Annotated in this window: 103 protein-coding genes and 1 other annotated feature (1 of these 104 only partly in view); of the genes, 62 read left to right on the top strand and 41 right to left on the bottom strand. The window is 60.4% G+C overall.

Annotation, left to right across the window (positions count from 1 at the left end):
• The 20 genes from OA90_RS01035 to OA90_RS00940 form a co-directional block, all read left to right on the top strand.
• On the top strand, window positions 1-398 hold the end of the coding sequence (locus tag OA90_RS01035) for a TRAP transporter large permease (protein ID WP_068405777.1). Its footprint begins 919 nt before the window's first position; only the last 398 of its 1,317 coding nucleotides appear in the window; its start codon lies beyond the left edge, outside the window; it ends in the stop codon at window positions 396-398.
• An 85-nt stretch (window positions 399-483) separates the two neighbouring features.
• Window positions 484-1,248: an SDR family NAD(P)-dependent oxidoreductase gene (locus tag OA90_RS01030; RefSeq protein WP_068405773.1), complete on the top strand. Its 765-nt coding sequence runs from the start codon at window positions 484-486 to the stop codon at window positions 1,246-1,248.
• A 10-nt stretch (window positions 1,249-1,258) separates the two neighbouring features.
• A complete protein-coding gene (locus OA90_RS01025; RefSeq protein WP_068405770.1) occupies window positions 1,259-2,026 on the top strand; it encodes a crotonase/enoyl-CoA hydratase family protein in 768 nt (255 codons plus the stop codon).
• A 4-nt stretch (window positions 2,027-2,030) separates the two neighbouring features.
• Window positions 2,031-2,516 (top strand): MarR family transcriptional regulator, encoded by a 486-nt coding sequence (locus tag OA90_RS01020; RefSeq protein WP_068405767.1) that lies wholly within the window; start codon window positions 2,031-2,033, stop codon window positions 2,514-2,516.
• 23 nt (window positions 2,517-2,539) lie between these two features.
• Window positions 2,540-4,354: a feruloyl-CoA synthase gene (locus tag OA90_RS01015; RefSeq protein ID WP_068405764.1), complete on the top strand. Its 1,815-nt coding sequence runs from the start codon at window positions 2,540-2,542 to the stop codon at window positions 4,352-4,354.
• 12 nt (window positions 4,355-4,366) lie between these two features.
• Window positions 4,367-5,239: an amidohydrolase family protein gene (locus tag OA90_RS01010; protein WP_068405761.1), complete on the top strand. Its 873-nt coding sequence runs from the start codon at window positions 4,367-4,369 to the stop codon at window positions 5,237-5,239.
• Window positions 5,236-5,691 (top strand): DUF3237 domain-containing protein, encoded by a 456-nt coding sequence (locus OA90_RS01005; protein ID WP_068405758.1) that lies wholly within the window; start codon window positions 5,236-5,238, stop codon window positions 5,689-5,691. The genes OA90_RS01010 and OA90_RS01005 overlap by 4 nt, the downstream gene beginning before the upstream one ends.
• Window positions 5,692-5,703: 12 nt before the next feature.
• Window positions 5,704-7,281, top strand: coding sequence for an acyl-CoA dehydrogenase family protein (locus OA90_RS01000; protein ID WP_068405756.1), 1,578 nt, complete (start codon window positions 5,704-5,706; stop codon window positions 7,279-7,281).
• Between the two features lie 343 nt (window positions 7,282-7,624).
• A complete protein-coding gene (locus OA90_RS00995) occupies window positions 7,625-9,919 on the top strand; it encodes a bifunctional salicylyl-CoA 5-hydroxylase/oxidoreductase (RefSeq protein ID WP_068405753.1) in 2,295 nt (764 codons plus the stop codon).
• Window positions 9,916-10,659, top strand: coding sequence for an SDR family NAD(P)-dependent oxidoreductase (locus OA90_RS00990; RefSeq protein ID WP_068405750.1), 744 nt, complete (start codon window positions 9,916-9,918; stop codon window positions 10,657-10,659). Before OA90_RS00995 ends, OA90_RS00990 begins: the two co-directional genes overlap by 4 nt.
• The gene (locus tag OA90_RS00985; RefSeq protein WP_068405747.1) at window positions 10,656-11,126 is read left to right on the top strand and encodes a MarR family transcriptional regulator; all 471 of its coding nucleotides are present in this window, start codon (window positions 10,656-10,658) and stop codon (window positions 11,124-11,126) included. Before OA90_RS00990 ends, OA90_RS00985 begins: the two co-directional genes overlap by 4 nt.
• Before the next feature lie 4 nt (window positions 11,127-11,130).
• Window positions 11,131-11,931 (top strand): enoyl-CoA hydratase family protein, encoded by an 801-nt coding sequence (locus OA90_RS00980; protein WP_068405745.1) that lies wholly within the window; start codon window positions 11,131-11,133, stop codon window positions 11,929-11,931.
• Window positions 11,931-13,085 (top strand): acyl-CoA dehydrogenase family protein, encoded by a 1,155-nt coding sequence (locus tag OA90_RS00975; RefSeq protein WP_068405742.1) that lies wholly within the window; start codon window positions 11,931-11,933, stop codon window positions 13,083-13,085. Before OA90_RS00980 ends, OA90_RS00975 begins: the two co-directional genes overlap by 1 nt.
• Before the next feature lie 3 nt (window positions 13,086-13,088).
• On the top strand, window positions 13,089-14,708 hold the full coding sequence (locus tag OA90_RS00970; protein WP_068405739.1) for an AMP-binding protein: 1,620 nt from the start codon (window positions 13,089-13,091) through the stop codon (window positions 14,706-14,708).
• A 148-nt stretch (window positions 14,709-14,856) separates the two neighbouring features.
• Window positions 14,857-15,993 carry an ABC transporter substrate-binding protein gene (locus OA90_RS00965; RefSeq protein ID WP_068406567.1) on the top strand — a complete coding sequence of 379 codons (1,137 nt, stop codon included), beginning with the start codon at window positions 14,857-14,859 and terminating at the stop codon, window positions 15,991-15,993.
• Window positions 15,994-16,065: 72 nt separating this feature from the next.
• Complete coding sequence (locus tag OA90_RS00960; protein ID WP_068406564.1) at window positions 16,066-16,986, top strand: branched-chain amino acid ABC transporter permease; 921 nt, start codon at window positions 16,066-16,068, stop codon at window positions 16,984-16,986.
• Window positions 16,983-17,966 carry a branched-chain amino acid ABC transporter permease gene (locus tag OA90_RS00955; protein WP_068405735.1) on the top strand — a complete coding sequence of 328 codons (984 nt, stop codon included), beginning with the start codon at window positions 16,983-16,985 and terminating at the stop codon, window positions 17,964-17,966. The genes OA90_RS00960 and OA90_RS00955 overlap by 4 nt, the downstream gene beginning before the upstream one ends.
• Complete coding sequence (locus OA90_RS00950) at window positions 17,959-18,741, top strand: ABC transporter ATP-binding protein (protein WP_068405733.1); 783 nt, start codon at window positions 17,959-17,961, stop codon at window positions 18,739-18,741. Before OA90_RS00955 ends, OA90_RS00950 begins: the two co-directional genes overlap by 8 nt.
• Complete coding sequence (locus OA90_RS00945; RefSeq protein ID WP_068405730.1) at window positions 18,738-19,424, top strand: ABC transporter ATP-binding protein; 687 nt, start codon at window positions 18,738-18,740, stop codon at window positions 19,422-19,424. Before OA90_RS00950 ends, OA90_RS00945 begins: the two co-directional genes overlap by 4 nt.
• A 177-nt stretch (window positions 19,425-19,601) precedes the next feature.
• Window positions 19,602-19,997, top strand: a complete 396-nt coding sequence (locus tag OA90_RS00940) for a RidA family protein (RefSeq protein WP_068405727.1) — start codon at window positions 19,602-19,604, stop codon at window positions 19,995-19,997.
• 435 nt (window positions 19,998-20,432) lie between these two features.
• Here OA90_RS00940 and OA90_RS00935 read toward each other — a convergent pair whose 3' ends face one another.
• Window positions 20,433-20,633 carry a hypothetical protein gene (locus tag OA90_RS00935; protein ID WP_068405724.1) on the bottom strand — a complete coding sequence of 67 codons (201 nt, stop codon included), beginning with the start codon at window positions 20,631-20,633 and terminating at the stop codon, window positions 20,433-20,435.
• Window positions 20,634-20,777: 144 nt separating this feature from the next.
• Between OA90_RS00935 and OA90_RS00930 the strand changes: the two genes are divergently transcribed.
• The 10 genes from OA90_RS00930 (at window position 20,778) to ugpC (ending at window position 33,552) form a co-directional block, all read left to right on the top strand.
• Entirely contained in the window at window positions 20,778-22,424 is a 1,647-nt protein-coding gene (locus OA90_RS00930) for a hypothetical protein (protein ID WP_068405722.1), read from the top strand.
• A 25-nt stretch (window positions 22,425-22,449) separates the two neighbouring features.
• Window positions 22,450-23,559: a phosphatase PAP2 family protein gene (locus OA90_RS00925; protein ID WP_068405719.1), complete on the top strand. Its 1,110-nt coding sequence runs from the start codon at window positions 22,450-22,452 to the stop codon at window positions 23,557-23,559.
• A 15-nt stretch (window positions 23,560-23,574) separates the two neighbouring features.
• On the top strand, window positions 23,575-25,719 hold the full coding sequence (locus OA90_RS00920; protein ID WP_156510343.1) for a S8 family serine peptidase: 2,145 nt from the start codon (window positions 23,575-23,577) through the stop codon (window positions 25,717-25,719).
• A 488-nt stretch (window positions 25,720-26,207) separates the two neighbouring features.
• Complete coding sequence (locus OA90_RS00915) at window positions 26,208-27,107, top strand: hypothetical protein (RefSeq protein WP_068405713.1); 900 nt, start codon at window positions 26,208-26,210, stop codon at window positions 27,105-27,107.
• A 412-nt stretch (window positions 27,108-27,519) separates the two neighbouring features.
• Window positions 27,520-28,230 carry a FadR/GntR family transcriptional regulator gene (locus OA90_RS00910; RefSeq protein ID WP_244274506.1) on the top strand — a complete coding sequence of 237 codons (711 nt, stop codon included), beginning with the start codon at window positions 27,520-27,522 and terminating at the stop codon, window positions 28,228-28,230.
• Window positions 28,223-29,386, top strand: a complete 1,164-nt coding sequence (locus OA90_RS00905; RefSeq protein ID WP_068405707.1) for an aminotransferase class I/II-fold pyridoxal phosphate-dependent enzyme — start codon at window positions 28,223-28,225, stop codon at window positions 29,384-29,386. The genes OA90_RS00910 and OA90_RS00905 overlap by 8 nt, the downstream gene beginning before the upstream one ends.
• Before the next feature lie 45 nt (window positions 29,387-29,431).
• A complete protein-coding gene (locus tag OA90_RS00900) occupies window positions 29,432-30,688 on the top strand; it encodes a sugar ABC transporter substrate-binding protein (RefSeq protein ID WP_068405704.1) in 1,257 nt (418 codons plus the stop codon).
• Window positions 30,689-30,750: 62 nt separating this feature from the next.
• Window positions 30,751-31,614, top strand: a complete 864-nt coding sequence (locus tag OA90_RS00895; RefSeq protein ID WP_244274518.1) for a sugar ABC transporter permease — start codon at window positions 30,751-30,753, stop codon at window positions 31,612-31,614.
• An 8-nt stretch (window positions 31,615-31,622) separates the two neighbouring features.
• Window positions 31,623-32,465 (top strand): carbohydrate ABC transporter permease, encoded by an 843-nt coding sequence (locus OA90_RS00890; RefSeq protein ID WP_068405697.1) that lies wholly within the window; start codon window positions 31,623-31,625, stop codon window positions 32,463-32,465.
• Between the two features lie 10 nt (window positions 32,466-32,475).
• Window positions 32,476-33,552, top strand: coding sequence for a sn-glycerol-3-phosphate ABC transporter ATP-binding protein UgpC (gene ugpC, locus OA90_RS00885; RefSeq protein WP_068405694.1), 1,077 nt, complete (start codon window positions 32,476-32,478; stop codon window positions 33,550-33,552).
• Here ugpC and OA90_RS00880 read toward each other — a convergent pair.
• Window positions 33,544-34,269, bottom strand: a complete 726-nt coding sequence (locus OA90_RS00880) for a phosphoribosyltransferase (RefSeq protein ID WP_068405691.1) — start codon at window positions 34,267-34,269, stop codon at window positions 33,544-33,546. The genes ugpC and OA90_RS00880 overlap by 9 nt on opposite strands.
• Window positions 34,270-34,393: 124 nt before the next feature.
• Between OA90_RS00880 and OA90_RS00875 the strand changes: the two genes are divergently transcribed.
• The 7 genes from OA90_RS00875 to OA90_RS00845 all read left to right on the top strand — a co-directional run bounded on the left by OA90_RS00875 (window position 34,394) and on the right by OA90_RS00845 (window position 41,682).
• Window positions 34,394-35,563 carry a M20 aminoacylase family protein gene (locus OA90_RS00875; RefSeq protein ID WP_068406561.1) on the top strand — a complete coding sequence of 390 codons (1,170 nt, stop codon included), beginning with the start codon at window positions 34,394-34,396 and terminating at the stop codon, window positions 35,561-35,563.
• Window positions 35,564-35,979: 416 nt separating this feature from the next.
• On the top strand, window positions 35,980-37,005 hold the full coding sequence (locus tag OA90_RS00870; RefSeq protein WP_068405687.1) for a LacI family DNA-binding transcriptional regulator: 1,026 nt from the start codon (window positions 35,980-35,982) through the stop codon (window positions 37,003-37,005).
• A 38-nt stretch (window positions 37,006-37,043) separates the two neighbouring features.
• The gene (locus OA90_RS00865) at window positions 37,044-37,994 is read left to right on the top strand and encodes a substrate-binding domain-containing protein (RefSeq protein ID WP_068405683.1); all 951 of its coding nucleotides are present in this window, start codon (window positions 37,044-37,046) and stop codon (window positions 37,992-37,994) included.
• Window positions 37,991-38,806: an ATP-binding cassette domain-containing protein gene (locus OA90_RS00860; RefSeq protein WP_068405680.1), complete on the top strand. Its 816-nt coding sequence runs from the start codon at window positions 37,991-37,993 to the stop codon at window positions 38,804-38,806. Before OA90_RS00865 ends, OA90_RS00860 begins: the two co-directional genes overlap by 4 nt.
• Window positions 38,803-39,807: an ABC transporter permease gene (locus OA90_RS00855; protein WP_068405677.1), complete on the top strand. Its 1,005-nt coding sequence runs from the start codon at window positions 38,803-38,805 to the stop codon at window positions 39,805-39,807. The genes OA90_RS00860 and OA90_RS00855 overlap by 4 nt, the downstream gene beginning before the upstream one ends.
• 1 nt (window position 39,808) lies before the next feature.
• On the top strand, window positions 39,809-40,879 hold the full coding sequence (locus OA90_RS00850; RefSeq protein WP_068405673.1) for a phosphotriesterase: 1,071 nt from the start codon (window positions 39,809-39,811) through the stop codon (window positions 40,877-40,879).
• Between the two features lie 32 nt (window positions 40,880-40,911).
• Entirely contained in the window at window positions 40,912-41,682 is a 771-nt protein-coding gene (locus tag OA90_RS00845; protein ID WP_068405670.1) for a glutamine amidotransferase, read from the top strand.
• A 21-nt stretch (window positions 41,683-41,703) separates the two neighbouring features.
• Here the strand turns inward: OA90_RS00845 and OA90_RS00840 are convergent, their stop codons facing one another.
• Entirely contained in the window at window positions 41,704-42,600 is an 897-nt protein-coding gene (locus tag OA90_RS00840) for a ribokinase (RefSeq protein ID WP_068405667.1), read from the bottom strand.
• A gap of 28 nt (window positions 42,601-42,628) precedes the next feature.
• Between OA90_RS00840 and OA90_RS00835 the strand changes: the two genes are divergently transcribed.
• The 3 genes from OA90_RS00835 to OA90_RS00825 are packed head-to-tail and all read left to right on the top strand — an operon-like array spanning window position 42,629 to window position 45,401.
• On the top strand, window positions 42,629-43,471 hold the full coding sequence (locus OA90_RS00835) for a BtpA/SgcQ family protein (RefSeq protein WP_068405663.1): 843 nt from the start codon (window positions 42,629-42,631) through the stop codon (window positions 43,469-43,471).
• Window positions 43,472-43,476: 5 nt separating this feature from the next.
• Entirely contained in the window at window positions 43,477-44,136 is a 660-nt protein-coding gene (locus tag OA90_RS00830) for a TenA family protein (RefSeq protein ID WP_068405660.1), read from the top strand.
• Window positions 44,133-45,401, top strand: coding sequence for a Zn-dependent hydrolase (locus OA90_RS00825; protein ID WP_068405657.1), 1,269 nt, complete (start codon window positions 44,133-44,135; stop codon window positions 45,399-45,401). The genes OA90_RS00830 and OA90_RS00825 overlap by 4 nt, the downstream gene beginning before the upstream one ends.
• 44 nt (window positions 45,402-45,445) lie before the next feature.
• Here the strand turns inward: OA90_RS00825 and OA90_RS00820 are convergent, their stop codons facing one another.
• The 7 genes from OA90_RS00820 to OA90_RS00790 form a co-directional block, all read right to left on the bottom strand.
• Window positions 45,446-47,233, bottom strand: coding sequence for an adenine deaminase C-terminal domain-containing protein (locus OA90_RS00820; RefSeq protein ID WP_068405653.1), 1,788 nt, complete (start codon window positions 47,231-47,233; stop codon window positions 45,446-45,448).
• On the bottom strand, window positions 47,230-48,144 hold the full coding sequence (locus tag OA90_RS00815) for a nucleoside hydrolase (protein ID WP_068405650.1): 915 nt from the start codon (window positions 48,142-48,144) through the stop codon (window positions 47,230-47,232). Before OA90_RS00815 ends, OA90_RS00820 begins: the two co-directional genes overlap by 4 nt.
• Window positions 48,145-48,151: 7 nt before the next feature.
• Entirely contained in the window at window positions 48,152-49,186 is a 1,035-nt protein-coding gene (locus OA90_RS00810) for an ABC transporter ATP-binding protein (RefSeq protein WP_068405647.1), read from the bottom strand.
• Complete coding sequence (locus OA90_RS00805; protein ID WP_068405645.1) at window positions 49,179-49,958, bottom strand: ABC transporter permease; 780 nt, start codon at window positions 49,956-49,958, stop codon at window positions 49,179-49,181. Before OA90_RS00805 ends, OA90_RS00810 begins: the two co-directional genes overlap by 8 nt.
• Window positions 49,955-50,782, bottom strand: a complete 828-nt coding sequence (locus OA90_RS00800; protein ID WP_068405642.1) for an ABC transporter permease — start codon at window positions 50,780-50,782, stop codon at window positions 49,955-49,957. The genes OA90_RS00805 and OA90_RS00800 overlap by 4 nt, the downstream gene beginning before the upstream one ends.
• A gap of 74 nt (window positions 50,783-50,856) precedes the next feature.
• Window positions 50,857-51,876, bottom strand: coding sequence for an ABC transporter substrate-binding protein (locus tag OA90_RS00795; RefSeq protein WP_068405638.1), 1,020 nt, complete (start codon window positions 51,874-51,876; stop codon window positions 50,857-50,859).
• Window positions 51,869-52,951, bottom strand: a complete 1,083-nt coding sequence (locus OA90_RS00790; protein ID WP_068405635.1) for a LacI family DNA-binding transcriptional regulator — start codon at window positions 52,949-52,951, stop codon at window positions 51,869-51,871. Before OA90_RS00790 ends, OA90_RS00795 begins: the two co-directional genes overlap by 8 nt.
• A 418-nt stretch (window positions 52,952-53,369) precedes the next feature.
• Between OA90_RS00790 and OA90_RS00785 the strand changes: the two genes are divergently transcribed.
• Entirely contained in the window at window positions 53,370-54,755 is a 1,386-nt protein-coding gene (locus tag OA90_RS00785) for a hypothetical protein (protein ID WP_156510342.1), read from the top strand.
• Window positions 54,756-54,980: 225 nt separating this feature from the next.
• Here OA90_RS00785 and OA90_RS00780 read toward each other — a convergent pair whose 3' ends face one another.
• The gene (locus OA90_RS00780) at window positions 54,981-55,730 is read right to left on the bottom strand and encodes an SDR family NAD(P)-dependent oxidoreductase (RefSeq protein ID WP_068405630.1); all 750 of its coding nucleotides are present in this window, start codon (window positions 55,728-55,730) and stop codon (window positions 54,981-54,983) included.
• Between the two features lie 198 nt (window positions 55,731-55,928).
• Between OA90_RS00780 and OA90_RS00775 the strand changes: the two genes are divergently transcribed.
• Window positions 55,929-57,236 carry an aminotransferase class III-fold pyridoxal phosphate-dependent enzyme gene (locus tag OA90_RS00775; RefSeq protein WP_068405627.1) on the top strand — a complete coding sequence of 436 codons (1,308 nt, stop codon included), beginning with the start codon at window positions 55,929-55,931 and terminating at the stop codon, window positions 57,234-57,236.
• Between the two features lie 101 nt (window positions 57,237-57,337).
• Here the strand turns inward: OA90_RS00775 and OA90_RS00770 are convergent, their stop codons facing one another.
• Window positions 57,338-58,819 (bottom strand): PLP-dependent aminotransferase family protein, encoded by a 1,482-nt coding sequence (locus OA90_RS00770; RefSeq protein WP_068406554.1) that lies wholly within the window; start codon window positions 58,817-58,819, stop codon window positions 57,338-57,340.
• 279 nt (window positions 58,820-59,098) lie between these two features.
• On the opposite strand from OA90_RS00770, the gene OA90_RS00765 reads away from it, so the two are divergent.
• The 4 genes from OA90_RS00765 to OA90_RS00750 all read left to right on the top strand — a co-directional run bounded on the left by OA90_RS00765 (window position 59,099) and on the right by OA90_RS00750 (window position 63,581).
• Window positions 59,099-60,235 carry a substrate-binding domain-containing protein gene (locus OA90_RS00765; protein ID WP_068405623.1) on the top strand — a complete coding sequence of 379 codons (1,137 nt, stop codon included), beginning with the start codon at window positions 59,099-59,101 and terminating at the stop codon, window positions 60,233-60,235.
• A 96-nt stretch (window positions 60,236-60,331) separates the two neighbouring features.
• On the top strand, window positions 60,332-61,420 hold the full coding sequence (locus tag OA90_RS00760; protein ID WP_068406552.1) for an ABC transporter ATP-binding protein: 1,089 nt from the start codon (window positions 60,332-60,334) through the stop codon (window positions 61,418-61,420).
• 2 nt (window positions 61,421-61,422) lie between these two features.
• Window positions 61,423-62,346: an ABC transporter permease gene (locus tag OA90_RS00755; protein WP_068405620.1), complete on the top strand. Its 924-nt coding sequence runs from the start codon at window positions 61,423-61,425 to the stop codon at window positions 62,344-62,346.
• On the top strand, window positions 62,343-63,581 hold the full coding sequence (locus tag OA90_RS00750; protein ID WP_068405617.1) for an ABC transporter permease: 1,239 nt from the start codon (window positions 62,343-62,345) through the stop codon (window positions 63,579-63,581). Before OA90_RS00755 ends, OA90_RS00750 begins: the two co-directional genes overlap by 4 nt.
• Window positions 63,582-63,683: 102 nt before the next feature.
• Here OA90_RS00750 and OA90_RS00745 read toward each other — a convergent pair whose 3' ends face one another.
• From OA90_RS00745 to urtA, 7 genes are all read right to left on the bottom strand, one after another.
• On the bottom strand, window positions 63,684-64,061 hold the full coding sequence (locus tag OA90_RS00745) for a zinc ribbon domain-containing protein (protein ID WP_068405614.1): 378 nt from the start codon (window positions 64,059-64,061) through the stop codon (window positions 63,684-63,686).
• 9 nt (window positions 64,062-64,070) lie between these two features.
• Window positions 64,071-65,300 (bottom strand): formamidase, encoded by a 1,230-nt coding sequence (gene fmdA / locus OA90_RS00740; protein WP_068405611.1) that lies wholly within the window; start codon window positions 65,298-65,300, stop codon window positions 64,071-64,073.
• 62 nt (window positions 65,301-65,362) lie between these two features.
• Window positions 65,363-66,052, bottom strand: coding sequence for an urea ABC transporter ATP-binding subunit UrtE (gene urtE / locus OA90_RS00735; RefSeq protein ID WP_068405608.1), 690 nt, complete (start codon window positions 66,050-66,052; stop codon window positions 65,363-65,365).
• A 9-nt stretch (window positions 66,053-66,061) separates the two neighbouring features.
• Window positions 66,062-66,817 carry an urea ABC transporter ATP-binding protein UrtD gene (urtD, locus tag OA90_RS00730; protein WP_068405606.1) on the bottom strand — a complete coding sequence of 252 codons (756 nt, stop codon included), beginning with the start codon at window positions 66,815-66,817 and terminating at the stop codon, window positions 66,062-66,064.
• 12 nt (window positions 66,818-66,829) lie between these two features.
• Entirely contained in the window at window positions 66,830-67,999 is a 1,170-nt protein-coding gene (gene urtC / locus OA90_RS00725; RefSeq protein ID WP_068405603.1) for an urea ABC transporter permease subunit UrtC, read from the bottom strand.
• 10 nt (window positions 68,000-68,009) lie between these two features.
• Window positions 68,010-68,936 carry an urea ABC transporter permease subunit UrtB gene (gene urtB / locus OA90_RS00720; protein ID WP_068405600.1) on the bottom strand — a complete coding sequence of 309 codons (927 nt, stop codon included), beginning with the start codon at window positions 68,934-68,936 and terminating at the stop codon, window positions 68,010-68,012.
• Window positions 68,937-69,149: 213 nt separating this feature from the next.
• A complete protein-coding gene (urtA, locus tag OA90_RS00715) occupies window positions 69,150-70,328 on the bottom strand; it encodes an urea ABC transporter substrate-binding protein (RefSeq protein WP_244274516.1) in 1,179 nt (392 codons plus the stop codon).
• A gap of 527 nt (window positions 70,329-70,855) precedes the next feature.
• Between urtA and OA90_RS00710 the strand changes: the two genes are divergently transcribed.
• Both OA90_RS00710 and OA90_RS00705 read left to right on the top strand, forming a co-directional pair.
• The gene (locus OA90_RS00710) at window positions 70,856-74,269 is read left to right on the top strand and encodes an ATP-binding protein (protein ID WP_068405594.1); all 3,414 of its coding nucleotides are present in this window, start codon (window positions 70,856-70,858) and stop codon (window positions 74,267-74,269) included.
• Window positions 74,256-75,179: a response regulator transcription factor gene (locus OA90_RS00705; protein WP_199823551.1), complete on the top strand. Its 924-nt coding sequence runs from the start codon at window positions 74,256-74,258 to the stop codon at window positions 75,177-75,179. Before OA90_RS00710 ends, OA90_RS00705 begins: the two co-directional genes overlap by 14 nt.
• A 13-nt stretch (window positions 75,180-75,192) precedes the next feature.
• Here OA90_RS00705 and OA90_RS00700 read toward each other — a convergent pair whose 3' ends face one another.
• Complete coding sequence (locus OA90_RS00700; protein ID WP_068405588.1) at window positions 75,193-76,113, bottom strand: SMP-30/gluconolactonase/LRE family protein; 921 nt, start codon at window positions 76,111-76,113, stop codon at window positions 75,193-75,195.
• Between the two features lie 230 nt (window positions 76,114-76,343).
• On the opposite strand from OA90_RS00700, the gene OA90_RS00695 reads away from it, so the two are divergent.
• The 4 genes from OA90_RS00695 (at window position 76,344) to OA90_RS00680 (ending at window position 81,898) form a co-directional block, all read left to right on the top strand.
• Complete coding sequence (locus tag OA90_RS00695; RefSeq protein WP_068405585.1) at window positions 76,344-77,369, top strand: ABC transporter substrate-binding protein; 1,026 nt, start codon at window positions 76,344-76,346, stop codon at window positions 77,367-77,369.
• Between the two features lie 104 nt (window positions 77,370-77,473).
• Window positions 77,474-79,960, top strand: coding sequence for an ATP-binding cassette domain-containing protein (locus OA90_RS00690; RefSeq protein WP_199823549.1), 2,487 nt, complete (start codon window positions 77,474-77,476; stop codon window positions 79,958-79,960).
• Window positions 79,957-80,985 (top strand): ABC transporter permease, encoded by a 1,029-nt coding sequence (locus OA90_RS00685; protein ID WP_068405583.1) that lies wholly within the window; start codon window positions 79,957-79,959, stop codon window positions 80,983-80,985. Before OA90_RS00690 ends, OA90_RS00685 begins: the two co-directional genes overlap by 4 nt.
• Before the next feature lie 127 nt (window positions 80,986-81,112).
• The gene (locus OA90_RS00680; RefSeq protein ID WP_068405580.1) at window positions 81,113-81,898 is read left to right on the top strand and encodes a triose-phosphate isomerase; all 786 of its coding nucleotides are present in this window, start codon (window positions 81,113-81,115) and stop codon (window positions 81,896-81,898) included.
• Between the two features lie 83 nt (window positions 81,899-81,981).
• Here OA90_RS00680 and OA90_RS00675 read toward each other — a convergent pair whose 3' ends face one another.
• From OA90_RS00675 to OA90_RS00655, 5 genes are all read right to left on the bottom strand, one after another.
• Window positions 81,982-82,836, bottom strand: a complete 855-nt coding sequence (locus OA90_RS00675; protein WP_068405577.1) for a universal stress protein — start codon at window positions 82,834-82,836, stop codon at window positions 81,982-81,984.
• Between the two features lie 10 nt (window positions 82,837-82,846).
• Window positions 82,847-84,337, bottom strand: a complete 1,491-nt coding sequence (locus tag OA90_RS00670; protein ID WP_068405574.1) for a SulP family inorganic anion transporter — start codon at window positions 84,335-84,337, stop codon at window positions 82,847-82,849.
• A gap of 66 nt (window positions 84,338-84,403) precedes the next feature.
• Window positions 84,404-84,461 (bottom strand) — a sequence feature (sul1 is cis-regulatory element that is thought to sense ions involved in sulfur or methionine metabolism; They are found in Alphaproteobacteria).
• 85 nt (window positions 84,462-84,546) lie between these two features.
• Complete coding sequence (dhaL, locus tag OA90_RS00665; RefSeq protein ID WP_068405571.1) at window positions 84,547-85,161, bottom strand: dihydroxyacetone kinase subunit DhaL; 615 nt, start codon at window positions 85,159-85,161, stop codon at window positions 84,547-84,549.
• A 3-nt stretch (window positions 85,162-85,164) separates the two neighbouring features.
• The gene (locus OA90_RS00660; RefSeq protein ID WP_068405568.1) at window positions 85,165-86,175 is read right to left on the bottom strand and encodes a dihydroxyacetone kinase subunit DhaK; all 1,011 of its coding nucleotides are present in this window, start codon (window positions 86,173-86,175) and stop codon (window positions 85,165-85,167) included.
• 135 nt (window positions 86,176-86,310) lie between these two features.
• Window positions 86,311-86,766, bottom strand: coding sequence for an RpiB/LacA/LacB family sugar-phosphate isomerase (locus OA90_RS00655; RefSeq protein ID WP_068405566.1), 456 nt, complete (start codon window positions 86,764-86,766; stop codon window positions 86,311-86,313).
• Window positions 86,767-87,159: 393 nt separating this feature from the next.
• Here OA90_RS00655 and tal point away from each other — a divergent pair, with 393 nt between their 5' ends.
• Both tal and OA90_RS00645 read left to right on the top strand, forming a co-directional pair.
• Window positions 87,160-88,116: a transaldolase gene (gene tal / locus OA90_RS00650; protein ID WP_068405564.1), complete on the top strand. Its 957-nt coding sequence runs from the start codon at window positions 87,160-87,162 to the stop codon at window positions 88,114-88,116.
• Between the two features lie 65 nt (window positions 88,117-88,181).
• Window positions 88,182-88,880, top strand: coding sequence for an RraA family protein (locus tag OA90_RS00645; RefSeq protein WP_068406545.1), 699 nt, complete (start codon window positions 88,182-88,184; stop codon window positions 88,878-88,880).
• Window positions 88,881-88,921: 41 nt separating this feature from the next.
• Here OA90_RS00645 and oiaX read toward each other — a convergent pair whose 3' ends face one another.
• Window positions 88,922-90,175 (bottom strand): 3-oxo-isoapionate-4-phosphate decarboxylase OiaX, encoded by a 1,254-nt coding sequence (gene oiaX, locus OA90_RS00640; RefSeq protein ID WP_068405562.1) that lies wholly within the window; start codon window positions 90,173-90,175, stop codon window positions 88,922-88,924.
• Window positions 90,172-91,569, bottom strand: coding sequence for a four-carbon acid sugar kinase family protein (locus OA90_RS00635; RefSeq protein ID WP_068405558.1), 1,398 nt, complete (start codon window positions 91,567-91,569; stop codon window positions 90,172-90,174). The genes oiaX and OA90_RS00635 overlap by 4 nt, the downstream gene beginning before the upstream one ends.
• A 103-nt stretch (window positions 91,570-91,672) precedes the next feature.
• Between OA90_RS00635 and OA90_RS00630 the strand changes: the two genes are divergently transcribed.
• A complete protein-coding gene (locus OA90_RS00630) occupies window positions 91,673-92,503 on the top strand; it encodes a phosphogluconate dehydrogenase C-terminal domain-containing protein (RefSeq protein ID WP_156510340.1) in 831 nt (276 codons plus the stop codon).
• Window positions 92,504-92,663: 160 nt separating this feature from the next.
• Here the strand turns inward: OA90_RS00630 and OA90_RS00625 are convergent, their stop codons facing one another.
• The 8 genes from OA90_RS00625 to OA90_RS00590 form a co-directional block, all read right to left on the bottom strand.
• On the bottom strand, window positions 92,664-93,401 hold the full coding sequence (locus OA90_RS00625; RefSeq protein WP_068405554.1) for a transcriptional regulator NanR: 738 nt from the start codon (window positions 93,399-93,401) through the stop codon (window positions 92,664-92,666).
• A gap of 87 nt (window positions 93,402-93,488) precedes the next feature.
• Window positions 93,489-95,309, bottom strand: a complete 1,821-nt coding sequence (locus tag OA90_RS00620; protein ID WP_068405551.1) for a hypothetical protein — start codon at window positions 95,307-95,309, stop codon at window positions 93,489-93,491.
• Complete coding sequence (locus tag OA90_RS00615; RefSeq protein WP_068405548.1) at window positions 95,306-96,337, bottom strand: Gfo/Idh/MocA family oxidoreductase; 1,032 nt, start codon at window positions 96,335-96,337, stop codon at window positions 95,306-95,308. Before OA90_RS00615 ends, OA90_RS00620 begins: the two co-directional genes overlap by 4 nt.
• A gap of 22 nt (window positions 96,338-96,359) precedes the next feature.
• The gene (locus tag OA90_RS00610) at window positions 96,360-97,424 is read right to left on the bottom strand and encodes an ABC transporter permease (RefSeq protein ID WP_068405545.1); all 1,065 of its coding nucleotides are present in this window, start codon (window positions 97,422-97,424) and stop codon (window positions 96,360-96,362) included.
• On the bottom strand, window positions 97,421-98,986 hold the full coding sequence (locus OA90_RS00605; RefSeq protein ID WP_156510339.1) for a sugar ABC transporter ATP-binding protein: 1,566 nt from the start codon (window positions 98,984-98,986) through the stop codon (window positions 97,421-97,423). Before OA90_RS00605 ends, OA90_RS00610 begins: the two co-directional genes overlap by 4 nt.
• Complete coding sequence (locus OA90_RS00600) at window positions 98,983-99,603, bottom strand: DUF2291 domain-containing protein (RefSeq protein WP_199823547.1); 621 nt, start codon at window positions 99,601-99,603, stop codon at window positions 98,983-98,985. Before OA90_RS00600 ends, OA90_RS00605 begins: the two co-directional genes overlap by 4 nt.
• A 154-nt stretch (window positions 99,604-99,757) precedes the next feature.
• The gene (locus tag OA90_RS00595; protein WP_244274514.1) at window positions 99,758-100,642 is read right to left on the bottom strand and encodes a D-ribose ABC transporter substrate-binding protein; all 885 of its coding nucleotides are present in this window, start codon (window positions 100,640-100,642) and stop codon (window positions 99,758-99,760) included.
• A 168-nt stretch (window positions 100,643-100,810) separates the two neighbouring features.
• Window positions 100,811-101,635, bottom strand: coding sequence for a phosphogluconate dehydrogenase C-terminal domain-containing protein (locus OA90_RS00590; RefSeq protein ID WP_068405536.1), 825 nt, complete (start codon window positions 101,633-101,635; stop codon window positions 100,811-100,813).
• A gap of 297 nt (window positions 101,636-101,932) precedes the next feature.
• Here OA90_RS00590 and OA90_RS00585 point away from each other — a divergent pair, with 297 nt between their 5' ends.
• A complete protein-coding gene (locus OA90_RS00585; RefSeq protein ID WP_068405533.1) occupies window positions 101,933-102,382 on the top strand; it encodes a 6,7-dimethyl-8-ribityllumazine synthase in 450 nt (149 codons plus the stop codon).
• 212 nt (window positions 102,383-102,594) lie between these two features.
• Here OA90_RS00585 and OA90_RS00580 read toward each other — a convergent pair whose 3' ends face one another.
• Genes OA90_RS00580 through OA90_RS00565 form a run of 4 tightly spaced genes read right to left on the bottom strand, consistent with a single transcriptional unit; the run spans window position 102,595 to window position 106,884 of the window.
• Window positions 102,595-103,578, bottom strand: a complete 984-nt coding sequence (locus OA90_RS00580; protein WP_068405530.1) for a sugar-binding transcriptional regulator — start codon at window positions 103,576-103,578, stop codon at window positions 102,595-102,597.
• A gap of 46 nt (window positions 103,579-103,624) precedes the next feature.
• Window positions 103,625-105,100: an FGGY-family carbohydrate kinase gene (locus OA90_RS00575; protein WP_082836766.1), complete on the bottom strand. Its 1,476-nt coding sequence runs from the start codon at window positions 105,098-105,100 to the stop codon at window positions 103,625-103,627.
• Between the two features lie 6 nt (window positions 105,101-105,106).
• Window positions 105,107-106,066 carry a transketolase family protein gene (locus OA90_RS00570; RefSeq protein WP_068405527.1) on the bottom strand — a complete coding sequence of 320 codons (960 nt, stop codon included), beginning with the start codon at window positions 106,064-106,066 and terminating at the stop codon, window positions 105,107-105,109.
• Window positions 106,066-106,884: a transketolase gene (locus OA90_RS00565; protein WP_068405524.1), complete on the bottom strand. Its 819-nt coding sequence runs from the start codon at window positions 106,882-106,884 to the stop codon at window positions 106,066-106,068. The genes OA90_RS00570 and OA90_RS00565 overlap by 1 nt, the downstream gene beginning before the upstream one ends.
• 202 nt (window positions 106,885-107,086) lie before the next feature.
• Between OA90_RS00565 and OA90_RS00560 the strand changes: the two genes are divergently transcribed.
• The 5 genes from OA90_RS00560 to OA90_RS00540 all read left to right on the top strand — a co-directional run bounded on the left by OA90_RS00560 (window position 107,087) and on the right by OA90_RS00540 (window position 112,446).
• Window positions 107,087-108,064 (top strand): ABC transporter permease, encoded by a 978-nt coding sequence (locus tag OA90_RS00560; RefSeq protein ID WP_068405521.1) that lies wholly within the window; start codon window positions 107,087-107,089, stop codon window positions 108,062-108,064.
• 221 nt (window positions 108,065-108,285) lie between these two features.
• Window positions 108,286-109,221, top strand: a complete 936-nt coding sequence (locus tag OA90_RS00555) for a substrate-binding domain-containing protein (protein ID WP_068405518.1) — start codon at window positions 108,286-108,288, stop codon at window positions 109,219-109,221.
• Window positions 109,222-109,252: 31 nt separating this feature from the next.
• On the top strand, window positions 109,253-110,746 hold the full coding sequence (locus OA90_RS00550; RefSeq protein ID WP_068405515.1) for a sugar ABC transporter ATP-binding protein: 1,494 nt from the start codon (window positions 109,253-109,255) through the stop codon (window positions 110,744-110,746).
• A 19-nt stretch (window positions 110,747-110,765) separates the two neighbouring features.
• Window positions 110,766-111,548, top strand: coding sequence for a glucose 1-dehydrogenase (locus OA90_RS00545; protein ID WP_068405512.1), 783 nt, complete (start codon window positions 110,766-110,768; stop codon window positions 111,546-111,548).
• A gap of 106 nt (window positions 111,549-111,654) precedes the next feature.
• Window positions 111,655-112,446, top strand: coding sequence for an SDR family oxidoreductase (locus OA90_RS00540; RefSeq protein ID WP_068405508.1), 792 nt, complete (start codon window positions 111,655-111,657; stop codon window positions 112,444-112,446).
• A gap of 249 nt (window positions 112,447-112,695) precedes the next feature.
• Here OA90_RS00540 and OA90_RS00535 read toward each other — a convergent pair whose 3' ends face one another.
• Window positions 112,696-113,316: an alpha/beta hydrolase gene (locus OA90_RS00535; RefSeq protein WP_068405505.1), complete on the bottom strand. Its 621-nt coding sequence runs from the start codon at window positions 113,314-113,316 to the stop codon at window positions 112,696-112,698.
• Window positions 113,317-113,384: 68 nt separating this feature from the next.
• Window positions 113,385-114,317 (bottom strand): VOC family protein, encoded by a 933-nt coding sequence (locus OA90_RS00530; RefSeq protein WP_068405502.1) that lies wholly within the window; start codon window positions 114,315-114,317, stop codon window positions 113,385-113,387.
• 122 nt (window positions 114,318-114,439) lie between these two features.
• Between OA90_RS00530 and OA90_RS00525 the strand changes: the two genes are divergently transcribed.
• Window positions 114,440-115,339 (top strand): LysR family transcriptional regulator, encoded by a 900-nt coding sequence (locus tag OA90_RS00525; RefSeq protein WP_068405499.1) that lies wholly within the window; start codon window positions 114,440-114,442, stop codon window positions 115,337-115,339.
• Window positions 115,340-115,343 lie beyond the last annotated feature (4 nt).

The following is a 115,343-nucleotide window of genomic DNA, read 5'->3' as shown; positions in this document are numbered from 1 at the left end:
AGGAGCTTTCCGGCTGGGTGGTCGGTCAGGGTTTCAGCCCGTGGGTCATTCTTACCCTGATCCTGCTCTTCTATCTGGTCTTCGGCTGCCTGATGGACAGCCTGTCGATGATCCTGCTGACGATCCCGATCTTCTTTCCGGTGATCAGCGTTCTGGAGTTCGGCATGAGCCCGGAACATCTGGCGATCTGGTTCGGTATCCTGGTGTTGATTGTCGTCGAGGTCGGGCTGATAACGCCGCCCGTCGGCATGAATCTGTTCATTATCAACGCCATCGACCGGACGACGCCGATGAAGGACACCTACAAGGCGGTCCTCTGGTTCGTCACTTCCGACATTGTGCGGGTTATCCTGCTTGTGCTCTTCCCCTCGATCACCCTGTTCCTGATCTCCGGTTAACCGGAGGGCGGGGCCGGGGTTTCGGCGGGTTTAAATAGGTATGGAATATAACAATGATGAAGCAAACAGGTTTAGAGGTGCTGTGATGCTGACTTCCGGACAGACCGTGCTCGTGACAGGAGGAGGCAGCGGCCTCGGCGCGGCGACCGCCCGTCACCTTGCGTCGCTCGGCGCCCGGGTCGCGATCCTCGATTTCGATAGCGAGCGCGGTGGGAGCGTGGCGCGGGAATGCGGCGGCCACGCGGTTCAGGCCGATGTCGGAGATCAGGCGGCGGTCGACAGTGCGCTGGAGGAAGCTGCGCAGCATCTGGGTGGCGCGCCGCGGATCGTGGTGAACTGCGCGGGCGTCGGACATGCGGCGCGGATTGTCGGCCGTGAGGGCAAGATGTCCTTCGACGTCTTCGAGAAGACGCTCAGGGTGAACCTGTTCGGCACCTACAATGTGATGAGCCATGCCGCCCGCCGGATGATGTCGCTGGTGCCGCTGGAAACCGGAGAACGCGGGGTGATCATCAACACCTCTTCGGTCGCCTGGGAAGACGGGCAGCTCGGCCAGGCCGCCTATGCAGCGTCCAAGGGCGGTATTGCCTCCATGTGCCTGCCGGCAGCACGCGAGTTTGCCCAGCACGGAATCCGCGTCGTGGGTATTGCCCCCGGACTTTTCCAGACGCCGATGATGGCCGGACTGCCGGAAGAGGTTTCGGCGAAGATCACCGCCAATATTCCGTTCCCGCCCCGCCTGGGAGATCCGGACGAATACGCCCTGCTTGCCGCGCATATCGTCGCCAATCCGTTCCTAAACGGGACGACCATTCGTCTGGACGGCGCCGTGCGCCTGCCGCCGCGCTGAGGAAGAAACCATGAGTGAACCGATGCTGAACATTGAACTGAGCGACAGTGTCGCGACCCTGACCATGAACCGCCCGGACAAGCGCAACGCCATGTGCGACGAGCTGCTTGCCGCCATCGACGGTTTCTTTTCGAACCCGTCGAAGGAAACCAAGGCCGTCGTCATCACCGGGACGGCGGGGCATTTCTGCTCCGGCCTCGATCTCAGCGAACATGTCGCCCGTGATGCGGAAGGCACCATGCGCCATTCGCGGGGCTGGCACCAGGTCATGGACAGGATCCAGTTCAGCGGTCTGCCGGTCGTCTCTGCCATGTTCGGCGCGGTCATCGGTGGAGGCCTGGAGATGGCGGCAGCCACGCATGTGCGCGTTGCCGACCCGACGGCCTTTTTCCAGTTGCCCGAGGGGCGGCGCGGCATTTTCGTAGGCGGCGGCGCATCTGTCCGGGTGGGGCGCATTCTCGGCGCGGACCGGATGACGGAGATGATGCTGACCGGGCGCAGATACGATGCGGCTGAGGGTCTGGCTCTTGGACTGACGCATTATACCGTGGAGGAAGGGGGCGCACTTGCCAAGGCCCAGGAGCTTGCTCGCAGGATCGCCTCCAACGCACCGCTGTCCAACTACATCATGATCCAGGCGCTCGCGCGGATCGAGGACATGTCGAAAGCCGACGGGCTGTTCACCGAAAGCCTGTGCGCGGCCATCACCCAAACCAGCCCGGATGCGGTAGAGGGCCTTGCGGCTTTTCTGGAAAAACGCAATCCGACCTTCAGGTGACGCCATGAAAAAGTCAGCCCCCGAACCCGCTCTGGAGACTGGCGCCCACAGCGTCAGCGACACGACCCTGCGGGCGTTTTACGGTTACCAGATGAAGCGCACGTTCAATGTGATCCAGTCGGATCTGAACCGGACGTTGAAGCCGTTCGATCTGCGAATGCTGACATACACGGCTCTTGTTCTGGTGGTGGACAATCCCGGTCTCAGTCAGGCGCAGCTTGCACAGGCGATGGATATCGAACGGCCGAATCTCGTTGTCATCGTCGATGAACTGGAACGGCGGGAACTGATCATCCGCGACCGGCTTCCGAAAGACCGCAGGGCCTACGCCCTGAAGGCGACGCTGGCGGGAAGACGACTTTTTGAAAAGAGCTTTGCCGCGGTATCCGCGCATGAGCAGGCCTTCCTGCGAGGCGTGGCGGCGGAGGCTCTCGCGGTGTCGATGGAGGTCATGCAGCGTGTCGAGAAAAACCGTCAGCGGGAAAGCTGACACGGCATTGGGAGGAAACAGTCATGAAACGCACATCGAAATTTCAGTCTCACGCCGTTGAACGGCAACAGCGCGCCGACGGGTCCATTCTGCTCACCTCCCGTCATGCGCTCAGTCCAACGGTCGAGCGCACCGGCGACTGGCTGCATATGTGGTCGAAGGCCGCTCCGGAGCGGGTTTTTCTGGCAGAGAGAAGCGGCGCCGGCTGGCGGCAGGAAAGTTATGAAAGCGTGCTCGGCCAGGTGCGGGCAATCGGCGCGTCCCTGCTGGCGCGCGGAATGGGACCGGATACGCCGATCCTGATCATGTCGGGCAATGGTGTCGATCATGGTCTTCTGGCACTTGCCGCGCAGTATATCGGAGTTCCCGTCGTACCCGTCGCCGAGCAGTATTCGCTGGTACATGGGGCGCACGGCCGCCTCAGGGAAGTCATCGGCCTGATCCGGCCGCGGATGGCCTATGTGGTGGATGCCGACCAGTTCGGAGAAGCACTTGCCCTCGATGCGCTGCATTCAGTCGAAATCGTTGCCAGCCGTCCGGGGTCTGCACCGGTGACCGCGTTCGGCGAGCTTTTGAACGGGGACGAAAGCGTCGATGTCGATGCGGCGTTTGCGAGAGTGACCGCAGACACGGTGGGCAAGATCCTGATGACCAGCGGGTCCACCTCCAGTCCTAAGGGTGTTCCGACGACCCACCGCATGATGTGCGTCAACCAGGCCCAGCTCGCGGATGCCCTGCCGTTCCTGCGGGAACGGCCTCCGGTGATCATGGACTGGCTGCCCTGGAACCACGTGTTCGGCGGCTCGCATAATTTCAACATGATGCTTGCCAATGGCGGCAGTTTTTACATCGACGACGGCAAGCCGGTGAAGGGACTGTTCGAGCGCACGCTGGAAAACCTGTCGTTGCAAACCGGCACTCTGGCGTTCAACGTGCCGCTTGGTTTCGGCATGCTGCTCGGCGCACTTGAGAAGGACGACGGCCTGCGGCAGCGCTTTTTCGAGGGGCTCGACCTGATCTTCTATGCAGGGGCTTCGCTGCCGCAGGAAGTCTGGTCGGGTTTCGAGCGCATGGCGATGGAGGTGAAGGGGGAAATTCCGCTGATGACCTCTTCCTGGGGGCTGACGGAAACCGCGCCTTCGGCAATGATGCAGCAGGAGCCGGCTCCGCGTTCCGGTATTGTCGGCGTGCCCGTGAACGGCGTCACGGTGAAACTCCTCCCGGATGAGGACATGCGCTGCGAGGTGCGCGTCAAGGGCCCGAATATCATGCAGGGCTACTTCAAGGACCCGGAGAAGACAGAGGCGGCTTTCGACGAGGAAGGTTTCTTCATCACCGGCGATGCGATGGTGTTCCTCGACGAGAACGATCCCGACAAGGGGATGCGTTTCGATGGCAGGATGTCGGAGGATTTCAAGCTGCAGTCCGGCACCTGGGTGCGGGCAGCGCAGCTGAAACTCGACATGCTGTCCCGCATGGCGCCGCTCGCGGCCGATCTGGTCATCACCGGTGCGGACCGCAAGCAGATCGGGGTGATGATATTCCCGAATGTCACGGAGCTGAACCGCGAGGGCTTCAGTCTCCAGGAGGAGGACGGGGCCTATGGCTGCGCGCTGCTGCAGGGAGAGATCCACCGGAGGTTGAGCGAACGGGCGCGCGAAATCAGCGGCAGCTCGGCGCTTGTGTTCCGCGCCATTGTTCTTAGCGAACCGCCGTCCATGCCGGAGGGTGAAATGACTGCAAAGGGCAATCTGAATGTCCGCAAGGTGCTGACGCGCCGCGAGAAGCTGCTGGAGCGGCTTTACAACGACAACGACCCGGCTGTGGTCACGATTTGAGGGGAAACCGAGATGGTCGACATTTCAAAAGTCCGGGCAATCGATATCCATACCCACGCGGAAGAACCGTGCGGCTGTCATTCCGATGACGGCTATGACGACTTGCAGTCGACGATGGCGAAATATTTCCGCGCGCCATGGAGCCACCCGCCGACCGTGCCGGAAACCGCCGCCCATTACCGCGAGCAGAACATTGCCGCGGTGATCTTTCCGGTCGATGCGGAACGCGAAACCGGTTACCGCCGTTACAAGAACGAGGAAGTGGCCGAATTGGCCGCCGAGAACGACGATGTCCTGATCCCATTCGCCTCCATCGATCCGCACAAGGGCAAGCTCGGCGCGCGGGAAGCCCGTCGGATGATGAAGGAATTCGGCATCAAGGGCTTCAAGTTTCACCCGACCATGCAGGGCTTCTATCCCAATGACCGGATGGCCTACGACCTCTACGAGGAAATTGCCGCGGAAGGTGCGATTGCATTGTTTCACACCGGCCAGACCGGTGTCGGCAGCGGCATGCGCGGCGGCAACGGCATGCGGCTGAAATATTCCAATCCGATGTATATGGACGATGTCGCGGTCGATTTTCCGGACATGAAGATCATCCTCGCCCATCCGTCCTTTCCCTGGCAGGAAGAGGCTCTGGCCGTCGCTCAGCATAAACCGAATGTCTATATCGACCTGTCGGGCTGGTCGCCGAAATACTTTCCTGAAATTCTGGTGAAATACTGCAATTCGATCCTGAAGAAGAAGGTGCTGTTCGGCTCCGACTGGCCGATGATCACACCCGAGCGCTGGCTTGCGGACTTTGAAAAGATCTCCATCAAGGACGAGCTGCGTCCCGACATCATCAAGGGAAATGCGGCGCGGCTTCTGGGCCTGACATGAGTGTTCCCGCGCTCAGCCACTTCTGCGATCTCGAAGTGCTGCTCGGCCCTGTACGGGAGATGGGGCAGGGACGCTGCGGCGGACGCCGTATCATTCCGATCATCGGCGGTACGGCGACGGGAAAGGTCAGCGGCAGGGTGCTTGACCTTGGCGCCGACTGGCAGACGGTCCTTGCCGACGGTTCGGCCGACATCGACACGCGCTATGCCTTCGAAACCGAAGATGGAGCGCTGATCGAGATCGTCAACAAGGGCGTGCGGCACGGACCGCCGGAGGTCCTGCAGGCCTTGGCCCGTGGGGAGGATGTCGATCCGGCGCATTATTATTTTCGTACAACGGCTCGCCTGGAAACAGGAGACCCGAGATACGAATGGGTCAACCGGATGATCTTTGTCGGCACCGGCAGACGGCTCGCCGCCGCCGTTCTGGTATCGCTCTTTTCCGTTGATTGAGGACCTGTTCCGATGAAACCGTTTTCCGCGCCGCTCGACGACATTCTCTTTTCGCTGAACCACGTTGCCGGAGCCTGCAGTCTTGCGAACTGGGACGGAGATCTGGCTTTTGAAATCGGTCAACACTTCGCGTCCTTCGCCGAAGAGCAACTGGCGCCGCTCAACGAGCCGGGCGATCGTTTGGGATGCCGGCTGGAAGGCGGACGGGTGCGGATGCCGGAGGGCTTTACTGACGCCTACAAGGCTTACGCCGAACAGGGCTGGCCGGGTCTGACGGTTCCGGAGGAATTCGGCGGCCAGGGCCAAGACGGCACGGTGCTGGCCGTCACGTCGGAGATCTTTTCCGGTGCGAACCACAGCCTTCAGATGGTGACCGGTCTCGTGCCGGGCGCCGTCAGCACGCTGTTGTCCTTTGGCACTGCGGGCCAGCAGGCCCGTTTCGTTCCCGCGCTGGCCTCCGGCGAAGCGCTGGCAACCATGTGCCTGACCGAACCGGAGGCGGGGTCTGATCTTGGCCGGATTCGCTGCAAGGCTGTTCCTTCGGGCAGCGGCTGGCGCCTGACGGGAGAGAAGATCTTCATTTCCGGTGGCGACCAGAACATGAGCGAACGCATCCATCATCTTGTGCTTGCGCGCACTTCGGACGACGGGGTGAAGGGACTTTCCCTGTTCATGTCTCCCTGCACGCGTGCGGACGGGTCCCGCAACGGGATCTCGGTCACCCGGATCGAAGAGAAAATGGGACTGCATGCCTCGCCCACCTGCCAGCTCGCCTTTGACGGGGCGGAGGCGGAACTCATCGGCGAAGCAGGGGCGGGTCTGCAGGCGATGTTCACCGTGATGAACCACGCAAGGGTCGATGTGGCGCTGCAGGGTGTTGCCCATGCCGCGCGCGCCTTCGATATCGCTTCCACTTATGCCGCCGAGCGCGTTCAGGGACGCGGACCCGACGGCAAGTCGGTCACCATAGACAGGCATGCGGATGTCCGCAGGATGCTCGACGAAACCGATACCCTGGCTCTTGCCGGGCGCGCGGTGGCGCATCTGACGCTCGTGGCTATCGAAACCGGCGACACACCCGATCTCGCCGAGTTCCTCAAGCCGGTGGCAAAAGTCTACTGCTCCGAGGCGGGAATGCGCGCGGCCGAACTGGGCATGCAGGTGCTGGGTGGTTATGGCTATCTGCGCGAATACGGGCTGGAGCAGATTTACCGCGATGCCCGTATCACCGCCATCTACGAAGGGGCGAACGGCATTCACGAAAAGGCCCTGGTGACCCGTCTGCTTTCCGGTCCGGCGGGGGATGCGTTCGAGAGCTTCCTTTTGGAGGAATGCACCGCCCGGCAGATCGGCCGGCAGGTGCTTGAAGACTCCCTTGAGACATGGCGCGGTGCACGCGAGCGGATCGCGGCGGGTTCTGATCCGGGGTCGCAGGCGCATGCCTTCATGCAACTGACGTCCGGAGCGCTTGTCTCGTGCTTGTGGGCGCGTATGGCGGAGGCCGCGGACTGTCATCCCGATCCCCTGCGTATCAGGGGTCTCGCGGACAGGGCGCTGGGTCTCGGTGACGTGCAATCCAGCTTTGGATGACCTTTGGCAAGGGGCTGAATACGTCAAAAGAACCGAAATTTCAGGAACTCCTGATGATGCGTTTGCGAGAGGTAACCATCATCAAGACCTCCGTTCCCCAAACGCACCAGCGAAAAGTGGTTCATCGGAAACCGTTTGATGTACCGGATCCTTTTAAATGACGGGCGGTTTCTGCGGCACGCTCAGATCCGATTGCCGCGGTTATCCTCACCCGCAGGCGCCTGGCCGGGAGAAAGTGGATCGCTGTTGGGTTTCGAAATATTTTAAGCTTGAAATTTTAGGGTTGAAGTAAATCTGATCCTGTGGTTCGCTGAGGGTACTGAAGCAAGCGCAAGGGGGTCATATGCGGATCGCGTGTCTGGGCGGAGGGCCTGCGGGGCTCTATTTCGCCATCTCCATGAAATTGCGTGACCCCTCTCACGAGATCGATGTCATCGAGCGTAACCGCGCGGACGACACTTTCGGCTGGGGTGTGGTGCTCTCGGAAGAAACCCTGCAGAATCTGGCGGCGAACGATCCGGTCAGCGCCGAAGCCATCGGTGAAAATTTCGCCTATTGGGACGATATCGCACTGCATATGGGCGGAGAGCGGCTGGTTTCCTCCGGTCACGGCTTTTGCGGTATCGGCCGGATGAAGCTGCTCACGCTCCTGCAGCAGCGCGCCCGGGATCTGGGTGTCAATCTGAAGTTCGAGACGGAAGTGGCAAGCGCGGAGGATTATCGCCGCGACTACGACCTGGTGGTTGCCAGTGACGGTCTGAACTCCAGGACCCGGACGCTTTATGCCGACACCTTCAAACCGGATATCGACCAGCGTTTGTGCCAGTTCGTCTGGCTCGGCACGCATCAGACCTTCGCGGACGCCTTCACCTTCATTTTCGAGGAAACGGAGCACGGCTGGGTCTGGGCGCATGCCTACCAGTTCGATGCCGACACAGCGACCTTCATTGTTGAATGCACGCAGCAGACCTTCGATGCTTTCAGCTTCGGCGAGATGAGCCAGCAGGACAGCATCCGGACCTGCGAGGAGATCTTCAAGGATCATCTGGGTGGTCATCCCCTGATGACCAATGCAAAACACATAAGGGGCTCGGCCTGGATCCGGTTCCCGCGTGTCCTGTGCGAAAAATGGAGCCATGAGAACGTCGTCCTTCTGGGCGACGCGGCGGCGACGGCGCATTTCTCCATCGGGTCGGGGACCAAGCTGGCGCTGGAATCGGCGATGTCCCTTGCCAACCTCCTGAATGAGGAAGCGGATATGGCGTCCGCCTTCGCGCGCTACGAAGCGGAGCGCCGGCTCGAGGTTCTGCGCCTGCAGTCGGCGGCCCGCAACTCGCTGGAATGGTTCGAGCACGTGGAGCGCTATCTGCATCTCGATCCGGTTCAGTTCAACTATTCCATGCTGACGCGGTCCCAGCGGATCAGCCACGAAAACCTGCGTCTGCGCGATCCGGGCTGGTTGGAGTCAGCCGAGCGCTGGTTCATGGATCAGGCTGGCGTCAGCGCCGACAACCCGGTACGGCCGCCGATGTTGGCGCCGTTCAAGCTGCGCGGCATGGAGCTGAAGAACCGCATCGTCGTGTCGCCGATGGCCCAGTACAAGGCCGTCGACGGTGCGCCGACCGACTGGCATCTGGTGCATTACGGCGAACGTGCCAAGGGCGGTGCGGGGCTGGTCTTTACCGAGATGACATGCGTCAGCGCGGAAGGCCGCATCACGCTGGGATGTCCGGGTCTTTATGCGCCCGAACATGAGGCCGCCTGGAAGCGGCTGACGGATTTTGTACACGGTGAAACGGACGCGAAGATCTGCTGCCAGATCGGTCATTCGGGCCGTAAAGGCTCGACGCGGATCGGCTGGGAAGGCATGGATCAGCCTTTGCCGGACGGCAATTGGGAGCTGGTCTCGGCCTCCGCCGTTGCCTGGTCGGACAACAACGCAGTGCCGCGGGCGATAACGCAGGCCGAAATGGACACGATCAGGAACGAGTTCGTCGCCGCCGCCGAAATGGCCGAGCGCGCCGGCTTCGACATGATCGAGCTGCATGCGGCGCACGGTTATCTTATTTCGTCGTTCATTTCCCCGGTCTCCAACATCCGCCAGGACGCCTACGGCGGCTCCCTTGAAAACCGGATGCGTTGGCCTCTGGAAGTCTTCACGGCCATGCGCGCCGTCTGGCCCGAGGACAAACCGATGTCGGTTCGTATCTCGGCCAATGACTGGGTTGGCGACGAAGGCGTAACTCCTGACGAGGCGGTAGAGATCGCTCGTCTGTTCCGGGCGGCTGGTGTCGATCTGGTCGATGTCTCCGCCGGGCAGACATCGGTTGCCGCGAAGCCGGTCTACGGCCGTATGTTCCAGACGCCGTTTTCCGACAGGATCCGCAACGAGGGAGGGTTGCCGACCATGGCGGTTGGCAACATCTACGAGGCCGATCACGCCAATTCGATCCTGATGGCAGGGCGGGCGGATCTGGTGGCTGTCGGCCGCCCGCATCTGTCCGATCCCTACTGGAGCCTGCATGAAGCCGCCCGGATCGGCGACCGGGCAGCGGGCGACTGGCCTCTGCCCTATCTGGCAGGGCGCGACCAGCTATGGCGGCTTTCGGACCGGGATGCGGAGACCTTGCGGGCATGAGTGTTTCAGGACGCCATATCATCGTGACGGGCGGGGGCAGTGGCGTCGGAGCCGCCTGCGCCAGGTTGTTTGCGGACGAAGGTGCAAAGGTCACGATATTCGGCCGGACAGAGGAGAAGCTGGCGGCGCAGTCGCTGCCCTACCAGGTCTGCGATGTCACCAGCTCCGAGGCTGTCGCTGCCGCGTATGAAGCGGCAAGAGCGCAAGCCGGGCCGATCGACGTGGTTATCGCCAACGCCGGAGCGGCGGAAAGCGTGCCCTTCGCGAAGATGACACAAGAGACCCTGCAGGCGATGCTGGCGGTCAATCTTATCGGCGTTTCCAATGTCTGGCAGGCCGCGCTGCCGGACATGAAGACGAACGGCTGGGGCCGGATGATCGCGATTGCCTCGACAGCCGGTCTCAGAGGCTATCCCTATGTCAGCGCCTATTGTGCGGCAAAGCACGCGGTGGTGGGGCTGACGCGGGCGCTCGGCCGCGAACTGGCGAAGACGGGCATCACGGTGAACGCCATCTGTCCGGGCTTCGTCGAAACCCCGTTGCTTGAGCGATCCATCGACACCATTACCGCAAACACGGGCATGAGCCGGGAGGCGGCCGAAGAGACACTGAAGGCGGACAACCCGCAGGGACGTTTCATTCAGCCCTCGGAAGTTGCCGCAATGGCGCTCTGGCTCTGCTCGGGCGGAGCCCAATCGGTCAACGGTCAGGCGCTGAGCCTTTCGGGAGGTGAGCTATGAAACCCTCACAGGCGCCCACCGGCGAAACCCTCTCCAAGGCACGGCTGCGTGTGTGGCTGAAGCTGCTGAAATCCGTGAACGGCATAGAGACGGAAATCCGCCGCAACCTGCGGGAGGAGCATGGCACGACCTTGCCGCGTTTCGACGTGATGTCCGCGCTGGCGCGCTTTCCGGACGGCCTGAAGATGAGCGAGCTGTCGTCCTACCTGAAGGTCTCCAACGGCAATGTCACCGGCATTGTCGACAAGCTGACCGAAGAAGGCCTTGCCCTGCGCGTGGCGGTGCCTGGCGACCGCAGGGCCCAGGTGGCGCGGCTGACCGCCAAGGGCAGGGTGGCGTTCGAGGAACTGGCGCAGCACCACGAAGACTGGATCAACACCCTGCTCGAAGGCCTGTCGGCCGGGAACGTCGATGCGCTTTCGGCGCATCTGGATTGTATTCTTGACCGCCAGATGGAAGAGGACTGACGCGATGCGCAGCGACGTGAAGCATTTCCGGTGTGAGATCGAGGACGGGATCGCGCGGATTGCCCTGAACAGGCCGGAACGGAAAAACCCGCTGACCTTCGAGAGCTATGCGGAGTTGCGCGACTGGTTCCGCGATCTGGTTTATGCCGATGACGTTCATGCGGTGGTGATCCTGCCCAATGGCGGCAATTTCAGTTCCGGCGGCGATGTGCATGAGATCATCGGTCCACTGACCGACATGACCATGAAAGAGCTTCTGGCCTTCACGCGCATGACAGGCGATCTGGTGAAGGCGATGCTTTGTTGCGGCAAGCCGATCATCGCTGCGGTTGACGGCATCTGCGCGGGCGCGGGAGCTATCATGGCCATGGCGTCCGATCTTCGCATCGCGACACCGGAAGCAAAGGTGGCCTTTCTCTTCAACCGGGTCGGTCTTGCGGGCTGCGACATGGGCGCCTGCGCGATCCTGCCGAGGATCATCGGCCAGGGCCGCGCGGCGGAACTGCTTTATCTCGGCCGGTCGATGAGTGCTGCAGAGGGCCATGCCTGGGGCTTTTTCAATTCCATCACCGAGGCGGCGACCCTGGAAAATGCGGCGATGGAGATGGCCAGCAGGATCGTCGCCGGGCCGACCTTCGCGAATTCGATGACCAAGACGATGCTCGCCCAGGAATGGTCGATGGGTCTGGAGCAGGCCATCGAGGCTGAAGCGCAGGCTCAGGCGATCTGCATGCAGGGCAAGGATTTCCGCCGCGCCTACGAGGCGTTTGTCAGGAAAGAAAAACCTGTGTTCGAGGGCGATTGATGGCAGACAGGACCTTCCTCGACTGGCCGTTCTTCGAAGCAGGCCACCGCACTCTGGCCTCCGAGCTGGAAAGCTGGGCGTCCACCCGGCTTAAGCACTTCGAACACGGCGATACGGACGCGGATTGCCGCAAACTTGTCGCGGATCTGGGTACGGCCGGATTTCTCAAATATTCGGGAGCTCCGGATGGCGCGCTCGACGTGCGCAGTCTTTGCATCCTTCGAGAGACCCTTGCCCGCCACGACGGGCTGGCCGACTTCGCCTTTGCGATGCAGGGGCTGGGGACCGGTGCGATTTCGCTGTTCGGAACGGATGCGCAGAAGTCGGATTGGCTTCCCCTGACCCGATCCGGCAAGGCGATTTCAGCTTTCGCGCTCACCGAGCCGACGTCGGGCTCCGATGTCGCCAATTCGACGATGACGGCGACGGACGACGGCGACGCCTATGTGCTGAACGGCGAGAAAACCTGGATTTCCAACGGCGGGATCGCCGATCTCTATACTTTGTTTGCAAGAACCGGAGAAGCGCCCGGTGCAAAGGGTCTGTCCGCCTTCATCGTGACACCCGATCTTGCCGGGTTCGAGGTGAGCGAACGCCTGGAGACCATCGCCCCGCATCCGCTGGCGTCCCTGCGGTTCACCGACTGCCGGGTTCCAAAGGCCAACCTGATCGGCACGCCCGGCCAGGGCTTCAAAATCGCCATGTCTGTCCTCGACATCTTCCGTTCCACGGTCGCTGCCGCTGCCCTCGGATTTGCCCGGCGGGCACTGGACGAAAGCCTGCGGCGCGTCACGACACGCGAAATCCAGGGAGCGCCGCTCGCCGAGTTGCAGCTTGTTCAGGGGCATATCGCCGACATGGCGCTCGATATCGACGCCGCCGCGCTGCTGGTTTACCGCGCCGCCTGGACCAAGGACAGCGGCGCACCGCGGGTAACGCGCGAAGCCGCCATGGCCAAACTCTTCGCCACCGACCAGGCGCAGCAGGTGATCGACAAGGCCGTTCAACTGCACGGCGGCGACGGCGTGCGCTCGGGTACTGCGGTCGAAAAGCTTTACCGGGAAATCCGTGCCCTGCGCATCTACGAGGGTGCCTCGGACGTTCAGAAAATCATCATAGCGCGCCAGACGCTTGGCGCATTTCAGGAGGCCTGATTCATGCTTGGTCCTTCCGCACATACCGATACTTTCACGCGGGACAATCTGCCGCCCGAAGAGGCCTGGCCCGAGTTTCTGCTCGATGGCTTCGCCTATCCGGAGCGCCTCAATGCAGCGGTGGAACTGACCGACCGAATGGTCGAGAAGGGTTTCGGCGACCGTACGGCGCTGATCGGCAACGGCCGTCGGCGGACCTACAAGGAACTGGCGGACTGGACCAACCGGCTGGCCCATGTCCTGAGCGAGGATCTCGGGGTGCAGCCCGGAAACCGGGTGCTGATCCGGTCCGCAAACAATCCGGCCATGGTGGCCTGCTGGCTTGCCGCCACGAAAGCGGGGGCGGTGGTTGTCAACACCATGCCGATGCTGCGGGCGGGTGAGCTTTCCAAGGTGGTCGACAAGGCGGAGATTGAATTCGCGTTGTGCGACACGCGATTGATGGAGGAACTGGTCACCTGTGCCAAGACGTCCTCTTATCTGAAGAAGGTCGTGGGATTCGACGGGACCTCCAACCACGATGCGGAGCTGGACCGGCTGGCGCTGGAAAAATCCGTGCACTATGACGCGGTGCGGACAGGCCGCGACGACGTTGCACTGCTCGGGTTCACCTCCGGGTCGACCGGGACGCCCAAGGCGACGATGCATTTTCACCGCGATCTGCTGATCATCGCCGATGGCTATGCGAAGGAAGTTCTGGGCGTGACGCCGGAAGACGTCTTCGTGGGCTCCCCGCCGCTGGCCTTCACTTTCGGTCTCGGCGGTCTGGCGATCTTTCCGCTGCGCTTCGGTGCGGCGGCAACACTGCTGGAAAACGCCTCGCCACCGCAGATGATCGAGATCATCCAGAAATACAAAGCCACCGTCTGTTTCACGGCGCCGACCGCCTATCGGGTGATGCTGAAGGCGATGGACGAAGGGGCGGACCTGTCTTCCCTGCGCGCGGCGGTTTCGGCAGGCGAAACCCTGCCCGCACCGGTCTATGAGGCCTGGATGCAAAAGACCGGCAAGCCGATGCTGGACGGTATCGGTGCCACGGAGATGCTGCATATCTTCGTTTCCAACCGCTTCGAGGATCACAAGCCCGCCTGCACCGGCAAACCGGTGACGGGCTATGAGGTCAGGGTCGTCGGGACGGACGGTCAGCCGGTTCCGGTGGGCGAAGTCGGGCGTCTCGCCGTGCGCGGGCCGACCGGCTGCCGCTATCTGTCGGACTCGCGTCAGGAACAATATGTCGTCGACGGCTGGAACATCACCGGCGACAGCTTTTCCATGAGCGCGGACGGTTATCTGCATTTCGCCGCCCGCAACGACGACATGATCATCTCCGGCGGTTACAACATCGCCGGACCGGAAGTCGAGGCGGCGCTGCTGGCGCATCCGGCGATTCTGGAATGTGCCGTCATCGGCGTGGCTGACGAAGCCCGTGGCGCCATCGTTGAAGCCCATGTGGTGCTCAACGAGAGAGCCGAGCCGGGCGAAGACCTGCGCAAGGCGTTGCAGGACCATGTCAAGGCGACGATCGCTGCGTATAAATATCCGCGTTCGGTCGTGTTTACCGACACGTTGCCAAAGACGGAAACCGGCAAGATCCAGAGGTTCCGCTTGCGGCCGCCGGCGTAAGCCAGAAGGAGACACCCTTGCCGCGCGGGCACGCTGCAAGAGAAGACGCTGACGACTGCCCAAACCGTCCGGAAAGACTGAAACAAGCACCGGACAGTGAAATAAAAACATGCGGGAACCGCTGGTTCAGTATCGAGAGGAGTTTGAAATGAAGGTTATGACGATGGCGGCGACTGCCGTCCTGGCCCTGGGACTGACGAGTGCTCAGGCAGAACCGGTGAAGGTTGGCATGATCACGACGCTTTCGGGCGGCGGCGCAGGTCTTGGCATTGACGTGCGCGACGGTTTTCTGCTGGCAGTGAAACAGTCCGGCAACAGCGATATCGAGGTGATTGTCGAAGACGATCAGCGCAAGCCGGACGTGGCTGTGCAACTGGCCGACAAGATGGTTCAGTCCGACAAGGTCGATGTGATGACCGGCATCATCTGGTCGAACCTGGCCATGGCGGTCATTCCCTCGGTTACTGCTCAGGGCAAGTTCTACCTGTCGCCCAATGCGGGTCCGTCGGCTTTGGCGGGCAAGGGCTGCCACCCGAACTATTTCAACGTCGCCTGGCAGAACGACAACCTGCATGAAGGCGCGGGCGCTTATGCCAATTTCGCCGACATGAAGAAGAGCTTCATCCTGGCGCCGAACTATCCGGCGGGCAAGGATGCGCTGACCGGCTACAAGCGCTTCTACAAGGGCGACCTTGCCGGGGAAATCTATACCAAGCTCGGCCAGACCGACTATGCGGCCGAACTTGCCCAGATCCGGGCGTCGGGGGCGGACAGTGTGTTCTTCTTCCTGCCGGGCGGCATGGGGATCTCTTTCCTGAAGCAGTACAAGGACAGCGGCATCGACCTTCCGGTGGTGGGGCCTGCGTTTTCGTTCGACCAGGGCATTCTGCAGGCTGTTGGCGACGCGGCGCTGGGCGTGAAGAACACCAGCCAGTGGAGCAAGGACATCGCCAACGAGACCAACAAGGCGTTCGTCGAGAGCTTCCAGGCCGAATATGGCCGGTTGCCGTCGCTTTATGCCTCGCAGGGCTTCGACACCGCGAACCTTCTGCTGTCGGCAATGGCAAAGGCGGACGTGAGCGATGCTGACGCGTTCCGCGCGGCGCTGGAAGAGGCTGACTTCAGGTCGACACGGGGCAACTTCAAGTTCGGTCCGAACCATCACCCGATCCAGGACATTCATGTCCGTGAGGTGATCAAGGAAGGCGATGTCTATACCAACAAGATCATCGGCACAGCGCTGACCAGCCATGCGGATGCCTATTGGGCAGAATGCGACATGTAAGACACTGAGTCGGCGGCCCGGAAACGGGCCGCGGACTGCCAATTGTTTTTGATGCTCCAGGGGCGGGGGTTTATGTCACTGATATTGCTCATAGAGCAGATTTTGAACGGTCTTCAGTTCGGCATCATGCTGTTTCTGATGGCGGCGGGGCTGACGCTGATCTTCGGCGTCATGGGGCTGATCAATCTCGCCCACGGATCGCTCTACATGATTGGCGCTTTCTGCGCGGCTGCGGTTGCCGGTATGACTGGATCGTTCCTGCTCGGCCTGATCGCCGCGCTCGCCGGGGCCGCTCTTGCCGGTGCGCTTGTTGAGCTGGTCGTCATAAGACGGCTCTACCGGAAGGACCATCTGGACCAGGTGCTGGCGACCTTCGCGCTGATCCTGATATTCTCGGAAGGCACCCGCTGGATCTTCGGCTCGTTCCCTCTGTTTCTGGACGTGCCGGACTATCTGTCCGGCCCGATTACCCTGCCGGGTGGAATACAGTATCCGCTTTACCGGCTGGCGCTTATCGTCATCGGACTTGCGGTCGGGCTGGGGCTCTATCTGTTGATTTCGAAGACCCGGCTCGGCGTGCAGATCCGCGCCGGGGAGAACGACCGGGAGATGATTGCCGCCCTCGGGATCGATATCGCCAAACTCTATACGATCGTCTTCGCGCTCGGCGCGGCGCTGGCCGGCTTTGCCGGAGCGTTGGTCGGAGCCATTCAGTCGGTGCAGGTCGGCATGGGCGAACCGGTTCTGATCATGGCATTCGTCGTCATCGTCATTGGCGGCATCGGCTCCATCAAGGGGGCTCTGATCGGAGCCCTCCTCGTCGGGCTGACCGACACGCTGGGTGGTATCTTCCTGCCGGAAGTCATGAAACTCTTCTTCGACCCTTCAACGGCGACCTCTATCGGCTCCTCGCTGGCCTCCATGGCGATTTACGTGCTGATGGCCGCCGTGCTGGTTCTCAAGCCTGCAGGGCTGTTCGGAGCGCGGGCATGACCAGAGAAACCTATGTGAATGCATTCACGCTGGCGCTGTTCGTGGCGATCCCGCTCTGGGCAGTTGTTGCGGACGAGCCTTTTACCATCACGCTGATGACCCGGGCGGCGATCTTCGCCATCGCGGCCGTCGGGCTGAATATCGCGCTGGGACTTGGCGGTCTGGTCAGTCTGGGGCATGCCGTATTTTTCGGGCTTGGCGGGTACTCGATGGGTATTCTCGCCCATCACGCGCAAACCTATACGGCTCTCGCCGAATGGCCCTTGCTGATCGAGGGTACCAAGTCGATGCCGGTCATCTGGCTGACCGCGATTGTCGTGTCGTCCCTGGCTGCGCTGGTGATCGGGATCCTGTCCCTGCGCACGGCGGGTGTCTACTTCATCATGATCACGCTGGCTTTCGGGCAGATGTTCTTCTTCTTCGCCATTTCCTGGTCGGAATACGGCGGTGAAGACGGGTTGTCGATCTATGTGCGCAACGGCTTCCCCGGGCTGGACACGCTCGTTCCGATCCAATTCTACGGGCTGTGCCTGGGTCTTCTGTGTCTGGTGCTGGTCTTTGCCTGGCGGCTCGCCAAATCGCCGTTCGGGCTGGCGCTGAATGCGGCGCGCCAGGCGCCGCTCCGCGTGGAGACCGTCGGTCTCGACCCGGCGCGGCTGCGCCTGATTGCGTTTGTTCTGTCCGGCGCCATTGCCGGGCTGGCCGGAGCCCTGTTCGCCGATCTCAACCGGTTCGTCAGCCCGGTGATGTTCAGCTGGCAGACAAGCGGCGAGATCATGATCTTCGTGATCCTTGGCGGGGTTGGGCGGCTGTTCGGACCTGTGGTCGGAGCGCTGGTTTTCGTCGCGCTGGAGCACTGGCTCGGCGGGCTCAGCGAGTTCTGGCACATCTATCTCGGGTTGTTGCTGCTGCTGATCGTGCTGTTCGCCCGGGGCGGACTGATCGGACTGGTCGCGGGACGGGAGGCGGTCCATGACTGAGCAAGCTGTTTCGGCAACATCTGTCCCGCGAACGCCGGTTCTGGAAACGCGGGGCATCTGCAAGAGTTTCGGTGCCTTACGTGCCAGCCGGGATATATCGCTTGATCTGAGGCCTGGAGAAATCCACGCCATCATCGGGCCGAACGGCGCGGGCAAATCGACGCTGATCGGGCAGATCTGCGGGACGATCAAACCGGATACAGGGTCCGTTCACCTTCTGGGCAAGGACGTTACCCATGAGGCCACGCGGATGCGCGCCCGGGCGGGGCTTGGCAGGACGTTCCAGATTTCCTCTCTGGCGATGGAAGACACGGTGCTGCAGAACGCCGTTCTGGGAGCGCTGGGCGCCAGCGGCAAACCCTGGCGGTTCTGGAAAGATGCGCTGCACGACAGGTCGCTTACCCAAACGGCTGAGGAAGCGCTTGTCCGGGTCGGTCTTGAGGACCTTGCCCGCCACCGCACAGCGGAACTCAGTCACGGCCAGCGCCGCCAGCTTGAAGTGGCGGTGGCACTGACGCTGCGTCCGAAAGCTCTGGTGATGGACGAGCCGATGGCCGGAATGGGCCCGGAAGGCTCAAGGCTCCTCACCGGTTTCCTGGATCGGTTGCGCCACGAAGCGCCGATCCTTTTGGTGGAACACGACATGGATGCGGTTTTCTCCCTGGCCGACAGGATCAGCGTGCTGGTCTATGGCGAAGTGATCGCTACCGGGTCAGTGGAGGAAATCCGCGCCAACGCCGCGGTGCGCGAAGCCTATCTGGGAGACGAGGCATGAGCTTGCTGTCGCTTGAAAATGTCACCGCTTCCTATGGTGCCAGCCAGGCTCTCTTCGGCGTGGATCTCGAGATCGACGAAGGTGAGGTCGTTTCCCTGCTCGGCCGCAATGGTATGGGCAAAAGCACGACGGTCAAATGCATCTGCCGGATGCTGCCCGCGTCGGGAACTCTGACGTTCGACGGAAAAGACCTGACCCATCTTGCCAGCCACCGTGCGGCGCGTCTGGGTCTCGGACTGGTTCCCGAGGGCCGCCGCTGCTTTGGCAGTCTGACGGTTCATGAAAACCTGACGGCCGCCGCGCGGCGTGGGGCCTGGACCTTTGAACGGGTCATCGAGCTGTTCCCGCGCCTGGGAGAACGGCGCGGGCAGCGAGCGGCGTCGCTTTCCGGTGGCGAGCAGCAGATGCTGGCGATCGGCCGGGCGCTGATGACCAATCCAAAACTTCTGATCCTCGACGAGGCCACCGAGGGGCTTGCGCCGATCATCCGTCAGGAGATCTGGGCCGTCGTCCGTCAGTTGAAGTCCGAAACGGGTCTGTCGATCCTTGTGATCGACAAATCGATCCGGGAACTGCGGGAGATCAGCGACAGGGCGGTGATCCTGGAGCGCGGCAGATCCGTGTGGGCCGGCCCGATCGCCAGCCTGACAGACGATGTCACGCATCAATACATAGGAGTCTGACCTACTTTGAATTGGTCCAGACCGGAAAAGGGAAGAACAGGAACAATGACAATCTCTGTCCAGCGCTTGTGCATGCCACAGGTTTCATCTGCGATATCGGGTTCAAGTGACCGCTTGTCCGCCGCCTGGGCCGAAAGGCAAGCCGGATTTTGGCACAAGCCGCAGGGAGTGTAACAAATGCCGTCCAAGATCATTCAGCCGCAGGGCTGGGTTCCCGCCAAGGGTTATGCGAACGGTGTGCTGACCGAAGGGCGGACGCTTCATATCGGCGGCCAGATAGGCTGGAACGGGGATCAGGTCTTTGAGAGCAAGGACTTTGTCGCCCAGATGGAGCAGACGCTTGCAAACATCGCCGCCATCGTTGAAGAGGCGGGAGGCGCGGTGACCGATATTGTGCGTCTGACCTGGTTCATCACAGACAAGCGGGCGTATATGGCACGGCAGAAGGAAGTCGGCGAAGCCTATCGCCGCGTCTTCGGGAGGCATTTTCCGGCCATGTCGGTTGTCGTGGTCGCGGGGCTGATCGAGGACGAGGCCCTGATCGAAATCGAAGCCACTGCTCAAATTGGTTGATAAGAGCGGATGGGGGATCTTCTTTCGGGTAGATCGGCCGCAATAAACTGCAAGATATTTTTCATATATACTTGCATCTGTAATTTTATTGCGAAACTTTTTCAATTTTATTTAATTATAAATAAAAAATGTGGCGGAGAACGCCTCCGCCACTAAATATCCTCTAAAAAAAATCCATATTGAAAATCATTTGCACTTCTTTATTCCCTAAGTGCTCATATATAATACTTTAAATTTTCTAAATGGTCAAGTTTAATTTTATGGTTGCTTTTCTTAATCTTTTCTTACTCTACGTTGTGCACAATAAAGCCATCCCGCATAAAACGGGCGCCACTTTCTCTGTTTGTCCGGCCCGGCTTAAAACGATGTCCTGGGCCTGGAGCCTGTTGATTTCGGTTCATGGCAGGCCTGAGGCTCTGCCGCTTCAATAATGATCTAGTCACGATCCTCTTTTTCAAGATCCGAAAGGCTTACCCGGTCAGCCATCTTCACCAGCCAGGATAACGTTTTCTTCTGCGGTTCGCTCAATTGGCCTAATTCGCAGATCTGAATCACGGTTTGTCGGTGATGATTCCATGCAAGGAAGAAATCGACGATATCCGCGACATCATCAATGTTCGTGCTCTCGGCTGACAATTCACCTGCTCACTCTTGAGTTCATGATGAGGAGAGTTTAGGGGCATGTCGCCAGTTGCGAGCGTGAAAAAAGTGTGAACCTATTGGTTCCGTCAGGGAACTGCTGTTTTATAAAACTCCGCATTTTTGTCGAGGCAATGGGCTATGTGCGCCAGGATATTGGAAATAAACCTGTTCGGGTCCTGTTTCGTCCGTTCCGCAGAACCCGGAGCGTTCGAGATAACCGGCAAAAAGCACCGTGCGATCTTCGCTTTACTGGCGACGGCCCCACATGGCTGCAGAAGCCGGACCTTTCTGCAGGAAACGCTTTGGGGGGTCGCGTGCTACGACACGGGCCGCCAAAGCCTTCGCCGTGCCCTTTCCGACATCAAATCCGCCATGGGCCCCTATTATGGGCAATTGATCACCACCAACAATTCGGAGGTCACGCTCGATCTCGGCAAGGTCAACTTTGCGGGCAAGCCCGGCCATGGGACCTTTCTGGAAGGGCTTGATGTTCAGTCACCGGATTTTATCGATTGGTGCAACGGGATCAGGGCGCAACCGGACCAGATCTATTCCCTGTTCCGCCGGTCGTCATCTTCCTCAATGTCACGGCCACCCGTGCCCACCGTCACGGTTCTGCCACTGCTCAGCATCGAGAACAATCCCGAACTGTCCGTTCTTGGAGACTGGTTCGCCGAAGAGATCTGCCGGTCTCTTTCGCGAACCAATCTTCTGTCTGTCATTTCCCATTTGTCGAGCCGGGCGTTGTCCGGAAGGCGCATCGAGATAGATGTCATTCGCGACAAGCTTGGTGTCGACTACTGCGTTAGCGGCAGTATCCGCAAAGATGGCGATCAGGTCATCACGGATGTTGATTTCCTGGACGCTACAACGGGGCGGATCTTGTGGACGCGGCATTTCAGCGGACATCTGAATGACTTTATTTCGGATGCCGGTCAGGGCCTCACCAGCATCGTCGAAGCTGTTGGCGGGGCTATTGCGTCGGACACGCTCTCCTATATCAGGGGTCGCCCGATTTGTGAGATAGCCGACCACCGGCTGCTTATGGCCGGTGTCAGCCTGATGCACAGGCCTACTTTGAGAGACTTTGCAAAATCACGTGAACTTCTCGATGAAGCGATCGACCGTTCGCCAAGGTCTGCTGAAGTCCATGCCTGGCGCGGAAAGTGGCATGTGCTGAGTGTGTTCAACGGATGGAGTTCCGATCCCGCCCAAGATACAAAAAGTGCGGTCAATTGCACAGCGAAGGCGCTCGACATCGACCCGGAAAACGCCTTCTGTTTGACAGTTGACGGTTTTGCCCACAACAACCTGCTGAGGCGGTTGGACGTTGCCTCCAGCCGCTACGAAAAGGCGCTTGAACTCAATCCTAATGAGGCATTGTCCTGGTTATTGCGCGGTGCCTTGTTTGCTTTTCAAGATGCCGGGAAGCAAGCTGTTCATGCTGCTGAAAAGGCACGGCAATTATCCCCCATCGATCCGTTCAAATATTATTTCGATTCTCTGAGTGCGACAGCCTATTTGGCGGCAGAGGACTACGAAACGGCCTTGAAATTTGCGGATAGCTCACTGAATCGGAATCAACGTCACCTTTCGACAATGAGAGCAAAGATCACGGCCCTTCATTTTCTTGGGATGGAGCAGCAAGCTCAGGAAGTTGCGTTAGAGCTTAAGGGCAGGCAGCCCACTTTTACAATTGAGGGTTATATGCGCGCGCATCCCGCAGCGGACTATCGGCTTGGACAGAACGTCGCGCGTGCTTTGCGCGCCTCTGGTTTTCAGTAACAGGTTTTAGAAGGGGGACTCTTAAGTGTCTTATTATGGTGGTGTAGGCGGTGTTGGTGGCGTCGGCGGTGTTGGTGGTGTTGGTGGTGTTGGAGGTGTGGGAAATCTCAATGCAACCGGACTGGGCGGCTTTTTGGGGGCTGGCACTGTTGCTGTTTATGACCCGATCACGGTCCAGGGACTGCAAATCAGCGCTCAGGCGATTACCCACGCAGCGGGGAATGCTCCGGTGCATACGCCAGGTGAGCTCCCGTTTTCGTCAACCGGCAATCTGGATTATTGGGCAGACTGGGTCAGGGCCTCGCTTTATCTCAGCGATTTCCTGAGTGAGTTGCAGTGGAACATCGAGGCAGAGCCCGGAGGAGCGGTCCAATTGTCTCATCGTGCTCAAGGTGGAAGTGCTCAGCCTTTCTTCGAGTTGGTGCGGCCGGAAATGTCGGTGTTCGTGGAGCAGCTGAAACTCGTCCGTTCCTATATGGATCAGCGCTCGGAACGGACGCCCGAGATCATTTCGCAGCTCGGATTTCCAACACCTTATTTCGCGATGATCCTGGGTCTGCATCCGGCCCGCAACGGCAAAACGTTCGAACTCATCTCGATAACACAGGTGCTCGCGGCCCATGTGGCCATGATCGTCAAGCATCATCTTGCTATTCGCCGGCCGGACCGGATTGATGCCACGGTCATGCCAATCATTCCGACGCCTGGACATGGCAGTTTTCCAAGTGCTCATGCCACAGAGGCATTCGCCGTCGCGCGCGTCCTGGAAGGGCTTGTCGACAAGACGAGCTCGCACTATCCCGACCCTGATAAACGCAAGAATCTTGTCAGGAAACAGGCCGAGCGCGTTGCCGTAAGCAGAACCGTTGCCGGCGTTCATTATCCGATTGACAGCTGGGCCGGCGCTCTCCTTGGCACCATGGTGGGCGATATCATCCTGAACAAATGCGGCATATCGCATCTCTTGACCGGCCTCAAATATGAAGCCAAAGGGGAGTCCGATTTCATGCTGGCCCATTTCAAGGATCCGGACTGGAAAGCGCATGGCGTGAGCGAACTTCAGAATTGCCAGGTGTCCGGGAGTCCGCTGTTCGAGTGGCTCTGGGGCAAGTCAGTCGAAGAATTTGAACTCTAGGCGAAGGTGCGCGACATGACTGGCAACGTCACAGACACACCTGGCGCCAACGGACCGGCAACATCGATGAAATATCTGGGGCCGTATGAAGCCTGGAATTTCGGCGTGGGGAAGCCTTATGCTTTCCCGCCTTTCCGGCGGTCGGATATCCGCTATCAGACCGCTCTGGCGGAATTTCCCAAGCCGACATGGATAGGGCCGGATCCGGATACGGTCCTGGGATCCGGGCATGAACTCAGGCTGCCCACGATATGGGGGAAGGACGAGAATATTCCGCTTCGCTTCTGGCCGATCGTGGTGGAAAACAAGGCCGGGGCTGACGCCTCCCCGGACAGCCTCGGCAGGGATCTTATGCAGGCAGTTCAAGGCCGGACGATTGAGGAGCCACGCTACCGGCTCGCATTTCCCGTTTCCGATAGCGCAATATACGAGGAGATCGATGATTGGCCCTTTGCGCCGAACTGGTCGGCTGATCCGCAAGTGAAGAAGAACTGCCCGCCAGGCAAAACTATTCACGTTCTTGCGGTCATAGACGACGGGATTCCATTCGCTCACAGGAATTTCATGGCGGCGGACGGGAAGCGTTCGCGGATGGAATTCTGCTGGCTGCAGTCTGCCGACAAGGATCCCGACGCAGACAGGCCGAGTGTCCTGTTTGGACGCGAATATATGCGCTCGGATATCGAGCGTCTTATTCGTGATCATGGTGATGATGAGGACATGCTTTACCGCGTCGCCGGTGCAAGTTCCGAAAGCTTCGAACTGGGTCCTGCCATCAACAAGCTGGCGACGCACGGTGCGCATATCATGGATGTTGCCGCGGGATACGATCCAAACAAACCCCAAAATGCTCCTGAAGAAACCCGTCTTGTCGCGGTCCAGCTACCCAACACCATCGCGTGGGATACTTCGGGTTTCGGCAAAGACATGTACATGCTTTCCGCTGTTCATTACATCCTTGAACGGGCAGAGCGGATAGCTGCCGGGTATGACGTTGCCGATATGCGCGTGGTCATCAATTTCAGCTACGGTTTTTCCGGTGGCCGGCACGATGGTGCATCCGAACTTGAAGCCGCGATCAACGAGATTGTCAGTGAGCGGCGAAAACGCGGCAGGCCGACCGCGATCGTTCTGCCTGCGGGCAATACGTTCATGGATCGTCTGCACGGAGAAATAGCTTCCGGTGATTTCAAGGACAGGAAGTTCAAATTCACCTGGGCGGTTCAACCCAACGACCGGACATCCAGTTACCTGGAAATCTGGTTCCCGCAAGATTTTGTTCCTGCGGATTATACAATCAAGGTGAAAGCACCATTCAAGCAGGCCACGACGAAGATGGAGCTGAAACCGGACCCCGAGAATACCGGCGGAGATCCGAGGAAATTCGAAATCATTGGACTTGATGGGCTCGGTGAAACAGTCCCCATTGGCCAGATCAGTCTGGATAATCACCGCTCAAACGGGCGTTGGCGGGTTCTCGTTGCACTTGCACCAACTGAACCGGATGACATGAAACTGCCTGCGGCGCCAGCCGGGGACTGGTCCGTCACGCTGAAACGCAAGCACGATCCTGTTGGAGAGCATGGCTCCATCTATCTCTGGGTGCAGCGTGACGCCGACCCGGATGAGTTTCGCTCGGGCAGCCGTCAGAGCTATTTGCGCGACCGGAACTACCGAGGCTTCCGGGATCAGGGAGATGTGGCTCAAAGCGACGACGGGGCGAGTTATGTTCGCCGGTTCGGTACAGTCAACGGTTTGGCAACAGGATCCACATCGCTGATCGTTTCCGGATGCATGCCCTCTGCCGCGAACGCGTGGGATCCGGAGCAACCCGTCCCGTCGCATTACAGCTCCTCCGGCAAGGTCTCTGAAGACAACCCCGTCGGCACGGTTGACTGTACCGCGCAGTCGGACCGGTCGAGCGTTCTGCCGGGGATGATCGGGGCGGGGACCCGCAGCGGGTCTTACGCGGTCGTGCAGGGAACGAGTGTTGCTGCTCCCCTGGTGGCAAGGCGGCTTTCGGAAGCTTTCGCAATCAGTTCCCAAGAGGAAGTCGGGAAAGCCGAGAAGGGTAATTACCTTTCTTTGTTGAAGAAGGTTGATCTGCCGGAAGGTGATGGGAAAATTTTCGCACGCCTGGGTAGATATCTTATAATATAAAGTAATTTATAATATCGATTTGGCCCGGTGTTCACCGGGCCATTTGTTTTTCGGTCGGTTCATTCACGCTTTTCTCACGAGCATCAAAATCAGAATTGCTTATTATTACTATTGTCGGAAGGCGCAATGATGCGGCTCCGGTATTAGAGAGTTGTCTCGAGATCATATGATTTCGCTTTGAACGACCTCTCCTTGGCGACATGACAAATTGTTTTCCGGTGCCGCCTGGGATCAGGCGGCTCGAGGGACCGTCATGCCTCAAGGAGCAGGCCACATTGTTGGCAGGAATGGAAAGATGTCAGTTCAATCGCAGGGCCCCCGAAATGTTCCGGTTTCACGCCGCATCCGCTCGTCCGCGGAGGTGCCGTATGGAGCCATGCTCTTGGGTGAGGTGCCCCATCGACCGCTTGACCGCGCAATATTGCTTGCGGACCCAGCGGTGCCTGCACGCGCTGACTACTGCAATCTGCCCGGCTTAGGAGGTAGACATGTACGCTGAGATCCTGGAAGCAACGGTACTGAACAACACGAGATTTGAAAAAGATCCGAACAAATGCCTTGTTTATCACATCCTGGATGACAACAGGGCGCCCCTGACACCGGAGCAGGTGGCGGTGGAATGGTCCGCAATCGGCAAGGGTGACGATGCGCTTGCGCACAGGGTCCGGCGGTCTCCGACCACCGTATGCGCCGGTGGCGACGCCTGGGTCAACGTCCTGATCGAAGTGTCGCGCTTCCTCGGGTACAACAAGACTTTCTTCGATGTCCTGGAAAGTCATTACGAGACCGCTAGCACGGCCTGGCCGAGCATCACGTTCGATCAGGTGGTCGAAAGGAAACCCTTCAAGCTGCATATCGACAAGGGCAGGTTCGACTATTTCGTCTTTTCCGGTGGAGGCAACGAAATCCTCGGCTGCGGCGTGTTGCAAAAGTTGCTGAAGGACCGCAGCGCCGGGAATGGCTCCGGCAAGCCCGAGGACTATCTGATGCCCGGCAGGCTCGACGCCATCCTTGCCAAGCTCAAGGACGGATATCTGGACATCGCGCGGTACGTGAGAAACACATCGCCCGGAACGCAGATGCTTGTCCATGGCTATGACTATCCTGTGGCCCGCGCCGACGGCCCCTGGCTCGGCAGGCCGTTCGTGCGGCGGAGCTTCGACATGGGGGTGGACAAGGAACTGATCGCGGAAATTCTGGCCCACATTGTCGACCGGTTCTACGGCATGCTGGAAGAGGTTTCCGAAAAACATGCCAATGTGACGGTCGTTGACATCCGCAATATCGTTCGCGGCCGCTGGACCGACGAGATGCACCCGGATCTGGAAGCCTCAAAGGATATCGCGGCTTTCTACCGGAATGTCATCGACGGCTATCCGAGCATGTGACTTTTGCGAACGCCGCCCGGTCTGACTGAGGCCAATTCCTCCCGACTGAAGGCATCCACCCTGAGATAAGCGGTGTCTTCAGAGACCTTTCAAGCCGGGCGGCACCCGCAACACTTCGCCTCTTTCCAGACACCCCGGCCGGCATCTTCAGAGATTGCCGGCCGGGGTGTTTTCGCACCTGCACTTTCGTGCGTGCCTGCTCTCCGGTCTTTGATTTCCCGCGGCTACCTGACCGGAATTCTGCCGGGGTCACAGATTCTTCCAATAAAAATTAATTAATATCAGTGACTTATGCGGCATTTGTTGCTTTGAAAACTTTGTCTGACATTATGTTTACAATGTCAGACAAAGTGATATCGTGAATTTGAACACTGAGAAAGGTTGCTCCCGGTCCATGCCGCAGAACCCAGCCATGAAACGTTTCGACAAGACGACAGACCGGGATGACGAGCCGTGGGATGTGCCGCGTGCCCTCATCAGGCTGATCGAGGATGAGGGTCTGAAGGTCGGCGACCGCCTGCCGCCTGAACTCGATCTGGTTCAGCGTCTCGGTTTTGGCCGCTCGACTATTCGCGAAACCCTGAAAACCTGGGAAAGCATGGGTGTCGTCAGCCGCAACAAGGGGGCAGGGACCCGGCTTACGGCGGAGATCTCCCGGAACACGGTCCGTGTGGCGCTGACCATCAAGCATGAGGCGATCAGCCTATTGAGAATGCTGCAGGTGCGGCGCCCGCTCGAGATCGAGGCGGTGCGGATCGCCGCACGTCTCGCCACTCCCGAACAACGCAAGCTCATCAACGCGCGTGCGGCGGAGCTGATGGCGGTCTTCGAGGCGGGCGAGGACTGGCGCCCGGCCGACCACCGGTTTCACAACGCCATTCATGATGCCACGGGCAATCCCCTGTTCCGCCAGTTCGTCGATCAGATCCAGAAGTGCTTCCACGACATCTACGACACGCCGTTCGGCAAAGCCCATCTCGGCGAAGACTCCATTCCGATCCACCGTCCGCTGGCGGATGCGATCATCGCGGGGGACGAGGACGAAGCTGCCCGGCTGACCGCCACGATCATCGACATAGTTTGCACCGAGACCCAGAAAATCTCCGAGGAACACAATGGCTGAGACCGGTCCGGATCCCTATTCCATCGATACGCTGCTGGCAGCGGCGGCCAGCGGATTTGGCGGTGCCGCGGTACCGCCCATCGTGCAAACCTCGCTGTTCACTTTCGACAGTTATCAGGCCTTCGAGGACCGGATGGCGGGTCGGACGTCCGATCCGCTTTATACGCGAGTTCAGAATCCGACCGTTGCCGTCTTCGAGAATATGGTCGCGGTGGCGGAGGAGGGGGAGGCCGCTGTCGGTTTCGCGTCCGGAATGGCGGCCATCTCCTCGACGGTGTTTGCCTTCGTGCAGCCGGGTGACCGTATCGCTTGCGTAGAGCATGTCTATCCGGATGCCTACCGGCTGTTCGAGCGGATGCTGCGTCCCTTCGGTGTCGAGGTTTCCTACCACTCGGCCGAAGCATTCCAGAACGATCCGGATCTGCTCAAGGGGGTGAAGCTCGCCTATCTGGAAAGCCCTAGCTCGGTTGTTTTCCAGACGATGGACCTTGCGGCGGTAGCGGCTCATGCAAGGCGGCACGGGACGCTGACGGCCGTGGACAATTCCTGGGCGACTCCATTGTTTCAACGGCCGCTGACGCTGGGCATCGATATCGTTATTCACTCGGCATCCAAATATTTGTCGGGCCATTCGGATACAGTCGCCGGCGTGGTGATCGCCCGCGCCGACCTCATCAACCGGATCCGCGATCTGACCCTGACGCTGCTGGGCGGCAAGCTTGCGCCTTTCGAGGCGTTCCTGTTGACGCGGGGCCTGCGTACGCTGGGTGCCCGCATGCGCCAACACGAGGCGTCGGCAAACCTGTTCGTCGACAGGCTTTCCTGCCATCCCAACGTCACGGCTGTCATGTCGCCAGGTCCCAACATGGTGCCGGGCCTGAGTGGACGCTCGGGCCTTCTGTCGGTCGAACTGGATGAGAGCATCGATATCCCGGATCTTGCGGACAGGCTGAAGCTGTTCCGCCTCGGCGTCAGCTGGGGCGGTTTCGAGAGCCTGGTTCTGCCGACGCGGATAGCCCTCAGGCAAGCCGGGGAACAGAATTCCATGCAACGCTTTGGCGTCTCCGAGAGGATCGTGCGCCTGAGCCTGGGTCTGGAGGACCCCAACGATCTTTGGACCGACTTCGAGGCGGCCCTGAGAGCAAGCGCTCGCTAACAAGATGGCGCTTTCAAATATAACCAAAGAGGAGCGGAGCAGATTATGAGGGGACTAATAGGAGCTATCAGCGTACTGGCATTCCTTGCCGGATCGGCGGCTGGTGCGGAGACCCTGAAGCTTGTGGAAGTCATTACGAGTCCCGAGCGGACGGCAGTTCTTCAAAAACAGGTTGATGCGTTCGAAGCGGCCAATCCGGGAACCGAAGTCGAGATCGTCTCGCTGCCCTGGGGACAGGCGTTCGAAAAATTCGCGACCATGGTGGCGGGGGGCGACATTCCCGACGTGGTGGAAATGCCGGACCGCTGGGCGGGGATATACAAGGACAAGCTTGTCGATCTGAACAGCAGGATCGCGGCCTGGGAACACGGCAAGACGCTGACCCAGAAGACCCTGGACATGGGCCGCCAGACGGATGGCGAAAGCGCGCGGATGATCCCGTACGGTTTCTACCTGCGCGCCCTGTTCTACAACAGGAAGCTGCTTGAGGAGGCAGGGATCGAGGAACCGCCGAGAACCATGGAAGACTTCATGGCGGCCTCCAAGGCGGTTTCCGCGCTGGACGGCAAATACGGCTATTGCCTTCGTGGCGGGCCGGGCGGTCTGAACGGCTGGATCATGATGGCCGCGACCATGAACGGCGACAACACCTTCTTCGACGAAGACGGCAAGAGCACGCTCAACCAGCCGGGGTCCGTCGAGGGCCTGCAGTTCCTGATCGACATGTATCAGAACGGCTATGCGCCAAAGGATTCCGTGAGCTGGGGCTTCAACGAAATCGTCGCCGGTTTCTATTCGGGCACATGTGCGTTCCTGGACCAGGACCCTGATGCGTTGATCGCGGTTGCCGAGCGGATGGAGGCGGAAGACTTCGCCGTTGTGCCGATGCCGGTCGGTCCGGCGGGCAAGGCGTTCCCGACCATCGGTTTCGCCGGTTGGGCGATGTTCGACAGTACGGATAACGAGGACCTGTCCTGGAAACTCATCGCGCATCTTTCCAGCCCCGAAGCCAACAAGGACTGGGCGAAGCGCGTTGGCGTCATTCCGATCCATGAAGGCGCGGATCAGGACCCTCACTTCCAGACCGAACAGTTCGCCGGCTGGTTCGATACGCTGAACGGAGATGAATATATCCCGACGGTCATGCCGACGTATCTGGATCAATTCGGTTACTTCGCCGATTCCATCGCTCTGGAAACCAGCCAGGAAGCCCTGCTTGGCCAGATCAGTGCACAGGAAATGGCCGATACCTGGGCCGAATTCCTGACGGAAGAGTACGGCCGGTGGAAAGCCGCGCAATGACGGCAAGAAACCCTTCCGCGCCCGGGACATCCCGGGCGTGGCCCTCCTTCTACCTGCGCTACATGGTTGAGCCGTATGTCTATCTTTCGCCCGCGCTCATCCTGATCGCGCTGGTGATGCTGGTTCCGCTGGTCATCGGGATCTCCTATGCGTTCCAGTCGGTCAATCTCCTGCGTCCGCTCGATACGGGTTGGGCGGGACTGGATAATTTTCGCGCCCTTTGGAGCGACCGTAAATTCTGGCTCGCCCTGACCAACACCTTCTGGTGGACCGCCGGATCCATCACCTTCCAGTTCTTTCTCGGCCTTGGCCTGGCGCTGCTGCTCAACACGAGCTTTCACGGCAAGCGACTGGTTCAGGCCCTTGTCTTCCTGCCCTGGGCAGTGCCGACTTTCCTGTCTGCCCTGACCTGGGCCTGGCTTTTCAACCCCACCATTGGCCCGTTGCCGCACTGGCTCGCGGCGCTCGGCATTCTGCCCGAGCCGTTCAACATCATGGGCGATCCGAACCTTGCCATGTGGGGGGCGATCACGGCCAACGTCTGGTTCGGCATTCCGTTTTTCGCAATAACCCTTCTGGCCGCCCTGCAGTCTATTCCCGGAGAACTCTATGAGGCCGCGGAGATCGACGGAGCATCGGCCTGGCAGATGTTCACCAAGATCACCCTGCCGTTCCTGGCGCCGATGATCGCTATCACCGTCATGCTCAGGACGATCTGGATCGCGAATTTCGCCGATCTGATCTTCGTCATGACAGGTGGAGGGCCGGCCAATTCGACACAGATCCTGTCGACCTACATTTTCACCACTGCGTTCCGGAAGCTCGACTTCGGCTATGCATCGGCAATTGCCGTCGCGCTCCTGGGGCTGCTGCTTGTCTACGCTGCTGTTCTGCTGGTGTTGCGCCGCAAGCTGGTCAAGATCTGAGGTTCGTCATGAGTGCGCATCGTCACAGTTCGCCCCTGGCGGTCACCGGCAAATATCTGGCCCTGGCGCTGTATGTCGGCTTCGCCCTGTTTCCGCTTTACTGGCTCGCCAAGATCGCGGTCACACCGGACAAGCTGATCTACACGGAAGGAACCGCGCTGGTTCCGAGCAGCTTCACGCTTGAGAATTTCCGCACGGTTCTGGTGGCGACGGACTTCCTGTATTATTTCCGGAACAGCCTTGTCGTGTCGCTCACCACCGCCGCGATCACGACCTGCATTGCGGCAGCGGCCGGCTACGCCTTTTCGCGCTTCACCTTTCGCGGCAAGCGGCTGGTGGTGGCCATCATGCTGATCACGCAGATGTTTCCGTTGCTGATGATCATCGCCCCGATCTACAAGATCGTCGCGGCAGTCGGGCTGCTGAATTCCCTCACCAGCCTGATCATCGTCTACACGGCCTTCAACATACCTTTCGCAACTTTCCTGATGCAGTCCTTCTTCGACGGTATTCCCAAGGATCTGGAGGAGGCGGGCATGATGGACGGCTGCACCCGTTTTCAGGCGCTGCGCAAGATCGTCCTGCCTCTGACCCTGCCGGGTCTCGGCGCGACACTCGGGTTCATCTTCACGGCAGCCTGGAGCGAACTGCTGTTCGCGCTCATGCTGATCAACTCGAACGACACCATGACCTTCCCGGTGGGGCTGCTGACGTTCGTTTCGAAATTCTCGGTCGACTGGGGGCAGATGATGGCGGCCGGCGTGCTTGCGCTGGTGCCGTCCTGCCTCTTCTTCATCTTCATCCAGCGGTATCTGGTCCAGGGGCTGACTTCCGGGGCCGTCAAGGGGTAGGCGTTTCAGCATGGCACGCATTGAACTGCAGAACATCGCCAAGAACTATGGTCCTGTTGAAGTCATGCGGGACATCAATCTGGAGATCGAGGACGGCGAATTCATTGTGCTTGTCGGCCCGTCCGGCTGTGGAAAGTCGACGCTTCTACGCATGATCGCCGGTCTGGAGCCGATCACGGACGGCGAGTTCCGGGTCGATGGGCGGCGCATGAACGAGGTGCAGCCGCGCGACCGGGACATGGCGATGGTGTTCCAGTCCTATGCGCTGTATCCGCATATGGACGTTGCCCGCAACATGGGGTTTTCGCTCGAAATCCGCAAAGCGCCCTCGCAGGAACGGGCCGGGAAGGTGCATGACGCGGCGAAGACGCTCGGCCTCACCTCATTGACGGCCCGTCTGCCCAAGGCTCTGTCAGGCGGTCAACGCCAGCGTGTCGCCATGGGTCGGGCGATTGTCCGCGATCCGAGCGCCTTCCTGTTCGATGAGCCGCTGTCCAATCTTGATGCCGCGCTGCGGGTCGAGATGCGCCTGGAAATCGCCCGGCTGCATCAGCGCCTGGAGACGACCATGATCTACGTCACGCACGATCAGGTCGAGGCGCTCACGCTCGCCGACAGGATCGTGGTGTTGAACGCTGGCAAGATCCAGCAGGTTGGCACACCGCTGGATCTCTATGAGCGTCCGGCCAACCGGTTTGTCGCCCAGTTCATCGGTTCTCCGACCATGAACATTCTGGAGGTTGTACCGGCGGACAAGGGCGTTCTTCTGAAAGACGGAACAGTGATCGGGATCTCTCCCGGAACGGATCATGCGTCGGCCAGCGATCTGGGCGTGCGGCCTGAACACCTGAACATCGTTCCGGAAGGATCGGCGCATTTCTCCGGAACGGCGGAACTGGTCGAGCATCTGGGGTCGGACACGAATATTCATACGCGTGTGCCGGGTATCGGCCAGGTGCTTGTCCGCCAGCACGGACATGTCCCACTGAAGACAGGCGACACCGTCAACATCGCAATGGAGCTGGACAAGGTCCATCTTTTCGCTCCGGACGGTCAAAGGCTGGAGCCAGTCTTGGGTTCAGGCTGACTTGTCCAATGTTTCCGGCTGCCATCCGCCGCCTGGATGGCGGGTGAGCTTCGGTGTTCTGAAGACGCCGATTACCCGTTCTGACAGGCCGCTCTCCTCCTGCTCCAGCGCTTCTTTCCAGCGCATCGTCTGAAGCATTGCGGCGCCGATCGCCACGGGTTCGATCCCGCAAAGCTTGAGCAGGCGAAGACCTGCGAGGATGGAGGTGCCGCTGCTCAGGACATCGTCCACCAGCAATACCCGTTTGCCCTTCAGGAGCGGCAGCATGCGCGGGTCGAGATAAAGGCGTTTCGTCTGGTCCGGGCTGGTGATCGAGCGCAGGGGAACGGAGAGGTCTTCCCGGTACCAGAACTTGCGCGAGGTGCTCAACGGCACGAAGCGGCTGTGACCGAGGTTGCGCGCGGCCGGAGCCGCCAGGGTCAGGCCGAGCGTCGGCAGGCCGACCACCACATCAGGAGAGAAGGGACTGGCAAGTCCGGCAAGTGCCGTGGCCAGCCGGTCAACGACCTCGAAGGATGCCTGGTTGACGATGAGAGACGCCAGAGCCGACTGGCCATCCGCCAGCTCACGGATCGGCAGGGCGAGTTGGCCTCCGTCCGGCAGCGAGGCGGGAAAGAAGATCCGGTGTCCTTCCGGCGGCGCGGTTCCGTATGTCCCCGCCGGGGCGGTTTCCTGCCAGAAAACATGGGGTTCTTTTTCGAAGATGTTGCCGATCATTGTCTGCTTTCCGGGGTTCGACTATGATAAATCCGCTTTTCCCGGGATCTATCAGATCCCGGACGCCTTGTCCGGTCCGGAGCGGGGTTCAGCCTTTTTCTCCTCGAAAGGATCAACACAACCGATGACCAAGATAGCGCTGGATACGGAGGAACTGACATTTCTCAAGAACCTCCGGCACGACCTGCACACCCATCCCGAGCTTGGTTTTGAGGAAGTGCGCACAAGCGCCATCGTGGCAGATCTGCTGAAGGAGGCCGGGGTAACCGTCCATCGAGGCCTCGGCGGTACGGGCATTGTCGGCACGTTGACGAACGGCAACGGCCCGCGCCGCATCGGCCTGCGCGCAGACATGGATGCTCTTGCCATGCCGGAGACGGCGGACCGTCCCTACAAATCCTCGGTTCCGGGCAAGATGCATGCCTGCGGCCATGATGGCCACACGACTTTGCTGGCGGGAGCCGCACGGTATCTGGCAGGAACCCGGAACTTCAACGGCACAGTCCATTTCATCTTCCAGCCGGCGGAGGAAGGCCGGGGCGGTGCGCGGAAAATGGTCGAGGATGGTCTGTTCGATCTCTTTCCCTGCGATGCGGTCTATGGCCTGCACAACATGCCCGGTCTTGCCGTGGATGAAATGGCGGTCACGGCAGGCCCGCAGCTTGCGTCCTCCGACAGCTGGAAAGTCTCTTTCAAGGGGGTTGGGACCCATGGCGCCAAACCCCACCTGGGCAAGGATCCGGTGACGGCTTGCGGCCATTTTCTGGCAAGCCTTCAGACGGTCGTCGGCCGGGTGGTGGATCCTCTCCAGCCCGCGGTCGTCAGCGCCTGTTCGGTTCATGCCGGGGACTCCAATGCCCTCAACGTCATTCCCGACTTTGTTGAAATCGGCGGGACAGCGCGGGCCTATTCGCCGGCAGTCCGGGATCAACTCGAGGCGGAAATCGGCCGCCTCGCGCGCGGCGTCGCCGTCATGTTCGGGATTACCGCCGATTACGAGTTCATCCGCCGGATTCCACCCGTGGTGAACAATCCTGACATCACGGAGCGCGCACTCGCGGCCGCACACGCGGTTTGCGGCAACACGGTGCGCACCGATTTTCCGCCGTCCACCGCAGGTGATGATTTTGCGTTTTTTTCCCAGGAGGTCCCGGGCTCCTATGTCTGGCTCGGCAACGGACCCGCCGTCGATGGCGCGCTTCACCACAACACGGCCTATGATTTCAACGACGCGGCCATCGAGACCGGCGTCAGTTTCTGGGTCCGGCTGACCGAAGGCGAATTGGCGGGGTAGCGGCAATCTTTCCGAGAACTATGAGATCGAGGTTCCCGGCAAGGTCACATTCTGAATGCGACGGAAGTGGTTTCAGACGCGGGCCGGGGGCGCCGGCTCCGGTGGCCTGAGCCTTGACGCCTCGATTGAACGCAAACGAAAAGACGTCTGCCCAAGACAGCATATCTGCTCAAGACTCCGGCAAACCGCAACGCGGCGTCGAACGTTATAGCATCAGACCGGCACACACGGCCTTCGTGACGCGCATCGAAAGCCCTTCGCTGGTAATGGATTTTCTTTGAGCGCAGGGTCTCTGAGACCTTTTCGCCGGCATGCCTGTTTTTTCATCTTCGACGCAACTGGAATCCATTTGACAGCGATAAATATATGGAAGAGGTTTTGTAAACCGATTTACTAAATCGTTTTACGGGATGAATATGGCCGAGCGCAGAACGACAAGTCTGAAGGATGTAGCCAAGGAGGCAGGTGTCTCCGTGACAACTGTCTCGCGCTTCCTGAATGGCAAGCTCGACCTGCCGGACACCACAAAAAAGCGCATCGAGTCTTCCATTGCCCGGCTCAAGTACGAACCGAACCCGCATGCCCGGCGACTGAGCCGCGGCCAGACGGATACGATCGGTCTTGTGGTTCCGGATATCGCCAACCCCTTTTTCGGCACACTGGTTGCCGCGGTTGAAGAAGCCGCTGACAGCCGCGGTCTGGCGGTGACCCTTTATGCCACCCTCAATCGCGCGGACAGGGAACTGGCCTATTTGAGCCGGATCGAGCGCAACCATGTGGACGGCCTGGTCTTTGTGACCAATCACCCGGACAACGGAGATCTGGCGGCTTTGATCAATCGCACCGGGAAAGTTGTGGTGGTCGATGAAGACGTCCCGCTGGCGACCGTTCCCAAGCTCTTTTGCGACAATGAGAACGGCGGCTTTCTGGTGGGCCGGCATCTGGCGGAATTCGGCCACCAGCGGGTTCTTTATATCGGAGGTCCCGAGGAGATGATCTCCACGCAGCGGCGCTACAAGGGTCTTGAACGCGCGCTGCAGCAAGATCACGGCGACAGGGCTGTAATCGATCGCTACGTCGGCGCCTACACTATTGAATTCGGGCGGGAGGCCGCGCGCCGTTTCGTAGATGAAAATCTGCCTGCCACCGCCATCTTCGCCGCGTCGGACGAAATCGCCATCGGGCTGATCGAGGTGTTCCGGGCAAGCGGTATTTCAATCCCGGACGACGTTTCCGTCATCGGATTTGACGACGTCGGCCCGTTACATCTTTTCGGACCGCCCCTGACGGCCATCCGTCAGCCAGTGCGGACTTTGGGTCAGCGCGCCCTCTCTCTTCTCATGGATACCGATTGGCAGCGGGACGCCCCTATCGCGTCGGAAGAACTGCTGCCGGTCGAAATCGTCGTACGGGATTCTGTTGCACCTCCGGCGAAAAAATAAAAGCAACGCACCACCACCTAACAGAGGACTATCAAACAATGAGATCTCTCACCCGCAGGACTTTTGGTGCTGCTCTTGCCGCTACAACGGCGCTGGCCTGCCTCGGCGCAGGTCCTGCCCTTGCAAAAGACAAGACATACGCGCTTATCCAGATCAATCAGCAGGCGCTGTTCTTCAACCAGATCAATGAAGGTGCCCAGGAAGCTGCTGACAAGAGCGGCGACAAGCTGGTGATCTTCAATGCCAACAACGACCCTTCGGCGCAGAACAGCGCTATGGAAACCTACATTACCCAGAAGGTCGACGGGTTCATCGTCGTCGCAATTGACGTCAATGGCATCATGCCGGCTGTTGAAGCCGCCAACGAAGCGGGTATTCCGGTGGTCGCCATCGACGCGGTTCTTCCGGAAGGCCCGCAAAAGGCACAGATTGGTGTCGACAACGGTCAAGCCGGCGCGGACATGGGTGCCTATTTTGTCGACTATGTGAACAGCGATATGGGTGGCAAGGCAAAGGTTGGCATCGTCGGAGCCCTGAACTCCTTCATTCAGAACCTGCGTCAGAAGGGTTTTGAGGACACGATCAAGGACAAGGACGGCATTGAAGTCGCGGGCGTTGTCGATGGCCAGAACATTCAGGACAATGCTCTGACCGCGGCGGAAAATCTGATCACCGGCAACCCGGACCTGACCGCGATCTATGCCACCGGCGAACCGGCTCTTCTGGGCGCAATCGCTGCCGTTGAAAGCCAGGGCAAACAGGGCGACATCAAGATCTTCGGCTGGGACCTGACGGCCCAGGCCATATCCGGCATCGATGCAGGCTATGTCGCCGCGGTCGTTCAGCAGGACCCGAAAGGGGAAGGTGTGGCCGCCGTCGAGGCTCTTGACAAGATCACTTCGGGCGGCACAGTCGAGAAGAGTATCGACATCCCGGTAACCATCGTGACCAAAGCGAACGTCGATCCTTACCGAGACACTTTTAAATGATCGATGACCAACAGCCATTGACCGCTGTTGGCGGCGCCGGGGATCCCAGCGATCCCCGGTCAACCGGAATGGCGGCTGCCACTTCGCCGGCTGTGTCCCTGCGCGGTATCCGCAAGACCTTCGGCTCTCATGAGGCCCTGCGCGGGGTCGACCTGGATCTTTATCCGGGGGAGTGCCTCGGATTGGTCGGCGACAATGCCGCCGGCAAGTCGACGCTCTCCAAGATCATCTCAGGGACCCATATTCCCGACGAGGGAACCATCACGCTGAATGGCAAGACCGTGCGTTTTTCCGGTCCGGCGGAGGCCAGGCGGAGCAGCATCGAAATGGTGTTCCAGGACCTCAGTCTGTGCGATCACATCGATGTGGTGGGCAATCTCTTTCTGGGCCGCGAACTGACCAAAGGGCCTTTTCTCGACCGCAGGCAAATGATCGAAGAAGCCCGGAAGATGCTGGATTCCCTTGAAATCCGCATTCCGCGCCTCACAGCAAAGGTGGAAAAACTGTCCGGTGGCCAGCGTCAGGCAATTGCCATCGCCCGCGCCGCGTCCTTCCAGCCCAAGGTTCTGATCATGGACGAACCGACTTCGGCGCTCGCAGTTGCGGAAGTGGAAGCGGTTTTGTCCCTCATCAACCGTGTCAAGGCCAGGGGTGTTGCCGTCGTGCTCATCACCCATCGCCTGCAGGATCTCTTCCGCGTCTGCGATCGCATCGCGGTCATGTACGAGGGAACCAAGGTGGCCGAACGCAACATAGCTGACACCGATCTGGAAGATCTGGTGAAACTGATTGTCGGAGAGGAAAGACATTGACGGTCTACACCGAGCGTACCAAAGGGCATCCGTTCGCCGATTTCCTCGGTGAGCATGCCCAGGTTCTGTCCATCGCCTTCTTTTTCGTGGTCTGCGTCGTGTTCTTCTCCGTCATGACGACGACATTCTTCTCCGTCGGCAATGTCCTGAACATCGTGCGCCAGGCCGCGCCGATCCTGGTCGTGGCGATTGCCATGACCCTCGTTATTCTGACGGGAGGCATCGATCTTTCCGTCGGATCGATGGTGGCGCTGATCAATGCGATCGCCGCGATCGTTCTGGCTCTCGGGGTTCCGTGGCCGCTTGTCATCATTGCGATGCTGGTTCTTGGAGGCGTCATCGGTCTGATGCAGGGCTGGTTTGTCTCCTACCAGGGCATTCCCGCCTTCATCGTCACACTGGCGGGCCTGTCCATCCTGCGCGGCTTTGCCCTTTATCTGACCCAGGGCTATTCCATTCCGATCCGCGACGTTCCCGGCTTCTTTTTCATTGGCCGGGGCGAACTCTTCGGCATGCCCTTTCCCGCCATTCTGGCAATTCTGGTCGCGATTGCCGGGTTCGTGGTGATCTCCGTAACCAAATACGGCCGTCAGGTCGTCGCCGTGGGGTCCAATCTGGAGGCGGCCCGTCGGGTCGGCATGCCGGCCAAATGGATCGTGGCATCCGTGTACATGGTATCGGGGTTCGCCTGCGCGCTTGCCGCGATCCTGATCTCGGCCCGTCTCGGGTCCGGGTCGTCCAATGCGGCGGTCGGCTTCGAGCTGCAGGTCATCGCGGCGGTTGTTCTCGGGGGAACCTCTCTCATGGGCGGACGGGGAACCATGATCGGTACGGTGCTCGGCACCCTGACGATCGCGGTGATCGGCAACGGCTTGATCCTGATGCATATCTCGCCGTTCTTCACCCAGATCGTGACCGGTGCGATCATCCTGCTGGCCATCTGGTTGAACACCCGGATATTCACCACCAATTTCCGGTTTGGCGGCAAGAAGCGGAATTGACATGAGCAAGACGGAACTTTCTTCTGGTCATGTGCGCTCCGGAAAGGTGATGAGTGTCCTGGGACCGATCCCGGTGGAACAGCTCGGCGTCACACTGATGCACGAGCATATCCTCAACGACTGCCGTTGCTGGTGGAATCCGCCGCGAACCCGGGACCGCCAACATCTGGCCGACAGTTTTGTCTGCATGGAAATCCTCGGCGAGTTGCGTCAGGACCCTTTCGTGAACAAGGACAATATTGCGCTGGACGACGAACGTCTGGCGATCACCGAACTGGCGGCGTTTGCACGGCAGGGCGGCAACACTGTCGTCGAGCCAACCTGTCAGGGCATCGGCCGGGACCCGGAAGCGCTCGCCCGCATCTCCAAAGCGACCGGTCTCAACATCGTAATGGGCGCCGGCTTCTATCTGGATGGGTCGCATCCGGCGAGACTGGCGGACATGTCCATCGAACAGATCGCGGACGAGATCGTCACTGAAGCCGTTGACGGTGTGGACGGGACCGGTCTGAAGATTGGGCTTATCGGCGAAATCGGTGTCTCCGCAGCCTTCACCGACGCCGAACGCAAGTCCCTGCGCGGTGCTGCCCGGGCTCATGTTCGCACGGGACTTCCGCTGATGATCCATTTGCCCGGCTGGTATCGCCTCGGCCACGAGGTTCTTGATCTCGTGGCGGAGGAAGGCGCGGACTTCCGCCACACAATATTGTGTCACATGAACCCGTCGTGGGACGATCTGACGTATCAAAGCGAACTCGCCTCCAGGGGAGCTTTCATCGAATACGACATGATCGGAATGGATTTCTTCTATGCCGACCAGCAGGTGCAGTGCCCGAGCGACGATCAGGCCGCGGCCGCGATCGTCAAGCTGGTGGACGAGGGATACCGGGACCGGATCCTGCTCTCCCACGATGTCTTCCTGAAGATGATGCTTACCCACTACGGTGGCAACGGCTACGGCTATGTACAGCGCCATTTCCTGCCGCGCCTGAAGCGGCATGGGCTGGACGACGAAAGCCTGGCCGCCTTCCTGCGCGACAACCCCAGATCGGTTTTCCGGGCTACAGCCTGAACCAACGTAACGTACACTAGATTGGAATAGTAATGACCACCAAAGTCCTTCTCGTTGGCGAAAGCTGGGTCAGCTCCGCCACTCACTACAAGGGGTTCGACCAGTTTGGCAGCGTGACCTTTCACCTGGGTGCCGAACCACTGGTGAAAGCCCTGAAGGGCAGCGAATTCGAACTGACCTACATGACCGCGCACGACGCCGTCGAGCAGTTCCCGTTCGAGATGGAAGGGCTTGATGCCTATGACGCGATCATTCTCTCCGACATCGGCGCAAATTCCCTTTTGCTGCCTCCGCAGGTCTGGCTGCATTCGCAAACGGTGCCCAATCGCCTGAAACTCATCCGCGCCTGGGTCGAAAAGGGTGGAAACCTGCTGATGATCGGCGGCTATTTCTCCTTCCAGGGCATAGACGGCAAGGCCCGCTGGCGGCGCACGCCGGTCGAGGACGTGCTTCCGGTGACATGCCTTCCCTATGACGACCGGATCGAAATCCCGGAAGGATCGGGTGCAGATATTCTCAAGCCGGATCACCCGGTCTTTGCCGGCATCGACGGTGAATGGCCGCCACTATTGGGCATCAATGAGGTTGAAGTGCGCGAGCGCGAGGATGTCGAAGTCGTTGCCAGACTGCCGGAAGATCAGGGTGGTTTTCCGCTGCTGGTACTCGGCAGCTACGGCAAGGGCCGTACCGCAGCCTGGACATCGGATATCGGTCCGCACTGGCTGTCGCCGGCGTTTTGCGAGTGGGAGAACTACGGCAGGCTCTGGAAGAACCTGCTTGGTTGGATGACTGGCAAAAAGTGAAGTGATGCGGAGAGAATTGGATCAATCGGCGAGAATGCCTGCCAGTTCCCTTTCGCTCGGGAAGGCGGAACGCGTTCCGCACCGGCCGACTGTCAAGGCCGACGCGGCCGAGGCATGGCGCAGGGCGCGCTCGTCCAGGTTGCGGCCGCGCAGGACGGAAGATGCGATGGCGACCGCCATGAATGTGTCGCCTGCTCCCGTGGTGTCGAGAACCGTCGCCGGGGAAGCCGGGACGGTCACGAAACCCGTTCTGTCAGCGAGCGTGGCTCCCTCGCCCCCGGCTGTCAGCACCACCTGGCGAACGCCCTCGGCGAGAAGCTTCCGTGCCGCCGCTTCACCTTCGGCACCGGCCAGGCTTCGAGCCTCGCCCTTGTTGAGGAAGGCAAGGTCGATGTCCGGCCAAAGATCAGGGAAGTAGGATCGCAAGGGAGACGGGTTGAAGGCGGTAACCAGGGCTTTCTCACGTGCCTTTTTCAGGATGCCGCGAGTCACGGTTTCGGAGAGGTTGCCCTGCAGGACGACAATATCGCCGGGTTGTGCTTCGCAAAGGGTGGGGAGAACGGCATCAAGCGTAAGGCTTTCCGCCGCTTCGGTGGTCGTAACGATGGCATTTTCGCCATCAGGTGTGGTGAAGACGATGGAGAAATCGGTTGGAACGCCGCTGAGACGGATCAAATCGCTCTCGATGGGTTCCTGGGCGAGCTGGTCCTGGATCATCCTGGCGCGGAACCCGTCGCCAACCGCGGCGATCAGGGTCGTCGCAAGGCCGCAACGGCCGCAGACAACAGACTGATTGGCGCCCTTGCCCCCCAGGTCACGGCTTTGCTCGCGGCCGAGAAGAGATGCCCCGGCTTGCGGGAAGGAAGAGACAGAGATGGTTTCGTCGATGGCGACGTTCCCGATTACGTAAGCACGCATGTGTAGCTTTCGCTCAAAAGGAAAGAAAATGCAGGACGTTTCAAACAAGTCATCCAGCGCAATACGGGAAATATTCGGCACAGACAAGGCATTGATCGGAATGGTGCACTGTCCACCCTTTCCTGGTGCTCCACGCTACTCGGGCACTGCAATGGACGGTATCTACGATGCCTGTATGCGCGATGCGGATGCTCTGATCAAGGGTGGCCTGCACGGACTGATTATCGAAAATCACGGCGATGTACCCTTTTCGAAGCCCGAGGACATCGGTCATGAAACCGCGGCTTTCATGTCCGTGGTGACGGACCGCATCGCACGGGCAACCGGCATTCCTCTGGGCATCAATGTCCTCGCCAATGCGCCGCTGCCGGCCTTCGCCGTGGCTGCGGCCGGGGGAGCCTGTTTCATCCGGGTCAACCAGTGGGCAAATGCCTATGTGGCCAACGAAGGCTTCATGGAAGGCCGTGCGGCGGAGGCGCTGCGCTACCGCTCGCTGTTGCGCTCGGAACATATCAAGGTCTTCGCCGACAGCCACGTGAAGCATGGCGCTCACGCGATCACTGCCGACCGGACAATCGAGGAGCTGACCCGCGATCTCGCCTTCTTTGACGCGGATGTTGTAATCGCCACAGGTCAACGCACCGGAAACTCGGCCACTCCGGAAGAAATCGACCAGATCGGCACCGCCACAAGTCTTCCCGTGGTCGTCGGTTCCGGCGTTGCTCCGCACAACGTTGCCGACATCCTGGAGCGGACCGACGGTGTGATTGTCGCGTCTTCCCTGAAGGAGGAAGGCGTCTGGTGGAAGCCGGTCGACCCTGTCCGGGTGAAAACCTTCATGGATGCCGCTGCCCCTGCGCTGGAGCCCTGAGCGCAATGCAAGAGCTTCTCTCGGACCAGATCCTGCGGGAGAACCGCATGGTTTTCGATACGATGGTGAATCATCGTTTCATCCAGGACATCAAGGCCGATCGATTGGACCGTGTCACATTCGACCGTTACCTCGTTTACGAAGGCGCCTTTGTCGATACCGCGATCGACATCTTCGCCTTTGCGACAGTGAAGGCCGTCACGATGGTGCACAAGCGGAGGCTGATCGCCGTTCTCGATGCGCTGGCAAATCAGCAGATTGCTTTTTTCGCCAGAGCTTTCGAGGAACGCGGCATCGATCCGAATGCCCATGACACCGAACTGCCGCAAATTAATGCATTTCGAGACGGCATGCTGGCTATTGCCCGGGATGGCGGTTTTCTGGACATCGCCGCAGCAATGTTCGCGGCCGAGTGGATGTATTGGACCTGGTCCAAAGCCGCCGCGGAATGCACGATCACTGATCCTTTGTTGAAGGAATGGGTTGAGATGCATGTGGAGCCGGGCTTCGAATCCCAGGCCCGCTGGTTGAAAGACATTCTGGACACGGCGGGCAAGACCCTCGGTCAGGATGACCGAGACCGTCTCAGCGTCATATTTGGCCATGTTCAGGCGCTGGAAATCGCCTTCCATGATGCGCCCTATCTTGAAGAGGCCGTTAAATGAGTTCCCGTCACCAGATAAACGGCAAGCGTCTTCTGCTGCGCCTGGAGGAATTCGCCCGGATCGGGGCAACGGCGAAAGGTGGGGTCAACCGTCAGGCACTGACCGTGCTCGACCGCCATGCCCGCCAGCGCTTGACGGAACTCGCCCTCGCGCGCGGGTTTTCAGTGTTTCAAGACCCTGCTGCCAATCTGTTTGTACGACGTGAAGGACGTCGTGCGGGTCTGCCTCCCCTTTTGATCGGAAGTCACCTCGACAGTCAGCCGACCGGCGGCCGCTTCGACGGGGCTCTGGGTACGCTTGCCGCCTACGAGGTGCTGGAAAGTCTGGAAGACAAAGGCATGGAAACCGAGTGTCCTGTCGAGGTCGTTGCCTGGATGAATGAGGAAGGATGCCGCTTCGCACCAGGATGCATGGGCTCTTCCGCATTTGCGGCAGGTGCTGTTCCCGAGAGCTGGGCCACGATTGTCTCCTCGGACGGTGCGTCCTTGAAAGAGGAACTCGCAGCCACGCTCGAGTCTCTGCCGGAAGCGGTCATGCGGCCACTTGGAATTCCATTAGCCGCCTATCTTGAAGTGCATATCGAGCAAGGACCGTCGCTTGAAAAGGAAGGCATTCCCATCGGGATCGTCACCGGTATCCAGGGGACGCGATGGCTTGAAGTCAAGGTTACCGGCCAGGCCGCCCATGCAGGCACCACGGCGCTCGACTATCGGCGCGATCCCATGCGCGCGCTGAGCGCAGGGCTCGCTGAACTCTACAGGACGGTGATGCCGCAGGACGAAAGGGCCCGGTTCACAGTCGGACAGGTGACGCTTTCCCCCGGGGCGGTAAACGCCATTCCTGAGAGCGCATGCTGCACCGTCGATGTGCGCCATGTGGAAACCGGTCGTCTGGACAATCTTGTAAAGTGCATCCGGGATGTCCTGGACAGACACGCGGAGACAAACGGTTGCGCGGTCGAACTGCGCGAAACCTTCAACATGGCGCCGGCGACTTTCTCACCCGATATGCTTGACGCCCTTTCCACCGCCGCGAAAGCGGCGGAACTTCAATCGAGGAACATGCTCTCCGGCGCCTTTCATGACGCCCTCTTCGTGAACCGTGTTGCCCCGTCGGCAATGATTTTCGTGCCGTGCCGCGACGGTCTCAGCCACAACGAAGCCGAATTTGTGGAGCCGGACTGGTCCATCGCGGGAGGCAACATGCTCTTTTCCGCGGTGATGGAACTCATCACAAGAAGCGTCTGCACCGGGTCAGGTGCGTAGGGGACACGCGTCCCGAGTGAGTCCCTATCCGCTCGGTATCGGCCTTAATCGACGATCTTCATCACCGGATTTTTCATCGGCTCGGGGAGGGTTGCATCGGCAAGGCCGAGGTCGGTCAGATGCGGGCCGGCGTTACAGGCGAGTGTGGCGCCGAAGCAGGCCTTGAAGACCAGGTAGGGTGGCTGCCAGGTGACGATCTCTTCCATGGCTTCCCGGATTTCCTTGAACTCCCCGGCCGTTTCACTCAGCGGAGCATCAGTGATCAGGCCGGAAAGCGGCAGGGCGAGACCGGCGAGGATCTTTCCGTCTTTGGCAACGGCCATTCCGCCCTGGCGGGAAATCACCCAGTTCGCCGCAAGCGCCATGTCCTCCTCGTTGCCGCCGAAGATCGTGACGTTGTGGCTGTCGTGCGAGACCGTGGTGCAGAAGGCACCCCGCCATGTTCCCCAGGACGTGAGGTAGCCGGTCGCCGGGCTGGTATCGCCGCGCCCGTGACGGTGGATGACGCTCATCAGGGTAGCGCCTTGAGGGGGAACGACACGGCCGTTCTCGACCTCCGTGATGGCGGTGTCCCAGCGTGTGAACCGGGGACGATCGATGGTCGCGACCTCAACGCTCCCGCCGCCGGAGCGGATCTTGAAATCCTCCGCAGAGACCTGCGCGCAATGAACGGAGTTCCGTAACAGCGCGGGATCCGTGCCGGCGAGCGGTGCCGTCAGGATGCCGTTTTCGGCGACGGCAATGCCGTTGGCGATAACGTTCACCGCCACAAAGCTCTCAAGATCCTCAAACAGCGCAATATCCGCCCGCCGGCCTGGAGCGATGAGACCGAGATCGGCGCGTCCAAGCCGGTGCGCGGCGTTAAGGGTTGCCGCCTGAATTGCCTTGAGCGGTGACAGGCCGTAGCGGACGAGACGGGCGACGACGTCGTTGAGGCCGCCGGTGGCGTGAAGATCGTCGGGGAAAACATCGTCCGTGCACAGCGTCAGCGTGGACGGCAGGGCAGCGAGCGCGTTGAGGGTCTGCACGAATTCCGGCAGCAAATGATCATGTGAGCCGCGCAGCTCGATGGTCAGTCCGGCCCGGAGCTTGCGCATAAGATCCGCGCCGGAGGTCAGCTCGTGATCGGAGGTAATCCCCGCCGCCATGAAGGCATTGAGATCCGTGCCTTCCAGGCCCCGGGCGTGACCGCAGACAAGCTTGCCGCTTTCAAGGCCCGCCTGCACCACGTCTGTCATGCGCGGGGCACGGTCGATCACGCCTTGCATGTTCATGACTTCGGCGACGCCCGCGATGGCTTCGCGTTCGAGCAGGTCTTGCAGTTCCGCGCGCGCGAAATCCGCCCCCGATCTCTCCAGTCCGGGCGCCGAAGGGACGCAGGACGGGGCAAGCAACAGGATCCGCAAAGGCAGAAGGCGCGAAGCCTCGATGGCCCAGTCCACACCCGCCAAACCATGAACATTCGCCAGTTCGTGCGGGTCCCAGACTATGGTGGTCACTCCGCGGGGCAGCACCGCTTCGGCGTAGCCTGCCGGGGTGACCATGGAGCTTTCCACATGCATGTGGGTGTCGATGAGACCGGGGGAGACGAACAGCCCGGTGGCATCGATGATCCTTGCTGCATCGTCGCGAGCGCCGGTGTCGTGAACGCTGGCGATCATGGTTCCGCACACACCGATATCGGCTTGCCTCAGCTCGCCGGTGACCGCATCGACAAGCGTGCCGCCCGTTATCAGGAGATCGAAAGGTTCAAGACCCTTGGCCGCCTTTACAGCGCGGTCCCGCAGGGGGCGTGCGGCAAGGTCCGCTGGTTCGCTTGCCGTGTCGGTCATGAAAGGGCTGCCTTTTGCAGCGTCTCCAGTGTGAGTGAGAGAACGCGGGGTGCGTCCGCGTGCATTGCCCAGCGGCAGTTCGGGGGGACACCGGGCCGCTGATCCAGCACCGTTCTGCCGCGCGTATGCGTGCCCGCGAGCTCCACCGCGACGAAGCCGGGGGCGAAGGTGAAGGCTTCGGGAATGACTAGGGCCGCTGCCGCACAAGGATCGTAAACGGCCATTTTCTCCCGTCCCCTCTCAAGGGCGATATCCACATAGGCACCGCAGAGATCGGCCAGCACAAGGCCTTTTTCCGTGCCGGATGCCTCCAGCGCGAGAAGATCGTCCGGTCCGATCAGGACCTGACGGCACAATTCCAGATCGACGATGTCCAGGGGGACGCGGCTGTTGACGACGATCTGCACCGCCTCTGGGTCCGCAAAGGCGTTGAACTCGGCGGAAGCGGTCTGGTTGCCACGGCCTGCACCGCCGCCCATCCAGGTGATCTTTGCAATCTTCGTCAGAAGGTCCGGACGGGAGAGGGCCAGAATGGCCAGGTTGGTCAGAGGGCCGAGTGCCAGGATCTCTCCCGGCGCGTCAAGGCTCTCCAGCCAGGTGCACAAAGCGGCCTGCGCGGGCGATTCCGGAACGGGCGGACATTCCGGAAGCCGGGCACCCCGGGTCTTGATACCGGTCGGGCCAAGCACGTGTGCGGGCGTGATCGTCTCGCCGAGGATGGCATTTGCCGCACCTGTATGGATCGGCGTGCGCCAGCCCAGCAGAGAACAGGCTCCGGCCGCATTCTTGCGAACCTGTTCGAGCGGAGCGTTGCCGAAAACCAGTGAAATGCCGGAGATATCCCGGTGGCCGGCGATTATCATCACCGCCAGGATATCGTCGAGACCCATATCCGTATCGATCCAGATCATGGTTTTCTCACTCCATCCGGGTCAGGCGGGCAGCGTGGTCCGGCGCGAGATCGAAGGCGATCCGGTCGCCGATGTCATAGGCATCGTGGGGAACCGGCTGTTCCGCCTTGATCGGGCCGAGGGCACTGTCGAGCAGGTATTCGCGGGCATGGCCGGCAAAGGACGACCCTTTGACGATACCGGAGAATGGACCGGACCCAAGTGCCACCTTCGACGGGCGCCACGCCAGGCCCTTCACGGTGCCGTCGATCGGCGTGCCCGGGCTGAGCAGAACCTCGCCGTCGGCGGTTTTCAGCTTGCCGTTTTCCGTGGTGAAGATGTTCTCGAACCCGACGAAGTCGGCCACGAAGCGGGTCGACGGACGGTCATAGACGTCCTCCGGTGTGCCGAGCTGTTCGATATAGCCGTCCTTCATGACGACAATCCTGTCGGCAAGCGCAAGCGCTTCGCTCTGGTCGTGGGTGACGAAAACCATGGTCACGCCGCTTTCGCGCTGAACCCGCTGCAGCTCGGTGCGCATTTCCAGCCGCAGCCTTGCGTCCAGATTGGAGAGCGGCTCGTCCAGCAAAAGCACCTTCGGATCCATGACGAGTGAGCGTGCGAGGGCGACACGCTGCTGCTGGCCGCCGGACAGCTCCGCCGGTTTGCGGTCCGCCAGATGGGACAGGCCGACTAGGTCCAGCCCGCCATCGACCTTTGTATCGAGTGCCTTGCCGCCCAGTTTCTTGAGGCGCAGGCCAAAGGCGACGTTTTCGAAGACATTCAGGTGCGGGAAGAGCGCATAGGACTGGAACACCAGCCCGACCTGACGCTTGTTCGCGGGCAGATAGGTGATGTCCGCCCCGTCCAGGGTGATGCGGCCGGCGGCCGGGCGCATGAGGCCGGTGATCGCCCGCATCGTTGTGGTCTTGCCGCAGCCGGACGGGCCGAGCAGAGCGATCAGTTCGCCCCTGGTGATGTCGAGGTTCAGTCTGTCTACGGCGACCGACTTGCCGTAGGCCAGCGTGACGTCTTTCAGCGAGAGATAGGTCAGATCAGACATAACGGGAAAATCCGAGAAAACGTTCGGCCAGAAACACGATGGCGATGGACAGGAAGGCCAGCAGCGCGGCGAGCGCGGCCACGGACGGGTCGTAAGTGATTTCCATGTACCAGATCATGTCGATGGGCAGGGTTCTGACGCCGGGGCCGGACAGGAACAGGGAGACCGGAACCTGATTGAAGCTGGTGACGAAACCGAGGATGAAGGCGGCGAGAATGCCGTTGCGGATATTGGGCAACACGACCCGGAAGAAGGCTCCGGCGCGTGACGAGCCGAGGATGACCGCGGCCTCCTCGATGTCGCTGCGCAGGTTTTCAAGAGAGGCTGAGACGACCCGCACCGCATAGGGCAGGATGAGAGCCGTATGCGCGATGAAGAGCGCCAGTCCGATGCCGACGTCCAGCGGGATCACCAGGTAGCGCAGGAGCGCGAGGCCGACGATGATGCCCGGCACGATGATCGGCGCGGAGACGATGGTGCGCAGGGTCTCGCGGAAGGGCAGCTTGTAGCGTGAGGCGGCATAGGCGACCGGAACACCGAGAATGAGCGCTGCCAGCGTGCCGAACACGGCAAGAAACATGGACAGGGCGAAGCTGTTCCGGAAGCTCTCGATCTCGAAGACCTTGAAAACCCATTTCAGGGACAGGCCCTGGGGTGGAAAGGCCAGCGTCTCTCCGGCGGACAGGGCCGCCGCGACGATGATCAGGAACGGACCCAGGAGAAAGGCGAGCACCAGGGTGAGGGTGACATAGGAAAGAAGACGGCCGGTCATCGTCTGTTCCTCGCGGTTGCCAGACGCTTCAGCAGCATGTTCGCCGAGAAGCTCATGACGATCAGGATCATGGCGATGATGCTTGCGGATGCGAAGTCATTGGCGACCGTGACCCGCTGATAGAGGAGGGTTTCCAGCATGAGAACCTTCGAGCCGCCGAGAATTGCGGGGGTGATATAGGCGGTGAGCGAACCGGTGAAGACCAGAGTGCCGCCGATGACGAGGCCTTCCCGTGTCAGCGGCAGGATCACCTTGAAAAAGACCTGCAGCCAGTTGGCGCCGAGCACCCGGGCGGCGGGCACGGCGTCCTTCGGCATGTTCTCCAGGGCGCTGATCAGGGAAAGGATCATCAGGGGCAGGAAGAGTTGCAGCAGTCCGATGAAAACGGCTGTTTCGGTGAAGAGGAACCGGACTGGCGTGTCGGACAATCCCAGGCCGACGATGATCTGGTTGACGAAGCCGGTGCGGCCGAGGATGACGATCCAGGCATAGGTGCGGGCGACCGGCGAAATCATCAGCGGCATGACCACGAGGCCGATCATGCGGCCGCGTGCCGTGGGAGGCAGAGTAACGATGGCATAGGCGGTGGCATAGCCGATCACCGCAGAGACAGCTGTCACCATCGCGCCCAGTTTCAGGGTGCGCCAGAAGACGGTTTGATTGAGCGGTTTGGAGAAGAAGTCGACATAGGCGCTCACGCTCCATGCGCCTTCCATCCGGAAACCTTCCGACAAAAGAATGCCGACGGGGACCAGAAAGACGACTGCCGCGAACACGACCGCCGGCAGAGCGAGGGCGAGTGCTTCCGCACGATTCTGAAACATGAAACCTGCCTTGTATGCGCAGGCAGCGTTGTCACGCTGCCTGCTGACCTTTGGTTATCCGGATACGGACGGAGTTACTGGCCGACCTTGTCGTTCCATTCGGCGAGCCAGGTTTCGCGGTTGTCCAGAATGACAGCCGGCGGCAGAAGGTGAAGGCTCTTCACCGTTTCTTCGCCGTAAGTGAGATTTCCAGCCACTTCGTCGGAAACCTTGACGTCCGCATTGGCCGGGCTGTCGACCAGGGCTTCGGCCAGTTTTGTCTGGATCTCGGTGGACAGCCAGAAGTCCATGAACTGATAGGCGAGGTCCTCGTTCTTGGCGCCCTTGGTCAGGATCATGACATTCATGCCGCCGGTCTGGCCTTCCTTCGGTGTTGCCCAGGCGATGTTCATGTCCATTTTCGGATATGCGCCCCACGCGAACCGGCCGATGGGTGCTGCCAGGATTTCTTCCTGCTGCATGAGCTGCGCGACCTGTGAGGAGCGCACGTAGAAGGTGAGAATATCGTCCTTGTTGGCACCGACTTCCGCGATTGGCGCGGAAAGGGAGGGGGCATCGTCGCCCATGGCCTTGCCGAGCATGTAGAGCGCGGGCGGGCCCTGGTTGGTGGTCACATTGGGAAATGCCACCCGGCCTTTCAGGTCGTCCTGGAATAGATCGGACCAGCTTTCGATTTTCACCTTGTCGGCCCGGTAGGCGATGGACGTGGCGTAAAAGGTGTAGCCGATGCCGAGGTGATCGCCCAGCGGGTCCTTGGCGATGTCGTAGAGCTTGTCGTAGTTTGACAGTTTCGAGACGTCGATGGACTGGGTGATACCCTTGCGTGCTGCGGAAAGGGCATCATGTGTGGACATGACCGCCATGTCGATTTCCGGATCGTCCTTGCGGGCTTCCAGCTTTGCCAGGCGCTCAACGCTGTTGCCGGTCTCCACCACCAGTTCGCAGCCGCAGATCTTCTCAAAGGGATCGTAGACGATTTCCTTGAAGGCATCCTGGGCAAAACCGTAGACGGAAATGACCAGCTCGTCGTCTGCAAGTGCCGGCGCGGTGAAAGCGCAGAGGGCGACGCCCGCGGCGAGAGTTCTTTTAAGCATTGTTCGTTCCTTCTCTGGAGGGGAGGGTGTCAGGATCTGAATTGTTGTTGTTATCCTGCGATGGGATGAGGTTGCCATGCGGCGAGGCGCTGGAACTGCGGACGATGAGTTCCATCGGTACGGCCTGGGGAGGTGCTGTCTCGTCCTCGGGCGGAGTGGTTCTGTCCGGTTCGATCTGCAAAAGAAGATCGGCCACGGCGAGCCGGGCGATCGTTTCCATATTCATGCGTACCGTCGTCAGGGCGGGTGAAATAGAGCGGGCCCAATGCAGATCGTCAAAGCCGGTGACTGTGACATGAGCGGGCACCGAAAGGCCCGAGCGCTGAAGCTCGCTGACGGCGCGAAGGGCGTGAATATCGGAGACGGCGGCGAAAGCCGTGTAGCCCTCACGCACCAGTTCCGCGAGGCCCAGTTCGCATCCCGGTCCCGCATCCGCTTCCAGAGCGTCGATCCACAGGGTGCGGACAGAGCCTTCCCGGCCGAAACCTGTGCGGATGCCACCGATACGGTCTGCCTGAACATTGGAATCCTGGTGAAGACCGATGATTGCAAGGTGGGTGTGCCCGAGATTGCGCAAATGCGCACCGATCAGTCTGCCGCCCTGCCAGTGGTCGGCGGAAACGGTGTTTCCCGGTGTCGATGGCGTGTCGATAACCGCAACGGGACAGTTGATTTCAGCGATCCTGGTACCATGCCGGGGCACAAGGATAATGCCGTCGGCGCCGCGCTCGATAAGCTGGTCGATGGCGGCGGTCTGGGTTTTGACGTCACCGCGGCTGTCGCCGATCAGAACGCCGTAGCCGGCCTTCGTGGCGGCCTGTTCGATCGCCTGGGCGAACTGCGGGAACAGCGGATGACCGATATCGGCCAGCACCAGGCCGAGAACATGGCTGCGCCCGGTGCTCAGGGCTCGCCCCGCAAGGCTGGGAACATAACCCAGTTCCCTGGCTTTTTCCGCGATCTGCCGTGACAACTGCGCGGAGACCCTTCCCTTGCCCGAAAGGGCATTGGACACGGTCGCGCTGGAAACGCCGATGGCTCTGGCAATGTCCGAAAGATTGGGGCGAGGTGCCATCTGTTTTGGATTGCCAGCCGTTGGAACAAGGTTGGTTAAGCGCTTAATCAGATTAAGCAGAATATCCCCCGATGTCGACTCCTTTCGTGACCTGAAAACGCTTCCCGGGACGATTCAACCTGTGGCGGCAGAAAGAGGAAATGGGTCCCGTCGCCAGGGCGCGGCTTCAGCTCTCGCTATTTTCCAGTCAACCGGGCTTGAGCCGATTTCTGCCTTCCAGCGCGATTTGTCAGCCGCTCTCAATGCCCGTGAACGGAAATGTCCCTCAAAAATCTGCCAAGCGGAAAGTTGTGTCCCCGATCACAGTCCGCGAGTCCGGGTGGTGCTAGATGAACGGACATCAGAATCCGGTTTCTTTTTGCGCACGCCCTGCATTTCGAAAAAAGTGTTTTGGCAAGCCCTTTCCCCAGGTGTGGTCATGTCGAGTTTACCCAGAATAAGCATCGCCCGATCCGTCGGCTTCCGGGCCCAGAACAACATCGCGGACGTCCGAACCGTTCAAGAGCGCCTGAACCTTCTGTTGGATCAGTCCCGCACGCCCCTTGTGGAGGACGGCTTCCATGGTCCGCTGACAAAAGGAATGATCGGCGATTTCCAGAGCAAGGTGCTGGGGTTCATGAACCCGGACCAGCGTGTGGATCCGGTCGGACCGACACTATCGGCGCTGAACGATGCGGCGTCCGCGGCAAAATGGAAGGTTGCGCCCGTAACACCAAAACCGGTGCAGCCGAAGGACAATCCGGACAAGCCGACACCGGACAAGCCCGTCAATCCCAAAGGCATGCCCAAAATACCCGTGTTCGGTCCGACCGACGGCAATCAGGGTTTCGACAGCTTTCCAGCGCCGTCGCAGGTACTCGGCCCCTTGCAGGTGAAATTTCCTCCGGAGCGTGACGGCGCCTGGATCATGGTGCCGGAAGGTTGCGAACGGTCGATCCGGATCGGACTCGATCCCGACAGTCCGGTCCGGATCGCAGGCAAGGGCGTCGATGAGGAAGGCTATGCCTGTTCCTTTACAAGGCAACGGCTGCTGCGCGCGGTTGTCAAAGGCCAGTGTCTGGTGATCAAGGGCCTTAAATCCTGCAAGGACTGCAAGCTGGACCTGTTTCAGAACGGCAGGCACCTGCGTGTCTATGTGTCCGTGAAGCCGCGCAGGATCGTGCCGATCTTTTTCTTTCACGTCCAGCACGGGCCAGGACTGAAATCACGCGTCTCGAGCGGTGAGCTGAGGACCGTGTTGAAGATCGCGAACAGCGAAATCCTCATACCCCAGTGCAATGTCGAACTTCGGCTTCTCGGCGACGAATTGCTGTCGCACAAGGACATCGGCCGCCATCTCGGGTTTGTCGTCCGAGAGGACACGTTCAAGGAGAAGAAAGACGAATTCAAGTTCCTCAAACCCTTTGCGAAGGAACGCGCGTTTCCGCAGCCTTCAGAGGCACTCCATGTCAAGACCGTGAACGTCTTCATCGTACGGGAAATTGTCAGTGCCCAGAAAAAGGGCGAACGTCCGATGAAGGTGAACGGCCTGATGGATTACGACAGCGGAATGTGCCTGCTCGATGACCGGTCCTATGGCAAGACGACCCACATCAATTCGATTGCACGCACGCTTTGCCACGAAATAGGCCATCTTCTGATACAGCAGCTCTACACTCACAAGGCTGACATTATTCAACCTCACGCACATAATCCCTACGACGATGCGTTGATGTATTCCGGAGGTCTCGGGAACAAGTTGTACCGTGTCGAGGTGGAAGCCATGAACCCGACGTCCTTCCAGCCGCCGTCCTGGTATTCCTAGCCTCGAAATTCGCTGGGCAGGCGATCGGATCTGCAGGGGCGGTGATCGGTCCGCTAGAGGCGCAGAGACGGTCGCAGACCGGCACGAGCACCTCTAACAAGCGAGTCGCGTTCAAGCGGCATGCCTTCAGGGCTACGCCCGGGGCAGCGTTTGCATTGAAAATGCGTTCGGGTGATTTTCTGCAATCAGTTTTATGGAAAACGCTCCCAAGATCGGGTGCCGCCCTCAGCTCTCCCGGGCGATCTGCCAGCCGGCCCAGGATTGGCTGACAGGCATGATCTCCAGGGAGTTGATGTTGAGGTGGGCAGGCTGGGTGGCGATCCAGTAGACCGTGTTGGCAATGTCTTCTGGCTGGATCGCATTCGCGCCGCCATAAAGGGCGTCATAGCTTTGCCTGTCGCCCCCGGTGCGCACCAGCGTGAACTCGCTTTCGCACAGTCCCGGTTCGATCGAGGTCACCCGCACGCCCTTGCCGTGAAGGTCCGAGCGCATGCCGAGCGAGAACTGACGCAGGAAGGCTTTGGTGCCCGCATAGACATTGCCGCCCGGGTAGGGCCAGTTGGCTGCAATGGAGGAGATGTTGACGATCATGCCCCGGCGCTCGATGAGTTTCGGAAGCAGCAGGTCGGTGATGGTGACAAGGCCGGTGATGTTGGTATCGATCATGGTCTTCCAGTCGGACAGCTTCGTGTCCGGCGCCGACGCGGTGCCAAGGGCAAGACCGGCGTTGTTCACCAGAACGTCGATGTCCTGAAAGTGTTCGGGCAGACCGGTGAGAGCGTCTCTCGTTGCCGCTTCGTCCATGATGTCGAAGACGGCGGCACAGAAGGCGCTTCCGAGCTCTTCGCCCAGCTTCTCCAGGCGGTCTGCGCGCCGGCCGGTGCCCACGACCTTCCAGCCGCTTGCCACGAACAGCCGGGCCATTGCCTGGCCGAAACCCGATGTCGTTCCGGTGATGAGAATTGTGCCGGTCATGGTCAGGCCTTTCCAGAGTTTGAGGTCAGCAATCGATTTGACCGGACCATACGAACCCGGCGCGCCGGCACAATGGCAAAACAGACGGCAAACGCCTCTGGCCCTTACGAATGAGAGCGCTGGCTCTAAGCAAGCGCCAGGTCTGGTCCTAGGAGTGGACCAACCGTTTCGATCTTGAGGACCCGTGCCGTGACCCAGATGCCGATCAACATGGACCATCACTGGATGCCGTTCACCAACAACCGGCTGTTCCGCGAGGAACCCCAGATGTTCGAGAAGGCGCAGGGCGTGCGCTACTGGACGCCGGAGGGCCGGGAAGTGCTGGACGGTTCCTCGGGTCTGTTCACCTGTGCGGCGGGTCACGGCCGCAAGGAGATCGCCGAGGCTGTCTACAAACAGCTTCAGGATCTGGACTATACGCCGCATTTTCAGCGCGCCGCGCCTATTTCCTTCAAGTTGGCGGAAGCCCTGAGCGACATTCTGCCGGAAGGGCTGGACCGGGTCTTTTTCGGTTCCTCGGGCTCCGAGGCGGTGGATAGTGCCATCAAGATCTGCCTTGCCTATCACAAGGCCAAGGGAGCCCCACAGCGCACCCGTTTCGTTTCGCGTTCGTGGGCCTATCACGGCGTGAATCTCGGCGGCACGTCGCTGGCGGGCATGGTCGGCAACAGGCGGGACTTTTCCGGGGTGACCTGCGACGTGGTTCACATGCGCCACACCTGGAACGAGGACCAGCGGTTCACACGGGGCCAGCCGGAAGACGGGGCCCATCTGGCGGATGACCTGGAAGAGATCTGCAAGACCTACGGCGGCGAGACGATCGCGGCTGTCTTCGTTGAACCGATCGCCGGCTCCATCGGCACCATCGTTCCACCCGTCGGCTATCTTCGGCGCCTGCGGGAGATTGCCGACAGACACGGTATCCTTCTGGTGTTCGACGAGGTGATCACAGGATTTGGCCGCACGGGCGCCGCCTTTGCCGCCCAGGAATTCGGGGTGACGCCGGATGTCATGACAATGGCGAAAGCCCTGACAAACGGCGCCATTCCCATGAGTGCTGTCGCCGTGAAGACGGAGATCCAGAAGGCCGTGATCGAGTCCATATCCGCCGACAGGCCGGAACTGATGCATGGCTATACCTATTCCGCCCATCCGGTCGCCTGCGCCGCCGCGCTGGCAACCCTCGGCATCTACAAGAGCGAAGGCCTGTTTGACCGGGCCGCCAGCCTGTCGGGGACCTTCCTTGACAGTGTCTTTAGCCTGCGCAACCTTCCCCACGTCGCCGATCTGCGCGGCTATGGCATGATGTCCGGCATCCAGTTGACGCCGGGTGCGTCGCCCGGAGCGAAGGGATCGATCGTGCAGCGGCGGCTGTTCGATGAGGGCCTGCACGTCAAGGCAACCGGTGATGCCTTGATTTTCGCGCCCGCCCTGACAACGCCGGAAGAGGATCTGTCGAAGATGGTCGACATGCTCCAGACGGTTCTGGGCAGGGCCGAGCTTTAGGCTCCAGGCCTTGCAACAACGCAGGCTTTACCGTCTGACAAGGTTCCGGATCTCCGCTTTGCTGTGTCCGGAACAGCGCTGCGGGATGTCCGGTTATCGGTTCACGCGCTCTTCGCAAGAAGTTGGCCAAGCAGACGGATTCCGGGTTCCATCTTTTCTTCGGCAATGGCACCGAAGCCGAGGCGGATGCGGTTGCGGGGTTTTTGCGGCGACAGATAATGGATGTCGCCCGCTTCGATCAGGAGACCGTGCCGGGCTGCTTCCTCCTGCAACTCCATGGCTGCGATCCTTTCGGGAATTCGGATCCAGACGCCGGACCCGCCGGTGGTCACGGTTGCCTCGCAGGCGGGAAGGTGGGTCTCGATCAGCTTGAAGATCTTCTTCCACTTCTGCGACAGGATTTTCCTCTGGCGGCGGATGTGCGAGTCGTAATGCCCTTCTGACAGGAAGATCGCCATCGCCCGCTGATCGAGGGCGGAAGGATGCCGGTACATGAGGCGGCGCAAGGCCCGCAGTTCCCTGACGATGCGCCTGTCCGCCGCGATGAAGCCGAGGCGCAGACCCGGAAAAAGCGCCTTCGAGAGGCTGGCGACATGGATGACCCGGCCTGTCCGGTCGAAGCTGCGCAGGGAAGGCTTCTGCGCGCCGACAAAATTCAGTTCATGCTCATAGTCGTCTTCCAGAATGATGAAATCGTTGGTTTCCGCCTGGGCCAGCAACTTCAGACGCCGTTCCATGGACATGGTGACATTGGTGGGCGATTGATGTCCCGGCGTGACATAGACCAGCCGGGTGCCTTCCAGTTCATCGCCGACGCGCATGCCGTTGGAGTCCACCGGGTGATGCCTGATCTCCGCGCCGAGCGCCTGGAAAATGTTGCGCGCATCCACATAGCCCGGTTCCTCGATGTCGACACGGACACCGGGCCGGCAGAACAGATGGGCGGCCATGAACAGGGCGTTCTGCGCCCCGACAGTGATCAGAATCTCTTCCGGATCCGCGCGAAAGCCCCGCTGGGGCAGCATGCGCCGGATGATCTGGTCGACCAGCATCGGATCGTCCCGGTCGACCAGGTCACCGATCCAGGTTGGCGCGTGCTGGGCGGTTCCTGCCAGACGGACACAGTCCCGCCAGCGTGAAACGGACGTCTTGTCGGGCGAAAGCTGGCCGAAGATGAAGGGATACTCGAAAGTCTGCCAATCGGCCGGTTTGTGAATGTTCGCCTGGTCCGAATAGCGGCAGACCAGAAGCGCGCCGGGGTCGAAGGGCTGCTTTGACCGGGGAAAGATCTCCTTGGAATGATCGTCAACGCGGATATTGAGCTGCTCGCGGATGTGGCGCTCGTTAATGAAATATCCTCGCCGGCTGACCGATTTCAGGTACCCGTCCTCCACCAGCCGCTCGTAGACGATGGCGACGGTGTTGCGGGAAACGTTGATCTGCCTTGAAAAGACGCGCGTTGCCGGCAAGGGCTCGTGCAGAGGCCAGACACCGTCGAGAATCGCCTCGATCAGCCGCTCCTGGATCTGGTGCTGCAGGCGCCGGCCCGGATCAAACGGTGCGTCGAAATAAGTCGTAAGCATTTGAATTTCCGCAATGGCGAAAAGGACACTGCCGGTGCCCATCTGATGTCGCGATGACAGTTTTGGCCGTAAATCCGCGCGGTGCAAGCCGTCTTGCATGCCCTGGCACCATAGTTTTCAGCTTCTGGCTCTAATGGCGGATGTTGCACCGCAATAGTCTTCCGGTCAACGCGGTGCAGGATCGTCCCGGCAGTAAAGTTTCGGGCAAAAAAAGATCCGGCCTGTATCGCGCCAGAGCGATGAACAGTTTGGCGAGACCAACAGACAGGGGATGTCATAATGAATTTCAAAAAGGGTGCACGCACCACGCGACGCGATTTTCTGAAGAGCGCGGCCGCGGTCGGCGCAGGGCTGTCCATGCCCGCGATCGTCAGTTCCAGCGTGCTGGCCTCATCCGGCGAGATCAACATCATGATGTGGTCGGACTATCTGCCGGAAAGCTTCGTCAGCGGCTTCACGGACAAGACCGGGATCAAGATCAATTTCACCGGCATCGGGTCCAACGAGGAAATCATCAACAAGCTGAAAGCCACCAGCGGCGAAGGTTTCGACATCGTCTCCCCGACCGTGAACCGCAACCTTCTCTGGGCAGAACTGGGCCTGCTGCAGCCATTCGACATGTCCAAGGTTGACCTCGACAAGGTCAATCCTTCCATGGCGCTGGGCGAGACCCACTGGAATTTCGACGGCAAGGGCGTTTTCTGGCTGCCGCATATCTGGGGCACGGAAGGCATCGCATGGCGGACGGACGCATTTGTGCCGGGGGGCGAATTCCCGAGCTACTACGATGTCTGGGACGAGGCCAATGCCGGCAAGACCATGGGCCGCGGTCACTCCATGCTGCTCGGTCTCGGCCTTGGCCTGGAAGGCCGCGGCGAGATGGATGCCGGTTCCATGTGGGCAGCCTATGAGAGCCCGGAGAAAATGGATGAGGTCTGGACCAAACTTGTCGAGGCCGCCATCGCCAAGAAGCCTAACATCAAGCTGATCTGGAACGATGCCGACACCCAGAAGAACGGCCTCCTGAATGAAGGCGTCATTGTCGGCCAGACCTGGGACGGCCCACCACTGGCGCTCAAGACGGCGGGCGAGCCGGTCATGTACCGGGCACCGAAAGAGGGTGCGATGGCCTGGGTCGACGGTCTTGCGATGCCGACGGGCGCCAAGAACATCGATCAGATCTACGCCTTCATCGAGGCAGCCTATGACGCCAAGCTGGCCGGCGAGGCGATCAAGACCCATGGCTACAATTCGCCTGTCGTCGGTGCTGCTGAATTCGGCGGGGAAGTCTATGCCAAGAACTTCGCCGATGCCTATTCGGGAGACGCTCTGGACAACCTGAACGCTTGGCCTGCCGAGGCCCCCTGGTACTCGGAAAAGCGGACCGAATACACCAACAAGTTCCTGTCCGCCTAACACTTGCGAAAGCAGCTCTGGTGGATGCCGGGCGGAAATCCGTCCGGCATCCACCAGGCCTTTCCCCAGTCCGTTCAGCCTTTTTTCGAGAGCGTCATGGCTACAAAAGACATTGTACTGGATCACGTTTCCATACGCTTCGGGGCCTATACGGCAGTCGACAACGCCCATCTCGTGATCAAGGGTGGAGAATTCTTCTCGTTTCTGGGGCCGTCCGGATGCGGCAAGACAACGTTGCTGCGCTGCATTTCAGGCTTCAGCGATCCAACCGAGGGCAGGGTCCTGATCGGTGGCCAGGACATGAAGGGCATCGGGCCCAACAAACGCCCGACCGCACTGATTTTCCAGAACCTTGCGCTGTTCCCGCTGATGAGCGTTTCCGACAATATCGCCTTCCCGCTCGAGGTGCGCGGTGTTGGCAGGAAGGACCGTCGTAAACGCGCCGACGAGCTCCTGGAGATGATTGCTTTGCCCGGGGTGGGCGACAAGAAGGTTCACGAACTGTCGGGTGGCCAGCGGCAACGCGTGGCCATTGCCCGGGCGCTGGCGGTGGAGCCGGATATTCTGCTGCTCGACGAACCGCTGTCGGCCCTCGATCTGAAGCTGCGCCATCACATGCGCACCGAGTTGCGCACGATCCAGCAGCAGGTCGGCTTGACTTTCATCTACATCACCCATGACCAGGGCGAAGCCCTGACCATGTCCGACCGGGTCGCGGTGATGAATGCCGGTGTCATTGAACAGGTCGATCCGCCGGAATCGATCTACAACCGCCCGAAGACGTCCTTTGTGGCTTCCTTCGTCGGCGAGAGCAACGCGATCGAAGGCAAGGTCGCCTCCCAGGCGGAAACGCTGGTGTCGATTGAAACGCCGCTCGGCCGTCTGCAGGGGCAGGCGGCCGGGGGGCGCCAATACAAGGCGGGAGACGACTGCATCCTGTTCATCCGTCCGGAACAACTGAGCATTGGCGACGGCCTTCCCAACGCTGTGACCGCCAACTGGGTCAAGGAAGAATTCGAGGGCAATTCGCGGCAGCTGTTTCTTGAGGCGAACGGGGTTCCGCTTCGCCTGTCCCGGGTCAATCTCGGCGGGACCGCGGACACGCGGTCAGGAGCGGTCGTACCGGTCGGGTTCGCACCCGATCAGGCTATCGTATTGCCCCATGGCGTTCTGGCGGGGGCTTAGGAATGCAGGCTCTTCAGACCGCCTTCAAGCAAATCGCCGGAAAGCACGGTCTCGGCGCCGCCACCTTTGTCGGCGTCGCGGTCCTGATCTGGGTGATCTTCCTGATCGCACTGCCGCAAATAGCGATGCTCGACTATTCGTTCCGCTTCAACCTGCCCGCTTCTGACGTCGGCGGCCCGCAGGATGTCTACACGCTCGACAATTACGCCTATTTCTTCCAGGGCAATGACGGCACGGTGAACACGCTCGATATCGGGATCCTGGTCAGGACGTTGATCGCGGCGGTGTTCGTGACCTGCATCGACATTCTGCTGTGCTACCCGATCGCGTTCATTCTGGCCCATTCGGCCACCGGCGTTGCCGCCCGGATGATGGTCATCGGCCTGATCGTGCCCTTCTGGGTCAATGAAATCCTGCGCGCCTTTGCCTTTCGCGTGTTGTTTGGCGCGACCGGTCTGATCAATGGCGTCGGCATGTCGATAGGATTGTGGGACCAGCCGGTCGACTTCATCCGGGCGGATGTGGCGCTCTATTCCGGACTGACCTACGCCTACATTCTGCTGATGGTGTTTCCGATTTTCAACGCCGTTGAAGCGCTGGACCGGAACCAGATCGAGGCGGCTCGGGACATGGGCGCGAGCTGGTGGCGGGTTCATTGGCGGGTGGTGCTGCCGGTCGCCAAGTCGGGCATCGCCTCCGGTGCGACCATGGTGTTCATGCTGACGGCGGGCGCGCTGGCCGCCCCGCAGATCCTCGGCGGGCCGTCCAGTCTCTGGTTCACCCAGCTCATCTACCAGTGGTTCAACGAGAGCGCCAACTGGCAGCGCGGTTCGGCCTATGCAGTCATCCTGCTTATCGTCTGCATCTCCTTCGTGATGATGTTGATGCGGGTCTTCAAGGTGTCTATCGGGGAGATCGGCCGATGAACCGGGGCACGGGCGGCGGTGCCGTCGCGGCGGGATTTTCCCTGCTTTTCTTCTCCTTCCTGTTCGGTCCGCTGATCATCATGGTGATCACGGCGTTCAATTCCTCGTCCTTTCCGAGGATCACCCCGTGGGAGTGTTTCACCACGGAATGGTTCGCCGTTCTCTTTGCCAACGACAGGCTGATGAGCGGTCTGCTGAACAGCCTGGTGATTGCCGTCAGCGTCGTCGCCATCGCGGTGCCGATCGGCCTTGCCGGGGCATTGGCTCTTTCGGAGCTCAGCTCCCGGCTGCGGGCGGTGCTCTATACGGTGCTGATCACGCCGATCCTGATCCCGGGTGTGGTTCTGGGAATCTCGACCATCGTCTTCTGGGGGGCGCTGGGCCGCGGCGTCGGAGCGGAATACGGCTCGTTTTTCTTCGATGGCATGTTCCTGACCCTGGCCGGTCAGGTGACCTTCATATCCGCCTATGCCATGCTGGTGTTCCTGGCGCGGTTGCAAAGGTTCGATCCTATCCTGACCGAGGCCGCGCTCGATCTGGGTGCGACGCCCGGTCAGGCCTTTCGCAAGATTCTCCTGCCCTTCCTCGGGCCGGCTATCGGGTCGGCAACCTTCCTGACCTTCCTGGCATCCTTTGAAAACTACAACACGACCGTCTTCACGATCCTGTCCGGCAACACCTTCACGACGGCGCTGGCCTCCAAGGTTCGGCACGGTACCGACCCCTCGCTGTCGGCACTCGCAGTGATCATCATCGGTGTCACCCTGATCGGTGCGATCGTTCATGAAGCACACACGCGCCGCAAGGAAGTGCTGCGCACAGGCATCGCCAGACGGTCGCGGATCTACGGCAATCCGGTTCTGAAGACGCTGGTCCATCCGCTGACGGTTTTCCTGATCCTCGCCGGTATCGCGGGTCTTGCCACCTGGCAGGGCACACGGCACGACGCTTCGGTCTGCAAGCAACAGGTTCTCGACGACAAGCGTGCGCGTCAGCAGGAGCTGCTGGAAGAGCAGCGCCGGAAAATGCAGGAGCAGCAGAAGACCACCGCGCCGGTGTCCGCGCCAGCTGGTGCGGCCGGTAAGGCCAATCCGTCGCCTTTCGGCGGGGCGTTCAGCCCCAATGGCCTGACGCCGGGACGGGAAGAGCCGGCACCCGCAGACGCACCGGCCAAGGCCAACCCTTCACCTTTCGGCGGAGCGTTCAACCCGAACGGTCTTAAGCCTTCGCAATAGTTTACAGTGATGGTGCGGTGGTCGTATCGGCCTGAATTCGGCTGTGTGGGAAAAGAACGGCAAGCCTGACGCCCGGTCGTGGTCGACCGGGCGTCCGTCGGATCAGTGACTGATCATCCATGGCCGTTTTGAGGGAAAGGTTTTGCTGCCGTCGGCCTTGTAGACCGCGCTGGAGCGGAAGTTTCCCTTGCTGCTGCCCGAACAGCAGGAACATCCGGCAGGATGACGCTTGCGGGCGTCCTTCGCCCGGTCCTCGCGCCCGGACCTGGTCGAGAAGACCGGATTGTGGCGCGCGGTTTCGTTGCGCTCGAAGGCCGAGCGCTGCTCCGTTGAAAGACCCGGCATGTTCGGCGCGCGCAGGAGAGCCCGGGGGGCCTCCTGCCGGCAAGCCGGGCATTCGATCGGATCGGCATGCGCGGACATCGGCCGCTGGGCGGTGATCGGTCCGCAGGAAGCGCAGAGATAGTCATAGACCGGCATGGGGGCTCCTTAAAGGTCCGGTGCCAGCGGCACGTCGATGGACCCGTCGAGATGTTTTATCGGCCCGTCCGATCCCGGCATCATGTCGAATTCGAAGATGTCGGTGGGCAGCCACAAGGTGGCGCAGGCATTGGGAATGTCGACCACGCCGGAGATATGTCCCTGTACCGGGGCGGTGCCGAGAATGGCGTAGGCCTGAGCGCCGGTGTAGCCGAATTTCTTCATGTATTCGATGGCGTTGAGACAGGCCATGCGATAGGCGATATGCACATCCAGGTAATGCTGAGTGCCGGCCTCGTCGACCGAAATGCCTTCGAAGATCAGGTAGTCGTCGTATTTCGGCGTGATCGGAGAGGGCTTGAAAATCGGATTCTTGACGCCGTATTTGGCGATGCCGTCCTTGATGAGCGTGACACGGATGTGCAGCCAACCGGCCATCTCGATCGCACCGCAGAAGGTGATCTCGCCGTCGCCCTGGCTGAAGTGCAGGTCTCCCATGGAGAGGCCGGCCCCGTCGACATAGACCGGGAAGTAGATCTTCGAACCGCGGGACAGATCCTTGATGTCGCAGTTTCCGCCATGTTCGCGCGGCGGCACGGTGCGGGCGCCTTCCGCCGCGGCCTTGTCCCTGGCTTCGCCCTTCATCTGGCCCATATGCGCCGACTGGGTGTTTGGCAGGGCGGCGAGGGCAGGAACGCGGTCCGGATCGGTGTTGAAGAGAGATGTCTCGCGTTCGTTCCAGGTGTCGAGCATCTTGCGGTCCGGCAGGCAGCCGATCAGGCCAGGGTGGATCAGCCCGGCGTAGTTGACGCCCGGTACGTGACGCGAACGGGTGAACATGCCCTCGATGTCCCAGATAGACTTCTGCGCTTCCGGGAAGTGTTCGGTCAGGAAACCGCCGCCATTCTGCTTGGAGAAGAAACCGTTGAAGCCCCAGAGCATTTCTTCCTTGGCGCCGATGTCGAGAATGTCGACGACTAGAAGGTCACCCGGTTCGGCCCCTTTCACGCCGATCGGGCCGGACAGGTAGTGTACCTGTTCCAGTTCAACGTCGAGCACATCGGCGGCATCGTCGTCGTTCTTGATCTGGCCGCCGGTCCAGTCGTAGGTCTCGATCTTGAAATCGTCGCCCGGCTCGACCCAGACCGCCATCGGAATATCCGGATGCCAGCGGTTGTGGATCTTCTCGTTGGTATGCGGAGACTCGCTCAAGTCTACCGAAATCAGCGTATCAGCCATGGGGTTCTCCTCTTGAAAATGCGCCGTTATCTCGAGCGCGGTTGAGCTTTGAAAGATCCGGATCAGACGGACAGGAACGCGGAGACCTTGTCTTCGTCGACGTTCTCGCGGGGTTCGTCGTGGACCAGCCGCCCGTTCTCCAGAACAAGCACCCGGTCGGCGACGTCGAGTGCGAAGGACAGCACCTGTTCGGAGACGACGATGGACAGGCCACGCTCGTCGCGGATGCGCTTCAGCACCCGTGCCATTTCGCGGATGATCGACGGCTGGATACCTTCCGTCGGCTCGTCCAGAAGCAGGACCTTGGGATTGGTCGCGAGCGCCCGGGCGATGGCGAGCTGCTGTTGCTGTCCGCCGGAAAGGTTGCCACCGCGCCGGCTCTTCATGTCGAGCAGCACCGGGAAGAGTTCATAGATATCTCCCGGCACCTTGCTTCGCCCGCTTATGGTGAGGCCGGTCTCGATATTCTCTTCGACCGTCATGGTCGGAAAGATCATCCGGCCCTGGGGCACATAGGCGATGCCTCTGGCGACGCGCTCGTAGCTCTTGAGCGTGGTGATGTCGATGCCGTCGACGGCGGCGTTGCCGTTGCTGGTCGGGACGATGCCCATCAGCGATTTCATGAGCGTGGTCTTGCCCATGCCGTTGCGGCCCATGATGGCGATGATCTCGCCGGGCGAAACGGTGAAGTCGAGGCCGTGCAGAACTTCGCTCTGGCCGTAGGCGACGTGGTAATGTGCGACATTCAGCATGATTGCCCCCTAATGACCGAGATAGACGTCGATGACTTTCGGGTCCGACTGCACCTTGGCCATGGAGCCCTCGGAGAGGATCTTGCCCTGGTGCAGGACAGTGACCCGATGGGCGATGTCCTCGACGAATTTCATGTCATGCTCGACCACCATCACGGAGCGGCCCTTGGTGATTTCGTTGAGGAGTTTCGCGGTCTGTTTGCGTTCGGAGACGCTCATGCCGGCCACAGGCTCGTCCAGCATCAAAAGCTCCGGGTCCTGGATCAGCAGCATGCCGATCTCCAGCCACTGTTTCTGGCCGTGGCTCAAAAGGGCCGCCTGCATGTCCAGCAGCGTGTCGAGAAACACCATTTCGGCAATCTCGCGAACCCGTCCTGTCACCTCCGCGTCCCGCTGGAAGGACAGGGCGCCCCAGACACTGCGCCCGCGCGGAAAGGAGAGTTCCAGGTTTTCGAAGACCGTCAGGTCCTCATAGATGGATGGATTCTGGAACTTGCGTCCGACCCCCTCGCGGACGATCTCGTGTTCGCGCATCTCGGTCAGTTCCCTGTTGCGGAACTTGATCGAGCCGTCTGTCGCCTTTGTCCTGCCGCAGATGAGGTCGAGCACGGTGGTCTTGCCGGCGCCGTTGGGGCCGATGATGACGTGGATCTCGTTCTCGTCGACGTAGAGGTTGAGGTCGTTGACCGCCTTGAAGCCGTCAAAGGAAACCGTCAGGTTCTCGATGGCGAGCAGGAAGTCCGTGTTGTTGGTGACGGTGTTCATCGCTATGCGCTCCTACTCTGCCGGCCTGGCGGCGGGTTCGGGTTCGAATGCCGGTGTGTCGAGGGGATCCGCCCCGGAGGAGCCTCCCTCCGGTGGCTTGCGGAAGATCCAGCGGTCAACATGAGGGGCCAGATAGCTGCGATAGAGACCGGACAATCCGTTCGGGAATACCAGCACGACGGCGATGAACAGCGCGCCGAGGCCGAACAGCCAAAGCTCAGGGAAGGTCTCGGAAAAGGTCGTCTTGGCCCAGTTGACCAACAGCGTTCCATAGACCGCGCCGAAGATCGACAGGCGGCCGCCGACCGCGCAGAAGATCACCATCTCGATGGAGGGGACGATGCCGACGAAAGAGGGGGACATGAAGCCGACCTGAAGGGTGAACATCGCCCCGCCGATGGCGGACAGGACGGCGGCGAAGCAGAACACGAAGATCTTGAAGTTGGCCACGTCGTAGCCGGAGAAACGGACCCGATCCTCCTTGTCGCGCAGGGCGACCAGAAGCCGTCCGAGTTTGCTTTTCAACACGAACTGGCACAGCACCAGAACGCCGAGCAGCAGCGCGCCGTTGAGAAAATAGAGGACGTACTTGGCATCATCGGACCGGATGTCCCAGCCTTTCAGGGTCCTCAGATCGGTGATGCCGTTGACGCCGCCGGTGTAGCCCTGCTGGCCGATGATCAGGATTGTCAGGATCGCCGCGATTGCCTGGGTGATGATGGCGAAATAGACCCCACCCACCCGGCGCTTGAACATCGCGGCGCCGATGATGAAGGCGAACAGAGCCGGGACGACCAGGATCGCCACAAGGGTGAAGGTCAGGCTGTTGAAGGGTTCCCAGAACCAGGGCAGTTCCGTGATCTGGTTCCAGTCCATGAAGTCCGGAATGCCGGGCGTCGACTGAATGGCGGTTGCCTCCGGGGTGGAGGATTCCAGTTTCAGATACATGGCCATGCAGTAACCGCCGAGGCCGAAAAAGACGCCCTGGCCGAGACTGAGGATACCGCCCTTGCCCCAGCACAGCACCAGACCTATGGCGACGAAGGCGTAGGTCAGATATTTGCCGATCAGATTGAGCCGGAAAATATCCATGGACATCGGCATGACGACGAAGAGCAACGCGGCCAGGATAAGAAGGGCGAGGACGTCCTGCCGCGCCATGAAGGATTTCAGGTTGATCATCAGAACCTCCTCAGCGACGGATCTTGGCGGAGAAAAGACCTTCCGGGCGCAGCATCAGAATGCCGACCACGGTCAGGAGCGTGAGTACCTTGGCCATCGAGCCGGACAGGAAGAACTCCATGGTCGACTGGGCCTGGCTGATGGCGAAGGAGGAGGCGATGGTGCCGAGCAGGCTGGCCGCGCCGCCGAAGACGACGATCAGGAAGGTGTCGACGATATAGAGCTGGCCGGCGGTCGGTCCGGTGGAGCCGATCATGGTGAAGGCGCTGCCGGCCACACCGGCAATGCCGCAGCCGAGCGCGAAGGTCATGCGGTCGACTTTCTCAGTGTTGATGCCGACGGCGCCTGCCATCACCCGGTTCTGCACCACCGCCCGGGACTGCATGCCCGTGCGCGAGCGGAACATCAGGAAATAGACGCTGACCGCGATCACCAGTGTCAGCACCATCACGAAGATGCCGTTGATCGGGATTTCGATGATGTCGGTGAGGGGTACGGACCCGAGCAGCCAGTCGGGCAGGGTCACGCCGACCTCGCGGGCGCCGAAAATCGACCGGTAGGCCTGCTGCAGGATGAGACTGAGGCCCCAGGTGGCCAGCAGCGTGTCGAGAGGCCTTCGGTAGAGATGCCTGATCATTGACCATTCCACCAGCGCTCCCAGCGCGCCGGCGGTGAAAAAGGCCAGGATCATGGCGAAGAAGAAGTAGACGCCGAACAGCGCGGGAACAAACGCTTCGACGAAGTTCGAGCACAGATAGGTAACATAGGCGCCGAGGATCATGAACTCGCCGTGGGCCATGTTGATGACGCCCATCTGGCCGAAAATGATTGCAAGGCCCAGGGCCATCAGGACGAACACGGAAAACAGGATCAGTCCGGCAAAGCCCTGCATGGCGAAAATGGACCCGAGTTCTGTCCATGTGTAGTCGGCGAACATTGCGCGCGTCTCCATGCTGCGGGGCCGGGTTGACTGAACCCTGCGCCCCTCTTGCGGGAAAAAGTGTGGAACGGTGTCGGATTGGGGCGCTGCACGGGCTGCATGCGCGCAACGCCCCCGAGTGTGACCCGCCGTGGCGGCGGGCAGGGCCTTTCCCGAGTTTCCCCCTGGCCTCAACGGGGGCGGATCGGGAAAGGCAGCCTGGGCCTGGGCTTACTGGTAGCCTTCCGGGAAGGGATCCGGCTCCATCAGGTCCGCAGTTTCATAGACCAGCTCGTACTGGCCGTCGGGCTTGGCGAGGCCGATGCGGGTCTTCGACCACAGGTGATGGTTCTCATGCACACGGACATAGCCTTCCGGTGCCGTGGTCAGTTCGATGCCCGGAGATGCCAGACGCACCTTGTCGATGTCGAAGCTGCCGGCCTTTTCGACCGCTGCCTTCCACAGCCAGGGACCGAGATAGGCGGCCTGGGTCACGTCGCCGATGACGATCTCGTCGCCCCACATTTCCTTGAAGGCGCTGACGAATTCCTTGTTGTTCTCATTGTCGAGGGACTGGAAGTATTTCATCGCGGCATAGGCGCCTTCGATGTTTTCCCCGCCAATGCCGCGGATTTCGTCTTCGGTCACCGAGATGGTGAGCAGAACCGGCTTTTCCTTGGTCATGTCGATGCCGGCCGCCTTGAGCTGCTTGTAGAAGGCAACGTTGGAGCCGCCGACGACGATCGCATAGATCACGTCAGGCTTTTTCAGCTTGATCTTGTTGATGACCGAGTTGAACTGGGTGTGGCCGAGCGGATAGTACTCCTCGCCGACAACCTTCATGCCCAGCTTCTCGATGTGCTTGCGGGCTATCTTGTTGGAGGTGCGCGGCCAGATATAGTCGGAGCCGAGCAGGTAGAAACTCTTGGCGCCCTTTTCCTTGGCGACCCAGTCGATGCCGGCGAGGATCTGCTGGGTGGCTTCCTGGCCGGTGTAGATCACGTTCGGGGACTGCTCCAGGCCTTCGTAGAAAGTCGGGTAGTAGAGCATGCCGTTGTACTGTTCGAAGACCGGCAGGACGGCCTTGCGCGATGCGGAGGTCCAGCAGCCGAAGACCGCAGCGACCTTGTCGCTTACCAGAAGCTTCTTGGCTTTTTCAGCGAATGTGGGCCAGTCGGAGCCTCCGTCTTCCTGGATGTATTCGATCTTGCGTCCGAGGACACCGCCCATGGCATTGATCTGCTCGATCGCGAGCTTTTCGGCCTGCACCGATCCGGTTTCGGAAATCGCCATCGTACCGGTGACGGAATGCAGGATGCCGACCTTCACCGTGTCTTCGGTGACCGCGAGACCGGTCGTGTTCACGTCATCGGCGTGCCCCGGCGCAATGGCGCCCGCAGTGACCAGCATTGCCGCAGCGGCCGTCCCCGTCAGGACAGACCGGCGTGAGAGCCGGTGTTCAATCAAGTCTTTCAGACGTCGCATTCTTGGACCCCTCCGTGTTTGAGGTTGAAGCAGAGTGCCGGACGGCGTCTCTGCATGTTTCAAGGCTCGTCTGAATTTGTGCACTGCCGCAATGCGTCAGTTGCTGTGGGTTAATTGACTTATTTCCGGAGGGGGCAATGTGTGAAAGAATTCAAAGTTTGTGAAGCTTTTCACAAAGAATATTTGCGATAAAAGCGCAAGTTTCGAGAAGAAGTTTTGCGACCTTTCTAGGTTGGATAGCGGGAGTAAATATTGAATTCTCAAACCGTAGATTGATTTCTGATGAATACAATCAAATAGGCATGAATATTGCTAGAAATCACAAGACTGCGTGCGTGCAGAATTATTCTGGCGGGAATGCCGGAAGAATAAGCGCTCTGCACATGAATGATGATTGCGGTGCACAATCGATAGGCTCCGCGTCGGGGTGATCGGAAGGTCGGGTGGGGTGAATGCCAAGTCATCAGCGGGTGGTCCGCTTGCGTCGGACCTACAATCAATGGGTGGCCAATCAGACCCTGGAAGACTTTGCTCTGCGCTTCACCGCGAAGAGCGCGCGCCGCTGGTCCCCGGTCTGGGTTGCCAATACCGCTCTCGGTGCCATTTCCTTTCTCGCCCTTGAGGCCATCGGGGCTTCCATCACGTACAACTACGGCTTCACCAACGCGGTTTCGTCGATCCTCGTGGTCGGGTTGATCATTTTCATCACCGGTCTGCCAATCTCGTTCTACGCGGTCAAATACGGCGTCGATATCGACCTTCTGACCCGTGGCGCCGGCTTCGGCTATATCGGCTCGACGGTGACTTCGCTGATCTATGCCAGCTTCACCTTCATCTTTTTCGCGCTGGAAGCGGCTATCATGGCGACTGCGCTGGAACTGTTTTTCGGCGTGCCCCTGAACATCGGATATCTGGTCTGCACACTGGTGATCATTCCACTGGTGGTCTATGGCATCACGCTTATCAGCCGCCTGCAGATCTACACCCAGCCGGTCTGGATCGTCCTGCAGCTCCTGCCGTTCGCGTTTCTGGCCTGGCAGGGCCTGGCGCCGCTGGAGGACTGGCAGAATTTCTCCGGCCGCTACGGCGACGAGGGAGGCCGCTTTGACCTTCTGCTGTTCGGGGCCGCCAGCGCCGTTCTGTTTTCCCTGATCGCGCAGATCGGCGAACAGGTGGATTTCCTCCGCTTTCTGCCGCGCAAACGGCAGGGGCAGAAGCTCAAGTGGTGGCTGGCCATGCTGGCGGCGGGGCCTGGCTGGATCGTGATCGGCGCCATCAAACTGCTGTTCGGATCCTTCCTGGTGGTGGTCGCGCTGCAGAGCGGGCTCAGTCCGGACAAGGCTGTCGAGCCGACGCATATGTATCTGGTGGCCTTCACCCGGGCGACGACCCCTGAAGTGGCCATCGCACTGACCGGTGTCTTTGTGATCGTCTGCCAGATCAAGATCAACGTCACCAATTCCTATGCAGGTTCGATCGCCTGGTCGAATTTCTTTTCCCGCCTGACGCACAGCCATCCGGGCCGGGTGGTCTGGCTGGTGTTCAACGTGGCGATTGCCCTCGCGCTGATGGAGCTCGGTGTCTACAAGGCGCTCGAGCGCACGCTGGGGCTTTATTCCGTGGTGGCGGTCGCCTGGATCGGCGCGCTCTTCGCGGATCTGGTGATCAACAAGCCGCTCGGCCTGAGCCCGCCTCATATCGAATTCAAACGCGCCCACCTTTACGACATCAATCCTGTCGGGCTCGGGTCGATGACCATCGCCAGCCTGACCGCGCTGGTGGCCTATTCCGGCGTGTTCGGCCAGACCGCCCACGCGCTTGCCAGCTATATCGCCTTGATCGTGGCCATCGTGCTGGCGCCGCTGATCGCCTATGCCACCAAGGGGCGCTATTACATCGCCCGTCAGCCGGAAGCTCCGGCGAAAGGGGCGGAAGCGCAGAAACTGTCCCTGCGCTGCTGCATCTGCGAGCATACCTTCGAGCGCGAGGACATGGCCCATTGTCCGGTCTACGCCGGTCCGATCTGCTCGCTGTGCTGTTCGCTGGACGCGCGCTGCGAGGATGACTGCAAGGAAAATGCGCGCATCGGCGACCAGGTGAAGGCTTTGCTGCACGCCTTGTTGCCGAAAGACGTGGCGGGGTGGATCAGTTCGCGCCTCGGTATCTATCTGTCGGTGATGATGGTTGTCACCGTTTCGCTCGGCGCGATCCTGTCGCTGGTTTATGTCGAGGCGAGCATGCTCGGCTCGGATGACAGCCGCGAGGGCATTGGCCGGGCGCTGACGCAAGTGTTTTTCATTCTGCTCGTGATCTCGGGCGTGATGACCTGGCTGTTTGTGCTTGTGCATGAAAGCCGCAAGTTCGCCAATGAGGAAACCCGGCGTCAGACCAGCCTTCTGATGCGCGAGATCAGGGCGCACAAACGCACGGACGCGAAGCTGGAGAAAGCCAAGGAGGTGGCCGAGTCCGCCAATCAGGCCAAGAGCCGCTACGTGGTCGGAATCAGCCACGAACTGCGTTCACCGCTCAATGCGATCGCCGGTTATGCGCAACTGATGCGCAAGGACCCCGCCATCCCGGTGCACCGGCGCGATGCGGTCAAGGTGATCCAGCATTCGGCGGACCATCTGGCCGGTCTCATCGAGGGGCTGCTCGACATTTCCAAGATCGAGGCCGGGCACCTGACGATCTACCGCGAGCGCTTCAACCTGCACGAATTCCTGGCTCAGATCGTTGACATGTTCCGCCTGCAGACCGACGCCAAGGCACTGCAGTTCAACTTCGAACCCGCCGCGAACCTGCCGGTCTATGTGTTCGGCGATGACAAACGCTTGCGCCAGGTCCTGATAAACCTGCTGTCCAATGCGATCAAATGGACCGATTCCGGCAGCGTCACCCTTATGGTGACCTATCACAGCCAGGTAGCCGAATTCGCGGTTATCGACACGGGCATCGGCATCGCCCGGGAAAATCTGGAGCGGATCTTCAACCCGTTCGAGCGGATCGAGGAGGAGGGCAGGTTGTCCGTCCCCGGCACCGGCCTCGGGCTGACCATCACCAAATTGCTCAGCGAGATCATGGGCGGCGACATCCAGGTGCGGAGCGAGCCGGGTAGGGGCAGCCGTTTCAAGGTTCGTATGTTGCTCAGTGCCGCCGAGGCTCCGGCGAGATCGGTTCGCTCCGAAAAGCGGATTGTCGGCTATCAGGGGCCGGTCCAGACGGTGATGGTGGTCGATGACGATCCCACGCAGAGGACGCTGATCCGGGATGTCCTGACACCGCTCGGATTCAAGGTCCTGATGGCTCCGGGTGGCCAGGCCTGTCTGGAGATGGCCGGGACCGAGCAGCCGGACGCCTTCCTTCTGGATATCAGCATGCCGGGCATGAGCGGCTGGCGGCTGGCGCGCAAGCTGCGCGAAAGCGGGCACGGCGATGCGGTCATCATCATGATTTCAGCCAATGCGGACGACAGCGGCCGCGATCCTCTGCACCGGATCTATCACGACGACTATCTGGTGAAGCCGGTGCGGCTCGACGATCTTCTGGAGAAACTGCATCTGGCCCTGAAGCTTGTCTGGCGCACGGATGAGCCTCAGAGCCGGACAGTGCTGCAGGACGACACGCCGGCCGGACCCGCGGACTTCGACAGCGCCGCGCTGCCCTCGGAGGAGAGCCTCGGAATGCTGAAACAGCTCAGCAGCATCGGCTACATGCGCGGCATCCGGGCCAAGCTGGACGACATCGAGGCACATGAGCCGCATGCGGCGGGCTTCGTTGCCCACATGCGCGACCTTATCCGCGAATTCGACCTGACCCGATATGACAAACTCCTGGAAAGGCTCGGACATGATCATGAATGCTCTTAGCGAGACTGTGCTGGTTGTCGACGATACGCCGTCCTCTCTGGGCATGCTGACGGATGCGCTGGAGGAAGCCGGTTACACGGTTCTGGTGGCGCGGGACGGACGGAAAGCCCTCGATATTGTCCGGCAGGTCACCCCGAGCGCTATCCTGATGGATGCGGTCATGCCCGACCTCGACGGTTTCGAGACCAGCAAACGGCTGAAGGCCTTCGAGGCGCTGCGCGACGTGCCGGTGTTGTTCATGACAGGCCTGAGCGAGACCGAGCATATCGTCCGTGGTCTGGAGGCAGGTGGGGTGGACTACATTACCAAACCGGTCAACCCGGAGGAACTGATCGCCCGCTTGCGGGTGCATGTCGCCAATGCCCGCAATTCCCACAGCGCCCATGTGGCGCTGGACGCGTCCGGCCGGTTCCTGCTGTCGGTCGATCTGTCCGGGAACATCCGCTGGGCAACGCCTCAGGCACTTGAACTGATCGAAGGCTACCCGGTTGGCGAATCCGTCATCGGCGGAAAACTTCCGGTGTCGACGATCGAGTGGCTGCGCCAGCTTTTGCTCGATTCCGGCAAGGCGCCGCAGATGGGGCGGGACACCGTCGCCAGCATGTCCGGGCGGGAGTTGAGGTTCAGCTATGCCGGCGTGATCAGCAACTCCGAGCACCTTTTAAGGGTGGTCGAAGTCTCCGGGGGCGAGCCGTCGGATGTGCTGAAGGCGGCGTTCAATCTGACCGAACGCGAGGCGGAAGTCCTGAGCTGGATCGCCAACGGCAAGTCGAACAAGGAAATCGCCGCGATCCTGGAGATGAGCCCGAGGACGGTCAACAAGCATCTGGACCGCATCTTCGGCAAGCTCGGCGTCGAGAACCGCACGTCGGCGGCCATCCTGTCCCTGAGAAAGCTGCTGGAGCAATAGACCCGGCGGGGGCCTATCCCGGCGTTGTGCCGTTGGTGAACACATAGACCGAATAAAGGGATGTGGTGCCGCAGATGAACAGCCGGTTTCGCATGGCGCCGCCGAAGGTGACGTTGGCGACGATCTCCGGGATCCGGATCTTGCCGATCATCACCCCATCCGGCCGGATGCAGTGGACGCCTTCGGCGGAACTTGTCCAGACCCGTCCTTCCCGGTCGATCCGAAAACCGTCGTAAAGCCCGCTCGTGCTTGTCGCGAATACGCTGCCGCCTGACAGCCTGCCGTTCTCGCCGACCTCGAACCGCCTGATGTGGGCGGGACCGTCCTCCTGGTGGGTGATGCCCGTGTCGGCGATATATAAAAAGCGTTCATCGGGTGAAAAGGCCAGACCGTTTGGCTGGACGAAATCATCAGCCACCCGGTCTATACCGCCCTGCGGATCGATCCGGTAAACGTGGCATCCGTCCTGCTCGAGCGGACACACCTTGCCCTCATAGTCGGTGGCGATCCCGTAGAACGGATCTGTGAACCAGATGCTTCCGTCGGAAGATACGACGACGTCGTTGGGGGAGTTGAGCCGCTTGCCCTCAAAGCTGTCGGCCAGCACGATCACCGAACCATCATGTTCGGTGCGGGTCACCCGTCTGGTAAGATGTTCACAGCTGACCAGACGGCCCTGACGATCAACCGTGTTACCGTTGGAGAAATTTGACGGTGCGCGGAACACCGACACCGATCCGTCCGTTTCGTCCCAGCGCATCATCCGGTTGTTGGGAATGTCGGACCAGACGAGATAGCGTCCGGCTGCGAACCAGGCCGGACCTTCGCACCACCTGGCGCCAGTCCATAGCCGCTCGACGTGAATGTGCGGCGCGAACAGCATTTTGTACTCCTGTTCGATGACTTCGAATCCGACACCCTCTGAAATTATCATGGAACCTGCCTTCCTCTGCTTGCCGACCGGCTGTTTCCGCCCGGCGGAGACATGGCCGGGAGACATCTACAGGGGCGCGTTCGCCGCCTCGGAAATGCCGATGTTCGCCGCGTTATTGCACACTTCCGAACAGCTTGAATTGCTTGCACATTAATTGGCCAACTGGTATACATATCTACTGGTATGATGAATACCAGATAATAGATACCGGATGTAGAGGGAGGAAACAAATGGTATTCAAGAGAACTTTCACCGCCGCTTTGGCGGGTGTCGCTCTTGCGGCCGTCAACGCAATGCCGGCGACCGCGGCAGAGGGTGACTGGGTTATCGCGCTGTCCAATGCCTATTACGGCAATACGTGGCGCCATCAGATGGTTGAGGCTTTCGAGGGAGCCGCTACCGAAGCCAAAGAAGACGGTTTGATCTCCGACTTTATCGTGATGAATGGCGATGGATCGGTCGCTGCTCAGAACAGCGCCATCGCGGAACTCATTCTGCGCGGTGTGGACATGATTGCAGTCAACGCCGCGTCTGAAACAGCGGTCAATGGCGTCATCGAACAGGCGTGCGAAGCCGGCATCATTGTCGTGTCATTCGACTCGATTGCGTCTGCGCCGTGCAACTACCAGCTCAATTTCGATTTCAAGGGCTACAAGATGGCGCAGGCACGCGCAGCGCTTGATCTCATCGGAGGCAAAGGAAACATCATTCAGGTCCGTGGTGTGGCTGGGTCCGCTCCCGATGAAGCCATGTTCGCGGCCCAGAACGAAGTCCTGAAGGAGTATCCGGACATCAATGTCGCCGCTGTGGTCGTTGGTCAGGCCACCGCGTCGGTCGCCCAGGCGGCGATTACCAACGTTCTGCCGAGCCTGCCACGCATCGATGCGGTTCTGGCGCAGGGCGGAAGTGACGACGTCGGCATTGCGCAGGCGTTTTCGCAGTATGGCGGCGAATATGCCGGCAACATGCCGGTGATTGAAGGCGGTGGTGGTACCGACTTCGTCAAATGGTGGGTCGAGGAAAACAAGGAGACGGGCTATCAGACCGTGTCCATGAACACCACGCCGGGAATTGGCGGTGCGGTCTTCTGGCTTGGCCTCGCAATGCTCAATGGTGCCGAAGCCCCCAAGGAAATGATCATGCCGGTGGCAACGGTCAATGCCGATAACCTGGAATCCTACAGCGACCTTCCGAGCGGCCGGATTATCAGTCCGTCCTATTCTCCGGAATGGGTTGAAGAGAACCTGGTGAAATAAAGCCGGCAGAACTCCAACCAAGCATTCAAGCGCGTCTGGCCGGCCAAATCCGTTTGGCCGGCCAGACTTCCAGAGCCCCTTGTGCGGCCATTCCGGAGGCATCCTTGATCAAGAATACTGAAGCCGTGTCGCTGTCGGAAATTTCTCCGGCACCGGTGCAGGCGATAAACGGATTCGCCGGCAGTGTTGCGCTCGCCGGCATCACCAAGGACTTCGGTCCGACGCGGGCCAACGACCATATCGATATCGTCATCAATCCGGGTGAGGTTCTCGGACTGGTCGGTGGCAACGGCGCGGGCAAGTCCACCTTGATGAAAATTCTTTCCGGCGCGGTGACACCCACCTCGGGCTCGATTGCCTTCGATGGAGAAAATACCGATTTCGAACGCTACAACACGGCCGCGGCCCAGGCGCGCGGCATCCGGATGGTGCATCAGGAGCTTTCGCTCTGCACCAACCTTTCGGTCGCGGAGAACTTCTTTCTGGAATCGCCGGACAGCATGCTTCCGGTGCCCGGCTGGCGCGGCCGGCATCGCGCGCGTGCCGCAACCGCTCTCGATGACGTCTTTCCCGATATCACCTTCAGGGTTGACGACAACGTCGGACGATTGTCCATCAGCGAGCGGCAAATGGTCGAGATCGCCCGGGCGGCGGCCACGCCCGGGGTTCGCCTGATCGTTCTGGATGAGCCGACATCGTCCCTCGACCAGACCCGCTCGATGCAACTGAGGGAGTTCGTGCGCCGGAAGGCGAGTGAAGGCATGGCCTTCATCTTCATCAGTCACAAGCTCGAGGATATCATCGACATAGCAACCAGGGTTGTGGTGCTGCGCAACGGCAGGCTCGCCTGGCAGGGGGCAGCCCGCGAAGCGACGATCGAGCATCTCGTCGAACTCATGGGCGGTGACGTCAATGTCATTCACCAGCATGCTGTCGAAAGCAAACAGGAAGCAGGAGAAGGTGTGATCAGACTGACGGGCGGCCTGGTCGAGCCCATAGGTCATCCCGTCGAGATCCGCCACGGGGAGATCGTCGGTCTGGCAGGTCTGGAAGGCAACGGTCAGCGTGAACTGCTTCATGCGGTCTTCGCTCCCCACGGCAGGAACCGCGATGTGGAGCGCGATGCCGCCGCCAGCTTCATAGCCGGCGACCGGCAGAAGGAAGGGGTGTTTTCTCAGTGGAACGTCCTGGCGAATATCAGCATCGGCCGCATTGCCGGCCGGTTCCCGCTGGGGTTCGTCTCCGACGCTGAAGAGCGCAAGGAAGCCGCGCATCACGCGGCACGGCTCGGCCTGGACGAGGAGCGGTTCAACTCGAACATTCTGGAATTGAGCGGCGGCAACCAGCAGAAGGCGCTCGTCGCGCGGGCCCTTGCCGCCGATACGCCGATCCTGCTGCTCGACGATCCGACGCGCGGCGTCGATGTGGCGACGAAACAGGATTTCTACAAGCTTTGCAACAACGCGGCCAAGGAAGGGCGCATCCTCATCTGGTACACGACCGAGGATGCCGAACTGCTTGCCGCCGATCGCGTGCTTGTCTTTTCCGACGGAAAGATCGTGCGGGAACTTGTGGGCGAGGAAATTTCCGAAGAAGCTATCGTCGGCGCGTCCTTCGCGCATGCCCGCGAGAGCAAGGCCGAACAGACCCAGGCCCGCAGTTCCGCCGCCGCGTGGGCGACGCGCCTTGTTGATGCGGCGCCTTTCATCGGGCTTGCACTGGTTCTGACCGCGATGATTTCACTCAACCCCCGGGTTGCCTCCACCTTCGGCATGGATCTGCTGCTGCTGCCGGCACTTTCGCTGGTGCTGGTCACGGCTGCGCAGATGTTCATCATAGGTGGCAGCGAGATCGATCTCGGTGTCGGCGCGTTCGCCGGGCTCATAAGCGTTCTCGCGGCAACGGTGCTCTATACGAACCCGCTGCTCGGGGCAGGAGCGATCCTGCTGACGATTTCACTCTATGCGTCCATGGGGGCGCTTATCCAGGTTCGCAAAATTCCTGCGATTGTCGTGACGCTCGGAGCGTCGTTCATCTGGGCGGGGCTGGGGCTCACAATCCAGCCGACGCCCGGCGGGACCAGCCCCGACTGGCTGAGAGCCATGGTCACCTGGTCGCTCGGGGGGATTCCAAAATCGGTGGTCCTGATCGCCATTGCCGCAGTGATCATCGTCCTCATCGACAGATCGCCTCTGGGAGTTGTTCTTCGCGGCTTCGGCAACAATCCGCAATCGGCCATCCGCTCGGGCTGGTCGGCGGTGCGTTTCGCGGTCGTGCGCTATTTCATCGCCGGTGTGTTCGCCGGTGTCGCGGGACTGTCGCTGACAGCCATCAACACGGCCAGTGACATCAATGCTGGCAACTCCTTCACTCTGCTCAGCGTCGCGGCCGCCGTGATGGGGGGATGCCTGCTGCTTGGCGGTGTCATTTCCCCTATCGGTGTGGTGGCCGGCGCAGTGACGCTGTCCCTGATCGGCGCGTTGCTGGGCATGCTCAACGTCAGCAGCGACTATTACATAGCCACGCAGGGGATTATCCTGATTGTCCTGCTGGCGCTGCGAAGCCTGGTGTCACGGGAGCGTAAATCATGACCATCGTGCAGCGTTTCCTGTCCTGGACGCATGGCAACCGCTGGATCTGGTCGGCCATTGCCGTTGTGATCGTGTGGATCATCCTGTCCGTGGTGACAAACCGGTTCAGCCTGTCGAGTGTTTCCGGCGTTGTCCTGTCGGCGTCTTTTCTGACGCTCATCAGTCTCGGGCAGATGTTCGTCTTGTCCACAGGGCGGGGAAACATCGATCTGTCGATCCCGGCGGTCCTGACCCTGAGCGCCTTCGTGGCGCTGATCGTGATCCGCGGCGAAGACGCCAATCTCGTGGCCGGCGTTCTGGCCGCGCTTTTTCTGGGGCTGGGCATCGGTGCGGTGAATGCCTTCCTTGTTGTGATCATCGGAATTCCGGCGATCATCGCCACTTTGTCGTCCGGCTTCGTGCTTGCCACCGCGACGTTGCTGGCAAACCGGGCGATCCCGGGCTTCGCCGTCAGTCCGACCCTGCGATACATCGCAACGGCCAAGATCGGCGGACTTCCGGTCATGGCCATCGTCGCGTTCGCAACTGTGGTGCTGGCCGCGATCGTGCTGCGGTATTCCGTTTATGGAAAACAACTGTCGGCGACAGGTCAGAGCCGCGATGCCGCTCGGCTTGCCGGGGTCGCGGTGAAGCGCATCGAGGCGAGCGCGTTTTTCATCTCCTCGACGCTGGCCTCCCTGACCGGTCTGTTTCTTGGCGCATTTGTCGGTGGCGCGTTTCTGGAAATGGGGCAGGCCTACCTTCTGCAGTCGATTGCGGCTGTCGTGGTAGGCGGGACGCTGATTTTCGGTGGCTCGTCGACGGCCTTTGGAACGATGTTCGCCAGTATCCTCCTGATCCTGATCGTTACCACGATGCAGATCATGAGCCTGCCGTTGGGCACGCAGAACATGGTTCAGGGTGTCGTCGTCATCCTGGTGCTTGCACTGGCCGGTGTTGAGCGTTCGGCCCGGGGCAAACGGAAGACGCCGGATGAGGACGGGTCGCCCGAAGTTTCAGGCGAGATGGGGCAAGCCTCGCAATGACTTCAGTTGCGCTGGAGCGACGCCCGGCCGGCTTGACGCCAGCCGGGCTTCCGGGATGATGCGCGTGGCAAGAGCGGCAGGAAGGCTCGCGCGCAAGGAAACCTGAATATCGAAGAGGACTGACAGAATGGCCGCCACCATCCAGGCATGGATCGGAACAAGCTGGAAGATGAACAAGCTGCTGGCCGATGCCAGGCGCTTTGCCGAGGGGCTCATTGCAAGCGAAGACGACCGCGACCCGCGCATCCAGCGCTTCGTGATCCCGCCCTTCACAGCCGTGCGGGAGGTCAAGACAATGCTTGCCTCCACATCCGTGAAGGTGGGCGCGCAGAACATGCATTGGCAGGACGCCGGCGCATGGACAGGGGAGGTGTCCCCGGCGATGCTGACGGACTGCTGTCTGGATATCGTCGAATTGGGACATTCCGAACGCCGGGCCCATTTTGGCGAAACGGACGAAACGGTCGGATTGAAGACGGAAGCCGCTGTGCGTCACGGGCTGATCCCGCTGATCTGTATCGGCGAGACGCTGGCGGAACGGGAAGCCGGACAGGCGCGCGCTGTTCTGGAAACCCAGGTTCGCGCGGCGCTGGGCAAGTTGTCGGGAGAGCAGAAGCAGGCCGGCGTCCTGCTGGCCTACGAGCCGGTCTGGGCAATCGGGGTCAATGGTATTCCGGCCACTTCAGACTATGCGGATGCCCGGCAGGCGGAAATCATCGAGGTTGCCGAAGAGGTTCTTGGAAGACGAATCCCGTGCCTTTATGGCGGTTCGGTCAATCCGGGAAATTGCGAGGAGCTGATTTCCTGCCCGCATGTGGACGGGCTGTTCATCGGCCGGTCCGCCTGGGATGTCGAGGGATATCTCGACATCCTTTCCAGATGTTCGGGCAAGCTTGGCGCGCTCTTGAGATGAAGCGATAATCACGGCGGCGGACTGCAGCATGTATCCGCACTCCGCCTGCCCCATGAACACAAGGTTAGAACCGGAACTTCCGCTCAGCGCATGAGCAGGATCGGCACCTTGCAGGTGCGGATCATTTCCGATGTGGTCGAGCCGATGATCAGGCTGCGGATCCGGGAATGGCCGTAGGCTCCCATGACAACCAGATCGAAACCCTTTTCCTCAACGAGCTTGCCGAGCGTATTGTCCGGCTTGCCGTTCTCGATGAGGATCTCGGCTTCAAATCCTCCGGCTGACAATGTCGCCTTCGCGTTTTCGAGGGCCTTGCGAATATCCGGGGTTTCCACTCCCGCGAACGCCAGCGCGACCGGGATGTCCGCAAGCAGACGGTTGCGCGCCAGATAGTCCACGGCCTTCAGCGATGAGTGTCCGCCGTCGAAGGCAACCAGAACCTTGGTGACCGGCTTGAACTCGCGGTTTGCGACGAAGATCGGTTTGCTGCTTGAGCGGGCGACCCGCTCCAGATTCGAACCGAGATGGAGCTTGGCAAAATCCGCTGCTTCACCGCGTTTGCCGATGACGATCATGTCGCCGGTGTCTTCCTTGGCGAGGACGGTCTCAACCAGATCTCCCTGCCGCAGCCGTGTTTCCACACGCACACCTTCGGCCTCGACGATTGCCTGGGCATCCTCGAGGATCGCCCGTCCCTGGGCGTGGGCGAGTTTGGCGCGCCTTGTGTCGAGTTCGCTCAGCTCCTCCAGAATGTGGGAGCGCGCACCGAGCTCGATTGCGCCACTGAGATCCTGCCGGTCGACACCCTGGCGGCGTCCGAGGACGTGGTAGATCTTGACCGTGGCCTCGATCCTTTTGGCGATCCATGCCGCATAGTGGCAGACGCTTTGCGAGTATTTCGAACCGTCCACAAGGGCAATCAATGTGCCTGTAGTCATATGAGCCTCCCTAATGCCCCAGCAGTTTTTCCATGGCGCCCGGCTTGTCGTGGATCGCAAGGCTGTCGACAATGGTTTCCGATGCCTCGTTCATTCCGACGATGTCCACTTCCGCGCCTTCGCGGCGGAATTTCAGGACTGCCATGTCGAGGGCGGCGACCGATGAAATGTCCCAGATATGGGCGCGGCTGACATCGATTGTCACCTTCTCGGCTGCTTCCTTGAAGTCGAGTGCCTTCATGAAATCCTCCGAGGAGGCGAAGAACAGCTGTCCCGCGATTTGATAGGTCCGATGCCGCCCGTCCGGGCTGATCGTCGTCGTTACACGGAAAATCTGCGAGATCTTCCAGGCAAAGAACAGGCCCGAGAGCAACACGCCGACGAGCACGCCGATGGCAAGGTTGTGGGTGTAGACCACGAAGAACACCGTCGCCAGCATGACTATGGATGACGAGCGGGGATGCTCTTTCAGGTTTTTGATCGAGCTCCAGGAGAATGTGCCGATCGACACCATGATCATGATCGAAACAAGAGCGGCCATGGGGATCTGGCCGACGAGATCGCCCAAGACCACCACCATGAAGAGAAGAAAGACACCGGCTGCGAAGCAGGACAGGCGTCCGCGTCCGCCGGACTTCACGTTGATCATCGACTGGCCGATCATGGCACATCCGGCCATGCCGCCAATGAAACCGGTTGCCGTGTTGGCGATGCCCTGGCCGATGCATTCCTGGTTCCGGTCGGAAGGCGTATCGGTAAGATCGTCCACGATCTGCTGGGTCATCAGGCTTTCCAGCAGGCCGACGACGGCGACGGCAAGCGAATAGGGGAAGATGATCTGCAGGGTCTCGAAGGTCAGCGGGATATCCGGGATCAGGAATATCGGCAGCGTGTTCGGGAGTTCTCCCATATCGCCGACGGTGCGCACATCCCAGCCGAAGGTGATCGACAGGACGGTCAGCACGATGATTGTCACAAGCGGCGAGGGAATGACCTTGGTCACACGCGGGAACAGATAGATGATCGCAAGACCGGCGGCGACGAGCGCAAAGGTCAGGAGCGGCACGCGCGAGGGATCCAGTTCCGGCAGCTGCGCCATGAAGATCAGGATCGCCAGCGCGTTGACGAAGCCTGTCATGACGGAGCGGGAAACGAAGCGCATCACGTATCCGAGCTTCAGCAATCCGGCGCCGATCTGCAGCAGTCCGGCAAGAACGGTGGCGGCAAGCAGATATTGCAGCCCGTAATCCTTGACCAGGGTCACCATGAGCACCGCCGTTGCGGCGGTTGCGGCCGAGATCATGCCGGGGCGGCCACCGGTTATGGCGACAAGCACGGCGATGGAAAAGGACGCATAGAGTCCGACCTTCGGATCGACGCCCGCAATGATGGAGAAGGCGATAGCCTCCGGGATCAGGGCGAGTGCAACGACGAGGCCCGACAGCAGGTCGGCCCGGATGTTACCCGTCCATTGGTTTTTGTATTGAGTGAAGGAGATCATAAACAGCCCAAAGTTCTGTCATCCGGAGCGGCATTTCCGGCTACGGTGGTTCAAGATAAAGTTTCGGGTTGTCCGGCGGATCGGCGGCCGGAAGAGCCACCCGGGAATCTCACCCGGGTCCGTGTGATCCGGGTCTCTTAGCGTGTTGCAGTGCAAAAGCCAAGTCATGATAGGCCGGCACTGCGACGGCCCTCGTTCTGAATGCCGTTTCAGAAACGCATGCATATGGCCTTGACGATCAGGGTGGCGGACACGGCGCCGGGGTCCGGATGACCGAGGCTTCTGTCGCCCAGGCGCGCGGCACGGCCCAGTGTCGCGACCATATCGCGGGTGGACGCTGCACCGGCTTCCGCCGCGGCGAGGACGTCGGCCGAGGTTCCTCCCGCTGCCGCGATGTCGGCGGCTGGCCTCCAGGCGTCGATCATCGTCTTCTGGCCAGTCTCGGCCTTGCCGCGATGGGTGATGCCGTCCGCCATGGCCACGATTACAAATCTCAGGTCATCGGCTGCGATCGATGTCGCGGGGCCGACCTGTTTTCCCGCTCGCATGAAGGCCGTCGCATAAAGAGGTCCGGAGGACGCGCCGACAGCGTTCAGAAAGCCCTTCGCTGCGGCGTTGAAGAGGTCCTGAAGGCTGCAGTCCTCCAGGTCTGCGGCCAAATCACGCGCGGCACTTGCCGCTGCCGCCATGCCCTGTTCCATGGCGATGCCATGGTCGGCATCGCCGATTTCTCCGTCAAGGGCGCACAGGGTATCGCGCTCGGCCGCCATCACCCGGGCGAGTTCGTCCAGCAGCGCTTGCAGGTCTTTTGCCGTGAAATCCATGGGTTACCTTACCTGAAACATCGCACAGTCGCAGGGATGGTCGAGCATCTGCTTCAACTCGCTGTCCAGATGCATGACCGTGATCGATGCTCCGGCCATTTCCATGGATGTGCAGTAGGGGCCGACGAGGCTTGTGTGGATGTTCAGACCGGCCTCGCCGAGCCGTTCGGCGACGCGTGCATAAAGGATGTAAAGCTCCATCAGCGGGGTCGATCCGAGCGAGTTCACCAGGACCGCGACTTCATCTCCTGCTCCGGCTGCCATTTCCGCAAGGATGGCATCCATGATTTCATCGGCAACGGCATCGGCGCTTTGCAGCGGACCACGGCGAACGCCTGGCTCGCCGTGAATGCCCATGCCGATTTCCATTTCGCCGGCGGCCAACTGGAAATTGGGACGGCGGGTATGCGGCAGGGAACAGGCGGAAAGGGCAACGCCCATCGTGTAAGTCCGGTCGTTCGCGTGGCGGGCGACGCGCTCGACCTCATCGAGAGACAGGCCCTTGTCGGCGGCGGCACCCGCCGCCTTGAAGATGAAGACATTTCCCGCGACACCCCGGCGCGTCGCACGGGCCTCGCGGGGCGCTGATGCGATGTCGTCGGTGGTCAACACCGTGCGCGCCTCGATGTCCTCAAGTTCGAGCATCTCCGCCGCCATGTCGAAGTTCATGACGTCGCCGGCATAGTTGCCATACATGAAGAGGACGCCTTCGCCGCCATCGACCGCCATTGCGGCATCAACGACTGGCTGGGGCGGAGGGGAGGCGAACACATTTCCAATGGCCGCGGCATCGGCCAGGCCCTTGCCGACGAAGCCAAGAAATGTCGGCTCATGACCCGAGCCCCCGCCGATGATCAGCCCGACCTTGCCTTTTCGGGGGCCGTCCCTGGCGATCACCGCCCGCGGTGCGTTCTCCGGTCGCCACAGGTGGCTGCCATGTGCCGCCATGATCCCCGACAGCATCTCGTCAACCGCGTCTTCGCCGGCGTTGATGAGCTTTTGCGTCTGATCCATTGAAATATCCTCCTCGTCGAAATCCCGGAGTCGCTCCCCGTTTCAGGAAACAGTCCTCGACTCACTCCCGGTCTCCATCAGAAACCGAAAAGGCGTCGATGAGAAGGGGGCGATTCGCGCTGGAATCTGTCCGGATCAACTCGCGTGGTATTTGGAATCGACTGTATCGATCGCACCTACATTTCCTGCCGACGGCCCGGCGGGATCGAAGGATTTTTCCAGATAGGCATCGACGATGGTCTTGGCGAGTTCGCCGGCGATCGTGCGGGCGCCGAGAGTAATGACCTGGGCGTTGTTCGAGGTTGCCGCCTTGCCGGCCGAATAGGAGTCGCTGACGAGCGCGGCTCTTATGCCCGGTACCTTGTTGGCCGCGATGCAGACACCGATACCGGTGCCGCAGCACAGGATGGCCCTGTCGTAGGTTCCTTCCATCACCTGGCTGGCAACGCGATCGGCCAGGTTGGCATAAAACCGGTCGGGACCATTTTCGGTATGCGAGATTTCGGAGATCTCGAATCGGTCCTTGAGATGATCGGCCAGAATACGCGCAAGCCCTTCCCCCGCGCTGTCGCCGGCAACTGCAATTTTCATGAAACTTCTCCTGGAAACGTCTTTGGGGTTGGCAGCGTGAGAGGTTTTCGGGAACGTCCGGACTGATATTCTTTTTAACGGCCGGTCGCCGGTGGAGCATGCGAAAGGCTCTGTTATCCGCTGCGATTGTCATGGTTTGAATTTGAAACTGGTATAATGAGATGATAGCATCTAATCAATCCCGCTTGCAACGAAGGCCGGAGGGGCCAGTTGTCCAAGGGAAAAATTTTCCTCGCGAGACTGGCCTTGCAACAGCTGCGTGCCTTCATCCCCGTGCAATGAACAGGAAAGAATTGACAACGACGTCCGTGTAATGGCGTTTGAGGGCAAAGATGCGGATTGTGCCCGGGCGCATGCGCTGATGGACAATGATGTTGAAACTGGAGACTTAGAATGGCGAGTGTGCTTGAACAACTCAGAAACATGACGGTCGTTGTCGCGGACACCGGCGATGTTGCGGCCGTAAAGGCCTTTGCACCGGTGGATTGCACGACGAACCCGTCTCTGGTGCTGGGAGCGCTCAAGGACCCGGCGTCGGAGGCCTTGATCGTCCGGGAGATTGAAACCGGGCGCAAAAACGGCTTGTCGCCGGAACAGGTCACCGATGTGCTTACGGTCGCCATCGGCGCCGAGTTGACGACGCTGGTTCCTGGCCGCGTCTCGACCGAAGTGGATGCCTGCCTGTCTTTCGACACGGATGCCTCCGTCAAGCGGGCACACGCGATTGTCGCCGAATACGACAGACGGGGTGTCGGCAAGGAGCGGATCCTCATCAAACTCGCTTCGACATGGGAAGGTATCCGGGCGGCCGAGATCCTGCAGCGCGAGGGCATTGACTGCAACCTGACGCTTCTGTTCTCGATGGCCCAGGCCGTGGCCTGCGCCGATGCCGGCGCTTTCCTGATTTCGCCCTTCGTCGGACGCATCACCGATTGGTACAAGAAGGCGGAAGGGCGCGACAGCTATGCGCCCGATGAGGATCCGGGTGTCAAATCGGTTCGTTCGATCTACGACTATTACAAGTCCAACGGTATCTCCACCGTCGTGATGGGAGCGTCGTTCCGCAACACCGGGCAGATCATGGCCCTGGCGGGATGCGATAACCTGACCATTGCACCGAAGCTGCTGACCGAGCTGGAAAGCGACACCTCCGAACTGAAGAGAGTGTTGTCGCCGGAAAATGCAACAGGCGTTGCTCCTGTCGAAATGGGCGAGGCGGCGTTCCGTTGGCAGATGAATGCGGACCCGATGGCAACCGAAAAGCTCGCCGAGGGCATCCGCAACTTCGACAAGGACCACAAGACACTGATTAACCTCGTCGCGGAACGCATGACGGCGTCCGCAGCCTGACGCCGGACTTAGCCTGATGCCGCATGTCCGTTCCGGCGGACTGCGGCATTCAATCGGAGCGCGCCATGATCGAAGAACCACCCGTCCTGACGCTCAGGCGGAATTTCAATCGCCCGACACCGGAGCAGATCGAAGCCTTCCGGGACGTTCCGACCGGTTTCGTCTGCGATGCCATGAACGGTCAGGGCGCGCTGGACTGCGCCATACAGCCCATCGGCAATGGCCGCGATGTCGATTGCAGGGCCGTCGGTCCGGCCCTTGTCGCGGAGAACGGTCCTGCGGAAATTCTCGCCACCATGGGCGCGCTGCATGTCCTGGAGCCGGGCGACATCGTCGTCTCGGCAGTTCACGGTCATCGCAACTGTTCGGCCTCGGGGGATCAGTTCTGCGGCATGCTCAAGAACAAGGGGGCGGCCGGGTTTGTGACCGACGGGGCGATGCGGGATTATGAAGGCATCGTCGAAGTCGGCATGCCCGTCTGGTGTGCCGGCCTCAGCCCCAATTCACCTTACTCCAACGGTCCGGCACGGGTCGGTTTCGGAGCGGTTGTCGGCGGGCGTCAGATCGAAAGCGGCGACCTGATCGTCGCGGACCGCAATGGCGTCGTGGTGGTGCCTTTCTCCGAGATAGATGCGGTGGCGGAAAAGGTCCGGCAGGTGCGTGCCCTCGAGGAGGAACTCGAGGCGAAGGTTGCCAAGGGCTTCCATGACATGCAGCTCATCGCCGAGATGATTGCCGACGGGCGCGCTGTCGTCGTCGACTGACCTTTGCCGGCGAGAGGCGACGGGGCGTCATCCCCGCTTGGTCAGCCCCATTTGGCCAGGGCGCTTGCCAGTTCCGGCTGGTCCCTGGCGTATTCCTCCAGCTCCATGCCGAGTTCCGCGGCTTTCCACGCCTGGCGGATCGCTCGCACCCCTGCGGCCGCGCCCATCGTATGCCCGTGAATGCCGCCACCTCCCAGATACATCAGGTCGAGCGTCCTGCCCGTGCGGCGGTAGGTTTCCACCGCCTGACCGCCCCATTGGCCGGAACAGACAACCGGCAGCGAGCGGTCGTTTTCCGAAAAGATCGGAGTCGCCAGGTCATGGAAGGAGCGAACGAAGCTTTTGTCCGGCTCCCAGTATTTCGCGCGTATTCCATTGATCTGGAACTGGTCGACACCGAGCAGGCGCCAGATTTTCTGGTAGGCGCGAAACTCCATGCCGAGGCCCGGATGGCGGGTCAGAATATCCCAGCCGTTGCGATGGGCGTGCAGGCACAGCCGCGACCGATTGCGCAGGAAGGACATGCCGCCATACCCAATTGAATTGATGTTGACGACCGCTGCGTTGCCGCCCGCGTCGACGACACAGTCGTGATGGCGCATCATCGTATCCGGGTCGGCGGAGGAGATCCCGAAGGCGTACATCACCTTCTTGCCGGTTTTCTGCTCATGATCCAGGATGACCGGCATGATGGCTTTCACGCGGGCCTCCAACGACGAATAGCCCGGACTCATCAGCTTTTCATCGTCCTTGATGAAGTCGACACCGGCTTCGCAGAGTTGGGCGACAACTTTCGCGGTTTCCTCAGGCAACAGGCCGAGCGATGGCTTGATGATCGAGGCGATCATGGGACCTTGCTCAACGCCCATCAGACGCCGTGAACCGGGAATGCCGAATTGCGGTCCCGGATGGCAGGACCATGCCTGGGGCAGGTCGATATCCATGACGCGGATGCCGGTGAGCCCGCGAACCGCGTAAACGCCGCCGATGGTGATGGTCATCAGTGCGGCGATGTCGGTGCCGACGGCCTCCAGCGGATAAGCGATGACCGCGTCCGCGCGATGATAGGGGCCGGTTCCGCCGGGTGCCGGAATGGAAGGAACATCGGTCGGCTCGAGCGGCCGGATCTCAACGACCCTGGCAGCGCATCGGGCGCGCACTTCCTCGGTCTCGCCGGGCAGTTCGGTGAAGGTGCCGGTCGACTGGTCGGCGGCGATCTTCGCTGCAAGCGCTTCAACATCCCCCGATGTTTCCAGCCTGTAGGTAACGTTGATGGTTTCCCTGGACGCGGTCATCTTGGTCCTCCGCCGTCGCGCACCCAGCCGAAATAATCCGGCGTTCCCATCTGGCCGCCTTTCAGCGCCAGTTCCAGTCCGTCCATCGGGCCGTCCGCATGCGCCTGAAAAATGGATGCGCCGGGAATGGTCGGTGCAAGTGCGGACAGGGCGAAGATGTCCAGCAGTTGGGTCGCGTATCCCGAAGTGTCTCCGCCCGAGACGACAGCACGCCTTACGTCGCCCCGTTCCAGGACGCGTTTGAGGATATGGCCGAGCGCTTCTCCAACCTTGCGATTGGCGGAAGGCATATCGAGCGAGGATGCGGCAACCGCCTGCCTGAAACGCTCGACAGCCGGGTCTTCGGGACCGGCAGCCGAGAAGATCAGAGGGTCGGTTTCCCGCGAAAGCGCCGCGAGCGACCGCTCAACGACCTGTTCGATTTCCGCCTCGAGCTCTTCAGGTTCGCCGCAAACCTTCACCGCGTCGAATTCGATGCAGGCAAATCCGTTGGCTTTCGACCAGGCGATCTGGTCGGCCGTCGTCGGGGACACCGATCCAGAGACGATTGCCATGCGTTGCGAGCGTCCTATCCCGGCAGGTGCCGACGTGACCGGCAACAGGCCGCTCTGACGCCAATATTCAACCAGGGCGAATTCAATTCCCTGGGAGCCGACCACGAAGGGGCACTCTTCCCGCGCTTCCCAGATCGCTCGCCCCGCAGCCGCATCCGTGGCGGCGTCCACGCTGTCTATGGTTACCGCCGTGAGCTTGCCGCCGTCTGAGAAACCGGACAGGGACACGGTGTCACCCGCGTTCAGGTCCTCAAGCGACAGGAGACCCGTGTTGAGCTTGTCCGACTGTTTCGATATATGGAGGCCAACATCGGCTTCCGTCATTGGCGTGACCGGGTGGCGCGACATCACCGGGTGTCTGTCGAGGCGAACAATGCCGTCTCCGGCGCTCGCGAACAGATGGCCGAAGCACTGATAGCGGCGCATTTGCGGGACGGCGATGAGCACCGGAACGACAGTGGGGGAAAACCGCTCCGCTCCGATTTCGATGGCCCGTCCGATCGATCCGGTTTCCGGTGAGGAATCGAGGGTGGAGCACACCTTGTAGTGAACCAGCTGAGGGCCGAGCTCTTTGAGTTGATCGAACGCGTCAGGCAGGGTATCGCTCATCCATTGCGGCGATCTGGCGCGGGCTGTGGACGCCACTCCGATATTGCGTATGTCCGGAAATCGGCCAAGCTGTTCCCGGGTAGGTACATCCAGAAAGAGAATTGAAGGAAGTCCGGCGAAGGCCAGCACCTCCATTACCGCTGCCGCTCCGGTGAAATCATCTCCGTACCAGGCGACCAGCGGCCCCTCAGGAAGCTTCCGCAAGGTCTTTTTCGGGCTGCTTTCTTTCATGCGCTGATCCTAAAAGCTTGACATACTTATGTAATTAGTATCTCATCATACCAGTTGTCAACGACATTTACCGTATTTGCTTGTACCCTAGGGAGTTAGTGACGTGAAGAAAGTGGCCTTGTTCGGCGCGGGTGGCAAAATGGGAATGCGCCTCGGCGCCAATCTTGCCAAGTCCACCGATTTCGAAACGATGCATGTCGAGGTTTCGCAGGAAGGTCAGGAGCGCGTGCGTGCAGTTCATGGCGTGGACTGTGTCGAGCCTGATACGGCGCTGGAAGGCGCCGATGTGATTGTTCTGGCCGTACCCGACACCCTGATCGGAAAGATCTCTCACAGCATCATCGACAAGATCAAACCGGGAGCGATGCTCTACTGCCTGGACGGGGCTGCGCCCTTTGCCGGTCATTTGCCCGAGCGCGAGGATGTTACCTATTTCGTGTCCCACCCCTGTCATCCGCCGATCTGGAACGATGAAACCGATCCGGATGCCAAACGCGACTATTTCGGCGGTCTGGCGGCCAAGCAGGGTATCGTGAACGTGCTCATTCAGGGGCCCGAGAGCGACTATGCGCTGGGAGATCTGGTCGGCCGGACCATCTATGCGCCGGTCATGCGCTCGCACCGGGTCACGCTGCAGCAGTTCGCGATGCTGGAGCCGGGCCTTTCGGAAACCGTGAACGGGTCGCTGATGATGGTGTTGCGGCAGGCGATGGACGAAGTGGTCGAGCGGGGAGTGCCCTACGACTGCGCAAGGGATTTTCTGCTGGGCCATATGAACATCATGGGCGCCGTCATTTTCGACCAGCACAAGGGGGTCTTTTCGGACGCCGCCAACAAGGCGATCGAATACGGTATCCCTGTTCTGATGCGCGATGACTGGAAGCGTTGCCTCGACGACGCCGAGATCGCCGCCAGCGTGGACCGGATTACCTGATATTTCGCGGAAGGGGTTTGACTATCTGTCTGCGGCGGTAGCGCCGCAGGCCGTCCTGGCATTCCAGAATAGATCGAATTCCGGCTTTCAGCTGGTTTCAATGACATGTCTGCAGGCTGGAAACACGCGTCAGATGGCAGCGTGTTTCCAGAAAAGCGCTCTATTCGGCCTGGTTATGATGGCGATAAAGATCCTTGGACCTGTTCAAGTGGGTCCCAAGCGCTGATGCGGCGGCAGCCGGATCGCCGGACGCGATGCACTCGATGATCTTCTGGTGTTCCTCAAGCGTGACGTTTTCCTGGCCGGACCAGATCAGCAGGTCGGAGTGGTAATTGAACAGCCAGGTGAGCATGGCGTCGCAGACGGCGGCCAGAATGGGGTTGCCCGAGATCGCGGAAATCTTGCTGTGAAAAGCGATGTCCGCCTTGATGAATTCGGACGGATTTCCGAGTTTGGTGCGTTGTGTCGCCAGCAGCTTCTCGAGTTCGGAAATATCGTCCTTCGTCGCTTTTTCCGTCGCAATCTTCACCATGCCGACTTCGAACAGACGGCGGGCTTCCTTCAGATATTCCAGGTTATCGGAGGAAGCGGAAAGGAGCATCCGGGCGACCATGTCCATTTGCCGGAAGGCCAGATCGGCGGACAATTCACTGACACGGGAGCGTTCGCCGTGAGATATCGTGATGAGGCCTTGTGTATGCATGGATTGCATCGCCTCGCGCACAGCCGGCCTGCCGACACCGAAGCGCTTCATCAGTTCCCGCTCGGAGGGCATGAGGTCACCAGGTGCCAGTTCCCCGCGCACAATCATTTCGCGCAGGCGTTCAAGAACCTGATCGGATAACTTGCGGCGAACGATCTTGTCTTCGTCGCCACCCGGGCCGTTCCAGTTCTCCATGGTTTTCCGCCTCAAACCCTCGTGTCTATTTTGCGTCCCCTAATTTGCGGACGTACCAGTTGCGGACATAGCTTATCATTTCCGATGTCACAACCATCTGGTCTCAAACGGCCCTAGCATATCGGTCCCGGCCGTACTGATTTCGAGTTCATTAGATGTCAAATTTGCGATCAGAATTGCGCGGCCCGTGGCCGTGTCGAATCCAAGCGCCGCGAGTTTACGTTCGTCGCTCACCTTATACACATGCAGCGGCAGTTCCTGTGCCCGCGCCAGTTCCGTTATGGCGCGGCCGACAGGCAGGAAGTCGTCTCCCGCGGCTGTCAGCACGCCGCGTGGCCCGGAGAATGCCGCCGGGATCCATTTTTCGATGCCGGCGGCGGCGATGCGTGCCGCATATCCAACCGTCCACGCGGCAGCGAATGCCCCGCGCTGACGCGGGTCGTCGGACGTCATGCAGATGCGTTCGCTGTCCGGATTGTCGAAGGTTCTGGATCCATAGGGGTTCATCCGCATCCCGATCGTGGACGGCCCGATCCTGTAGCTGGTGTTCGCGCCGATAATCGCCCTTGCCGACCGGGTGATATGGGGCAGGGTTTCCAGGGTCTCCATCACGCTGTCATCGTCGGCGGCGTGCACGATCGGACTGGTCGAATGCGTCACGAAATCGAGCAGATCGAGCGGCGGGCGCTTGCGATTGAGTTCCGTAAAGTAGCTGAACATGCCTCCGCCGAGCGCGAGGCCGGGAAACGCGCCACGGGCGGCGCGATAGATGTCTTCAAGCGGCGGGCACTCGGGCCAGTCGCTGCCAGGTGGTGTGGACTGGCGATCGACAGACGGACAAACCGCAAGGGAATTCAGCGTTATGCCGCTGTCGCTCACCTTCCGTGCAAGTTCTTCGAATTCCGCATCAAGGTCGCCTTCGCCGGCGACGACATATTCCAGGTCGTATTCCGCCGGATAGATGTCCTGAAGGGTCTTGTAGTGACCCCAGAACTGCGGATCGTGATGGGTTGTCGGGTCGAAATGCAGGAGGATCGACTTCGGCTTCAACTCGAAAAGGCGGTCGGCGCTGTTGAGCGCGGGCTCGCTTTCTTCCGGTGTGATCAGCAGGCCGATGTCCGGCAACGTCATTCCGGCTGGTGGGCCTACTTCAATCGTGACAGGTCCGTCGTGCCTTGCGGTTTGCGAGGAACTTGCACCGGTCGTGTTTTTTTCAACAAGGAGTTCGACCTCCTGCTGGTTTTCCTGCCCTCCCGGCAGGATATACGGCCATGGAAGCGCCAGCGGGCGCACATAGGTCTTGTAGGAGGCATCGGACCAGTTGCGCTGATCCTCCATTTCAAAGACATCTCCTTCCATCCTGCAAGTCGCCTTGATGGAGGCCGCCGGCCAATGGGTAAGGGCGCGGATATTCTTGAACGGCTGCCAGGGCTCGATCAGTTCCGGGAAAACGGTCTTCTCGCGGCACCCGTCGCAATGCTCGACCTCCACCGGAGCACCGGCGACATCCCGTATCGGATGCAGGATGTTGAACCCGCAGCGGTTGGTTTCGAAATCCTGTTCGGCGAAGGCATTCGCGCTGTAGCTCAAGCGGCCGTCCGCGCTGCCTTCAATGCGGGTGGATACCTTGAGTGTTGCGCCTGCATTCACGAAGACCGCGTTATAGGTGACGGTGAATTCCTCCGCCCCTTCCTCAACCTTCATGTCTTCAATGCGAGGCGCCAGGGTTCCCCAGTCGCGGTCGCGCACGACATAGGATATCGCCCGCAGGATCTCGATACCCTCGACACTGACGTATCTGAGATTGCCGTTTTCAAGCCGTGCCGACAGCGCACCGGCACGGAGGATCCGGTACGGGGCGGGGGGCTGTGTCGTGCCAAACAGGTTCTGGGCTTCGTCGTCGGTCATCGGTTCGGATCACGCAGATCTATGGTTCGGTTTCCCTCGCTGGCGGAAAGATAGGCCGCCTCAACGAGGTCGAGCGTCTTGAGATTGTCGGTGCCCGAGGTTTCGGGCGCCCTGTCACTCTTAAGGCAGTCGATGAAATGGTGCTGGATGTTGAAGACGCTCTCCTGAATGTTGTGCCAGGGACGTTCGGCCCAGGGGAGCAGCGGCGGCGACACATCCTTTCGTGACGTGCCTTGCGCGTTGTGGATCTCGAGCTGGTAGTCGGACATCAGCCGCAGCGTACCGGTACTGCCGTCGACTTCAAGCAGGGTCTCGGGGAAATGCTCATGCGGCAGACGGGTGGCATAGCTGCAGTCGACAATGCTGGTCACATCGTTTTCGTGAACGAGCATCATCGTGGCGACGTCTTCCGCCCGGATGGCCTGATTGACCCGCCTGGTGCTGGCGCTGATAGATTTCGCGTCGCCGAACAGGAACCGGGCGATGTCGAGTATGTGGATGCCCAGATCCTGAATGATGAAACGGTCATCGGTGGCAAGATAGGGCTGGCCCGAATAGACGTCGTAGGCCGAGCGAAAACTGACGCGCCCCCAGAACGGTGTCCCGATCGCCCCAGTTTCGATTTCGGCTTTCGCTTTGCGGATGGCCGATTGCCAGCGGAAGTTCTCATGCACCATCAGGGTGACGCCGGCGGCCGATGCCAGGCCGGTCATGGTCTTGGCGTCGTCCATGGTGTCCGCGAAGGGCTTCTGGCAGATGATGTTCACACCGCTCGCGGCAACAAGCTGAACAAGCGGGAGATGGGTCTGCACAGTGGTCGCGATGTCGGCGAAGTCCAGGGTCTCTGCCTTGAGCAGTTCCGCGGCATCCGTGTAGGTTCTTTCGATCCCGAAGCGTTGGGCCGTGGCCTTCAGACGGTCCTCGTCCCGGTCGCAAAGCGCCGTGATTTCGGCCCCCTCCACGTCGGCCCAGGCATGCATGTGGTTTTGAGCGAAGAAGCCGCAGCCAATCAGTGCACCCTTTTTCATTCCATTCTCCTTGTCGGGCTCTTTATCGGGCCGCGGCCTGCTGCTGCAGGGCTACCCGCGCCTGAAGTCTTTGTTGTGCCTGATCTACGACAACCGCGGCAATGATCACCAGTCCCTTGATAACGGTCTGCCAGAAGGAACTCACTCCCATCATGACAAGTCCGTCGGACAGTACCCCGATGACGAAGGCGCCGACGATGGTTCCTCCAATGCGTCCACGGCCACCGGACATGGACGTTCCCCCGAGCACCGCCGCCGCGATGGCGTTCAGTTCGAATGTTTCGCCGGTCGCGGGGTGCGAGGCCACAAGCTGGGAAGAGATGACCAGACCGACGATCGCCGCGCAAAAGCCGGAGAACATGTAGACGAACATCTTGACGCGATTGACCTTCACCCCGGAAAGGGCCGCGGCCTTCTCGTTGCCGCCGACTGCGTAGATATGCCGGCCGAGAGGGGTTCTGGAGGCAATATAGGCCGCGGCGCAGCCAACCGCGATCAACAGCCAGATGGAGATGGGTATCCCGAGAATGCTGCCCGTGCCGATGAGGTAGAAGCCCGTCGAACCGTAGTCCTCCTTGCCGACAAGGTTCGGAAAGGTCGCGCCGTCAGACGAGAGCAGCGCCAGTCCGCGCGCCACATAAAGCGTTCCGAGGGTCGCGATGAAGGGGGCGACATTCAACCGTGTGATCAGCAGTCCATTGATGGCGCCCACCAGAACGCCCACGGCCAGGGTGATGAGAATGATCTCGAACAGGTTGAAATAGAGCGAGTATCCGATCCCCAGATCGATGCCGTTGAGGATCAGCCAGCCGGCCACCATGCCGCACAGGCCGACAATCGAGCCTACCGACAGGTCGATGCCGCCGGTGATGATGACGAATGTCATTCCGATTGCCAGAAAGGCGTTCAGGGCCACATGTTTGGACATGATGACGAAATTGGCTGCGCTCAGGAAGTTCGGTGCCGCCATCGAAAAGAAGGCGAAAACGGCGATCAGCGCGATGAAGGTTCTGAGTTTCAGCAGTAGCAGAACCAGGGGTTGCCCGCCCGAACCGGTCTGACCCTGTGTTGCGGTGAGCGATGTCATCCGTGTTTCCTCTCGTTCATGTGGTTCGCTTCGCCTGAGGGAGCGTGGCCGATCGCGGAAGCCGCGATAATCTGTTCTTCTGTTGCGTCGGGTCCGTTGAATTCACCCGTGATCCGCCCGTTGGACATCACGACGATCCGGTCGGACAAGGACATGACCTCTTCAAGGTCGGAGGTGACAAAGAGTATGCCGAGGCCTTCCGCGGCGAGCTTGCGCATGGTGCGGAACACCTCCGCCTTGGCGCCGATATCGATGCCGCGGCTCGGTTCGTCCATCAAAAGCACCTTCGGCGATGTCATCAGCGCCTTGCCGATGACGACCTTCTGCTGATTGCCGCCGGACAGCGAACTGACCGGGTTTTCCATGCTGGCGATCTTGATGGTGAGGTCACGCACGAACCGGGCGACCGTCTCGCGCTCCCGGCGCAGGCTGAGATGGATGCCCTTTGCGAAGCTTCCGAGGCTGGAGAGGGACATGTTCTCCCTGATCGGCAGGATCTGCACCAGCCCCTCGGCCTTGCGATCCTCCGGGATGAGGGCCAGGCCTCGGGAGATACGGCCGGCCACGTCCGGTTCGTTCAGAGGCTTTCCCTCAATGAAGAACGCACCGCTGCAATTTGGATGCTGCGCCATGATGCATTCGAAAAACTCGGATCGTCCGGCGCCCATCAGACCATAGATGCCGACGATCTCTCCGGCCCGGAGGCTCAGAGAGACATGGTCGACCACATATTTGCCGGTCTTGCCGATCAGGCAGATGTCTTCGCTGCGGAAAATCTCGTCGCCGAAATCATGCTGCACCGTCTTGGCGAAATCCTTGGATGCAGCACCGATCATGTTGCGCACGATCCAGGAGACGTCCACGCCCTCCATGGAACGGGCACCGGTCCGGACGCCGTCCCTGAGCACGGTGATGTAGTCGCCGATGCGTATCAGCTCCTCGAGGCGGTGTGAGATATAGACGATGCCGACGCCGCGCTTTTTCAGATCGGCGATTACCCTGAACAGGATCTCCACCTCCGCCGCGCTTAAAGCGGAAGTCGGTTCGTCCATGATCAGGATGCGGGCATCCTGCGCAAGCGCCTTGGCGATCTCGACTATCTGCTGTTCGCCAATCCGCAGGTCGGAGACAAGGGCGTCCGGCGAAATGTCATGTTCCAGCCGCTTGAGCAGTTCGACGGCTTCCTTTTTCTGCTCACCGGCCGCGATGTCGATGCCCGCCCGGGTTTTCTCCCGCGCGATAAAGATATTGTCGGCAACTGTCATGTTCGGAAACAGGTTCAGTTCCTGGAACACGATGCCGATGCCGTGGGCGGCGGCCGTGCGGGTGTCGGGAAGGCTCAAGCGTTCGCCCTCCATCAGGATCTCGCCCGACGTCAATTGTTCCACGCCGGCGATGACCTTCATGAGCGTTGATTTTCCCGCGCCATTCTCGCCGACAAGGACATTGACCGCGCCCAGATGGACATCGAAGTCAACGTCGTTCAGGGCGAGGGTGCCCGGATAGACCTTGGTCGCGCCGCGCACTGAAAGTCCGATCCTGTGATCCGGCGCGGTCATCATTCGCCCACCTTCAGGGCAACGGGAGTGACGAGAAATGGAGGTGCGGAGCCGCGCACCGTGAATGCGCCCATGGCGTCGATCTTCTGGCCGACGAGCGCGTCGCGCGGCAGATCTTTCAGCGCTGCCTCATAAGCGCGCGTGTTCAGGGCTCGCGACAACTGGGCAAATTCGATCTGGTCGGTAAAGGATGTGAAGTCGATAAACGGAAGGACGTCCCGAAGCGCCGTGCCGCGGATAACCGGGCCGAGCTGCAGGGTGACGTCCGCTTCCCCGTCTCCGTCCAAGTCGATTTCGGCGGTTGCGGCGCGGGTGTCTGTCTTGGCCGAGACGATCGTACCGGTGATCCTTGTGGCGAAGTTCCAGGGGCTGCCCTCACTTGCAGCGCGATAGCCGTTTGCGTTGCCGGCGGCGTCGAGATCCTCGGCAATTGCTATCGCCAGAGACTTCATGTCAGTCGATGTATCCTGAAGATGCGGGATGACCTGCTTGTCCCAGATGTCAGCGACCAGCGAGTTCATGTCGCCGCCGGGCTGGCTGGACACAACGTCCTTGCCATCGCCATCTGCAACAATATCGTTTTTTTCAAGCTTACAGCCGCCAAGGGCGGCAACAATCATGACCATACAAATTGACGGAGCTAAGCCGCGATGCACCTTGCATCCTCCCGAATAAAACTCACCCATGCCTTGCGGCCGCTGGCAGCAGGCAAGGGACCAGGTATTATGAAAGGGTCCGGTTGCGACGAACGGATCCGCCGCAACCGATCTCGTTTTATTTCAGTGCGAAGGTTTCGAGATTACCGGCGTTCGATGCGTTGATCAGCACGCAGTCCATCAGCTGCTTTTCATCCTGACCGGTGGAGCCGGTCTTCAGATACTGATCGGCCTGCTCGACAGCGATTTCCGCCTGGCGGAAGGCCGGCTGAAGAACGGTAGCCTTGATACCGCCCTCGAGGATCGAGTCGCGGACATCGTTGCTGCCGTCAAACCCGACCACGATCACGTCCGTACGGCCGGCCGCTTTCAGAGCGGACCAGGCCCCCATGGCCATGGTGTCGTTTCCGGAGATGACGCCTTTGATCTCAGGATTGGCCTGGAGGATGGTTTCCATCTTCTCGTAGGCTTCCGTCTGGCTCCAGTTCGCGGACTGCTGCGCGACCATCTTCATGTCAGGATACTGGTCGATGACGTCATGGTAACCTGAGGAGCGGATGCCGGCGTTGGTGTCGGATTCCTTGCCGACGAGTTCGGCGTAATTGCCTTCTTCACCCATCAGCTTCACGAACTCTTCAGCGCCGAGCTGGGCGCCCTGGTAGTTGTTGGAAACAATCTGGGAGACCGCAACACCGGTTTCGGAAATTTCACGGTCGATCAGGAAGGACGGAATACCGGCTTCCTTGGCCCGGCGAACCGGTGCCACGGAGGCGTCAGCTCCGGCGTTGTCCAGGATGATCGCCTTTGCGCCGCGAGCGATCGCGGTGTCAAAGAGTTCGCTCTGCTTGTTCGGATCATCGTCGTGAACGAGAACCAGCGTTTCATAGCCGAGCGCTTCAGCGCGCTGCTGTGCGCCTTCCGCTTCCGACTTGAAGAACGGATTATCATGCGAAGGCGTGATGATCGCGATCAGATCCGCCGCGGATGCATAGGCGGGCACCATGAGAGTGGCTGCGAGCGCAGCCCCAGCAAGGAGCGTTCTGCGAGTGAATGTCATGTAGTCCTCCCGTTTAACTTTGAATTTCAGTCTTCAGTGCCGAACCGCTCCAGCAAGTTCAGAGCTTCCGGTTCGTTCAAGTTGCCTGCGCCGGTCAGGACGCAGGAACTCCGATCAGGTGATCCGCCGGATGCTTTCCCTGATTTCCTCCGGCTTGAACACGCCAATCCAGTCATCACGCATGAGGCGTGTTTTTCCATTGACGATTGCCTTGTTGCAGGCATCTGAAAAGACGCCGTCAACTTCCTCCATGACAACCGCGCCAAGAACATTCATGTGGCCGAGCAGAAAGTCGCGCGCCGCCTGGCGGTCGACGCCGAGGCGCACAACTTCCTCCATGGCCTCCTTCATGACCACAAGGAGCGTGGCGCACACTGTCTCGGACAAGCCGGGCTCCAGAAGCGCCATCTGTTCGACGGTGATGCGATGGGACCGCAGGATCGGTTTGAAGATCGTCTTCGCGATGTCCTCTCCAATCGCAAAGTGCTCTTCCGGCCCTTGCATGAGGGCGCTGACAATTGCCTGCTTCGCCGCGACACCACCGAAATGGTCGCGCTTTGCGGACATGTCGGTCTCATCGTTGAAGATCGGCGGATGGCAGGGATGAGTGACGAAGAACGTTATGTCGTCCCGTTCCGGGAAATGGCCCGCGAACGGGGCGGCCGCATCCAATGCGATCAGGATGGTTCCCGGATCGAGCTTGTCGATGATGCTGCTGGAGACCGCCTTTATTGCCGTGTCCGGCACTGCCAGGATAACTGCGCGGGCCCCTACAAGGGCCTCATCGATATCGACGCAATCAGCGCCGACTTCGGACTTCAGCCGGTTCTTGCCTTCACTGCTGACTTCGACGTGAGCAACGTTGTATCGGGAGCCCTTCAAGTTATGGGAGAGTCGTACTCCCATTTTTCCCCCCGCACCTATGAGCGCGATTTTCATGGTTCCTCCCAAGCTTATGATTTTTATGAATCCACAGTGAAATTTTGATGTCAACTGGTATGATGACATTATTATTATCTGTAGTCAGTTGCATGTGTCTAGTTAAATTCCGGTGGTGCAAGTCAATTGAGCAGGGGTGAATCGGATGCACTTGTGCGCCAGGGTGACGCCTCCCCTGCGTCAAAAAACGTCTCGATTGATGTGGCGGGACGTGCCTGCTTGAGCCATAAGGGAGCAAGCTGCCTTGTGGCCATGAAACAGCGAGCCTCAGGAAACACGGAAAAAGGAACGGGACCTTTGAGCAAAACCAGAAAATTCGCCTTCATAAAGGCACGCTGGCACGCGGATATCGTCGACAAGGCGTTCGAGGGCTTCAAGCAGAGACTTTCGGAGCTGGACCCGGGAGCAGAAGTGGAAAGCTTCGATGTTCCAGGTGCGTTCGAAATGCCGCTCGTTGCTCTCAAACTGGCCGAGACGGGAAAATACGACGCTATCGCCGCCGCTGCGCTTGTCGTCGATGGTGGCATCTACCGCCACGATTTCGTGGCTCAAGCTGTGGTTACGGGTCTGATGGAAGCCGGGCTCAAGTCGGGCGTTCCGGTGCTCTCGGTCTCTCTGACGCCGCATCGTTTTCAACCGACCGGTGAGCATGAAGGCTTCTTCAGCGAGCATTTCGTCAAGAAGGGCAAGGAAGCCGCGGATGCCGCAGTCAGCGCGGCCGATCTGGTGGCAAAGCTCGGCGCGTAGCCAGTTGTTTTCGCGCGGTGACTGCCCGAGTTGGGGTATTCCTCCTCGGACGGCCCCGGACTTGATCCGGGGCCGTCCGGGTGTTCCCGTATCAAGTCCGGGGCAGCACTGGGGACGTTGACCTACCTGAATATGGGTATTCCGGGGCCGACCGGCGCGATGCTGACCGAGAGCAGGACAGCAGATGCAGGCCTTTGCCGGCAGACTGAGACCTAAAGAGGCTTTGCCTGCGGTTCGGCCTGGGGCGGGGTAACCAGCCGTTCGGCGGTAAACCTGTCGGTGATCAGAACATCGATCTTGCCGGTTCTGAGTGCGCCGCGTATGGCGTCGGTCTTGGTATCGCCGCCGGCCAGCGCGACGACACGCTCTATATGCGCCAGATCTTCCAGTGGCATACCGATCACCCGGTCATCGAGCGGTGTTTTGACGGTTCCACCATCCTGATCGAAGAACCTCAGGCTGATGTCGCCGACGCCCCCTGCCTCCTTGACGGCGGCCAGTTCGTTCGGCGTGAAAATGTTGCCGGAGCGGGCCAGCATCCAGGAGGGTTCCAGCGCGCCTATGCCGACGATGGCGAGGGTTATGCGGCTGAACAGGTCGATGGTCTCGCGGATATAGGGATCGCTGAGCAGAACAAGCTTGGCTTCCCGCGATTGCGCGACGCCGGGTGCGCTCAGCAGACGCGCCTCGGCGCCGGTCAGTTTGGCAAGCCGGGAGGTCAGTTGCGTGGCGTGGATCTGAACCGTCGGGTCCCCCATGCCACCCAGGGTCTGGACAACATATTTCGCCTTGCCGTTCTTCATCGGATGGATGTTGTCGACCATCTTGAGAATGGTCTGGCTCCAGCTGGAAACGCCGATGATCTCACCGGGCTGCAAGGTTGCCTCGATGATATGAGCGGCAGCTTCGCCGATGCGCGCCATGATCGCGCCTTCGCGGTCCTCGGAGCATTCCACCACGATGGCCTCTGCGAGCCCGAACGCTGCCCTGAGCCCTGTCTCCAGTTCGCTGTAGGTCCCCGAAGGTGCGACGACCGTGGTGCGCACGATCTCCTCGTCCACGGCTTTCTTGAGCATTCGGGAGACCGTTGCCTGGGAGATGCGTAGATGTTTGGCGATATCCGCCTGTCGCTTGCCCTCGATGTGATACATCTGGGCAACCCGAGCGATCATGCGTAGTTCATTCAGGCGCGACACGTCATAAGCTCCAACTGGTTCGGGTCCGGCTCCTATGAATAAATATTCAATTATTGATAATTGTCGAGCGGCGAATTGCGATCTGCCAGTTTTCCAGAGACCGAGTCCGCATTTCGTCGGCCATGGCGGGGTTCAGTTCCGCGCCGCTTCTTTTTAGTCCTGAAATCGTCGTCAGATCCGGCCAGACACCGGCTGCAAGGCCTGCCAGATAGGCCGCCCCCAGGGCGGAGGCTTCGGTGTTGTCGCACATCGTGACAGGGTGGTTGAGGTAATCGGCAACCAGCTTCATCAGGAAGGGATTGCGGCTCGGGCCGCCATCGACGAAAAGCCGCCCGATTCCGTGTCCGGTTGCCTCGGCCATGATCCGGTAGATGTCATTCACCTGGTAGGCCATGCTCTCGGCGGCCGCACGGGCCACATGGGCCGGACCGGAGGAAAATGTGAGGCCGCTAATCAGGCCGCGTGCGTCCGCCTGCCAGTGAGGCGCGCCGAGACCGACATGCGCAGGCACCAGGGTAACGCCCAGGCACGCGTCGACGGTCTGCGCAAGCTCCAGAAGGGCGTCGACGCTTTCCAGGCCAAGCAATTCCGCCGTCCACGGCAAAATGGCGGCGCTCACCAGAATGTTGCCCTCGAACGCATAGGTCATCTTGCCGCCAATGGACCAGGCAATTGTTGTTGTGATGCCTTGTGGCGGTGCGATGAATTCGGGGATTGTCGTCATGATCGACGAACCGGTGCCGAACGTGATCTTGCCGTCGCCTGCGCCGAAAGCGCCGTGACCGAATAGGGCCGCGTGGGAGTCGCCCACAGCCGAGGCAATCGGGATACCGTCGCGAAGGCCGGGCACATCCGTCGTGACGCCGAAAAGGTGGGAGGAGTCGCTCACGTGCGGCAGCGCCGCATTCGGAACCCCGAAGAGCGCGCACAGCGTGTCGTCCCACTTGCCGGTCGCGATGTCGAGAAGCTGCGTCCGCGCCGCATTGGAGCGGTCGGTCATGTGGATCTGCCCGCCGGAGAAGTTCCAGATAAGCCAGGAATCGACCGTGCCCAGACAGACGTCGGCGGGGTCGCGCCCCTGGCAGTGGTTCTCAAGCAGCCACCTGGCTTTCGTGGCGGGAAACATCGGGTCGAGCGGCAATCCGGTCAGCCGGAGCACCGAAGGTTCATGGCCGGCGGATTTGAGCTCGCCGCAGGCTGCCGCGGTGCGCCGGCATTGCCAAGTGATGACCGGGCCAAGCGGCTCGCCGGTCGCTCGGTCCCAGACGAGCATCGATTCGCGTTGGTTGGAAATTCCCAGTGCGGCGATGTCGACGTCCGGCGCCGCCCTCAGGCAGGACCCTATCGCCTCAAGGGTGGCGGACCAGATGTCCTCAGCAGATTGCTGAACCCAGCCGGGCCGGGGGTGTTCTGTCGGCACAGGCGCGCTGCCGCTGGCAAGAACATCACCGTTTTCGCCGACGAGGACGGCCTTGCTGTTGGTCGTTCCCTCGTCAATCGCCAGCACCGCCCGGATGGTCATCGTCGATCAGGCCTTCTTCTTCATGAGCTCCCTGGCGCTTTCGGCAATGCCTGCAGGCGACATGCCGAATTCGTCCAGCAGAAAATTCGCGGATCCCGTCGGAGCGAATATGCCCGGCACACCCAACAGCTTCATCGGCACGGGCCGGGTTTCAACAACAGCTTCTGCGACCGCACTGCCGAGCCCACCGTAAACCGTGTGTTCCTCGCAAGTAAGGATCGCGCCGGTTTCGTTCGCCGCCGCCAGCACCGCGTCCCGATCGATGGGGCGGACGGTCGCCATGTTGAGCACCCGGGCGGAGATGCCGCGCTCGGCGAGCATTTGCGCGGCAGCCATGGCCCGGTGGGAGAGAACGCCATTGGCGATGATGGTCAGGTCGGTGCCGTCACGCAGCATATTGGCCTTGCCGAGTTCGAAAACATGTCCTTCGGGAAGAAGATCCGGAACGCCGACGCGGCTCAGGCGCAGAAAAACCGGGCCCTCATGGTGCGCCGACCATGTCACCGCGGCAATGGTTTCCGCCCTGTCCGCCGGTGCGATGACCGGGACATTGGGCAGAGCCCGTATCCAGGCGAAATCCTCGATCGAATGGTGGGTCGGCCCGAGTTCGCCATAGGCCATGCCGGAGCTGATGCCGCAGAGTTTCACATTGGTGTTGGTATAGGCGACATCCGCCTTGATCTGTTCCAGCGCACGGCCGGTCAAAAAGCACGATGCGGCACACACGAAGGGGATCTTGCCGCCATTGGCGAGGCCGGCGCCCACGCCGACCATATTCTGTTCCGCGATGCCGACATTGATCAGCCTGCCCGGCCATTTGTCGCGAAACCCGCCCAGCTTGCTCGATCCGACGGAGTCGTTGCACACGGCGATGATGTCGTTGTTGGTCTGCGCGAGCGCCTCGAGCGTGCCGACAAAGGCGTCGCGGCAGTCGAAAAGTTGGGCTGGTGGTGCCGAGATCGTCATCAAAGTGCCTCCTCCAGTTCGCTCATCGCCTGCTTGTACTGGTCCGCGCTGGGAACCTTGTGGTGCCATGCGACATCGTCGGTCATGAACGAGATGCCCTGTCCCTTGAACGTGTGGGCGACGATGCATTTCGGCTTGCCGGGTGTGATGGCGCTACGGTCGAGCGCCGCGCTGATCGCCGCCATGTCATGGCCGTCGATTTCCTCCACGGCCCAGCCGAAGGCTTCCAGCTTGGGAGCGAATGGTGCGACGTCATTCGTGTCGGAAAGGCGCGCGCCCTGTTGCAGCCGGTTGTGGTCGATGATCAGGGTCAGGTTGTCCAGCCTGAACTGGGACGCGGCCATGATCGCTTCCCAGTTGGAGCCTTCCTGCATCTCGCCGTCGCCCGTGACGACGAAGGTTCGCCAGTCGGCCTTGTCGAGCTTGGCCGCCATCGCCATGCCGACGCCGATCGGCAGGCCGTGGCCGAGAGGGCCGGTATTGGCCTCGACGCCGGGAACCTTGGTGCGGTTGGGGTGGCCGTTCAGACGGGAATGCGGTTTCAGGAAGGTGCTGATCTCATCCTTGGGAATGAAGCCTTTTTCGGCGAGCGTCACATAAAGCGCGCAGGCCGTGTGTCCCTTGCTGAGGATCAGGCGATCCCGATCCGGGGCATCGGGATTGGCCGGATCGATGCTCAGGATACGAAAATAGAGCGCTGTCAGAATATCCGTGACAGACATTTCTCCGCCAATGTGGCCAGCGCCGGCTTCGAAAACCGCCTGAAGATCCCGCCGCCTGATATGATTTGCGATAACGCGGAGCTCATTGGGTGTCATGACATGCTTAGCCTTGCATAATTATTCTGTTTATATTAAACATGCACACAAGAAAGCTGTCAAGCTGGTTTCAAATTCGAGCCACGATGAAAATCACAGATTATCGGTGATTTTTAGATCTTTTCAGATCTTGACAGACAAAAATCTGCTGAGTATGATTTTTTTGCATACATGAATAAATATTCGTGTTTGGAAGGAGGAGATGACGGTGACAGCCGATCAGGACGTTGGGAAATCGCGTTTGCTGGACATGATCTCGATCCGAGGGGCTACGGGGCCGCTGATCGGTCTGCTTCTGTTGTGCGTGTTTCTTTCTATCGCGACGGATTCGTTCCTGTCGTTCAGAAACTTCCTGAACATTCTCGATCAGATCACCGTGCTTGGCATCATGGCTGTCGGCATGACCTTCGTAATTCTGATCGGCGGCATCGATCTTTCTGTCGGATCGGTGCTGGCGCTCTCCATGATGGTGCTGGGATATCTCAACGTGGAGGCCGGGATGCCGATGGCGATTGCCATCAGCGGAGCGCTGCTTGCCTCGGCAATCGCCGGTGCGGTTTCCGGGTTGCTGATCACGGCTTTCAGGATACCCGCCTTCATCGCGACGCTGGCCATGATGTCGATCGCGCGCGGTGTGGCGAACATGATCACCAACGGTTCGCAGATCATCGGCTTTCCCGCCTGGTTCAACATGGGTGCGATCATCCGTTACGGCGGATTTCTGACCATGACGGTCGCCGTCATGCTGATCGTTTTCACTGTGGCGACCCTGTATCTGCGTTACCGCGAGGGCGGGCGCTCGCTCTATGCGATCGGCGGCAACCCGGAAGTGGCGCGCCTGGCGGGGATCAATGTTCAACGCACAACGGTGCTGGTCTACGTGGCTTCCGCGGTCCTGTCCGGGCTGGCAGGGGTCCTGCTCGCGGCGCGACTCGATGCGGTGCAGCCGAGTTCAGGGGTGGCCTATGAACTGGATGCCATCGCTGCGGTGGTCATCGGCGGCACCAGCCTTTCCGGCGGCACCGGTGGTGTTGTTGGAACCATCGTCGGTGTCCTGATCATCGGGGTGTTGCGCAACGGCCTCAACCTGATCGGCGTATCGCCCTTCCTGCAGGCGGTCATCATCGGTTCGGTCATCGTCCTTGCCGTCGCTGTGGAGACGATCAAACGCCGGAGTTGACGGAAAGACCCCGCCGGGAGTTTGGGAGGACCGGACGAAATACTCCCGTTTGCCGCCAGGTGTCCTGTGGCTGGAGGTTTATAGGGTGCGTGTCGCAAGTTACTGAAACAGATCGATTTTTCTTCCGGTTGGACGAGGAACGATCAAGCGAAGGGTCGGCGAGAGCCGGGCTAAATCGGGTCATTGGAAGAACGACCCAAATCAGAGTGGAGGAGAATTCAATGAAGACGACAATGAAGGCAATGGTTGCTGCGGTCGCGACGACCTTGATGGCCGGATCGGCCCTGGCCGGCGATGTGAACAAGATCGGCCTCGCGGTCCCGAACCTGCAGGCGGACTTCTTCAACCAGATCAAGCTCGGCGTTGAAGCTTATGCCGGGGAGAAGAGTATAGAAGTGATCGTCGTTGATGCCAAGAACGACACGGCCACGCAGGTCAATCAGGTCCAGGACCTGATCACCCAGGGGATCGATGCATTCATCTATATCCCGGCAGGTGCGGCGGCGGCGGCTGTTCCGACCCGGCTGGCACGGGCGGAAGGCATTCCGGTCATCAACGTCGACCGGACTCCTGAAGGCGCTCCCGGAGACACGTTCATCGCCGGTGAAAGCGTGGAATCCGCCTATCAGGTCTGCAACCACATCATTGGTCTGGCGGAAGGCAAAGGCAAGATGGCCATCATTCACGGCCAGAAAGGCACCACGCCGGAAGTCGATCGTTTCAAGGGGTGCAAGCGCGCCATCGACGAAAACCCGGACATCGAACTGGTGACCCAGCAGTGGAGCCAGATGTGGTCTCCCGATGAGGGTTTTTCCATTGCCCAGAACATGCTTCAGGCACATCCCGACATCAAGCTGATCTTCGGACAGGCGGACGGGCTTGCCATGGGTGCGGCCAAGGCTGTCGATGTGGCGGGTCTTTCCGACACGGTTATCATCGGCGGTTATGACGGCGACGTCGCGGCCCTGGAATATCTGGCGAAATGCGAAGGTCCGTTCATCGTGACCGCAACGCAGAGCACGCAGTTGATGGGCCGCCTCGCGGTCGATTCCGCCCTGAAGGTCGCTGCCGGTGAAGACGTGCCGGAGCGCCAGATCCCCAACGCCGTGCTGACGACCTGCGCGGACGCGCCGAAGTTCGTGGAGAAGCACCCGTAAGCTGCGGCACGACCAGAAGAAAGGCGGCGCCATGACCTCCGACGGCAGATCTCCGATCCTTACACTGCGGAACATTCACAAGTCCTACGGACCGATTGAAGTTCTGCACGGTATCGACATGGATATCCACGCCGGCGAGGTCGTGGCGCTGCTTGGCGAAAACGGCGCGGGAAAATCGACACTGTCGAACATCATTTCCGGAACGGTCCTGCCGAGCGCCGGAACAATGACCTGGCAGGGCGCGTCCTATGCGCCCGCCAATCCCCGCGAAGCGATGGACGCGGGCGTCGGCATGATCCATCAGGAACTTCTGCTGCTGCCGCATCTGACCATCGCCGAGAATATTTTCGTCGGGCGCTACCCGATGAAGCACGGGCGGGTCGACCGCGGGGAAATGGAAAGCCGCGCGCATCGCGGCCTTGAACGCCTGGGCCTCGACATTTCACCGCGGCAGTATGTCGAAGGGCTCTCGACGGCCAGCCAGCAGCTGATCGAGATCGCCAAGGCGCTGACGCTCAATGCGAAGCTCCTCATTCTCGATGAGCCGACCGCCGCCCTGGGCGGTGAAGAGACCAAGCTGCTTTTCAAGCAGATCGAGCGTCTGAAATCCGAAGGTGTCGGCATCGTCTACATCTCGCACCGTCTGGAGGAGATCAAGCAGATCGCCGACAGGATCGTGGTCATGCGCGACGGCCACAAGGTGCAGGAATTCGACACGGCCGATCTTCCGGTGCGCACCATCGTGGAGGCGATGGTCGGACGCAGCATGGAGCAGATGTTCCCGACGCTGGCCGTTCCGGACGAGGAGACCGTGCTGGAGGTCAGCAATTTTTCGTCGCCCTCAGGCCGGTTCGCCGATGTGAATTTCTCCGTCCGCAAGGGCGAAATCTTCGGGATCGCTGGCCTGATCGGCGCCGGGCGCACGGAACTGGTGCGGGCGATCGCGGGTGCGGATCCGATACGCTCCGGATCGGTCAAGCTGAACGGGCGGGATATTACGCCGAACTCGCCCCGCGATGCGATCGGCAACGGCATCGTGCTGGTTCCGGAAGACCGCAAGCTGCAGGGGGTCATTCTCGACCACAGCATTGCTGAGAATATCGCCTATTCGAATTTTGAATCGGTCGGACGGTCCGGCTGGATCAGGTCGCACCGGGTGCGGGAATTCGCCGACAAAAGCATTCGCAAATTCGGCGTTAAGGGCAGGGGACGCCAGAAGGCGTCCGAGATGTCCGGCGGCAACCAGCAGAAGGTCGTTATCGCCAAATGGCTCGCCCGCAATCCGCGTGTGGTGCTTCTGGACGAACCGACACGCGGCATCGACGTCGGGGCGCGATCTTCGATCTACGAGATCATTCACGCGCTCGCCGCCGACGGCGTGGCGGTGATCGTGGTCAGTTCCGATCTTGAAGAAGTGCTTGGCGTTTCGAACCGTATCCTGGTTATGGCGGCGGGCCGGCAGACCGGTATTCTGGATCGTGACGAGGCAAACGATGTTTCGGTCATGGAACTGGCAACCGCATGATTTGCGAAGGTAACAAGAGATGAATCGTTTCGACGGAAAAACAGTTGTCATCACCGGCGGCAACAAGGGGATCGGCTACGCCATTGCCGAGCGCTTTACCGCGGAGGGCGCCAATGTGGTGATCGCTTCAGTTGAGCCGCAGGTGGAAGAGGCCGCCGCGAAGCTGCGCGAGAGCGGCGCCGCCGCGACCGGCGTCATATGCGACGTAACGGATCCGGACGCCGTGCGGACACTATACGAGCGCGCCTTCGACGAGTTCGGCCAGGTGGATATTTCGGTGCAGAACGCCGGCATCATCACCATCGCCAAGGTCGAGGACCTGACGGAAGACAAGTGGGATGCCACCATGGCGGTCAACACCAAGGGCGTGTTCCTGTGCTGCCAGGAAGCGATCCGGCAGATGCGCAAGCGCGGGCGTGGCGGGCGGCTGATCAACACGGCCTCCGGCCAGGCGCGCGACGGGTTCATCTACACCCCGCATTATGCCGCCTCGAAATTCGGTGTCATGGGGTTGACCCAGAGCCTTGCGAAGGAGGTCGCCCTGGAAGGCATTACCGTGAACGCCATCTGCCCGGGTATCATCAAGACGGACATGTGGGACTATAACGACCGGGTCTGGGGCCAGATGCTGGGCGATTTCGGCCCGGGTGAACTGATGGCGAGCTGGGTTCAGAACATACCCATGAAGCGCGCGGGTGAGGGCAAGGATGTTGCCGGACTGATTGCCTTTCTTGCCAGTGAAGACGCCGACTACATCACCGGCCAGACCATCAATGTGGATGGTGGGCTGATTATGTCCTAGGGTGTGGACCCTTAAAAATTTTACATTCAGGTCGTTCAGAAGGCGACTGTCTCCGGCGTTGCAAAATCTTGAAAACCAAAAAGGTTTCCTGCGAGGATGAATAAAGGTGGCTGAAATTACCTTGAACGCACCGGCGCTTTTCGGCCTCACGGGGCGGGTGGCGCTTGTCACCGGCGCCGGCAGCGGTATCGGTCAACGCATCGCAATGGGGCTTGCGCAATGCGGCGCGGATGTGGGGCTTCTGGACCGTCGCACGGATGACGGCCTGGCGCAGACTGCGGATTTCATTGCGCAGACCGGGTGCAGGTCTGTCGAAATCGCGGCGGATGTGACTTCGGAGGATGCACTTGCCGATGCGGTGAGCCAAGTCGAGGCCGAGCTCGGGCCTTTGACACTGGCGGTGAATGCCGCGGGCATCGCCAATGCGAGTCCCTGCGAAGACATGAGCGAGGAGCAGTACCAGACCCTCATGGACATCAACATGAAGGGCGTCTGGCTTTCCTGCCGGGCGGAAGGGCGGGCGATGCTGACGCACGGCAAGGGCGGGTCTATCGTGAACATCGCCTCCATGTCCGGTGTGATCGTCAACCGGGGCCTGTCGCAGGTGCACTACAACGCCTCGAAGGCGGGCGTCATCCACATGTCGAAATCAATGGCGATGGAATGGGTGGATCGCGGAATCCGGGTCAATTCCATCTCACCCGGCTATACCGCGACACCCATGAACACCCGGCCGGAAATGGTGCATCAGGCCAGGGAGTTCGAAAGCCAGACACCGATGCAGCGCATGGCGAATGTGGACGAGATGGTTGGTCCGGCGGTTTTCCTTCTTTCGGATGCCGCGTCCTACTGCACCGGTGTCGACCTGCTGGTGGACGGCGGCTTCTGCTGCTGGTGAGGCACTGCCTCGGGACCTTATGAAGCTCGGGCCGTTTTCAGCTCGGTGTTGCCGGCATTTTGCAGACAGCGCGACAGGTCGAGGGACGATCTGCGTCCGAGGTCGGTCCCGTGGTCGCTCAGGAACCGCCTCCGGCAGCTCAAAAAGTCCTGCTATCCATTCCTTCGCCTGTCGTGATCCGGCCAGACCATGCTCGAAGAGCAGAACCTATCCTTGTTTGGCCGCGGCGCGTGTTTTTATGGATCAGGGTCATGATGAACCTATCTGATCGGTCAGGAAGGCCTGCAGGGCGGTAACTTCCTGTTGCCGGATCTCGTGTCCGCCGTCATGCAGTTCGGCGCTTACGACGGCCTTCTGGTCTTCCAGCCAGGAAATCAGAGCAGCGGTCTGTTGAGGCGGGCAGATCGGATCGCGGTGGCCGGCTGTGATCAGGATATCCTTTCCGGCAAGACCGGCATTGGCCTCCGGCGTCCACGGAATGAGCGGATGAAGCAGCGCGACCCGGTCGAAAAGGCCCGGCCGGATGAAGGCCACGGATGCAAGGATGTTGGCGCCGTTGGAATAGCCGAAGGCGTAGACCGGATGACCCGGATTGGCTTCCTTGTGTGCCGCGATGAAGGAGACCATCCTGCCGGTTCTGAACGCTAGGTCGTCCATGTCGTAAACACCCTCCCCGGTTCGGCGGAAAAAGCGCAACGCGCCGTGTTCGGAAACATCGCCGCGCGGCGAGACAAGGCCGGCCTCGGGCAGAGTTTCGTCGACGAACTGCGAGAACTGATGCTCGTCGCCTCCCGTGCCGTGAAAGGCTAAAACCAGGGGTGCGCCCGGAGCCGGTTTCTTCGTCAGGGCGTGATAGAAGGAAAGGGACATGGCGTTTCTCGATTCACATGATGGAGTGCGCGGAGCGTCGGCTCCGCGCCACCGGAAAGGGCGTGGTACTAGTCGATGATCGGGCCGAGATTCTGCTCGATCTGCGTCCTGAACTCTTCGTAGCGGCCCGGCAGCTTCAGGGCTTCGCCAAGATGAGCGGTATCCTCGTCACGGCTGAAACCGGGCTCGTTGGTGGCGACCTCGAACAGGATGCCGCCCGGCGTGCGGAAGTAGATTGCCCAGAAATAGTCCCGATCGATCACCGGTGTAACCTGGTAGCCCGTGTCGAGAAGTGCCTTGCGGACTTCCTGCTGTGCCGCCCTATCCTCCACAGCGAAGGCGATGTGGTGAACAGATCCGGCACCCTGGCGGGCGCGGCTGCCTGAGGGGACCGTCTCGATGTCGATGAAGTCGGCCCCGTTGCCGCCCTCGACCCCGAAGCGCGTCCAGTTGTCCTTGCGGTCGACCTCGCTGTAATTCATGAACTTCAGCAGTTCGGCGGTGGCGCCTGCGTCCTGCAGGCGGAAGCTTGCGCCATGGAAGCCCTGGATCGCTTCGGCGGAGCCGATGCCACTGGCGGTCCAGCCTTCGCGGTCATCGTTGTCAACCTCGATCAGCGCGAAGCGGTCGCCGTCCGGCCCGTCAAAGCGCAGGTGCTTTTCGCCGAAAACGTCGTCTTCGCCAAGTCCGCTTACATCGTGCCGGGAAAGCCGTTCCTTCCAGTAGCCGAGGGAGCCTTCCGGAACCGTGAAATAGGTTTCCCCGACTTCTCCTGAGCCCTGCCGGCCTCTTGGGATATGCGGAAATGGGAAATAGGTCATGACCGATCCCGGAGTTCCAACCTCGTCGCCGTAATAGAGGTGATAGACTTCCGGATCATCGAAATTGACGGTTTTCTTGACCCGACGCAGACCGAGCACCTTGGTGAAGAAGTTACTGTTCTGCTGGGCATTCGCCGCCATTGATGTAACGTGATGCAGGCCCTTGATTTGCTCGAGCATGACCGTTGATCCTTATCCGAAAAGGGTTCGTGTGCCGTTGACGTGAAAATGGGGCAGCCCGGTCCGGTTCGGAATAGCAATAATATTTTTGTTATTATTCCATAATATGAAATAATTGAACCATGATCGATCTCGGACAGGTTCGCATATTCCTCACCGTTGCCGAGCTGCGGAGCTTTGCTGGCGCCGCACGGCAGCTCGCCATGACGGCGCCTACCGTTACGCGGGCTGTCAGCGCTCTTGAGGAGGAGCTTGGAATTCAGCTGCTGCTGAGGACCACACGGCATGTTTCGCTGACCTCGGCCGGGGCGGTGTTTGCCGCCCGCATCCGGCCGCTTCTGGACGACTTTCGCAATGTGACCGAAGACCTGCAGGAACAACATGGGGATGTGGCTGGACTGATCCGGATCAACGCACCGATGTCGCTCGGTCTGCAGGTGCTGCCCGACGTCGCTTCGGCTTTCCGGGTCGAGTATCCGGGCGCGGCCTTGGCGCTCAATCTCACGGACCGGTTCATCGATATCGTCTCCGACGATTTCGATCTGGCGATCAGGATTTCCGAACCGCCGAAGGACAAGTCAACGATCTGGCGGAAACTCTGCCCTGTCCGGCGCATCCTGGTTGCTGCTCCGGGGTATCTTGCGTCTTTCGGGGAACCGGAAACGCCGGATGACCTGGACAGCCACACCTGTCTCGCCTACGACGCGCGCTCGCTGGATGAGACCTGGGAACTGCGGTGCCAGGGCAAGACACGCCGGGTCAAGGCGGGGCGGACCCTTGCGGGTAACAATGGCGATCTGATCTCAAGGCTGGCGGAAAACGGCGAGGGGATCGCCCTGCTGCCGCATTTTATTGTCGAGGACACGATCTCGAAGGGCGGTCTGGTTCAGGTGCTATCGGAGTGGGAGCCGCCGGAATTGTGGCTGACGCTCTATTATCCGCCCTATGAACGCTTGCCGATGCGCGTGGCGAAATTCTCGGACTTCTTTGAAAGTTATGTCACGCGCACACGCCCGCTTTAGGCGG

The organism is Labrenzia sp. OB1 (assembly GCF_001624695.1).
Lineage (GTDB): Bacteria > Pseudomonadota > Alphaproteobacteria > Rhizobiales > Stappiaceae > Roseibium.
This window is presented reverse-complemented; position numbering and strand designations above follow the sequence as displayed.

Bases quoted from the DNA above. Each gene is read 5' to 3' on its own strand.
- OA90_RS01030 (WP_068405773.1), top strand. From the start codon at position 484: ATGCTGACTTCCGGACAGACCGTGCTCGTGACAGGAGGAGGCAGCGGC.
- OA90_RS01025 (WP_068405770.1), top strand. From the start codon at position 1,259: ATGAGTGAACCGATGCTGAACATTGAACTGAGCGACAGTGTCGCGACC.
- OA90_RS01020 (WP_068405767.1), top strand. From the start codon at position 2,031: ATGAAAAAGTCAGCCCCCGAACCCGCTCTGGAGACTGGCGCCCACAGC.
- OA90_RS01015 (WP_068405764.1), top strand. From the start codon at position 2,540: ATGAAACGCACATCGAAATTTCAGTCTCACGCCGTTGAACGGCAACAG.
- OA90_RS01010 (WP_068405761.1), top strand. From the start codon at position 4,367: ATGGTCGACATTTCAAAAGTCCGGGCAATCGATATCCATACCCACGCG.
- OA90_RS01005 (WP_068405758.1), top strand. From the start codon at position 5,236: ATGAGTGTTCCCGCGCTCAGCCACTTCTGCGATCTCGAAGTGCTGCTC.
- OA90_RS01000 (WP_068405756.1), top strand. From the start codon at position 5,704: ATGAAACCGTTTTCCGCGCCGCTCGACGACATTCTCTTTTCGCTGAAC.
- OA90_RS00995 (WP_068405753.1), top strand. From the start codon at position 7,625: ATGCGGATCGCGTGTCTGGGCGGAGGGCCTGCGGGGCTCTATTTCGCC.
- OA90_RS00990 (WP_068405750.1), top strand. From the start codon at position 9,916: ATGAGTGTTTCAGGACGCCATATCATCGTGACGGGCGGGGGCAGTGGC.
- OA90_RS00985 (WP_068405747.1), top strand. From the start codon at position 10,656: ATGAAACCCTCACAGGCGCCCACCGGCGAAACCCTCTCCAAGGCACGG.
- OA90_RS00980 (WP_068405745.1), top strand. From the start codon at position 11,131: ATGCGCAGCGACGTGAAGCATTTCCGGTGTGAGATCGAGGACGGGATC.
- OA90_RS00975 (WP_068405742.1), top strand. From the start codon at position 11,931: ATGGCAGACAGGACCTTCCTCGACTGGCCGTTCTTCGAAGCAGGCCAC.
- OA90_RS00970 (WP_068405739.1), top strand. From the start codon at position 13,089: ATGCTTGGTCCTTCCGCACATACCGATACTTTCACGCGGGACAATCTG.
- OA90_RS00965 (WP_068406567.1), top strand. From the start codon at position 14,857: ATGAAGGTTATGACGATGGCGGCGACTGCCGTCCTGGCCCTGGGACTG.
- OA90_RS00960 (WP_068406564.1), top strand. From the start codon at position 16,066: ATGTCACTGATATTGCTCATAGAGCAGATTTTGAACGGTCTTCAGTTC.
- OA90_RS00955 (WP_068405735.1), top strand. From the start codon at position 16,983: ATGACCAGAGAAACCTATGTGAATGCATTCACGCTGGCGCTGTTCGTG.
- OA90_RS00950 (WP_068405733.1), top strand. From the start codon at position 17,959: ATGACTGAGCAAGCTGTTTCGGCAACATCTGTCCCGCGAACGCCGGTT.
- OA90_RS00945 (WP_068405730.1), top strand. From the start codon at position 18,738: ATGAGCTTGCTGTCGCTTGAAAATGTCACCGCTTCCTATGGTGCCAGC.
- OA90_RS00940 (WP_068405727.1), top strand. From the start codon at position 19,602: ATGCCGTCCAAGATCATTCAGCCGCAGGGCTGGGTTCCCGCCAAGGGT.
- OA90_RS00930 (WP_068405722.1), top strand. From the start codon at position 20,778: ATGTGCGCCAGGATATTGGAAATAAACCTGTTCGGGTCCTGTTTCGTC.
- OA90_RS00920 (WP_156510343.1), top strand. From the start codon at position 23,575: ATGACTGGCAACGTCACAGACACACCTGGCGCCAACGGACCGGCAACA.
- OA90_RS00915 (WP_068405713.1), top strand. From the start codon at position 26,208: ATGTACGCTGAGATCCTGGAAGCAACGGTACTGAACAACACGAGATTT.
- OA90_RS00910 (WP_244274506.1), top strand. From the start codon at position 27,520: ATGAAACGTTTCGACAAGACGACAGACCGGGATGACGAGCCGTGGGAT.
- OA90_RS00905 (WP_068405707.1), top strand. From the start codon at position 28,223: ATGGCTGAGACCGGTCCGGATCCCTATTCCATCGATACGCTGCTGGCA.
- OA90_RS00900 (WP_068405704.1), top strand. From the start codon at position 29,432: ATGAGGGGACTAATAGGAGCTATCAGCGTACTGGCATTCCTTGCCGGA.
- OA90_RS00895 (WP_244274518.1), top strand. From the start codon at position 30,751: ATGGTTGAGCCGTATGTCTATCTTTCGCCCGCGCTCATCCTGATCGCG.
- OA90_RS00890 (WP_068405697.1), top strand. From the start codon at position 31,623: ATGAGTGCGCATCGTCACAGTTCGCCCCTGGCGGTCACCGGCAAATAT.
- ugpC (WP_068405694.1), top strand. From the start codon at position 32,476: ATGGCACGCATTGAACTGCAGAACATCGCCAAGAACTATGGTCCTGTT.
- OA90_RS00880 (WP_068405691.1), bottom strand. From the start codon at position 34,269: ATGATCGGCAACATCTTCGAAAAAGAACCCCATGTTTTCTGGCAGGAA.
- OA90_RS00875 (WP_068406561.1), top strand. From the start codon at position 34,394: ATGACCAAGATAGCGCTGGATACGGAGGAACTGACATTTCTCAAGAAC.
- OA90_RS00870 (WP_068405687.1), top strand. From the start codon at position 35,980: ATGGCCGAGCGCAGAACGACAAGTCTGAAGGATGTAGCCAAGGAGGCA.
- OA90_RS00865 (WP_068405683.1), top strand. From the start codon at position 37,044: ATGAGATCTCTCACCCGCAGGACTTTTGGTGCTGCTCTTGCCGCTACA.
- OA90_RS00860 (WP_068405680.1), top strand. From the start codon at position 37,991: ATGATCGATGACCAACAGCCATTGACCGCTGTTGGCGGCGCCGGGGAT.
- OA90_RS00850 (WP_068405673.1), top strand. From the start codon at position 39,809: ATGAGCAAGACGGAACTTTCTTCTGGTCATGTGCGCTCCGGAAAGGTG.
- OA90_RS00845 (WP_068405670.1), top strand. From the start codon at position 40,912: ATGACCACCAAAGTCCTTCTCGTTGGCGAAAGCTGGGTCAGCTCCGCC.
- OA90_RS00840 (WP_068405667.1), bottom strand. From the start codon at position 42,600: ATGCGTGCTTACGTAATCGGGAACGTCGCCATCGACGAAACCATCTCT.
- OA90_RS00835 (WP_068405663.1), top strand. From the start codon at position 42,629: ATGCAGGACGTTTCAAACAAGTCATCCAGCGCAATACGGGAAATATTC.
- OA90_RS00830 (WP_068405660.1), top strand. From the start codon at position 43,477: ATGCAAGAGCTTCTCTCGGACCAGATCCTGCGGGAGAACCGCATGGTT.
- OA90_RS00825 (WP_068405657.1), top strand. From the start codon at position 44,133: ATGAGTTCCCGTCACCAGATAAACGGCAAGCGTCTTCTGCTGCGCCTG.
- OA90_RS00820 (WP_068405653.1), bottom strand. From the start codon at position 47,233: ATGACCGACACGGCAAGCGAACCAGCGGACCTTGCCGCACGCCCCCTG.
- OA90_RS00815 (WP_068405650.1), bottom strand. From the start codon at position 48,144: ATGATCTGGATCGATACGGATATGGGTCTCGACGATATCCTGGCGGTG.
- OA90_RS00810 (WP_068405647.1), bottom strand. From the start codon at position 49,186: ATGTCTGATCTGACCTATCTCTCGCTGAAAGACGTCACGCTGGCCTAC.
- OA90_RS00805 (WP_068405645.1), bottom strand. From the start codon at position 49,958: ATGACCGGCCGTCTTCTTTCCTATGTCACCCTCACCCTGGTGCTCGCC.
- OA90_RS00800 (WP_068405642.1), bottom strand. From the start codon at position 50,782: ATGTTTCAGAATCGTGCGGAAGCACTCGCCCTCGCTCTGCCGGCGGTC.
- OA90_RS00795 (WP_068405638.1), bottom strand. From the start codon at position 51,876: ATGCTTAAAAGAACTCTCGCCGCGGGCGTCGCCCTCTGCGCTTTCACC.
- OA90_RS00790 (WP_068405635.1), bottom strand. From the start codon at position 52,951: ATGGCACCTCGCCCCAATCTTTCGGACATTGCCAGAGCCATCGGCGTT.
- OA90_RS00785 (WP_156510342.1), top strand. From the start codon at position 53,370: ATGTCGAGTTTACCCAGAATAAGCATCGCCCGATCCGTCGGCTTCCGG.
- OA90_RS00780 (WP_068405630.1), bottom strand. From the start codon at position 55,730: ATGACCGGCACAATTCTCATCACCGGAACGACATCGGGTTTCGGCCAG.
- OA90_RS00775 (WP_068405627.1), top strand. From the start codon at position 55,929: ATGCCGATCAACATGGACCATCACTGGATGCCGTTCACCAACAACCGG.
- OA90_RS00770 (WP_068406554.1), bottom strand. From the start codon at position 58,819: ATGCTTACGACTTATTTCGACGCACCGTTTGATCCGGGCCGGCGCCTG.
- OA90_RS00765 (WP_068405623.1), top strand. From the start codon at position 59,099: ATGAATTTCAAAAAGGGTGCACGCACCACGCGACGCGATTTTCTGAAG.
- OA90_RS00760 (WP_068406552.1), top strand. From the start codon at position 60,332: ATGGCTACAAAAGACATTGTACTGGATCACGTTTCCATACGCTTCGGG.
- OA90_RS00755 (WP_068405620.1), top strand. From the start codon at position 61,423: ATGCAGGCTCTTCAGACCGCCTTCAAGCAAATCGCCGGAAAGCACGGT.
- OA90_RS00750 (WP_068405617.1), top strand. From the start codon at position 62,343: ATGAACCGGGGCACGGGCGGCGGTGCCGTCGCGGCGGGATTTTCCCTG.
- OA90_RS00745 (WP_068405614.1), bottom strand. From the start codon at position 64,061: ATGCCGGTCTATGACTATCTCTGCGCTTCCTGCGGACCGATCACCGCC.
- fmdA (WP_068405611.1), bottom strand. From the start codon at position 65,300: ATGGCTGATACGCTGATTTCGGTAGACTTGAGCGAGTCTCCGCATACC.
- urtE (WP_068405608.1), bottom strand. From the start codon at position 66,052: ATGCTGAATGTCGCACATTACCACGTCGCCTACGGCCAGAGCGAAGTT.
- urtD (WP_068405606.1), bottom strand. From the start codon at position 66,817: ATGAACACCGTCACCAACAACACGGACTTCCTGCTCGCCATCGAGAAC.
- urtC (WP_068405603.1), bottom strand. From the start codon at position 67,999: ATGATCAACCTGAAATCCTTCATGGCGCGGCAGGACGTCCTCGCCCTT.
- urtB (WP_068405600.1), bottom strand. From the start codon at position 68,936: ATGTTCGCCGACTACACATGGACAGAACTCGGGTCCATTTTCGCCATG.
- urtA (WP_244274516.1), bottom strand. From the start codon at position 70,328: ATGCTGGTCACTGCGGGCGCCATTGCGCCGGGGCACGCCGATGACGTG.
- OA90_RS00710 (WP_068405594.1), top strand. From the start codon at position 70,856: ATGCCAAGTCATCAGCGGGTGGTCCGCTTGCGTCGGACCTACAATCAA.
- OA90_RS00705 (WP_199823551.1), top strand. From the start codon at position 74,256: ATGAATGCTCTTAGCGAGACTGTGCTGGTTGTCGACGATACGCCGTCC.
- OA90_RS00700 (WP_068405588.1), bottom strand. From the start codon at position 76,113: ATGATAATTTCAGAGGGTGTCGGATTCGAAGTCATCGAACAGGAGTAC.
- OA90_RS00695 (WP_068405585.1), top strand. From the start codon at position 76,344: ATGGTATTCAAGAGAACTTTCACCGCCGCTTTGGCGGGTGTCGCTCTT.
- OA90_RS00685 (WP_068405583.1), top strand. From the start codon at position 79,957: ATGACCATCGTGCAGCGTTTCCTGTCCTGGACGCATGGCAACCGCTGG.
- OA90_RS00680 (WP_068405580.1), top strand. From the start codon at position 81,113: ATGGCCGCCACCATCCAGGCATGGATCGGAACAAGCTGGAAGATGAAC.
- OA90_RS00675 (WP_068405577.1), bottom strand. From the start codon at position 82,836: ATGACTACAGGCACATTGATTGCCCTTGTGGACGGTTCGAAATACTCG.
- OA90_RS00670 (WP_068405574.1), bottom strand. From the start codon at position 84,337: ATGATCTCCTTCACTCAATACAAAAACCAATGGACGGGTAACATCCGG.
- dhaL (WP_068405571.1), bottom strand. From the start codon at position 85,161: ATGGATTTCACGGCAAAAGACCTGCAAGCGCTGCTGGACGAACTCGCC.
- OA90_RS00660 (WP_068405568.1), bottom strand. From the start codon at position 86,175: ATGGATCAGACGCAAAAGCTCATCAACGCCGGCGAAGACGCGGTTGAC.
- OA90_RS00655 (WP_068405566.1), bottom strand. From the start codon at position 86,766: ATGAAAATTGCAGTTGCCGGCGACAGCGCGGGGGAAGGGCTTGCGCGT.
- tal (WP_068405564.1), top strand. From the start codon at position 87,160: ATGGCGAGTGTGCTTGAACAACTCAGAAACATGACGGTCGTTGTCGCG.
- OA90_RS00645 (WP_068406545.1), top strand. From the start codon at position 88,182: ATGATCGAAGAACCACCCGTCCTGACGCTCAGGCGGAATTTCAATCGC.
- oiaX (WP_068405562.1), bottom strand. From the start codon at position 90,175: ATGACCGCGTCCAGGGAAACCATCAACGTTACCTACAGGCTGGAAACA.
- OA90_RS00635 (WP_068405558.1), bottom strand. From the start codon at position 91,569: ATGAAAGAAAGCAGCCCGAAAAAGACCTTGCGGAAGCTTCCTGAGGGG.
- OA90_RS00625 (WP_068405554.1), bottom strand. From the start codon at position 93,401: ATGGAGAACTGGAACGGCCCGGGTGGCGACGAAGACAAGATCGTTCGC.
- OA90_RS00620 (WP_068405551.1), bottom strand. From the start codon at position 95,309: ATGACCGACGACGAAGCCCAGAACCTGTTTGGCACGACACAGCCCCCC.
- OA90_RS00615 (WP_068405548.1), bottom strand. From the start codon at position 96,337: ATGAAAAAGGGTGCACTGATTGGCTGCGGCTTCTTCGCTCAAAACCAC.
- OA90_RS00610 (WP_068405545.1), bottom strand. From the start codon at position 97,424: ATGACATCGCTCACCGCAACACAGGGTCAGACCGGTTCGGGCGGGCAA.
- OA90_RS00605 (WP_156510339.1), bottom strand. From the start codon at position 98,986: ATGATGACCGCGCCGGATCACAGGATCGGACTTTCAGTGCGCGGCGCG.
- OA90_RS00600 (WP_199823547.1), bottom strand. From the start codon at position 99,603: ATGATTGTTGCCGCCCTTGGCGGCTGTAAGCTTGAAAAAAACGATATT.
- OA90_RS00595 (WP_244274514.1), bottom strand. From the start codon at position 100,642: ATGGTGCCCGCCTATGCATCCGCGGCGGATCTGATCGCGATCATCACG.
- OA90_RS00590 (WP_068405536.1), bottom strand. From the start codon at position 101,635: ATGAAAATCGCGCTCATAGGTGCGGGGGGAAAAATGGGAGTACGACTC.
- OA90_RS00575 (WP_082836766.1), bottom strand. From the start codon at position 105,100: ATGACCATCCGGGCGGTGCTGGCGATTGACGAGGGAACGACCAACAGC.
- OA90_RS00570 (WP_068405527.1), bottom strand. From the start codon at position 106,066: ATGACGATCTCGGCACCACCAGCCCAACTTTTCGACTGCCGCGACGCC.
- OA90_RS00565 (WP_068405524.1), bottom strand. From the start codon at position 106,884: ATGACACCCAATGAGCTCCGCGTTATCGCAAATCATATCAGGCGGCGG.
- OA90_RS00560 (WP_068405521.1), top strand. From the start codon at position 107,087: ATGACGGTGACAGCCGATCAGGACGTTGGGAAATCGCGTTTGCTGGAC.
- OA90_RS00555 (WP_068405518.1), top strand. From the start codon at position 108,286: ATGAAGACGACAATGAAGGCAATGGTTGCTGCGGTCGCGACGACCTTG.
- OA90_RS00550 (WP_068405515.1), top strand. From the start codon at position 109,253: ATGACCTCCGACGGCAGATCTCCGATCCTTACACTGCGGAACATTCAC.
- OA90_RS00545 (WP_068405512.1), top strand. From the start codon at position 110,766: ATGAATCGTTTCGACGGAAAAACAGTTGTCATCACCGGCGGCAACAAG.
- OA90_RS00535 (WP_068405505.1), bottom strand. From the start codon at position 113,316: ATGTCCCTTTCCTTCTATCACGCCCTGACGAAGAAACCGGCTCCGGGC.
- OA90_RS00530 (WP_068405502.1), bottom strand. From the start codon at position 114,317: ATGCTCGAGCAAATCAAGGGCCTGCATCACGTTACATCAATGGCGGCG.
- OA90_RS00525 (WP_068405499.1), top strand. From the start codon at position 114,440: ATGATCGATCTCGGACAGGTTCGCATATTCCTCACCGTTGCCGAGCTG.